This is a genomic window from Candidatus Nitronereus thalassa (assembly GCF_032191465.1).
Taxonomy (GTDB): Bacteria; Nitrospirota; Nitrospiria; order Nitrospirales; family UBA8639; genus Nitronereus; species Nitronereus thalassa.
Map to the genome: position 1 here is coordinate 2,182,852 of NZ_JAQOUE010000001.1, position 115,343 is coordinate 2,298,194.

General features: G+C 48.7%; 102 protein-coding genes, 1 tRNA gene and 1 other RNA gene (1 of these 104 running past the window's edge). 60 read left to right on the forward strand and 44 right to left on the reverse strand.

The annotated features are described in order from the left end of the window. Positions 1 to 88 precede the first annotated feature (88 nt). Together PPG34_RS09825 and PPG34_RS09830 are read right to left on the reverse strand one after the other, a co-directional pair. Positions 89 to 289: a hypothetical protein gene (locus PPG34_RS09825; protein ID WP_313833086.1), complete on the reverse strand. Its 201-nt coding sequence runs from the start codon at positions 287 to 289 to the stop codon at positions 89 to 91. Positions 290 to 415: 126 nt separating this feature from the next. After that, the gene (locus PPG34_RS09830; protein ID WP_313833087.1) at positions 416 to 1,573 is read right to left on the reverse strand and encodes an FG-GAP repeat domain-containing protein; all 1,158 of its coding nucleotides are present in this window, start codon (positions 1,571 to 1,573) and stop codon (positions 416 to 418) included. Positions 1,574 to 1,853: 280 nt separating this feature from the next. On the opposite strand from PPG34_RS09830, the gene PPG34_RS09835 reads away from it, so the two are divergent. After that, positions 1,854 to 2,180, forward strand: coding sequence for a hypothetical protein (locus PPG34_RS09835; protein ID WP_313833088.1), 327 nt, complete (start codon positions 1,854 to 1,856; stop codon positions 2,178 to 2,180). Between the two features lie 127 nt (positions 2,181 to 2,307). Here the strand turns inward: PPG34_RS09835 and PPG34_RS09840 are convergent, their stop codons facing one another. Then, positions 2,308 to 3,042 (reverse strand): CAAX prenyl protease-related protein, encoded by a 735-nt coding sequence (locus PPG34_RS09840; protein ID WP_313833089.1) that lies wholly within the window; start codon positions 3,040 to 3,042, stop codon positions 2,308 to 2,310. A 226-nt stretch (positions 3,043 to 3,268) separates the two neighbouring features. Further along, the gene (locus PPG34_RS09845) at positions 3,269 to 4,813 is read right to left on the reverse strand and encodes a fused MFS/spermidine synthase (RefSeq protein WP_313833090.1); all 1,545 of its coding nucleotides are present in this window, start codon (positions 4,811 to 4,813) and stop codon (positions 3,269 to 3,271) included. A 204-nt stretch (positions 4,814 to 5,017) separates the two neighbouring features. Here PPG34_RS09845 and PPG34_RS09850 point away from each other — a divergent pair, with 204 nt between their 5' ends. Continuing rightward, entirely contained in the window at positions 5,018 to 5,938 is a 921-nt protein-coding gene (locus PPG34_RS09850) for a tellurite resistance TerB family protein (protein WP_313833091.1), read from the forward strand. A gap of 48 nt (positions 5,939 to 5,986) precedes the next feature. Here the strand turns inward: PPG34_RS09850 and PPG34_RS09855 are convergent, their stop codons facing one another. After that, a complete protein-coding gene (locus PPG34_RS09855) occupies positions 5,987 to 7,036 on the reverse strand; it encodes an MlaA family lipoprotein (RefSeq protein ID WP_313833092.1) in 1,050 nt (349 codons plus the stop codon). Between the two features lie 237 nt (positions 7,037 to 7,273). Here PPG34_RS09855 and murJ point away from each other — a divergent pair, with 237 nt between their 5' ends. From murJ to PPG34_RS09870, 3 genes are all read left to right on the forward strand, one after another. Continuing rightward, on the forward strand, positions 7,274 to 8,887 hold the full coding sequence (gene murJ, locus PPG34_RS09860; protein ID WP_313833093.1) for a murein biosynthesis integral membrane protein MurJ: 1,614 nt from the start codon (positions 7,274 to 7,276) through the stop codon (positions 8,885 to 8,887). A 109-nt stretch (positions 8,888 to 8,996) separates the two neighbouring features. Next, positions 8,997 to 9,461 carry a D-aminoacyl-tRNA deacylase gene (dtd, locus tag PPG34_RS09865; RefSeq protein WP_313833094.1) on the forward strand — a complete coding sequence of 155 codons (465 nt, stop codon included), beginning with the start codon at positions 8,997 to 8,999 and terminating at the stop codon, positions 9,459 to 9,461. Between the two features lie 96 nt (positions 9,462 to 9,557). After that, the gene (locus PPG34_RS09870; protein WP_313833095.1) at positions 9,558 to 10,124 is read left to right on the forward strand and encodes a hypothetical protein; all 567 of its coding nucleotides are present in this window, start codon (positions 9,558 to 9,560) and stop codon (positions 10,122 to 10,124) included. 67 nt (positions 10,125 to 10,191) lie between these two features. On the opposite strand, the gene bcp is transcribed toward PPG34_RS09870, so the two are convergent. Continuing rightward, entirely contained in the window at positions 10,192 to 10,800 is a 609-nt protein-coding gene (bcp, locus tag PPG34_RS09875) for a thioredoxin-dependent thiol peroxidase (protein WP_313833096.1), read from the reverse strand. Between the two features lie 162 nt (positions 10,801 to 10,962). On the opposite strand from bcp, the gene PPG34_RS09880 reads away from it, so the two are divergent. The 8 genes from PPG34_RS09880 (at position 10,963) to PPG34_RS09915 (ending at position 20,470) form a co-directional block, all read left to right on the forward strand. Next, positions 10,963 to 12,120, forward strand: a complete 1,158-nt coding sequence (locus PPG34_RS09880) for a 4-phosphoerythronate dehydrogenase (protein ID WP_313833097.1) — start codon at positions 10,963 to 10,965, stop codon at positions 12,118 to 12,120. Positions 12,121 to 12,202: 82 nt separating this feature from the next. Further along, positions 12,203 to 12,658 (forward strand): RrF2 family transcriptional regulator, encoded by a 456-nt coding sequence (locus PPG34_RS09885; RefSeq protein ID WP_313833098.1) that lies wholly within the window; start codon positions 12,203 to 12,205, stop codon positions 12,656 to 12,658. 78 nt (positions 12,659 to 12,736) lie between these two features. Then, positions 12,737 to 15,211, forward strand: a complete 2,475-nt coding sequence (locus PPG34_RS09890) for a sulfurtransferase TusA family protein (protein ID WP_313833099.1) — start codon at positions 12,737 to 12,739, stop codon at positions 15,209 to 15,211. Positions 15,212 to 15,243: 32 nt separating this feature from the next. Continuing rightward, the gene (locus tag PPG34_RS09895; protein ID WP_313833100.1) at positions 15,244 to 15,960 is read left to right on the forward strand and encodes a phosphoadenylyl-sulfate reductase; all 717 of its coding nucleotides are present in this window, start codon (positions 15,244 to 15,246) and stop codon (positions 15,958 to 15,960) included. Between the two features lie 50 nt (positions 15,961 to 16,010). Next, positions 16,011 to 17,093 carry an anthranilate phosphoribosyltransferase gene (locus tag PPG34_RS09900; protein ID WP_313833101.1) on the forward strand — a complete coding sequence of 361 codons (1,083 nt, stop codon included), beginning with the start codon at positions 16,011 to 16,013 and terminating at the stop codon, positions 17,091 to 17,093. Continuing rightward, positions 17,090 to 17,887 carry a sulfate adenylyltransferase subunit CysD gene (gene cysD / locus PPG34_RS09905; RefSeq protein ID WP_313833102.1) on the forward strand — a complete coding sequence of 266 codons (798 nt, stop codon included), beginning with the start codon at positions 17,090 to 17,092 and terminating at the stop codon, positions 17,885 to 17,887. Before PPG34_RS09900 ends, cysD begins: the two co-directional genes overlap by 4 nt. Next, positions 17,874 to 19,733: a GTP-binding protein gene (locus PPG34_RS09910; RefSeq protein WP_313833103.1), complete on the forward strand. Its 1,860-nt coding sequence runs from the start codon at positions 17,874 to 17,876 to the stop codon at positions 19,731 to 19,733. Before cysD ends, PPG34_RS09910 begins: the two co-directional genes overlap by 14 nt. A gap of 167 nt (positions 19,734 to 19,900) precedes the next feature. Next, entirely contained in the window at positions 19,901 to 20,470 is a 570-nt protein-coding gene (locus PPG34_RS09915; protein ID WP_313833105.1) for a 2OG-Fe(II) oxygenase, read from the forward strand. A gap of 49 nt (positions 20,471 to 20,519) precedes the next feature. On the opposite strand, the gene sugE is transcribed toward PPG34_RS09915, so the two are convergent. Next, on the reverse strand, positions 20,520 to 20,840 hold the full coding sequence (gene sugE, locus PPG34_RS09920) for a quaternary ammonium compound efflux SMR transporter SugE (protein WP_313833106.1): 321 nt from the start codon (positions 20,838 to 20,840) through the stop codon (positions 20,520 to 20,522). A gap of 139 nt (positions 20,841 to 20,979) precedes the next feature. On the opposite strand from sugE, the gene ssrA reads away from it, so the two are divergent. Continuing rightward, positions 20,980 to 21,332: a transfer-messenger RNA gene (gene ssrA, locus PPG34_RS09925) on the forward strand. 174 nt (positions 21,333 to 21,506) lie between these two features. After that, entirely contained in the window at positions 21,507 to 22,718 is a 1,212-nt protein-coding gene (locus tag PPG34_RS09930; RefSeq protein WP_313833107.1) for a tyrosine-type recombinase/integrase, read from the forward strand. 57 nt (positions 22,719 to 22,775) lie between these two features. Here PPG34_RS09930 and PPG34_RS09935 read toward each other — a convergent pair whose 3' ends face one another. From PPG34_RS09935 to PPG34_RS09975, 9 genes are all read right to left on the reverse strand, one after another. Then, positions 22,776 to 24,071 (reverse strand): hypothetical protein, encoded by a 1,296-nt coding sequence (locus PPG34_RS09935; RefSeq protein ID WP_313833108.1) that lies wholly within the window; start codon positions 24,069 to 24,071, stop codon positions 22,776 to 22,778. 131 nt (positions 24,072 to 24,202) lie between these two features. Next, positions 24,203 to 24,919: a M48 family metallopeptidase gene (locus tag PPG34_RS09940; RefSeq protein ID WP_313833109.1), complete on the reverse strand. Its 717-nt coding sequence runs from the start codon at positions 24,917 to 24,919 to the stop codon at positions 24,203 to 24,205. Further along, positions 24,919 to 28,050 carry a type I restriction endonuclease subunit R gene (locus PPG34_RS09945; RefSeq protein WP_313833110.1) on the reverse strand — a complete coding sequence of 1,044 codons (3,132 nt, stop codon included), beginning with the start codon at positions 28,048 to 28,050 and terminating at the stop codon, positions 24,919 to 24,921. Before PPG34_RS09945 ends, PPG34_RS09940 begins: the two co-directional genes overlap by 1 nt. Before the next feature lie 570 nt (positions 28,051 to 28,620). Further along, a complete protein-coding gene (locus PPG34_RS09950; RefSeq protein WP_313833111.1) occupies positions 28,621 to 30,555 on the reverse strand; it encodes a DUF262 domain-containing protein in 1,935 nt (644 codons plus the stop codon). 2 nt (positions 30,556 to 30,557) lie between these two features. Then, positions 30,558 to 30,689: a hypothetical protein gene (locus PPG34_RS09955; RefSeq protein WP_313833112.1), complete on the reverse strand. Its 132-nt coding sequence runs from the start codon at positions 30,687 to 30,689 to the stop codon at positions 30,558 to 30,560. Continuing rightward, positions 30,689 to 31,570, reverse strand: a complete 882-nt coding sequence (locus PPG34_RS09960) for a hypothetical protein (RefSeq protein ID WP_313833113.1) — start codon at positions 31,568 to 31,570, stop codon at positions 30,689 to 30,691. The genes PPG34_RS09955 and PPG34_RS09960 overlap by 1 nt, the downstream gene beginning before the upstream one ends. Then, positions 31,563 to 32,099, reverse strand: a complete 537-nt coding sequence (locus PPG34_RS09965) for a hypothetical protein (protein WP_313833114.1) — start codon at positions 32,097 to 32,099, stop codon at positions 31,563 to 31,565. Before PPG34_RS09965 ends, PPG34_RS09960 begins: the two co-directional genes overlap by 8 nt. Further along, entirely contained in the window at positions 32,089 to 33,453 is a 1,365-nt protein-coding gene (locus PPG34_RS09970; protein WP_313833115.1) for a restriction endonuclease subunit S, read from the reverse strand. The genes PPG34_RS09965 and PPG34_RS09970 overlap by 11 nt, the downstream gene beginning before the upstream one ends. Further along, positions 33,444 to 35,885 (reverse strand): type I restriction-modification system subunit M, encoded by a 2,442-nt coding sequence (locus PPG34_RS09975; protein ID WP_313833116.1) that lies wholly within the window; start codon positions 35,883 to 35,885, stop codon positions 33,444 to 33,446. The genes PPG34_RS09970 and PPG34_RS09975 overlap by 10 nt, the downstream gene beginning before the upstream one ends. A gap of 390 nt (positions 35,886 to 36,275) precedes the next feature. Here PPG34_RS09975 and PPG34_RS09980 point away from each other — a divergent pair, with 390 nt between their 5' ends. The 7 genes from PPG34_RS09980 (at position 36,276) to PPG34_RS10010 (ending at position 42,136) form a co-directional block, all read left to right on the forward strand. Beyond that, a complete protein-coding gene (locus tag PPG34_RS09980) occupies positions 36,276 to 36,860 on the forward strand; it encodes a hypothetical protein (RefSeq protein ID WP_313833117.1) in 585 nt (194 codons plus the stop codon). A 101-nt stretch (positions 36,861 to 36,961) separates the two neighbouring features. Next, positions 36,962 to 37,207, forward strand: a complete 246-nt coding sequence (locus PPG34_RS09985; RefSeq protein WP_313833118.1) for a helix-turn-helix transcriptional regulator — start codon at positions 36,962 to 36,964, stop codon at positions 37,205 to 37,207. A 107-nt stretch (positions 37,208 to 37,314) separates the two neighbouring features. Then, entirely contained in the window at positions 37,315 to 38,205 is an 891-nt protein-coding gene (locus tag PPG34_RS09990; protein WP_313833120.1) for a hypothetical protein, read from the forward strand. A 178-nt stretch (positions 38,206 to 38,383) separates the two neighbouring features. After that, a complete protein-coding gene (locus PPG34_RS09995) occupies positions 38,384 to 38,935 on the forward strand; it encodes a hypothetical protein (RefSeq protein ID WP_313833121.1) in 552 nt (183 codons plus the stop codon). Between the two features lie 402 nt (positions 38,936 to 39,337). Then, a complete protein-coding gene (locus PPG34_RS10000) occupies positions 39,338 to 39,976 on the forward strand; it encodes a 3'-5' exonuclease (protein ID WP_313833123.1) in 639 nt (212 codons plus the stop codon). Further along, positions 39,948 to 40,940, forward strand: coding sequence for a nucleotidyltransferase domain-containing protein (locus PPG34_RS10005; RefSeq protein ID WP_313833124.1), 993 nt, complete (start codon positions 39,948 to 39,950; stop codon positions 40,938 to 40,940). Before PPG34_RS10000 ends, PPG34_RS10005 begins: the two co-directional genes overlap by 29 nt. 695 nt (positions 40,941 to 41,635) lie before the next feature. Further along, complete coding sequence (locus PPG34_RS10010) at positions 41,636 to 42,136, forward strand: hypothetical protein (RefSeq protein WP_313833125.1); 501 nt, start codon at positions 41,636 to 41,638, stop codon at positions 42,134 to 42,136. A gap of 156 nt (positions 42,137 to 42,292) precedes the next feature. Here the strand turns inward: PPG34_RS10010 and PPG34_RS10015 are convergent, their stop codons facing one another. Then, a complete protein-coding gene (locus tag PPG34_RS10015; RefSeq protein WP_313833126.1) occupies positions 42,293 to 42,652 on the reverse strand; it encodes a hypothetical protein in 360 nt (119 codons plus the stop codon). 207 nt (positions 42,653 to 42,859) lie between these two features. Here PPG34_RS10015 and PPG34_RS10020 point away from each other — a divergent pair, with 207 nt between their 5' ends. The 7 genes from PPG34_RS10020 (at position 42,860) to PPG34_RS10050 (ending at position 50,541) form a co-directional block, all read left to right on the forward strand. Next, on the forward strand, positions 42,860 to 43,198 hold the full coding sequence (locus tag PPG34_RS10020; RefSeq protein WP_313833127.1) for a 4a-hydroxytetrahydrobiopterin dehydratase: 339 nt from the start codon (positions 42,860 to 42,862) through the stop codon (positions 43,196 to 43,198). Further along, the gene (locus PPG34_RS10025) at positions 43,191 to 45,122 is read left to right on the forward strand and encodes a RiPP maturation radical SAM C-methyltransferase (RefSeq protein WP_313833128.1); all 1,932 of its coding nucleotides are present in this window, start codon (positions 43,191 to 43,193) and stop codon (positions 45,120 to 45,122) included. Before PPG34_RS10020 ends, PPG34_RS10025 begins: the two co-directional genes overlap by 8 nt. Before the next feature lie 125 nt (positions 45,123 to 45,247). Next, entirely contained in the window at positions 45,248 to 46,000 is a 753-nt protein-coding gene (locus PPG34_RS10030) for a hypothetical protein (protein ID WP_313833129.1), read from the forward strand. Between the two features lie 2 nt (positions 46,001 to 46,002). Beyond that, positions 46,003 to 47,100: a hypothetical protein gene (locus PPG34_RS10035; protein WP_313833130.1), complete on the forward strand. Its 1,098-nt coding sequence runs from the start codon at positions 46,003 to 46,005 to the stop codon at positions 47,098 to 47,100. Next, entirely contained in the window at positions 47,097 to 48,293 is a 1,197-nt protein-coding gene (locus tag PPG34_RS10040; protein ID WP_313833131.1) for an Lcl domain-containing protein, read from the forward strand. The genes PPG34_RS10035 and PPG34_RS10040 overlap by 4 nt, the downstream gene beginning before the upstream one ends. 97 nt (positions 48,294 to 48,390) lie before the next feature. Then, complete coding sequence (locus tag PPG34_RS10045) at positions 48,391 to 49,509, forward strand: S1 family peptidase (RefSeq protein ID WP_313833132.1); 1,119 nt, start codon at positions 48,391 to 48,393, stop codon at positions 49,507 to 49,509. A 45-nt stretch (positions 49,510 to 49,554) separates the two neighbouring features. Then, complete coding sequence (locus tag PPG34_RS10050) at positions 49,555 to 50,541, forward strand: NAD-dependent epimerase/dehydratase family protein (RefSeq protein ID WP_313833134.1); 987 nt, start codon at positions 49,555 to 49,557, stop codon at positions 50,539 to 50,541. Between the two features lie 111 nt (positions 50,542 to 50,652). Here the strand turns inward: PPG34_RS10050 and PPG34_RS10055 are convergent, their stop codons facing one another. Beyond that, positions 50,653 to 50,922, reverse strand: coding sequence for a hypothetical protein (locus PPG34_RS10055; RefSeq protein ID WP_313833135.1), 270 nt, complete (start codon positions 50,920 to 50,922; stop codon positions 50,653 to 50,655). 224 nt (positions 50,923 to 51,146) lie between these two features. On the opposite strand from PPG34_RS10055, the gene PPG34_RS10060 reads away from it, so the two are divergent. The 9 genes from PPG34_RS10060 (at position 51,147) to PPG34_RS10100 (ending at position 63,966) form a co-directional block, all read left to right on the forward strand. Then, positions 51,147 to 51,842 (forward strand): DUF502 domain-containing protein, encoded by a 696-nt coding sequence (locus PPG34_RS10060; protein WP_313833136.1) that lies wholly within the window; start codon positions 51,147 to 51,149, stop codon positions 51,840 to 51,842. 139 nt (positions 51,843 to 51,981) lie between these two features. Beyond that, a complete protein-coding gene (locus tag PPG34_RS10065) occupies positions 51,982 to 52,632 on the forward strand; it encodes a TetR/AcrR family transcriptional regulator (protein ID WP_313833137.1) in 651 nt (216 codons plus the stop codon). A 24-nt stretch (positions 52,633 to 52,656) separates the two neighbouring features. Continuing rightward, a complete protein-coding gene (locus tag PPG34_RS10070; protein WP_313833138.1) occupies positions 52,657 to 53,766 on the forward strand; it encodes an efflux RND transporter periplasmic adaptor subunit in 1,110 nt (369 codons plus the stop codon). Then, the gene (locus PPG34_RS10075) at positions 53,763 to 57,023 is read left to right on the forward strand and encodes an efflux RND transporter permease subunit (RefSeq protein WP_313833139.1); all 3,261 of its coding nucleotides are present in this window, start codon (positions 53,763 to 53,765) and stop codon (positions 57,021 to 57,023) included. Before PPG34_RS10070 ends, PPG34_RS10075 begins: the two co-directional genes overlap by 4 nt. Positions 57,024 to 57,045: 22 nt before the next feature. Beyond that, positions 57,046 to 58,398, forward strand: a complete 1,353-nt coding sequence (locus tag PPG34_RS10080; RefSeq protein WP_313833141.1) for a TolC family protein — start codon at positions 57,046 to 57,048, stop codon at positions 58,396 to 58,398. 254 nt (positions 58,399 to 58,652) lie between these two features. Next, positions 58,653 to 60,260, forward strand: coding sequence for a peptide chain release factor 3 (locus PPG34_RS10085; RefSeq protein ID WP_313833142.1), 1,608 nt, complete (start codon positions 58,653 to 58,655; stop codon positions 60,258 to 60,260). A gap of 147 nt (positions 60,261 to 60,407) precedes the next feature. Further along, positions 60,408 to 62,123, forward strand: coding sequence for an FAD-binding protein (locus tag PPG34_RS10090; protein ID WP_313833144.1), 1,716 nt, complete (start codon positions 60,408 to 60,410; stop codon positions 62,121 to 62,123). Then, positions 62,123 to 63,082 (forward strand): succinate dehydrogenase/fumarate reductase iron-sulfur subunit, encoded by a 960-nt coding sequence (locus PPG34_RS10095; protein WP_313833145.1) that lies wholly within the window; start codon positions 62,123 to 62,125, stop codon positions 63,080 to 63,082. The genes PPG34_RS10090 and PPG34_RS10095 overlap by 1 nt, the downstream gene beginning before the upstream one ends. Further along, the gene (locus tag PPG34_RS10100) at positions 63,079 to 63,966 is read left to right on the forward strand and encodes a CoB--CoM heterodisulfide reductase iron-sulfur subunit B family protein (RefSeq protein ID WP_313833146.1); all 888 of its coding nucleotides are present in this window, start codon (positions 63,079 to 63,081) and stop codon (positions 63,964 to 63,966) included. The genes PPG34_RS10095 and PPG34_RS10100 overlap by 4 nt, the downstream gene beginning before the upstream one ends. A gap of 12 nt (positions 63,967 to 63,978) precedes the next feature. On the opposite strand, the gene PPG34_RS10105 is transcribed toward PPG34_RS10100, so the two are convergent. After that, positions 63,979 to 64,371, reverse strand: a complete 393-nt coding sequence (locus PPG34_RS10105) for a CBS domain-containing protein (protein ID WP_313833147.1) — start codon at positions 64,369 to 64,371, stop codon at positions 63,979 to 63,981. A gap of 328 nt (positions 64,372 to 64,699) precedes the next feature. Here PPG34_RS10105 and PPG34_RS10110 point away from each other — a divergent pair, with 328 nt between their 5' ends. From PPG34_RS10110 to PPG34_RS10130, 5 genes are all read left to right on the forward strand, one after another. Continuing rightward, positions 64,700 to 65,506 carry a TraB/GumN family protein gene (locus PPG34_RS10110; protein WP_313833148.1) on the forward strand — a complete coding sequence of 269 codons (807 nt, stop codon included), beginning with the start codon at positions 64,700 to 64,702 and terminating at the stop codon, positions 65,504 to 65,506. 236 nt (positions 65,507 to 65,742) lie between these two features. After that, positions 65,743 to 66,468, forward strand: coding sequence for a hypothetical protein (locus tag PPG34_RS10115; protein WP_313833149.1), 726 nt, complete (start codon positions 65,743 to 65,745; stop codon positions 66,466 to 66,468). After that, a complete protein-coding gene (locus PPG34_RS10120; RefSeq protein WP_313833150.1) occupies positions 66,462 to 67,277 on the forward strand; it encodes a TPM domain-containing protein in 816 nt (271 codons plus the stop codon). The genes PPG34_RS10115 and PPG34_RS10120 overlap by 7 nt, the downstream gene beginning before the upstream one ends. Before the next feature lie 94 nt (positions 67,278 to 67,371). Then, the gene (locus PPG34_RS10125) at positions 67,372 to 67,944 is read left to right on the forward strand and encodes a LemA family protein (protein ID WP_313833151.1); all 573 of its coding nucleotides are present in this window, start codon (positions 67,372 to 67,374) and stop codon (positions 67,942 to 67,944) included. A gap of 179 nt (positions 67,945 to 68,123) precedes the next feature. Then, entirely contained in the window at positions 68,124 to 68,549 is a 426-nt protein-coding gene (locus PPG34_RS10130) for a bactofilin family protein (RefSeq protein WP_313833153.1), read from the forward strand. Between the two features lie 82 nt (positions 68,550 to 68,631). On the opposite strand, the gene PPG34_RS10135 is transcribed toward PPG34_RS10130, so the two are convergent. After that, a complete protein-coding gene (locus PPG34_RS10135) occupies positions 68,632 to 69,921 on the reverse strand; it encodes a citrate synthase (RefSeq protein ID WP_313833154.1) in 1,290 nt (429 codons plus the stop codon). Positions 69,922 to 70,132: 211 nt separating this feature from the next. Between PPG34_RS10135 and PPG34_RS10140 the strand changes: the two genes are divergently transcribed. Then, entirely contained in the window at positions 70,133 to 70,600 is a 468-nt protein-coding gene (locus PPG34_RS10140) for a DUF2269 family protein (RefSeq protein WP_313833155.1), read from the forward strand. A 35-nt stretch (positions 70,601 to 70,635) separates the two neighbouring features. Here the strand turns inward: PPG34_RS10140 and PPG34_RS10145 are convergent, their stop codons facing one another. From PPG34_RS10145 to PPG34_RS10155, 3 genes are all read right to left on the reverse strand, one after another. Beyond that, complete coding sequence (locus PPG34_RS10145; RefSeq protein WP_313833157.1) at positions 70,636 to 71,808, reverse strand: Fic family protein; 1,173 nt, start codon at positions 71,806 to 71,808, stop codon at positions 70,636 to 70,638. Between the two features lie 241 nt (positions 71,809 to 72,049). Beyond that, complete coding sequence (locus PPG34_RS10150) at positions 72,050 to 74,722, reverse strand: ABC transporter permease (protein WP_313833158.1); 2,673 nt, start codon at positions 74,720 to 74,722, stop codon at positions 72,050 to 72,052. Positions 74,723 to 74,728: 6 nt separating this feature from the next. Beyond that, positions 74,729 to 75,406: an ABC transporter ATP-binding protein gene (locus PPG34_RS10155; protein ID WP_313833159.1), complete on the reverse strand. Its 678-nt coding sequence runs from the start codon at positions 75,404 to 75,406 to the stop codon at positions 74,729 to 74,731. A 240-nt stretch (positions 75,407 to 75,646) separates the two neighbouring features. Between PPG34_RS10155 and PPG34_RS10160 the strand changes: the two genes are divergently transcribed. Continuing rightward, on the forward strand, positions 75,647 to 76,228 hold the full coding sequence (locus tag PPG34_RS10160) for an arylesterase (protein WP_313833160.1): 582 nt from the start codon (positions 75,647 to 75,649) through the stop codon (positions 76,226 to 76,228). Positions 76,229 to 76,330: 102 nt separating this feature from the next. Here PPG34_RS10160 and PPG34_RS10165 read toward each other — a convergent pair whose 3' ends face one another. From PPG34_RS10165 to PPG34_RS10175, 3 genes are all read right to left on the reverse strand, one after another. Next, the gene (locus PPG34_RS10165; RefSeq protein WP_313833161.1) at positions 76,331 to 76,504 is read right to left on the reverse strand and encodes a hypothetical protein; all 174 of its coding nucleotides are present in this window, start codon (positions 76,502 to 76,504) and stop codon (positions 76,331 to 76,333) included. Positions 76,505 to 76,626: 122 nt separating this feature from the next. After that, entirely contained in the window at positions 76,627 to 76,872 is a 246-nt protein-coding gene (locus tag PPG34_RS10170; protein ID WP_313833162.1) for a CDGSH iron-sulfur domain-containing protein, read from the reverse strand. A gap of 126 nt (positions 76,873 to 76,998) precedes the next feature. Then, positions 76,999 to 78,045, reverse strand: coding sequence for a ChaN family lipoprotein (locus PPG34_RS10175; protein ID WP_313833163.1), 1,047 nt, complete (start codon positions 78,043 to 78,045; stop codon positions 76,999 to 77,001). Positions 78,046 to 78,066: 21 nt separating this feature from the next. Here PPG34_RS10175 and PPG34_RS10180 point away from each other — a divergent pair, with 21 nt between their 5' ends. Together PPG34_RS10180 and PPG34_RS10185 are read left to right on the forward strand one after the other, a co-directional pair. Further along, complete coding sequence (locus PPG34_RS10180) at positions 78,067 to 79,398, forward strand: hypothetical protein (RefSeq protein WP_313833165.1); 1,332 nt, start codon at positions 78,067 to 78,069, stop codon at positions 79,396 to 79,398. Between the two features lie 359 nt (positions 79,399 to 79,757). Further along, complete coding sequence (locus tag PPG34_RS10185) at positions 79,758 to 80,132, forward strand: tetratricopeptide repeat protein (protein WP_313833166.1); 375 nt, start codon at positions 79,758 to 79,760, stop codon at positions 80,130 to 80,132. A gap of 50 nt (positions 80,133 to 80,182) precedes the next feature. On the opposite strand, the gene PPG34_RS10190 is transcribed toward PPG34_RS10185, so the two are convergent. Continuing rightward, positions 80,183 to 80,257: transfer RNA gene (locus tag PPG34_RS10190), tRNA-Gly, on the reverse strand. Between the two features lie 276 nt (positions 80,258 to 80,533). On the opposite strand from PPG34_RS10190, the gene PPG34_RS10195 reads away from it, so the two are divergent. Then, positions 80,534 to 81,865 carry a UDP-glucose dehydrogenase family protein gene (locus PPG34_RS10195; RefSeq protein WP_313833168.1) on the forward strand — a complete coding sequence of 444 codons (1,332 nt, stop codon included), beginning with the start codon at positions 80,534 to 80,536 and terminating at the stop codon, positions 81,863 to 81,865. Positions 81,866 to 81,948: 83 nt separating this feature from the next. Here PPG34_RS10195 and PPG34_RS10200 read toward each other — a convergent pair whose 3' ends face one another. From PPG34_RS10200 to PPG34_RS10220, 5 genes are all read right to left on the reverse strand, one after another. Then, positions 81,949 to 82,614: a HEAT repeat domain-containing protein gene (locus PPG34_RS10200; protein ID WP_313833170.1), complete on the reverse strand. Its 666-nt coding sequence runs from the start codon at positions 82,612 to 82,614 to the stop codon at positions 81,949 to 81,951. A 92-nt stretch (positions 82,615 to 82,706) separates the two neighbouring features. Next, positions 82,707 to 83,462: a HEAT repeat domain-containing protein gene (locus PPG34_RS10205; protein ID WP_313833171.1), complete on the reverse strand. Its 756-nt coding sequence runs from the start codon at positions 83,460 to 83,462 to the stop codon at positions 82,707 to 82,709. Beyond that, positions 83,455 to 84,552 (reverse strand): HEAT repeat domain-containing protein, encoded by a 1,098-nt coding sequence (locus PPG34_RS10210; RefSeq protein WP_313833172.1) that lies wholly within the window; start codon positions 84,550 to 84,552, stop codon positions 83,455 to 83,457. Before PPG34_RS10210 ends, PPG34_RS10205 begins: the two co-directional genes overlap by 8 nt. A gap of 32 nt (positions 84,553 to 84,584) precedes the next feature. Then, on the reverse strand, positions 84,585 to 85,679 hold the full coding sequence (locus PPG34_RS10215; protein WP_313833173.1) for a HEAT repeat domain-containing protein: 1,095 nt from the start codon (positions 85,677 to 85,679) through the stop codon (positions 84,585 to 84,587). Positions 85,680 to 85,947: 268 nt separating this feature from the next. Beyond that, entirely contained in the window at positions 85,948 to 87,435 is a 1,488-nt protein-coding gene (locus PPG34_RS10220; RefSeq protein ID WP_313833174.1) for a glycine betaine uptake BCCT transporter, read from the reverse strand. Between the two features lie 357 nt (positions 87,436 to 87,792). Here PPG34_RS10220 and PPG34_RS10225 point away from each other — a divergent pair, with 357 nt between their 5' ends. After that, complete coding sequence (locus tag PPG34_RS10225; RefSeq protein ID WP_313833175.1) at positions 87,793 to 89,445, forward strand: glycine/sarcosine N-methyltransferase; 1,653 nt, start codon at positions 87,793 to 87,795, stop codon at positions 89,443 to 89,445. Between the two features lie 169 nt (positions 89,446 to 89,614). Here PPG34_RS10225 and PPG34_RS10230 read toward each other — a convergent pair whose 3' ends face one another. Genes PPG34_RS10230 through PPG34_RS10240 form a run of 3 tightly spaced genes read right to left on the reverse strand, consistent with a single transcriptional unit; the run spans position 89,615 to position 92,476 of the window. Beyond that, the gene (locus PPG34_RS10230; protein WP_313833177.1) at positions 89,615 to 91,000 is read right to left on the reverse strand and encodes a HEAT repeat domain-containing protein; all 1,386 of its coding nucleotides are present in this window, start codon (positions 90,998 to 91,000) and stop codon (positions 89,615 to 89,617) included. Positions 91,001 to 91,011: 11 nt separating this feature from the next. Then, complete coding sequence (locus PPG34_RS10235) at positions 91,012 to 91,485, reverse strand: hypothetical protein (protein WP_313833178.1); 474 nt, start codon at positions 91,483 to 91,485, stop codon at positions 91,012 to 91,014. Continuing rightward, complete coding sequence (locus PPG34_RS10240; RefSeq protein ID WP_313833179.1) at positions 91,466 to 92,476, reverse strand: alkaline phosphatase family protein; 1,011 nt, start codon at positions 92,474 to 92,476, stop codon at positions 91,466 to 91,468. Before PPG34_RS10240 ends, PPG34_RS10235 begins: the two co-directional genes overlap by 20 nt. Positions 92,477 to 92,749: 273 nt before the next feature. Here PPG34_RS10240 and PPG34_RS10245 point away from each other — a divergent pair, with 273 nt between their 5' ends. The 6 genes from PPG34_RS10245 (at position 92,750) to PPG34_RS10270 (ending at position 98,253) form a co-directional block, all read left to right on the forward strand. Then, complete coding sequence (locus PPG34_RS10245; protein ID WP_313833180.1) at positions 92,750 to 94,015, forward strand: hypothetical protein; 1,266 nt, start codon at positions 92,750 to 92,752, stop codon at positions 94,013 to 94,015. 208 nt (positions 94,016 to 94,223) lie between these two features. Then, positions 94,224 to 95,402 carry a Re/Si-specific NAD(P)(+) transhydrogenase subunit alpha gene (locus PPG34_RS10250; protein ID WP_313833181.1) on the forward strand — a complete coding sequence of 393 codons (1,179 nt, stop codon included), beginning with the start codon at positions 94,224 to 94,226 and terminating at the stop codon, positions 95,400 to 95,402. 7 nt (positions 95,403 to 95,409) lie between these two features. Next, positions 95,410 to 95,688: an NAD(P) transhydrogenase subunit alpha part 2 gene (locus PPG34_RS10255; RefSeq protein WP_313833182.1), complete on the forward strand. Its 279-nt coding sequence runs from the start codon at positions 95,410 to 95,412 to the stop codon at positions 95,686 to 95,688. Positions 95,689 to 95,691: 3 nt separating this feature from the next. After that, positions 95,692 to 97,080 carry an NAD(P)(+) transhydrogenase (Re/Si-specific) subunit beta gene (locus tag PPG34_RS10260; protein ID WP_313833183.1) on the forward strand — a complete coding sequence of 463 codons (1,389 nt, stop codon included), beginning with the start codon at positions 95,692 to 95,694 and terminating at the stop codon, positions 97,078 to 97,080. 252 nt (positions 97,081 to 97,332) lie between these two features. Next, entirely contained in the window at positions 97,333 to 97,527 is a 195-nt protein-coding gene (rpsU, locus tag PPG34_RS10265; RefSeq protein WP_313833184.1) for a 30S ribosomal protein S21, read from the forward strand. Positions 97,528 to 97,596: 69 nt separating this feature from the next. After that, a complete protein-coding gene (locus PPG34_RS10270) occupies positions 97,597 to 98,253 on the forward strand; it encodes an endonuclease III domain-containing protein (protein WP_313833185.1) in 657 nt (218 codons plus the stop codon). A gap of 363 nt (positions 98,254 to 98,616) precedes the next feature. On the opposite strand, the gene PPG34_RS10275 is transcribed toward PPG34_RS10270, so the two are convergent. Beyond that, positions 98,617 to 99,339: a hypothetical protein gene (locus PPG34_RS10275; protein ID WP_313833186.1), complete on the reverse strand. Its 723-nt coding sequence runs from the start codon at positions 99,337 to 99,339 to the stop codon at positions 98,617 to 98,619. 353 nt (positions 99,340 to 99,692) lie between these two features. Between PPG34_RS10275 and PPG34_RS10280 the strand changes: the two genes are divergently transcribed. Then, complete coding sequence (locus PPG34_RS10280) at positions 99,693 to 99,896, forward strand: hypothetical protein (RefSeq protein WP_313833187.1); 204 nt, start codon at positions 99,693 to 99,695, stop codon at positions 99,894 to 99,896. A gap of 42 nt (positions 99,897 to 99,938) precedes the next feature. On the opposite strand, the gene PPG34_RS10285 is transcribed toward PPG34_RS10280, so the two are convergent. The 4 genes from PPG34_RS10285 to PPG34_RS10300 form a co-directional block, all read right to left on the reverse strand. Next, the gene (locus tag PPG34_RS10285) at positions 99,939 to 100,358 is read right to left on the reverse strand and encodes a DsrE/DsrF/DrsH-like family protein (RefSeq protein WP_313833188.1); all 420 of its coding nucleotides are present in this window, start codon (positions 100,356 to 100,358) and stop codon (positions 99,939 to 99,941) included. Between the two features lie 133 nt (positions 100,359 to 100,491). Continuing rightward, the gene (locus tag PPG34_RS10290; protein WP_313833189.1) at positions 100,492 to 101,235 is read right to left on the reverse strand and encodes a PSP1 domain-containing protein; all 744 of its coding nucleotides are present in this window, start codon (positions 101,233 to 101,235) and stop codon (positions 100,492 to 100,494) included. Positions 101,236 to 101,340: 105 nt separating this feature from the next. After that, positions 101,341 to 102,963 (reverse strand): MBL fold metallo-hydrolase, encoded by a 1,623-nt coding sequence (locus tag PPG34_RS10295; RefSeq protein WP_313833190.1) that lies wholly within the window; start codon positions 102,961 to 102,963, stop codon positions 101,341 to 101,343. 87 nt (positions 102,964 to 103,050) lie between these two features. Continuing rightward, positions 103,051 to 103,488 carry a VOC family protein gene (locus tag PPG34_RS10300; protein ID WP_313833191.1) on the reverse strand — a complete coding sequence of 146 codons (438 nt, stop codon included), beginning with the start codon at positions 103,486 to 103,488 and terminating at the stop codon, positions 103,051 to 103,053. An 85-nt stretch (positions 103,489 to 103,573) separates the two neighbouring features. Between PPG34_RS10300 and PPG34_RS10305 the strand changes: the two genes are divergently transcribed. Further along, positions 103,574 to 104,449, forward strand: a complete 876-nt coding sequence (locus tag PPG34_RS10305; RefSeq protein ID WP_313833192.1) for a uroporphyrinogen-III synthase — start codon at positions 103,574 to 103,576, stop codon at positions 104,447 to 104,449. Positions 104,450 to 104,789: 340 nt separating this feature from the next. Continuing rightward, positions 104,790 to 105,734 (forward strand): peptidase associated/transthyretin-like domain-containing protein, encoded by a 945-nt coding sequence (locus PPG34_RS10310; protein ID WP_313833193.1) that lies wholly within the window; start codon positions 104,790 to 104,792, stop codon positions 105,732 to 105,734. 147 nt (positions 105,735 to 105,881) lie between these two features. Here PPG34_RS10310 and PPG34_RS10315 read toward each other — a convergent pair whose 3' ends face one another. The 4 genes from PPG34_RS10315 to PPG34_RS10330 all read right to left on the reverse strand — a co-directional run bounded on the left by PPG34_RS10315 (position 105,882) and on the right by PPG34_RS10330 (position 113,276). Further along, positions 105,882 to 106,301 carry a hypothetical protein gene (locus tag PPG34_RS10315; protein ID WP_313833195.1) on the reverse strand — a complete coding sequence of 140 codons (420 nt, stop codon included), beginning with the start codon at positions 106,299 to 106,301 and terminating at the stop codon, positions 105,882 to 105,884. 111 nt (positions 106,302 to 106,412) lie between these two features. After that, positions 106,413 to 107,231, reverse strand: a complete 819-nt coding sequence (locus PPG34_RS10320; RefSeq protein WP_313833196.1) for a hypothetical protein — start codon at positions 107,229 to 107,231, stop codon at positions 106,413 to 106,415. Between the two features lie 134 nt (positions 107,232 to 107,365). Next, positions 107,366 to 108,283: a peptidase associated/transthyretin-like domain-containing protein gene (locus PPG34_RS10325; RefSeq protein ID WP_313833197.1), complete on the reverse strand. Its 918-nt coding sequence runs from the start codon at positions 108,281 to 108,283 to the stop codon at positions 107,366 to 107,368. 118 nt (positions 108,284 to 108,401) lie between these two features. Further along, positions 108,402 to 113,276 (reverse strand): multicopper oxidase domain-containing protein, encoded by a 4,875-nt coding sequence (locus tag PPG34_RS10330; RefSeq protein WP_313833198.1) that lies wholly within the window; start codon positions 113,274 to 113,276, stop codon positions 108,402 to 108,404. A gap of 646 nt (positions 113,277 to 113,922) precedes the next feature. Here PPG34_RS10330 and PPG34_RS10335 point away from each other — a divergent pair. After that, entirely contained in the window at positions 113,923 to 114,567 is a 645-nt protein-coding gene (locus tag PPG34_RS10335; RefSeq protein ID WP_313833200.1) for a hypothetical protein, read from the forward strand. A gap of 175 nt (positions 114,568 to 114,742) precedes the next feature. Then, a protein-coding gene (locus tag PPG34_RS10340) for a hypothetical protein (RefSeq protein ID WP_313833201.1) crosses the window boundary here: on the forward strand, positions 114,743 to 115,343 show its 5' portion. It continues 518 nt past the right edge of the window; the window shows 601 of its 1,119 coding nt (coding positions 1-601); it begins with the start codon at positions 114,743 to 114,745; its stop codon lies off the right edge, out of view.

The following is a 115,343-nucleotide window of genomic DNA, read 5'->3' on the forward strand; positions in this document are numbered from 1 at the left end:
CTTTCCGATATTCTTTTACTCGATTATTCTTTTACTCGATGTGACACTTCGGTTCATCGTTCATCAGCCCAGAGAGGAACACTCGTCCTTACCGCAGTCGATTTAAAATCACTGCGATACAGCCCGCCAACAGCCCGCCACCAAAAATGGTGGACCCGATAGAAAAAAAGGCTTCCAGAGAACTTGAATCAGGGGTGCCATATAACAAGTCTCGCACACCGCCCTGCACCATAATCACCGAGAGGGTCATCAGTGACCCCATCCCAAACCACCATGCAAATGTTCGCATCCTACCTCACTGGGAATCCAGCCTAGAAATCGCAACCCTGGCAAGGTTTCATCGGCGATTGATCACTCTATCCACGGATCTTTCATCGAGTCAAGAAAGAGGCTGCTACCTCACACCTCGCAACGATTAACCTTCTTCTGTTTTTGCCAAATTTTCTCGCGACTTGAGTCCATGGTGAAGAAAAATCGATACGCTATTTTTCGCATTATTGGCAATGGCCAAGCCTGGCTGTTCCCCGCGCCCTTTGGCCAGTGTCAAGGAAGTGATGGCAAAGGGACCATACGGTGTTTCATATTGGCGCGGGGGATACTGAAAACTCCCATCCCCTTTCCCATACAGCACAGACATACTTCCCGATTGGATATTCACGACCGCAACATCCATGATTTGGTCTCCATTAAAGTCTTGGGCCAGTCCATGGTTGGGGCCGGCATCCCCTCCTGAATCAATGCCCTCCTGAAACGTCCCATCGCCATTGCCCAAAAACACGGTAATGGTATTCATTTGACCATTGATCACAAAAAGATCCAGCACCCCATCGTTGTTAAAATCGGATAAGGAAACAGACAGCGGGCGTTTGCCTGTCCGGTAATCCGTCGGCATGAGAAAATTCCCATCGCCTTGGCCCAACCAAATCGAGACTGCGCTGCTCATCGGACCGCCATTCGACACGGCCATATCCAAATGTCCATCCTGGTTCAAATCCGCAGTCACCACGGACGTTGGTGTATCTCCATATTCATAGAGGGGACCAAGACGAAATTTCCCAATCCCATTACCGAAAAACAGCTGAAGCTTATCGTTGCGAAGTGCCACCACAAAATCCATCAATTGATCACTGTTGAAGTCTCCCGTCGAGATGGATACGGGGGTCCGGTTGACATGGTATTGCGCGACCACGTCAAAGGTTCCATCGCCATGACCCGCCAAGATGGACACTTGGTCGCTGCCAGAACAGGCAATGGCTAAGTCGAGATGCGCGTCTCGATTAAAATCTTCGATGGCCAGATTTCGCGGTTCACGACAGACTCGAACCGTGACCTGGGCCTGGAAACTCCCATCACCATTACCAAACAACAAGGAAAGGGAATTTGCGGCAATGTTACTCGTGATTAAATCAGTAAACCCATCTTGATTAAAGTCCGCAGCTTGAATGGCTGTAGGATTCTTTTCTACATCGTAACTTTTATAAAGATAAAGCAAGTCAGGCGGTACATAGGTATTTTCCGAAGGACACCCGGAAACGGAAAGCAGCAAGAGAAGAATTGCGAGGGTTCGGACCATCAATCTCACGAATCGGCAGACAGGCTAATAACAAACCCTCATTAGTGAAGGGAAGGATTTCTCCTTTCATTCCCCCAGGGAGACCCTAGAAGGCATAACCACTAAAGTATACGACTTTTCTTCTGGGATTGATATAACGGCATGAAGGTGGGGCCAAAGACCTACCAACCCAACCACCACTAGTGCTAAAGGAAAAAAATGTTCGTATGTTTTCTGGAATGACTGGCAGAGAGAAATAGAAATATGTTATAGATTTTCCCTTACTTAACAGGAGGAAGCAATGGCAGCAGCTCAAGGGGAAAAAGTCAAAATCGAATTATCCATGTACGGTGTCGCTGAAATTCTTAAATGGTGCATCAACGAAAATAAGGGTCGAATTCCTGGTGCAGACACCGCCGTGTTTAAAGAAATGCAAGCCGCCGTCGCGGAAAAACCTACCGCAGGGGATTATTTCGTCTATGACCAATTTTGGAAAAAGCGGAAGATCTTTGAGTTCACAAAAGAGGAAGTGGAAACGGTCGACCGATGTCTTTATGACATTCCCAATATGGAAGGCAAGCAAAACCCTGCAGTCCGTTACAAGTTTTGGGCTGCGCAAGCGGAATAAAAACTGTATCTCCTCGCACGCATCTCGTATTTCGTGGAGGAATCTTTGAACAGTAATTTTCTCATTTCTGTTTGGCTTCACCATTACGAAATACCGTTCACATTTGAAGGCTACCTATAGCCTTCTATCACCACCAGTACCACTCACCAGTGGCCAAGACATGAATCCCGAGCACCAAATTCGTAATGGCATGCGCGATGATGCATGGCCATAACCGGCCCGTCCAATACAATAGCCCATTGTAGCAGATTCCGGCCATCATCCCGGCCAGCCAAAGATTGTGCTCTAATCCAAATAACACCACCGTCGCTGCAAATGATCCCAGTGTGAACGTGCCTAATCTGACGGTTTCAAAATTGGCATTGACCACATAACGAATTAAAAACGACCGCCAAAAAAGTTCTTCCATCACAGGAACGATCACGGACGCACCAAATATTCGAATGCCGGCCAACACCAGGCCAAGCGTCGACCCTGCAACAAAGGGATTGTAATCAGACAATTCCCCTTGAATCGCCCAAGGCCAGTCCATCCGCACCCACAGCGCATACACCCCAAGTCCAACGATGATCGTAACCAGGGCCTCCTGCCAATTCACAAAAATCGAGCCCTTCAATTCATGAAACCGTGACCAGAAAAACATCAAGAGGCTGGCGACCACAAGAGTTTTGATGGGATATGACCATAAATCGAAAGTGCCCTGGTTTCCGTTGGCCTCACTGCCTCCTAGGAACGAGTTGATCGCAATGAATCCCATAAACGCGGCAAAGGGGAGAATTCGAGGCCACATGTCTGACTGAGTGTTTTCCAGACCATCAGCAACGGCACTTCCTCGAGAACGAATCATTTCTTCAACACTCATAGTGCACAACCCTTTCACAAGCACATCATTGATAAAAGGTAGGGGGTCAAGCAGTCATTCCTCCAAGGGCCCAAGATTTCAGGAATACCCACGGCAGAGGAGAGAAGCCCTCCCTCCGCTAAATCGGCGAAAAATGGGTACTCCTTAATGATAAGAGAAGGTCAAAAAGGGTAGGTGAAAAACAGGATACTACCAGCCTGTCAGAAACAGGGATGAATTTAGGTCATCACCCACTGCCCAAGAGAATATTGAAGGGAGAAAAATCATCGGTGAGGATCAACCCCGGGTCCCATTGAGGAGATGGCGAGTTATCTAAAAAGGTAAACACTTCATGGGGCATTTTCCCTTGGTTTAACAGCTCAATCGTCGTATTGGCAAAATCTTGGGAACGCATATCAAACGGTTCCGTAGAAGCAAAAAAGATCAAATTCGCCGAGCCTTTGTCCGTTCGTAACCATGAAGGACCCGGAATGCTAAAGGTCTCTACATGCGGAAATGACGTCTTCATCGTCGAGACCACGGCCTCCGCTCGCATTCGATCTAGTGCTGAATCCGAGGAAGCCAAATTCACCGCAATGACGCCCTTGGGCGAAAGTCGATAACGAAGCTCCTTAAAAAATTCCTCGGTGGTCAGGTGAAAGGGAATTTGGTGACGCGCAAAGACATCCACCCACACAATATCGTACTGCGCTTCGGTACGTCGCAAAAATACCCGCGCATCTTTGACAAAGACCCGATGCTTGTCCCCGGGCGTATATTCAAAAAACTCCTCAGCCGCCTTCACGACCGAGGGATCCATCTCGACCACATCCATGGACAAATCCGGCCAATATTTTTGCAGCCATTTGGCCAATGACCCTCCACCATGACCCAGAATCAGCCCCCGTTGTGGGTTAGGATGCAGTCCAAGAACTGCCATCATCATTTGACTGTAGGGTAAGGCTAATCGGACGGGATCTGGCTCCCACATAATGGCATGAAATGTGTTGTCCAAGACTAGAAAACGTAGCCCCTTTTCATCGCGAACCCGCACCTGCTGATAGGGGCTGTCTTCTTGATAAATTGCTGGTGGCTGCACCAACACGGGGTGAAACCCTACCCAAAGCGCGACCCCAAGGCACGCCAACACGGGAATGACAACCAATGGTCGCGTCCGCCCTGTCCACACCCACCAAAACAAGCCGAACACCATCAACACGACCCCCAACGCAGCAACCAATTTGACGCTTCCCATCCAGGTCAGCAGAAAGAAGGACGTCCCCCAAGTCCCCACGAGGCTTCCAATTGTCGAGACGGCAATCATTCCACCGGTATGGCGGCCTAAATGTCCCATGTCCGCAATAGCTAAGCGAAGCAAAGCAGGTAGAACACCACTTAGACAAAATGCCGGTATACCCAACAAGACACTGGCCGCTAAACAAGGACCCAACCGGGGATCGCCCGTCCAATGAGATACCGTAAACACTACGGGCTGCCCCACCCCTGCCAACATGAGCGTCCAAATCCCAGCTCCAAGGAGAAGGATGGTTAACACCACACCGGGGGAGCGTCGATCAGCCAACCAGCCGCCTGCGGCATAGCCCGTACTCATTGCCGCCAACACCACGCCAATTAAGGCACCCCACACAAATAGAGAAGTACCAAACACCGGCGCCAGGAGCCGGCTCCCTAAGATTTCCAACGCCATGACCACGCCACCGGTTGTAAATGCTGTCAGAAAAAACCACCAGCGTGACCAAGAAGAATATGATTTTTTTGTAGGAGGAGTCATCGTGGGGACATTAGACTGGGAAATAAGCAGATCGAGAATGATTCAAGGCGTTGAAATAATGATATAGCCACTCAAGAATTTATAACCCACGATGAAGATTGAGCCGCTGAGGCACAACCCAAGACAAGCACAAGCAAAAGATGCTATAGAAAGACTCTTTTGAGTGTCAACGCAAGCCCAATTTCCAAGGCCAGAGAGGAAAAAATGGCAAACAAAGACTTCATTCTCGACTTAGGTAAACTCATGATCGGCATTGCCTGGACGGACGGCCAGCTACACCCAGAGGAAATCAATGCCCTCAAAGAACTACTCTTCTTGCTTCCTGATATATCTGGTGAGGATTGGCGACAGCTCGAACTCTATATGACCCATGCGGTAACGGAGGTAGAGCGGGAAGAGTTATTGAAACGCGTGTTGAATAATATTCGGTCAGCCAGCGAACGGGATTTGGCGCTTTCCACCTTGGCGAAACTCATGACCGTGGAAGGAGGGACAGCCAATGCCGAGGTAATCGAATCAATTCGTCAAGATTTAGAAACCAAAAGTACCGGGCTCTTGGCCCACATTATGAGCCCATTGAAGAAAAGCCTTAAATCCCGAGCGAGTCATTACTCTGGAGCATCATCACGGGAAGATCGGATTGAAGACTTCATCAAGAACACCATTTTTTATCAGCTTTCCTCCGAACTAGAAGCTCGTGACCACAAACTGGATATCCCCGAAAACGAAGTCCGAAAAATTTGCTTGGCGGCCGGCCTGATGGCGCATGTCGCATGGGTCGATAACGAGGTCTGTCATCGGGAACGAGAAGCCATGAGCCTGGGGCTTCAGCAACTCTGGGATCTGCCAAAGGATGAAGCCGACCTAATCACAGACATGAGCCACACTCGCATCATGCATGGCTTAGATCTAGTGCGATTAACGACGGGGTTCTGCGAATACACCACTATCGACGAACGCAAAGCCTTCCTCCAATGCCTCTTCGCCATCGCCAATGCCGCCACGGAAACTTCCCATGAAGAAATCGAGGAAATCCGCCGCATCGCCAAAGCCCTCGAACTTCCCCATCAAGAATTCATCAATGCAAAATTGACCATTCCACGAGAAGAGCGCGGAGGGTTATAGACAATTTTGTCATGCAGGGTGCAACGAAGAATCTCTCCTGCTTAGATATTATTCTCGAATAGCCTGAGATCGTTTTTGAGTATAAGCTTCGCGCACAGCCCCATACATGTCTAGCGTGGCAACTTCCACCCCTTCGTACAGATCGAGGTTTTGGGAACGTTCGTTTACGATTTCGGTAGCACGTACCGAGGCTTGCGGAACAAAAGGTAAGATATAGCTTAAAGGATCAAGAAATACATCTCCTACCGTGCCGATTCCATCGCGAACGGTGGTGGGTGGAAGAAATGGGAGTACGAGATAGGGACCAGCCTGCACCCCATGTCTGGCCAGTGTTTGTCCAAGGTCCTCGGCTGGGACAGGAGCCAGATCAAGGTAATCTCCGGCCACATCAAAGAACCCAGCAACTCCGACCGTACTATTGACCAAAAATCTTCCCACTTCTATCCCTGCGTTTTCCCATTTCCATTGCAACAGGTCATTCACGGTACGTGGCACAAATCGAATGTTGTAGATCGCTCGCCCAATTGCCTGCTCCACAGGATCGGGAACCACCCAGGCATATCCAATGGCTACGGGCTTGAGCACATACCGATCGACATTCAGGTTAAAGGAAAACACGTGGGCGTTCACGGATTCCCAAGGGTCTTTGATGACCTCGGTATTGGCATCGTCGCTAAAGGGATCCAGATAGGTACCTTCCACCAACGTTTCTTCTAGCCGCTGCACCTCTGGTTGGTCCATTTCTTTGGTTTCGAAATTTGCGGGATCGGCAGATTCCATTTGTGTAGCTACTTGTTGGGAGTCTCGCTGGATATCCTGAGAATCAGATTCCAGAACAGTAAGCCTTTGTTGGTCTTTGAGCATCTGAATCCGTGATTCAACTGCCGCCAATTGTTGATCTAACTGTTGGGTGGGGTCGATAGAAGTCTGACCGGGTGATAAAGGTCCAGCAGAGATTGAGACGTTTTCTTCAGCTTCGACCAGTACGGTACTTCCAAACATTAGCGAAAAAACTAGAACACCGAAAAACAGAAACTGGCCTAGGATTTCCCTCCACGACCGTTTTTCGCCACACCTGAAACACAATATTCTAATCATAAAGACAACTCCTTACGGATGAACAATATTACCGATCGAGGACGCTACAACATGGGGTCGTGAATTCTTAGAAATTTTTTGGCAATTTCTCCCCGTTCCTCTTTCGGTTCACCCTGAAAGACCTTTATGAGTATATTCTTGAACCTTTGATCACCATTTTTTTGGTTTTGTGAGTTTAGGGCACGATGTGATGATGGACATTCAACTTATTTACACATCCTGCTAGAATCGGGGTGAATGTCTGACATACCCCAACCACCCCCTTCTTCAAATCCGCCACCCGATGCCCATCGCTCCATTGCGGGAGCCGCGGGTCTTATCGGGTTGGCCACCTTCAGTAGCCGAATCCTCGGTTTTATCCGTGACATGCTTTTGGCTCGTCTTCTGGGAGCATCCGCGTCGGCGGATGCCTTTTTTGTCGCCTACCGCGTGCCCAACCTTCTGAGAGAGTTGCTGGCGGAAGGCTCTATGTCCTCGGCCTTCATTCCCGTGTTTACTGAATACCACACCCTTCGAAGCAAAAAAGAGACTTGGGAATTGGCTAGCGCTGCCTTCACGACACTACTTTCGATCGTCACGCTGATTACACTTATTGGCGTGGTTGTCGCCCCTACGATTGTGTGGTTATTGGCGCCAGGCTTTCATGACGACCCCACGCAGTTGGAAATAACCACGGTTCTCACCCAAGTCATGTTTCCCTATCTGATTTTTATCAGCGTAGCCGCGTTGACCATGGGCATCCTAAATTCGCTTCGGGCCTTTGCCGCTCCAGCGCTCGCCCCGGTGTTTTTTAATATTTGTGTAATCATGGCTGCGTTGTTTCTTGCTCCATTACTGGAAGAACCGGTTATTGGGGTGGCCATCGGTGTAGTGATCGGCGGGCTCGCCCAGTTGGTCATTCAGCTTCCTGGGGTGCACAAACGTGGGCTGTTGTTTCAATGGCGCTTTGAACCTGGGCACCCAGGTGTCCGGCGAATGGGTCGACTCATCATCCCTTCGTTGCTGGGCATGTCCGTCACGCAAATCAATATTACGGTGAATACAATTTTGGCTTCCTATTTTGACGGGGGGCCGACCTACTTATTTTACGGCATGCGGCTCATTCAATTTCCATTGGGCATCTTTGGAGTAGCTTTGGCTACCGCGATTCTCCCTACTCTTTCAGCACAAGCCGCCAAGGGAGCCATGGACGAACTGCGAGAAACGGTCGACTTCGGATTACGGATGATTGGATTCATCATTCTTCCCGCCATGGCCGGTCTTATCTTGCTAAGGATTCCCCTCGTGCATCTATTCTTTGAACATGGGGCCTTTTCTTCTGCCGACACCGAAGGCACTGCCACGGCACTTCTTGGATATGCCGTCGGCCTGTGGGCCTTCGCAGGTATTCGAATCATCGTCGCCGCCTTCTATTCGATGCAGGATACGAAAACTCCAGCCATAGCCGCTGTGGCCGCCATGTTCATGAATATCCTTTTAGCCCTCAACCTCATGGGGCCTCTCCAACACGCAGGATTAGCCTTAGCCACGGCTCTTTCGGCAATGTTAAATATCACAATCTTGATCGCGGTCCTCACGCATCGGTTGCATGGCATTGATTGGTGGCATGTTGGAAAATCTTTGGGACGAGTCCTCATTGCGACTATCCCCGTAGCGTTGGTCTGCATGTGGATCTCCTCTTTAGGAATCTGGCAACGCGAAGACGAATGGATCACCAAAGGAATACTAGTGGCGTTAGGCATTGGAATCAGCATGGGAGGCTACATGGGCACACATGCCTTATATCGCTCGCCAGAGCTGGACGTGTTGTGGCAACTGGTGCAATTAAAAGTGCTTCGTCGAACTTCGTAATTCGTGAGGAGTAATCCGCAAGCCGTGGAAAAAATCCGATCTTTCTTTTTTTCCGTCGCCTCACGGTTTATTCTTCACACATAACGTCCCAAAGGATAAAAGCACGCTCATGAAGGCGGTGATCCAACGAGTCTTGTCGGCTTCGGTCGAAGTAGAACAGAAATCGATTGGACAAATCGGAGCAGGATTGCTCGTGCTCCTCGGTGCAGAAAAAGGCGATACTCCGGCAGATGTGGATTACATGGTAGAAAAAATCCCGCATCTTCGAATCTTCTCCGATGACCAAGGAAAAATGAATCGGTCGCTCATGGATTGTGGAGGGGAGCTTCTGGTAGTCTCTCAATTTACATTACTTGGAGATACCCATCGTGGCCGACGTCCTGGCTTTGATCAGGCTGCCTCTCCCGATCTGGCTAGGCACCTTTACGACTCTGCGATTGCCAATTTTCGCGAAAAAGGCATTCCCGTCCAGACTGGAATGTTTGGGGCAAACATGTTGGTTTCATTGAAAAATGACGGCCCAGTGACTTTTACTCTGGACAGCCGGAAAGGAATTTCGGGTAACATACATTAAGGACGACTTTTTCGTTTCCGATAATGGAACGTAGACACCGGCAGCCCGGACTGAACTTGGGGCTACCCAGTGAATGATTAGGTGGGAGGGTAAACCATGGAAGAGACGATTCCTCAACATCATCCACTCAGACAATTATTTGGCACGCTGACCGAACGCAACTTCACCGAAGCCTTAGGGTGGCCCGATTTCAACGTCACCGAATACCTTTCCAATCTACTCGTAGAATTCGTCCACGTCGACCGGTTGCACTGCATTCAAAATCAACAAGGGGAAACCGTTGAGACTGTGGTGGAACTTCTTTTTGAGTCGGAAGTTCAGGAGGACATGAATTCCTCTGAACGCGAGCGGGAAGTCCACCGACACATTGGGGACTTTACCCTCTTTATCGCTGGGTTATTTCCAGAATACCTTAGCTATTTGAAATCAGGGGGAATGATCTATCACAAAGACCATCTCGTTGATTATATGAAAACCGGAAAACGCTCTTATAGCATTGTAGCGGCTTCGCAGCAGGGCGAGTCCAATGAGCAACCAGCCCTGTTTCAAAAATTATCCTCAAACTTTGAACTCTGCGTCACTGGGCTTGGGTTCGTCCGAGAAGACCTGAATCGCATGGGTCATCCTCCCTATCAGGAATCCTCCAACCTGTTGCTGCACTGAACAGTCTTCCAAAGACTGCGTAAAGAAAAAGATATTGTTAATGCCTTACCCATCACGCGTTACGGTCCTACGGCATAATATCCAGCTCGCCTAATACTTCCTCCAAGTGGCCATCGACTTTGACTTTGTGGAAGATATCATCAATCTTTCCGTTCTCATCGATGATAAATGTGGTCCGCTCGATGCCCATATACTTTCTGCCATAGAGAGACTTTTCCTTCCATACCCCGTAATCACGAAGCATTTTTTTACTTTCATCGCTGATCAATGAAAAGTTTAAGTTAAATTTTTTCGCAAACTTTTTGTGCGACTCCACGGAATCTCCACTCACGCCAAGCACCTCAGCCCCACTCCCATGAATTTCCTCAATACCATCTCGAAATGCGCAAGACTCTTTGGTGCAACCGGGAGTATCATCTTTGGGATAAAAGTACAGCACGACTTTTTTCCCTTTGAAGTCCGACAGACTCACGATTTTTCCATCCTGATTGGGCAAGGAAAACGCCGGGGCTTTTTGTCCAACCTTTAACTGCACCGTGGATGCCGGGGGAACGGGCTTACTCGCTTTGGATGGCTTTGTTGTCTTTTTCGCTGGCATGCCCTTCTTTGTGGTTGTGGTCTTTTTGGAGGATGTCTTCTTTTTGGTCGTGGTTTTTTTCTTCCCCATATTTGCCATGACTGCCCTCTCCTTGTTTTTTCGATTTTGGAAGTGTTTGAGCCCTCGAAACGTTCCGTTTGCTCGATTGAGCAAACGGTATTTTCACCAGGAATCCTCTGAAATAGTATGATATACCGATGGTGGAATCCAAGCACCCTTTAGAGAAAAGATGAGACGGAAATGAATATTGTCGTTGATGAAAATATCCCATTGGGGAAGGACGCTTTTTCTACCTTGGGAAACGTTTCAGTATTACCTGGTCGCCAAATCTCCTCAAGTTACCTTCAGGAAGCGTCGGCGCTCATAGTGCGTTCCGTAACCTCCGTGAATAAAAAGCTACTTGCTGGGACGCCGGTAAAATTTGTTGGAACCGCCACCGCGGGAATTGACCACATCGATCAGGAGTACTTGAATAACCAACAAATTGGCTTCGCGGACGCAGCCGGAAGCAATGCCAATTCGGTGGCAGAATATGTACTGACGGCTCTTGCCATCATTGCGCAACGATTTCAGATCTCGCTAAAGGGCAAAACTCTTGGGATCGTTGGTGTTGGCCGAATTGGCCGGCTTGTGGCCAACCATGCCAAAGTACTGGGCATGGAGGTGATTCTTAACGATCCTCCGTTAGCTCGAAAATCACAAGACCAATGCTATCGACCGTTAGAAGAGGCATTGCAAGCGGATTTTGTGACTCTTCATGTTCCTCTTATTAATGAAGGGGTGGATAAAACGGTTCATTTAATAGGGGAGAAAAAACTTGCCGCTATGTCTTCCTCTTCAATTTTGTTTAACACTTGCCGAGGAGAAGTCATTGACAATCACGCATTGCTCCTTGCCCTGAAAAATCAGCAAATCCAAGGGGCGGTTCTTGATGTGTGGGAAGGCGAGCCCTCTATTCATTGGGACCTGGCCCATACTGCCACTATCGCCACTCCCCACATCGCAGGATATTCCTTTGATGGGAAAATTAAGGGCACCTCAATGATTTATTCAGCGGCCTGCGACTATTTTGGAATCGCACCTACCTGGAAATTTACAGAAGATGCCCCCCCCCTCTCTCATCCAGGGAATGCTATTAACGCCCATGGTCATAATTTGGAGCACCTTCTTGTTCAATTAGCCCCACGGCTCTACGATTTGCAGGGTGACGATACCCGCATGCGGTCCTTGTTAGTTTTACCCATGCCCCAACGCCCCACTAGGTTTGACCAACTTCGGAGACAGTACCCAAAACGCCGAGAGTTCTATGCCTTCCCGCTTCTTTTACAAGATGCAGATCCTGGCGTTCTTTCAGACCTGGACCAACTTGGGTTTTCAATTCATCAATTTGAAAAATAATGAATTTTTGATTGACGTATTGACAAAATGACAAATCATGATTTAAATTACCGTAATTCCTACCGGAATTGTGTTGATTTAAATGATTAAGGTGCCCTTAAAACTCACATATGGAATTTTTGTCGCTTTGGAGCTGGCTTTGCGTTATGGCACAGCCCCGGTCCAAGCTAGGGTCATTGCCAGTCGACAATCAATTCCCATTCGATTTATTGAGCAAATCTTACAAGCGCTAAAGCAGGGAGGAGTCGTCGAGAGTTTACGGGGCGCCCAAGGCGGGTATTCTCTGAAAAAGGCCCCATCCGAATTTTCACTGGCAGATATCGTAGAAGCCATGAATGGCTCCATGGATTCGGATGTACGGCAAATGACGACCAATGGACACACAAAACGACCTATACACCATGAGGCCTTATTATCTACAATATGGGACCGCGTTCGCCAAGCAGAACTCGAAGTATTGAATTCGGTCACTTTGGAAACCCTGACACAACAATACGCCAAGCTGGAACAAGAACAGGTTCCCATGTACCACATTTAAGTTATTTGTATTTTCGTCTTGAGAAATGGCAAAAATGACCATCGACATTTCCCTACTGATTCTTCCTGGAGGCGCACCATGAACACGGGCCGGCTATCAACCATTCCCGAGATCCAGACCATCCCTATTCCTCAAGATATTCAGGAGGAAATTGAGACGTTTGAAGATGAAGTCTCTCGTTTGCAATTAGGCGAAACCCCGATGGATCTCTTTAAACCGTTCCGTCTGCAATATGGCATCTATGGGCAACGCCAACCTGATGTACAAATGGTCCGTATTAAAATCCCGTTCGGGGGACTCAATGCCAACCAGCTTCGGCGAATTGCCGAATTGACGGACACGTATGGAACTGGGGTGGGCCATGTCACCACTCGACAAGATATTCAAATCCATTTTGTGCCATTAAAGGATGTTGGAACCGTCATGCGCAAACTCGCCGAAGTCGGCGTCACCACAAGAGAGGCCTGCGCGAATACAGTACGCAATGTTACCGCCTGCCATTTGGCTGGCGTATGCCAGGGAGAGGTGTTCGACGTCACACCCTATGCCAATACGATTGCGCAGCATTTGCTCCGCAACCCATTAACGCAATCTTTGCCGAGAAAATTTAAGATTGCTTTATCAGGGTGCAAGCAGGATTGTGCCATGACGCCAATCCACGACGTTGGACTCTTAGCCGTTAAAGCCGAGGATGGCACCATTGGGTTCAGGATGGTCGTAGGTGGTGGATTGGGCGCTGCTCCCCGCATTGCCCATTTACTGCGGGAATTCGTTCCTATGGAAGATCTCATTCCTTCTATCGAGGCCGTGATTAAAGTCTTTGATAACCTTGGCAACCGGAAAAACCGGAGCAAAGCTCGCATGAAATTCGTCATTGAGAAACTTGGCTTTGAAGAATTTCGGCACCGGTGGGAAGAGGCCTATGAAACGTTGTTTGGCAAATCGCCAACGCACCCACCCATTAAATTGCTCCAACACCCTGATCCCGCACCACTCATCATGCCGACGAAAAACGGATCGAATGGCCATGGCAGCAACGGGCAACACGCGGCAACCGAAACGCCCTATGCCATGTGGCGCCGCACAAATGTGGTAAAGCAACGGCAAGAAGGATTTGCTGCTGCGGTATTAAGACTACCTACCGGAGACATCACCGCCGAGCAAATGCTCGCCGTTGCGGAATTGGCGGAAAAATATTCCAATGGCAACGTCCGCACGACAATTGGACAAAACCTCATTGTTCGATGGATTGCCGAGGGACAATTGGAAGCGCTCCACCAAGAACTGGAAGGCCATGGGTTGGGCCAACCCGGCGCGAATAAAACAGAAGACATTGTCGCCTGCCCAGGAACCGACACTTGTGGGTTGGGCATCACCTCCTCCAAAGGTATGGCCCGCGCCCTGGCCGATGTGTTTCCTCCAGGCCAAGTACCGGAGGATTTAAAAGGTACCACCATTCATATCAGTGGTTGCCATAATTCGTGTGCCCAGCATCATACGGCCACGATCGGTTTACATGGCGTCGGAAAACGCATCGGCGAACATATTGCCCCGGTGTACGAACTCCATCTTGGCGGGCAAATCAATGGCACCGCTCAGATTGGACAAATGACCGTCAAACTCCCGGCAAAGAATGTCCCGGCTGCAGTATCCCACGTGGTTGAGCTGTATCGACGAGAACGGCAAGAAGGGGAAAATCTGTTCGCCTTTATCAATCGAACCGGCAAAGCCAAATTGAAAGAAGAATTAATTCCTCATTCAATTTTACCCTCCTACGAAGAAGACACTTCGTACTATATGGACTGGGAAGCCGATCAGGAATTCTCCGTCGAAGACCTTGGACCTGGGGAATGTGCCGGCGGAGCGGTTGAGATGATCGACAACCGCATCTTGGAAGCCGAACAGGAACTCTACCAAGCTCGAATTTTAGCCGAAAAACATCAGTTTGCCATGGCAATCAATAAAGCCTATCGGGCGGTAGTCGCAGGCGCGAAAGCCCTATTAGTGACCGAAGGTATTGATCCGAATACGGACGCCGATACCTTGGCAGAATTTGATCGATTTGCTGCAGGAAAAAATGGACTCATTCCGGAAGCGTATCGCAATCTTTCCAGCAAAACCGAAAATCTTGGAACCAAGGAGAGCACCTCCGCGTTTACTCAAGATAAAATGACTTTTGCGAAAGGATTCGTGGATGTCTGCCGAAAATTGACCGACCAGATAGGCCAAGACCTGAAACTCGGACTGGGAGAAGCTTCGGAAGAAGAGCCAAAGGCTCCAGAATCAGAACCCACTGTCGCCAACGAGCCAGCCGTCGAGGCGACCATCCTTGACCTTCGTGGCGTCATGTGTCCACTCAATTATGTGAAGACCAAATTGAAACTCGAAATGATGGATGATGGCGAACGCCTCGAAGTGTGGCTTGATGCCGGAGATCCCATCAAGAATGTGCCCATGAGTTTGCGAAATGATGGGCACAAAGTACTCGCGGAAGATCCGCTAGAAGCCGATCAGCAACATTTCAAAGTGTTGGTGGAAAAGGTAGAAGCCTAAATCGAAGAGTACGGGTAGTGAGAAAACCAAAAATGAGTCAAATGATACCTACGCAACCCTCACGCGAAGAATTGCGTGAAATCGGCCAGCGGCTGGAAGGCCAAACACCACAGGATGCGCTCGCCTTTGCATTGGATCAATTTTTTCCCAGCATTGTGTTGGCCTGTAGTTTTGGTCCGGAAGATGTGGTCTTGTGGGACATGATGTATCGTATCAATCCCAAAGCCTCATTTTTTTACCTCAACACGGATTTTCTCTTTAAAGAAACTCTCGATGTTCGAGACCGCATGGTTGCCAAATACCACCTGGCTCCGGAACAGGTCATCGAGATGAAACCCGACCTGACACCCGAACAACAAGCAGAGAAATTTGGGGATCTTTTATGGATTCGGCAACCGGATCAGTGCTGCCAACTGAGGAAAGTTGATCCCCTTACTAGGGTATTGAAAAATTATTCTGCGTGGGTAACTGGCATTCGCCGCGACCAAGCTCCAACCCGTGCCAACGCCAAACTCGTTGAATGGGATGCCAAATTTGACCTCGTCAAATTCAATCCACTCGCGGCATGGACCCATCATGAGGTCTGGGCCTATATCAGAGCCAATGAGGTGCCCTACAACACGCTCCACGACCAACAATACCCCAGCATTGGATGCACGCATTGCACCGGACCAGTCAAACCAGGCGAGGATCCACGGTCCGGGCGCTGGCAAAGCTCCGAGAAAACCGAATGCGGGCTCCACAAATAACAAGTAACGAGACACAGACCACGAAACTATTTAGGAACTGACACCATACGATGCAACACCTCATTACAAAAATAGGGAAGGGCCAACGAGGCGTCAGAGACCTGACCTGGGATGAAGGGAAAGAAGCCATTCAACTCATGATGGAAGGGCAAGCCACGGGACATCAGGTGGGAGCGTTTCTCATGGCCATGCGAATCAAGTTGGAAGCTGTCACCGAGTTAGCCGCCTTTACGGCCGCGACTCGCTCTTACATCGCGCCTCTGAGTATGCCAGGCGAAATGAATGTGGTGGATGTTCCTGCCTATGGAGAAAAGCATAACACGATTCACATTTGCCTTGCGGCTGCTGTAATCGCAGCAGCCTCGGGAGCAAAAGTCTGCTTGCATAGCATCGAACATCCAAGCGCAGCCTCAGATCTGTCACGCATCCTCGAGGAATTGAACATACCCAACAATTTACAAGGGCACGATTTGATTTCCACGCTCAAGGATCTGGGATTCGCCTATCTCGACTTGGCACTCTACCATCCGCCACTCGTACACTTTCTGGAGTTGCGCGAAGAACTCGGGGCCCAGAATCTTTTCCATCAAGTCGCACGGCTGTTAAACCCCACGCGCGCGCAGTCACAAGTCATTGGGGTGGCCCACCCGCCGTATTTAGAAAAAATTCCCGAAGTCGTCACCATGCTTGGCGGGCACCGCCTGTTGGTATTCCAAGGGGTGGAAGGGTTTCCTGAACTTTCCATTTCAACCCCCGCATTGATGCGAGAGCTTCGAGACGATCGAATCGTGCCCGTGCATTTGAAACCGCAAGATGTGCGACTGCCCTTAGGATCGTTTCAGCACATGGCGACTCCACAACCATCATCCACAGCTTTGCTCCCTCGCCAGGAAGCTCAGATCATTACCAAAATTATCAATCAAGAAATTACGAGCCCTCTCAGGGATTGGGCCCTTTATAATGCTGCCTTGGTCATCTATGCCGCAGGACTGGCGCCATCTATTGCTGCTGGAGTTTCTCTGGCCCAACACACGTTAGAATCGGGCGCCGCAGTCAAAAAGTTAAAAGCACTGTCCAGCGTTGCCACGTCCCCCGGCGCCACTGCTCGTATCAAAAAGGTCGTTCACGCATGAAACATATTCGCCAACTTGAAGACCAAAGTGTCTATATTCTTCGGGAAGCCTATAAGCATTTTGATAACTTGGGCATGTTGTGGTCCATGGGCAAAGACTCCACAGTCTTGCTATGGCTCGCGCGCAAAGCGTTTTTTGGCCACGTACCATTTCCGCTCCTCCACGTCGATACCAGCTACAAAATCCCAGCCATGATCGAATACCGCGACCGAATCGCACGGGAGTGGAGACTCAACCTGGTGGTAGGACAAAACAAACAGGCCTTGGCTGAGGGAATGAACCACGAGCGTGGCCGAGTAGAATGCTGTACCGCCCTTAAAACCAATGGGCTCAAATTGCTATTGGAAGACAAAGGCTATACCGGGATTATTCTGGGCGTTCGTGCCGATGAGGAAAGCACCAGAGCCAAGGAACGATATTTTTCCCCACGCGACAAAAACAACGAATGGGATTTTCGCGATCAACCGCCTGAGTTATGGGATCAGTTCAAAACCTCGTTTCCCCCAGGCACGCACATTCGCATTCACCCATTGTTGGACTGGACCGAAATTAATATTTGGGAATACATTAAACTCGAAAACATTCCCTTTATGGATTTATATCTCAATAAAGGCGACGGCCTGCGCTATCGGAGCTTAGGCTGCGCTCCCTGTACCAAACCAATTCAATCAAACGCATCGACGGTGGATGAAATCATTGAAGAACTTCGCGGCACCCATGTCGCCGAACGGGCTGGTCGCGCCCAAGACGAAGGTCGAGGAATGGAGTTACTGCGCAAAGATGGCTACATGTAATCCCGAAACACAAAGCGCCCCCGACATTCGGGACCGCATGAATATCGTCATCGTTGGCCACGTGGATCACGGCAAATCCACCTTGCTGGGTCGGTTATATGCGGACACCGGCACCCTGCCTGAAGGCAAGGTGGAAAAAATTCAAGCCATTTGCAAACAACAAGGCAAGGAATTCGAATACGCATTTTTGTTTGACGCCTTTCTTGAGGAACAACAACAAGGCATTACCATTGATACGGCACGAACGTTTTTTCAATGGGCTGGACGCCAGTACATCATCATTGACGCACCAGGCCATAAGGAATTTTTGAAAAATATGGTGTCCGGGGCCGCCCGCGCCGAAGCCGCCCTACTCCTGATTGACGCCCTCGAAGGCGTAAGGGATCAATCCAAACGGCATGGGCTCTTGCTGTCGATGCTGGGAGTAAAACAAGTCACGGTCGTCGTGAATAAAATGGATTTGGTAGGGTATCGGCAGGATACTTTCGATTCCATTGAAAAGGAGTATCGAGATTTTCTTGGTCAGCTCAATGTAACTCCTCAGTTTGTCATTCCAGCCAGCGCAAAACTCGGCGATAACATCGCGACACCTAGTGCCCACATGTCCTGGTTCACCGGGCCCACGGTATTAGATTCCCTTGCAGAGTTCTCCTCGGAAACCGCAAAAACCGAAAAACCGTTACGCTTTCCACTCCAAGACGTCTACAAATTCGACGCCCGCCGAATCTTGGCAGGACGCATCACTTCAGGGCGGCTAAAAGTAGGAGATCGATTAATTTGTTCCCCTTCCAATAAGACCGCCGTAGTGCAATCCATCGAAGCCTTTAATATTGAACCACCGCCGGCCCAAGCCGTCGCTGGCCAATCCATCGGCATTACCCTGGACGAACAAATTTTCGTAGAACGCGGAGAAGTTGTCAGCCACGAAACTTCTCTACCTCTCGTGTCTACCACTTTCAGAGCCAACCTCTTTTGGCTGGGCCGCCGTCCATTGGAAATGAATAAGCAATATCTGGTTCGCCTGGGCACGCAAGAGGTGGAATGCCAAGTATCCTCCATTCATCGAATCGTCGATGCGAACGACCTCTCACTCGCTGACCAGGAACAGAAAACTTCCGTCCAACGAAACGAAGTCGCTGATATATCAATCCGAGCCAAATCTCCCTTGGCATTTGATCTTTACACCCAATTTGAAACGACAGGTCGTTTTGTACTCATTGATAACTACGATGTCGCTGGAGGCGGCATTATCACCGAAATGGTACAAGATCGAGAAGGCACCCTTCGCGTTGAGGCCCAAAAACGGGATTTTGCCTGGGTACAAGGGGATGTGACATTAGCCGACCGCGCCAAGCATTACGGCCATCGTGCGGCCTTGGTGCTTCTTGTTGGTCCAAACGCCACAGGGAAAACCTTTTTGTCTAAAAAATTGGAGTCCCTACTCGTGGCCGAGGGACGGCATGCCTATATGCTTGACCCAGAAAATCTACGCCGAGGACTCGACGCCGACCTCCATAAAGAAGAAGCCTTGGAATTTGTTCGCCGGTATGGCGAAGTCGCTCGTTTATTGGTTGATACGGGGTTGGTGGTCATTTCCACAACGAACTCGTTTCATCTTCCGGCAGATCAGGCCATTGAAGCCATTCGTACTCTCGTGCACCCCACACCAATCCTCACGGCTTACATGAGTAAAGACGCCCAAGAACCTTTAATCGAGGCCGATCTATCCTTTACCGGCCCTGAAGACTTTACGACTTCTGCCCATGAAATTCTTGAGGCGCTCAAACGAAAAGGGATTCTTGCCGAAGCCCTGGGAAACCAACCAGCCTTTCAATTCTCCATTTAGTAAGGAATGGGGCGTTCCAATCTCCTTGTTTTAAAACTTCATATTATTGGGCCTGACAGAAGTTCGTCATTTTTTGCCTTTTTGCGTGATAGGCATCATTGAAAGCCGAAAGTCTCCCATTGTACACTTGGTGATATGTACGCTCCAGATTTGTGAGGTCCCAGACTGTGGATAAGGTTTTGGATTATGTCTTTGTCACGAATGTGATTCCTCAGAACATTTGCAAGCAAGTGCTTAAAGAGATAACGGCAAAAGAATGGGTTCCCCATTCATGGCATAGCTATACATCCAATAATTATGCATCTGAAATTGAAAAAGAATTAGAGGTGCAAAACCCCACACAAATACTGCATGATACTTTGGCTCCTTTTATTTTCCAGTCCCTTCAACAGTACATGCTCAAATTCGTTCCACAGGAAAGTGAAAAAATTAAAGGTTTCATTCGAACCTTTACACCCATCCGATTCAATCGATATCGGGTCGGGACAATGATGAGAGAGCATTATGACCACATTCACTCGATTTTTGATGGAAACCGTAAAGGGATCCCGATCTTATCGATCGTCGGATTTCTGAATGACGATTTTGAAGGCGGAGAGTTCTTATTCTCTCGAAAGGATGAAATTCCTGTGAAGGCCGGTGATATTTTGCTCTTCCCCTCTAATTTTATGTATCCGCATGAGGTAAAGGAGGTGACGCAAGGGGAGCGATACTCCTTCGTATCCTGGGCTTTTTAAATAAATTGAGGGGCCCAACCTATAGATTTAGGGATGGTCACAACCTCCGCTAAGTAGCCGCGGTGAGTTTCAATCCCGCAATCCCAGCCACAATCAGGGCGATACACGACAGTCGAATCAACCCTCCGGGTTCTCCAAAATAAAAGATGCCGAAGAGTGCCGTTCCTGCGGCTCCAATTCCCGTCCAAACCGCATACGCCGTTCCCATTGGAATCGTTCGCAAGGCGAATGAAATACACACCATGCTGATGCCCATAGCCACCACTGTGCCGATGCTTGGCCACAAGCGGGTAAATCCATCCGTATATTTGAGACTCACGGCCCAAATAATTTCAAACACACCTGCCACGAGCAAATACATCCATGCCATCCGTCCACTCCTCATCAAAATTCTAAGTAATGATTCTTTTATGCAATACCTGCTTGGGGTTAAGCCTGCTAACTGGCCAAACTGAAACCAGTGAGCTATAGTAATTAAGTAGTGAATGATTTGCCAATGAATTCATCAAGGGGGTGACTGGCTTCGACGGGGAACAGGAGGTCAACGGTGCGTGTCGAGCTCTCGGAGTCTCGTTAAACCTTCGGGAAAACAATAATTGCCAACGAACCATTGGCTCTCGCAGCTTAATTGACTGCGACGTCTCTCCATTCTTTGTCTGTGGGCATGGAAGAGGCGACACCTTAGCAGGCTGGTCCAATGCTGGTGCTCCAGCGGCTGCGGACGAGAAAACTCTGGGCTAGCGAACGTTCTAAGCCGGTCGGTGGGCGTGGACGGTCGCGAAATTTAAATCATCGACTACGCACGTAGGACCATTGCGCTGAATGTCTTCGGACGCGGGTTCAAATCCCGCCACCTCCACCAATTCATTGTCCTAAGACGTCCAATAACGGACAATGAACAGTAAAAAAGCCGCTCCTGTAGCGGCTTTTTTATTTTCTGGCATCCAATGAAGTTTGAACAAGTTTATTGACATCTGGGGGCAACTGGGGGCAACATTGGGGGCAACAGCGCCTACCATGAAAGGAGTTGCCCCCAATGCCACTAACAGACACCGCAATTCGCAACACCAAGCCAGCCCCAAAACCCAAGAAATTATTTGATAGTGGTGGGTTGTATCTGGAAGTTGCCCCCAGCGGGGGCAAGTGGTGGCGGCTGAAATACCGATTTGGCGGCAAGGAAAAACGCCTTTCCCTTGGTGTGTATCCTGATGTGTCACTGAAGGAGGCACGCGAGCGTCGCGACGAGGCGCGAAAACTGCTGGCCAATGAAATCGACCCCAGTGAAAATCGCAAGGCGAAAAAGGCCACAACAGCGGAACGGGGAATAAATAGCTTCGAGGTCGTGGCGCGGGAATGGTTCGCCAAATACTCAGCCCACTGGTCTACCAATCATGCCAACCGGATCATCAGCCGTTTAGAGCGGGACATTTTCCCATGGATTGGGGGGAAACCCATTGCCGACCTCACACCGCCACAACTACTTGAAACCATCCGCCGGATCGAAGAACGCGGAGCCTTGGAATCCGCACATCGTGCCATGAGCAACTGCGGGCAAGTTTACCGTTATGCTGTCGCCACCGGAAGAGCGGGGCGGGATATATCGAGCGATCTACGCGGTGCCCTTCCACCAGTGAATGGTAAACATTTTGCGTCCGTAACAGAACCCGAAAAAGTTCCGGAGCTACTCAGAACTTTAGATGGATACGAAGGTACGCTTACCGTGCGCTGTGCTTTACGCCTTGCCCCATTGGTCTTCGTGCGCCCAGGTGAGTTGCGACATGCTCAATGGGCAGACATCGACTTGGATAAAGCGGAATGGTCCTACACGGTTACAAAGACCAAGACGCGACACATTGTCCCCCTATCGAAACAGGCAGTAGCTATATTATGGGAACTACACCCGCTAACTGGACATGGGCGTTATGTTTTCCCCGGTGCGCGAAGCTTCGCACGACCAATGAGCGATAACGCTGTTCTTTCCGCTATGCGAAGTTTGGGGATCAGCAAGGAAGAAATGAGCGGCCACGGATTTCGGGCAATGGCACGGACAATTCTGGATGAAGTGTTGGGGATACGACCCGATTATATTGAACATCAGTTGGCTCATGCGGTCCGTGACCCAAACGGACGGGCCTACAACCGTACAGCCCATCTCCCTGAGAGAAGGAAAATGATGCAAGGTTGGGCAGACTACCTCGATAAAATTAAAGCTGGGGCAGAAGTCATACAAATCAACCGAAGTGCCTGATCTGAGCCCAAGCATTCATGACACACCCAAATGAGAAAGTGGATTATTTGTCTTTTCTTATCCTTGGCTGAGCCGCTTCAGCCAATTTAATAACCAACCACTTTCCCAAACATCCCGCGCCAATTTTTTCATGTCAGTATCCGTGTATGGGCGTCTGGTACCGTGTTCGGCACTATTACGATGCTTCCGTAAAAATTTAAGATGTTCAAGGTCATCAAAGGAAAGGATTTTATCCTGACCTCCAATGCTATTCAGGGCATTCCGAATAAGAGAATCGACATCAGGTGCCCTGCTCCCTATTTCTAACATTCTAAATTTGATGAGTAAGGATGCTGGAGAGGTCCCATTTTCATAGTTCAAAATATCATTTTTTAGAAGACCAATGGGCTCAAACAGCCTCATTAACAATTCGCTGTTTATGGCTTTAAAAATGGTCCAAGGGATTACAAAAGGGTGTTTATTTGCAAGGGTGGATTTTATGAAGGCTGATGCAAGTATAATTTGTTTCTTTGTTTCATCATGTAATTCGTTCCAGGTTGCTCCATAGGTTTCCCGCAATTCAAATTCTGCCCCTTTTAAATCGATTTGTTCTCTTCTTTCTTTAAGTAGTTGCTTAAACTTTTTGTCTAATTCCCTAATCTCTCTTTCTCTGGCGGCAATCGTGTCCCATTGGAGAAGGAAAAGTGTATCAATTGTCGTATGTTTTTCCTTTTCTTTTTTTACCAATTTTTCATACACATCTCGGACTTGAAGGTAGTCCTCCAACACCATACGGCAGGCCCGGTATTCCATTTCCAACAGCTGTGCGTAGAATTTAGCCCGTTCAAAATCTTTTAGACCATAAAAATATAAATGGAGAATTGTAAGGCCGTTGCCCGAAAGCACATCTTCATAGTCTGCTTCCCCTTCATATCCACGCACTGCCAGGACCAAAGCTTCAAAAACGGCGAGGGCACGGCGGATCATATTTTCTTCGCCGTCAAGAGCAGGGTCATTCCGATGGAGAAAATACCACCAAGCAATACTCTCCAATATAGGATAATCGTCAAGAATAATGTGGGACTCTTCGGCTTCCTCTATAAAAAAATCTTCCCAGGCAGATCGTATTTGCTCATTGGAAATTGGTCTGGAAGTAAAATGAAGTGCCTTGATAAGCCAGGGGCTGTCTTCCAAAAAATCTGAAGTTCCGACTAATCCAAATCGGTTAATTATTCCCTCGATAACGTCTTCTTGACTAACGCCGGCAGGGTCTACTTCCAGCCGTCGCCTAAGATGGTCCAATGATTTCCGAATTTTGGATATCTCCTCCTCGTTTTCTCCTTCAATGATTTTTAATATATCATCCAAACTCACGGAACTTCCTCAGCTAGATTGGGATAGGTAAACACGAACAATACATTGGATATTCTGTGAATTGATCTTTTCTTGCCATTTAGAGGCACTCCCGAAAAGTTACACTAATCTTCGGTCAGGCCCCTAGTTTGTCAGTACACCCAATGCTCATGCCGAACTGGCAGGCGATTGAGCTCATCCCGATAGAATTGCCATTTCGGCATGAATTGGTCCATCAGTGCGACAAAGCGGGCATTGTGAGTGGGCTCTAGCAGGTGAACCAGTTCATGAACAACAATATATTCGAGGCATTCCGCTGGCTTTTTGGCTAATTCCGTATTACACCGAATGGTCCTTGCTTTATGGTTGCAGCTTCCCCACTTCGTCTTCATTCTTTGTGCAAAGACCCGCTCCACCTTCACACCGATAAGCGGTTCCCATTTTTCGATCAATGGCTGCACTGCTTGCTTAAGCTGGGCACGATACCAATCCTCTACCAAAGCCTGCCTCTTGTGCTCATCAGTACCCGGACGAACGTGCAAAAGCATCTGTTGGTGTTTCAATTCAACGGAGGATAATTGGGCATCCTCAAAGACTGTGAGGAGATAGCGCTTTCCCCAAACATAATGGCTTTCGCGGTTGAGATACTCACGTGGAGTTTCACGGGCCTGTTCGCACAGCTTTTGTTGCTGGTTTTTGATCCAGTCGAGTTTGGTGATGGCAAACACACGGATGTTATCGATATCCATTCGGAGCGGCGCAGAAATCCGCACTTTTCCCGTTGGAGGGTGGACACTCAAATGAATGTTCTTGATGTCCTTCTTCACCACATCCACGTCAATGTCACCAAGCTTGATCTGCGTGACCATCAATATTCCTTTTGCTGCTTGATGATGAGGAAAATACGTTCGACCTCAGCCTCGTTCTGCAAGATTCCATACAAGGCAGCCTTGATGACGCGTTCTCGGGCCTGTACCCCGCGCCAGCCGTCGGGACGAGTGCGCTTGACGGTTTCATCAATCTTGACCGCGAGTTTCAGCACATCATCATTTGTCGCGTTCCCATAGGAAGCCATAGACTCAGCGCCCACACTTGCGCCCCCGTCAATGGTCTCCGGCTTGAGATTGTTATAGAGAGCCCGGCGTCCCGGCGTATTTAACTCGTCGGGCATATCCTCTGCCTGCCCGGCCTCTACTCTGTTCGCCAGTTCGGCAATACGTCTCAAGTATTCTTCATAGGCGATGGCTTTCGATCTGCGCGCTGCAATAATCTCGTTCAGCAATGCGGACATCTTGTCATAATACGCCGGATCGTTCAGATGCTCCTTGATGATTTTTCGGCGGACGTTGTTCTCAATGGTCTCGGCAACGGCATTCTTGTTGCCTTTCAACCCACCCAACTGCGTGGCGATGGCATTGGCAATGCCAGTCTTCACGATTAGCTCCAGCAAACCCATGTTGTCGAAGGGAGAAATCTTTCTTGGCTCGTCCGCCTCGATGTAGGTGTCGATGAGGTGTCGCATGTCGGCCTCGTAGGCTTTGAGGTCGAGGGTCTCCCCACTGGCTTTGCGGATGATGTCACGAAGGTCCAGGTAGCGCTTGAGCTGCTCTTTAATCCGCGTAATGTCGGCTCCGCTATATCCGGCGGCATCCAATTCATCGGCAATGTTCGCGTAGGCGCGCACAAGCGCCACAGTCGCCTTGTAAAGCGCGGCGCGTTGCGGCTCCCGTTGCTTTAAATCGGTAGCGATTTCCGTGTTGCCGCAAAAATAACGGATGTGCTCGAACTCGCCCTTGGGTGGCTCCACTGGTTCGCACAGGAGGGGAAGAGCCTCCAGCGCATTGTCGAGCCGTTCCTTCCCCTTCTTGAGGCGGTCCTGCAACAGCACCTCAGGATCAACACCTCCCGCGCTGTGATCCAGCTCAGAAGTATAGACGGCGATGGCATTCTCGACCTTCTTAAACAGGTCCTTATAATCCACGATGTAACCGAAATCCTTGTCCTCACCGTCGAGCCGGTTTACACGACAGATGGCCTGAAACAAGCCGTGGTCTTGCATGGACTTGTCGATATAGAGATAGGTGCAAGGAGGAGCGTCGAAACCAGTGAGCAGCTTATCCACCACGACGAGCAATTTCATATTCGACGGTTCCTTGGTGAACAGATTCTTCGCCCATTCCTCGTAAGTCTCCGTCTTAGTCATTCCTGGTTTGGCTTCAACATCTTTCAGCAGCGCGGTGTAGGTGTTGAAAATGAACTGCTTGTCGGTCTCGGTGTTCGCGCCGGTCTCCTCAAGCGTCACGTCCCTCGTCTGGGGGTTGTAGGAGGTCACCACTGCGCACTTGCCCTTGAAGGGCGTCTTCTGGAACAGGCTGAAATACTTGCACGCCTCGTAAATGCTCGACGCTACCAGAATGGCATTACCGCGTTCGCTGGAAAGGCGAGGCTTCACGCTAAAGTCAAACACGATGTCGCTTATCACCCGATCCATCCGTGACTTGGAGCTGAGCAAATTCTGCATCGTCCCCCATTGTGTTTTTAGCTCAGCCTTCTGCCAGTCGTTGAGTCCCTTGGTCTTGGCCTCAAACCAGGCGTCGATCTTATCCACTGAGCCAACGCGTTGGTCGATGTCCCGCGCCTCATAGACGAGATCCAGCACAACCCCGTCTTCGACACCTTCGCTAAACTTATAGGTATGGATGTAGCCGCCAAAGACTTCAAGACTCGTCTGTTTGTCCTCCTTCAGCAAAGGGGTGCCGGTGAAACCAATGAAGATGGCATTGGGCATGAGGGCTTTCATGGTTTTATGCAATCTGCCGCTCTGCGTACGATGGCACTCGTCTACAAAAACAAACACCTCACCAACGGTATGTGATGGCTGAGATTTTAGGTCTTCGATGAAATGCTTGAACTCCTCATCCGTTTTCTTGCCCTTCTTGCCAAACTTATGCACCAGGGAGCAGAGCAATCGCGGCGTAGCCTGACCGAGCTGATGCATCAGGTCACGACCGCTGCAAGTACGCTTGATCGCCTCGCCCGATTGTTCAAATACCCGTTCGATCTGTTTATCCAACTCGTCGCGGTCGGTGAGGATAGCCACGCGAGCATTGGGATTATTTTCAAGGATCCATTTGGCCAGCAACACCATCACAATACTTTTGCCGCTGCCCTGCGTATGCCAGATGATGCCGCCCTTTCTTTGGTGCGCATGCTGCTGCGCGGCCTTGACCCCGAAATACTGGTGCGCGCGCGGGAGCTTCTTGACACCGCCGTCAAAGAGCACAAAGTCGTGCATCAGCTCGATCAGTCGTTCTTTGGCGCACATCTTGAGCAGATACTTGTCTAGCTTGAAACGGTTGTTGTCCTCTTCGTCTTCCTTCCACGCGAGGAAATACTTTTCCGGGGTTCCGATGGTGCCGTATTGCAGGCCCTCGGAATCGTTGCCCGCGAAGATGAACTGTATGGTGCTGAAAAACCATTCATTGAACTCAGGGCGTTGGTTGGACAAGCTCTGGCGAATGCCGTCACCAATCGACACGCGACTGTTTTTCAACTCCAATAGGCCGACAGCTATTCCGTTGATATACAGTACAATGTCAGGCCGCCGCTCATGGTTGCCTTTGAGCGTCACTTCCTCGGCGATGGCAAAGTCGTTTTTCTTCGGCTCTTTCCAGTTGATGAGCTGAACGGTCTCCGTAACCTTGCCCGCCTCAATCTTCACTGGCACGCCGTAGCGCATCAGATTGTAAACGGCTTGATTGTTCCCGTAGAGTCTCCGGTTGTGGTTATCCGCTTCGGTGCGTAAATCATAGATGGCCTTGCTGATCTGTGCAGGGGTATAGCCGCTTTTGGTCAGGTAGTCGGTGAGCAAACCTTCTTCGATGTTGCTATTCCCATCGCGGTCGGTCCAATCGTCGAGGTAGCGATAGTGAAGTTCATCACGAAACAAGGCAATGACCCTGTTCTGCGTGGTGCGCTCGGGTTGGCCGATGTCGCTCATGTCCTCACCTGTTGATTTCGTCCTCAAGCCTTTTCAGGATTGTCATGATGTGACCAATCTCGGGCACCTCGCCAAAAATCATGTTCGCCACGGACCGATAATCAGCTTGCACCGCATGCGCCAGTTGAACTTGCGCGCCAGCGCCTTTGCCACCTGGTCTATATCCGGGCTTAGTTTTTGCTTCAGTACCTCACTATATAGTGGGGATAGCCATACACCCCCCGAGTGACCCGGCGAATTTTTCCAGCCCGTGCTAGGCTGGAAAGCGCTTGATGGATGTTGACAGTGCCAAAATCAGCCACAAAATCAACTTTGGTGAACGCCCACCCCCTCCCGCGCCCATATATTCTTGAAAGTATTTTATTTTCAATAGGTTGCATGATTTTTACAAAACAATTTTTTCAGGAAAATAGGTGCGTTTTACTGAAAATAACATGGCGTACGATTTGAGGCCATGCAGAATCATATGGACAAAGCTGTCGCTTATACAATAAACATCAATGGAGAATGGAAAATTCCTAGCCTGCCTTAAGTCCATGATTGTGGCGCGTTCCGGTTGGCCAAGGGTGGTCATTGGGTAACTCTCGGCGAAATTACCACGCTCTCCTCTGCTTCAACTTCGTCATCACCTCTTTCCCACTCCGCCAATTCTCCTGAGGGCTGATCCTTGGTCATGGCCAATATTTGTTTAAGCTCCTTTCGCAATACTTCTTTTCGTTTCTTGAAAAAATCCATGAAATTCTTGAACTCTAAATCGACGTTGTCAGGAAAATAATTTTCTCTAGCAGATGATATCCGCTTAGATTCACTCATTTGGTCAACCCACATCTTCAATGGAATCGCTTTCTTCCTTTCGTTTTGTCTACCTTCCAACAATTGGAGGTTTGGAACGCAATCTCGCCTTTCATACCAGTCGTTCCATTGATTATCTGGTATCCTCATCTCTTGGAAATTCTTCTCATTGAAACCAGCAGCGGGATGAATATGGTCTTGATGGAAGGCTACTTCGTTGAAGCGCAAATGAGGATAGAGGAGCGAAAGCAAAAAAAACGAGGTTGGGCCTTTCTTATTTTGTAGAAATCTTTCGAGATCTGACTCCGTCACCGCTAGCGTTTTTTGTTGCGGGAGTTCAATTTTCAGAACATCCTCGAACGAAAAACCATCATAACGGCCTCGGTACTCCTTCTCCCTTGCTTCCAGCTTAATTTCCTGACGGAATGCATTCCGCAAAACAGAGATTAGCTGATCCTGAGCGCTGCCATAGATTCCATTGAGCAGTGCATGAATCAAATACTTCCGAATGGCCTCCTTCGACTCTTTACTCTGATTTCCACCCTTGTAAAGATAGTAGGCGATAACAATAGTGGCATTTTGTGAGGTAAGCGTACTATTGCTGAAACCAAATTCGACGAGCATATCCGCGGTTTTCGTAATCGCCTCGGCGATTTTTGGCCATTCATCCCGGATTTTCTGTACGTTTTCGTATCTGAACGAGTTGACTTTATAGACCACCGGCCCGTCGCTCAGTACCAAGCAACAGCGCATCAGATACTCATTGCCGAAGCTAAATCCGTCCCCTTTTTGGTTAATAGTTTTAAGCAGGTTTTCGATTTGCTCGCGTCCATCGTCCCATGTCGCAACGATGGTGGAAAATAGCAAGTCTGTTTTGCTCAGGACGGTGCCCCCACTATTTACTCGGACAAAGATTTTTAGGATGTCCTCTAAATCATCCTTGGCTACCTCAAAATAATTGACAAGTCGATCTATATGGATTCGGTTGTACAGGGTTTGCAGCCCTTTTTTGATTAGGCGTTTCTGCCGGGCAAATGCTTCTTTTTGGATGGCAGTCGGGCAATCCTCCATAAAGCCTTCAATAATCTTGTCGAACTCGGGATCTTCCTCCCATGAGAGGACCTGTCCCACTTTCATCCAATACATCGCCTCATCGCGGCCTTCGGTTCCATCCTCCCTTGTCACCCTACGAGCCACATTGGTCACGGCTCCATCCTGAGTTAAAAAACAAAATTCAAAGTTACGATCCTCTCGCAACACGATTCTGTTTTCTGCATCAATGTTATAGGGTAGAGAAAGAAGATTGAGAAAGAGGCACATTTTTTCATAGGCGTTAGGATTGGAGCTCCGCTTGTATGGAGCTTTTTCTGTGTGCGTCCCCATAAGTCCGATATATATGGAACTCAAGCGTTGCTGACCATCCAAGACACCGATAATCTCCGGGTGTGAGAAGGCGCCAGTCTTTCGGCGATTATAGGGTGACCTTTCGTCGTATTCCGCAAGAAACTCATAAAAGACATAACTCTCCGCTTTTTTGCGGTGGAGTCGCCAAAATAGAAATGTTCCAAAGGGATAATTCCGCATCAAAGAATCAAACAGTTGTTCAATTTGTTGCTTGCCCCATACAAATTTCCTCTGGAGTGCCGGAAGATAGATCTTTCGCTGATCGATTTCATCGATTATTTCTTTGATGATTTTGCTCTTGTAGCTCATACCTACCGAATCTTTCTGGAAAGAGGTGCTTGCATCATCCCCTGTTTAAGCTGGCGAGCTTCGGAGAGCTTAGTTTCCAGCGCGGCGATGGTCCAGTGTTGCGTGGTGCGCTCGGGTTGGCCAACGTCGCTCATTAGTCAGCTTCCCGTTTTGAGTTGGTTTCGTAGAGTGTTTCCGTAATGGGGCCACGGTAGAGCTCTTCATTCAGGAACTGAAGCAGGCGCTTGGCGGCTGTTTTATCTGCGGGAAATATGATCTTGTTGCCCTTGAGCTGGACATCGACTTCGTAACCTTGTGAAAGAGACTTAATCTTTTTCGCAGAATACTTATCCAGAATCTTGGAATCTTTGAGCATGGCAAAACGTTTGCGAAACCACTGATTGGCATCCGCGACCACCGCATCTGGATTGTCTGGTGCTAAACGATGGTGCTCCAGGACCTCTCGAATCTCATGTTCAGACGCCTCTTGGTAAAAGTCAGCAAGTGGGAGAAAGGTGTTGGCAATACGAAAGTTATGAAACAATAATTTATGTTGACTGGAAAGATACAAGGCACTTAATTTCCCACCAAGGGTAAGTCCCGGCCGTTCCGCACTTTCGTAGGTGTTGTTTTGCAGAAACAGAAAGCGACCGGGCTTGATCACATGCGAGCGGCTGAAGTTCTGGAATAGCATCAGTTCTTCACCATTGTCATTTCGCGCGAATGCTACTATGCCCTTGATGGACTCGATAAGGTCTTCATGTTTACTAATTGAATCAAGGTTAGGCGCAGCCTGGCTGTTCTCGCCGCTGAGCCAGTCTGGAAGTTCGTAGGCCTCTAAACGGAATCGCTCATGTTGCTCTGGATTATATCCAGCATCGAAATCAATTTCGTGAATATTGTTCGTGAAGGATTCGTATTGCGCCTGCCAGTTTTTCGCGAGTGTTTTCTGTAAAGCCTGGTGAAGGGGTATTTGGTAAAGCCCCATCTGCCCGCCTGTTTTTACGATCGCCGCAAGTTGAAAATTTTCAAGCATCCGCGCCTCCCGTGTGCAGATAGATGTTGTGGGCAAGCCGGACGGTCTCCACCTCTTTTCCGGTTCGACGAAGTTCTGCCTTGCTGATGAGTAGCTGGGAGACGCCATCACTGTTCTTTATCCCATAGAAGTGATAGCCCAAAAGCCCCATAACCGGGTTGAAATGAAACGCGCCGGCGTGCGCGATCACCAGGAAGATGATTAAAAGGATATAGGCGCCGGTCATCCATTGACCTTCAAACGCCATATCCTTGGAGGATATAAAAGGGAGCAGGTATGCCAGTAGGAAGGCGAGCACTTCCTTGTTGTTGCTTTCAAATTGCTCTATCTGGAATTGGTGCTTTTGCGCATTGTTTGCCGCGTATCGAAGCAACAACCAACAAATGAGTACCAGTAGTAGTGCCACTGCTAGCCAGGGGAACCAGTTTGTCCACGGTCTCCCAAGACCAAACTGATTAACGGCAACCGCACCCAGAACCGGCGAAAGCGATGTGGCCACGAGCAAAAACTTCGCAAATTTATTCAGCATTTTTTTTACTCACTTCCTGATCCCTTTGGACCAGGCGAATCCTTCCGGTGAGGAGTTTCTGCATCATGCCCTGCTTGAGCTGGCGAGCTTTGGCGAGTTTCGCTTCCAGCGCAGCGATTTCCGCGTCCATGTCGGTAAGTATGGTGGCGATGGCGGTTTGTTCAGATTTGGTGGGGGGAAGGGGTAGCTTGATGGAACGAATTTGGCCAAAATTGAGCCCTTCACGATTTCCGCCTGCTTGGAAACTGTCAATTTGCTGCTGTCCTAAACTTGAAAGTAAAAAATAGTTGATGAAGCTTGATGCAATTTCACCGGAGTCCGTTCTAATAATGCAGACGTGCTGATTCACATTGCCGCCAGCCAAACGAGCATCAGCGATTGCACTACGACCAATTGAGGCTCCCGTGATATTTAAGAGGACGTCATCTTGTCTTAACTCTGTCGCAGAAAAATTATTGTGCGTATCGTCGTCTATATAAGCTAGTCCACTGAGATGAAGCGTTCCCCAACCGATATTTTGGCTCCGGACAAATGGCCTCCCGTATTCCTTATATCTGCTACTTCCTCCTTTGGGTGTGATGCCGCTACCAACCTTAATGGCGAGATCCCCAATTGTCGTAGGATGCCAATCCTCTGGAATCACTCCCACCTCGGTTTGTTTGTAGCCGGGTTTTACTTCAAATCCCGGCAGGCGCTTTTTGCCGGGGAGGAGTTCCTGCATGGCGCCTTGTTTGAGATGGCGTTTTTTGGCGAGGAGTTGCTCCAGGAATTCGATGAGGGCATCCGCATCGCTCAACGCCTCGGCGATGGCTTCTTGTTCGGGAAGGGGGGGGACGACGACCTTTAGCTTTTTCAGGTCCGTCTTATTGATTTTAGGGTGCCCGCTGCCGGCGATCAGTTCACCAAATCTGGCCTGTCCGAAATCTGACGTAAGGTAGAAGAAAAGGTAGTCAGGTTGAATCTTTCGTTCATTTGGCCTTAAGACAATCATATTGGGGGCGACTGTTGCCGGCCCAAGTCCCGCCGGCATTTGGAACGCTTCGCCAACGTTCGCGCCAATGTTGGCAACCAATATCTCGTTTCCAAAAAGGTTGGATTTTGAAAGAAACCTGTAGCTGAACTCATCAACGTATTTTTGCGCGCTGTGGCCCAGGCCCAATCTGAGGTCGAAGAGACGAACATAGAGGGCGTAATTTGGAGTGTCATAGACTCGAATGTTGTTTCGCAATGCCTCAAAGCTTCCGGCTGCTACAAAGTCGGTCATCTCGTCTAACTCGCTAGCAAGGAAGCGAAATGACCAATCGTCGGGGATCACCCCAACCTCGGTCCGCTTGTAGCCTGGCTTCACTTCCATGCAAACCCCATCTTCTCCAGGTGGCCGTTCACTTTCTCCTCAAGCTCAACGACGGTGCAGACTTGCTGTGGTATTGGGTTTTCATAACGCTCGGCCAACTCCTTCACGCGTTGAGTGAGTGCCTGGCTGATGCGATCCATCTCGCCGTGGATGTCTTTTTCCAGCGTAGCCAGCCATTTATCATCCACGGCCAGTGTCTTGATTTCATCCTCGGTGAGCTTGGGATACTGCGCGTAGGCCTTGGCGTCTAGCGAAGCTTCGGCGTCTTTGAGTTGTTTCTTCAGATCGGCCTGCTGGTTATTGTATTCCAGCCATTTGCTGAGAACAGAGGCTTCGTCTTCTGCTTCTTTATCCTCTTCGATTTCCTTGAGGCGTTTGGTCACCGTAGCTTTGGTGACCTTTCCTTCTTTGCCTTCTTCTGCGTCGGTTCTGGCTTCCGAAAACGCCCCATCCTCGCCACCGTGTTCCTCTTCCAGTTCGGTGATTTGAGCGATCGTATTTTCCAATTCGACCGTGAGTTGGTCGATGGCTTTCTGTTCTTTGGGGAAGTACCGTGCGACGATGAGTGGCTTTGGGATGAGATCGCAGGCCCAACCCTTGTCCACCTGCTTGCCGGGTTTGCCATCCTTCCCTTTCTTGGTCTCGATGATGCGGGAGGTCTCGGCCTTCCAGCCCTCGGCGGCGATGAGGTAGCAGTCGTCCTGCATGGTATCAGACCAATAGTCCATGAGATGTTGATACACATCGTAATGGTTCATGAGCGGCTTGCCCCTGTAATGCGCGAGTAAGTCCTCGGAGAGTCCAAAGATGATTTCCTTGGGATGGCATCCGGCCTGCAAAGCTTTTAGCCTTTTGGCGCTCTTCTTCCGCCAGGCAGCGAAGTGGCGGTTCATGTCGGTGATGAAGGTGGCGAACTCCGGGTGCTCATAGATGGTGGGCTTGATAGTTGACTTGTCCACGGTGAGATCGAGATAGCCGGGACGGTTGGCCTTGAAAAGCACTTGTTGAAGATTGGGGCAGACTTCCCAGTAACGCTGAAGGGCTTCGACATCGGCGACGGGAATACCGCCTTTCAAGTGGCCCTCAATGTCTTGAAGATCCTCGGGCATCTGACTGTCGATGTAGCGCGGAAGATTGAGGTTGAACTCATTTTTTTCGATCTCTTCCACACTGACCATGCGGGCGTATTTTTGTACCTCTTGCCGCTTGTTGAAGACGTCCACGATCTTGTGGATGTCCTGCGAGCGAAGGCGGTTTTTGGGGCCGTCCTTCATGAAGCCCTCGCTGGCGTCGATCATAAAAATGCCCTTGCGCGTGTGGGCCTCTTGTTTGTCCACGACGACGATGCAGGCGGGGATGCCTGTGCCGAAGAACAGGTTGGCTGGCAAACCGATAATACCTTGGATGTACCCCTTGCGAACCAGATTGCGTCGGATGTCCGCCTCGGCATGGCCACGAAACAGGACGCCATGCGGCAGGATGCACGCGCCCTTGCCTTGGCTCTTGAGTGAGCGGACGATGTGCAGCAGATACGCGTAGTCGCCCTGCTTGCCAGGGGGTGTGCCGAATGGCTGGAAGCGATTGTACGGATCATTGAGCGGGTCGATGCCGTTGCTCCAGCGTTTGTCGGAAAAGGGCGGATTGGCGATGACGTAGTCAAAGGTCTTAAGAGTGTCGCCCTCCTTAAACTGGGGAGCGGACAGCGTGTTGCCCTGCACAATGAGCGCCGTGGGGTTATTGTGCAGGATCATGTTCATCCGCGCCAGGCCACTGGTGGCAGCATCCTTTTCCTGTCCGTACAGCGTGACAGCCGTGCCTGCTTCGTCACCCACCTTCAGGAGCAGTGAGCCGGAGCCACAGGCAGGGTCATAGACGGTGGTGGCGCTAGTCGTCTTGGCCTCATGGATGCCGATGATCTGCGCGATGACTCGGCTGACTTCCGCCGGGGTGTAAAACTGCCCTTTGCTCTTGCCACTCTGCGTAGCGAAGTGGCGCATGAGGTATTCATAGGCATCGCCCAGAATGTCGTCGCCCTCGGCGCGGTTCTTCGAGAAATCGAGCGCCTTGTTCTCAAAGATGGCGATGAGATTGGTGAGTTTCTTGACCATCTCATCGCCGCTGCCCAGCTTGTTGGGGTCATTGAAGTCCGGCATGTCCGACAGTTTGTTGGCGTTGGCCAGCGGAGCGATGATTTTCTTGTTGATCTGATCACCGATGTCGGGCTTGCCTTTGAGCGCAACCATGTCCTTGAAAGATGCGCCATTGGGGATGGTAATCGGGGCATAGGGGATGCCAGCGTATTTGTCGCTGACGTATTTAATGAAGAGCAGGACGAGGACATAATCCTTATACTGGCTGGCATCCATCCCACCACGCAGCTCATCACAGCTTTGCCAGAGGGAGGAATAAAGTTCAGATTTCTTGAGTGCCATCGTTTAAATACTGATTCAAAATTTTATCGATTTATTATTTATGTCTGCCACTTTCATTTCTTGGGTTCCCAAGCCTGTCACAATGATTTGTCCTTCAGTCCTCTTAGCCAACATGGGATCAGCTTTTTTGATTTAAGTACCAATATTGCATTCCCTCATAATTTCAACATTGATCGTCCAATAATGTAGTGTAAAGTCCGCTATAATCCAAGCTATTATTGGATCAGAGCCATGACCGACCAATACTACTCCAGCTAGAGAGCAATGATGATACCTTGGAAAATTCCGGACTACTTTCTGCCAAACGCACCTCTCCCATTAGCTAAACTTTATTTTATGTCTAGGGGAAGGAAAAGAGTCATCCTTGGACGACTTTTGAGTGATCCAAGAATGAAACGTTCCTGGACCCTAATCGGGAAACGCTGTCCCGATGACCATGAAGTTAGGCAGGTCTGGTATGAGATCTTTGCAGCATTGAAACAATCTGAAATCCCATTCTTGTCCAAAACCGAAATGCGCGATCAATTTCTTCGCATCGGAAGAAACTCTAAAAAACTCGCCGACATGATTGGAGATGGCCCGCTTGATTTGATGGCATTTGAATTCTTTCCCAACGACGATGCAGAGATCGCCTTTGATAAAAGCAACTGGTCTGATCTAAATCTAATACTCAAAATGAGTGCAGCACATAAAAGTTTATGTTGGTGGCCATCAATGAGGGGGTTGCTTCATGAGGTTGCTCGGCAAGCTGAAATCCTTGCAAAAAAAGCATTCACAGAGAAACGAATTGTTGATCGAGATACCGCTGATCGGCAAGCCAACTACTTTTTCAGGAAGCTTGCTAAATACTTCCATAAACATCTTGGTGGATCAATGGAAGCTACTCTCGCCAACATTGGCTCTGTTGTTTTCGATAAACAGATTGACAAAAAGATGGTAAGGCAAGCCCTCCGCCATGAAAAAAGGGATGCGTAAGGTTAATATTTGTTCTCCCTCCTATGCGTCCTCCCATTTTTTAGGACGTATCTCGTAATGTTTGGTTTATTACAACCAATAACATCTCACGAGGTACGACTATGGCGAAGGCTATCCAGCAACTCCCCGAAACCGGGTATCTCCGGCTTCCACAAATTGTCGGCGACAAGCATGCAGATCCGCCAATTCCTCCAATCATTCCTGTAAGCAAGTCAACGTGGTGGGAAGGCGTCCGAGTCGGGCGCTACCCGGCACCCGTCCGATCTCTCGGACGCCGCATTACTGCCTGGCGAGTCGAGGACATCCGAGAATTGATTCACTCGGTGGCAAATGAAGCATCACCGTGAAATCTGACGGACCCCTGGATGTGGCGCTCGACGTTTTAAACGATTTCTAAAGTGGGATGTGAGCGAGCTCGCGCAAGGAACTGGCGGGATCACATGAGGAAAATGCTATGAGAAATAAAAAACCTCAGCGTCAAAGCTTCCGAAATATGAAGAGCAGAACGCAAGTCCTAAGCGAGCAAGACGTACCATGGGCTCATCTCGCGGAATTTTTCGAGCGACCAATTAGTTTTCACAGGATCTTGGTCCATGTTACGGGGTCAATCACTGCTGCTCTTTTTCTGAGTCAGGCCATGTATTGGACGAAAAATCGTGTATCACAAGAACGCGGTGGATGGTTTTATAAAAAAGGTGTGGAGTGGGAAGAAGAAACAGGACTGAGCCGAAGGGAGCAAGAAAGCGCGCGCCGTCGTTTGACACAACTCGGAATCCTTGAGGCTCGACGGCTCGACATTCCGGCAAAGCTTTGGTTCCAAGTAGATCTGCAGAGGCTAGGTAAACTACTCCACGAAAAGTGTCAATCAAGATTGGCGAAGTCAGCCAATCTTGATTCTACAGAAAAGCCAAAGCAGATGGGCGAAAAACGCGAATCTAATACAAAGACTACTTCACAGACTACGACAGAAATTACAGACAACATAAAGAAACCACTCCCTAACGGGAGTGGAAAAGAAAAAAACGGCGGCAAGCCGCCTGCCCCTCCTATGCTCTCACAAAACGATGTCATTTCAATGTGGAATGCGATTCCAGATGTCCGACACGTTCGCTTAAAACATGTCACGGGACGAGACAAACTTTCAAAAAAAATAACGGCTAGCCTAAAGGAATTTCCTGATGAGGAGTGGTGGCAAGAATTATTCAAACTCGTCCGTGAATCCAATTTTCTCTGTGGCCGAGTAGATGGAGTGGATGGGCGATTACCGTTTATGGCTTCCTTGATGTGGATATTGGATAAGGAAAATCTCGCAAAGGTTCTTCACGGAACGTACGAAGACGAATGACATGAGGCGTTGTAAAAACTACGCATTCGATAGAAACCCTAACAAAAGGAGCAGTACCATGCCCCCAAGTCAACTCAAAACTAGCCAGGATGTCGGCGATGTTCCCAATTCAAAAATTCACACAGGTGTACCTCATGGACACGACGAAATTTCTGATACCTCATGGAGGTTCTAAGGAATGAAACCCAAATGTGGAGCTAAATCCAAATCAACTCAACAACCTTGTAAAAATCTGGCTGGGTTCCGAACTGATCATTTTGGGGTTGGACGTTGCTTTATGCATGGAGGAAAAACACCCATCAAATCAGGCATATATTCAACCGTCGTCCAGAATCAATGGCATAACATCTATCAAGATATGTTAGATCAAAAAGAGACCCTGGCCTCCATCAATGATGAAATTGCCTTCTTGAGGGTTTGCGCAATGCAAACCGCATCAGGGGCCGAGGCTTTACTCGATTCGGACCAACGGAAAAAAGCCTGTGAGTTAGGACTTGAACTAGGAATATTGGATAGCTATACGGACCGAATCCGTGTTTTAACGGAAATTCTTGAAAGAATTACCCGGGCGGTCAAACGCAAGGTCGAAATTGAACAAGGCATCGCCATTCGACTCACGCCTGCACAACTCACCCAATTTATCGAGGCATTTAAAACCGTTGTGACTCGGCACGTGACCAACATGAAAGTTGTCACCGCAATCGGTCGCGACTTATCCACGCTTTTTTGATGTAGGCAGTGTTGGATAAAGAGTTACAGAAAGTTCCTTAAGCTGTTCCCTTGAGCTCGTTAACCCCCTTTTTTCACAACCGATCACCACCAAATTATGTAAAATATTTTTCCATGCCAATAGGTAACTAACGGAAAAGGTTAATGATTGGGTTAAGCCAATTGGCGGGATTAAAAAGATTTGAATTCCCAATTTAAGAAATGAGAGAATGCATAAACTCTTTTTTTTATTGAAATTAAAATCCTAATCATTTTTTTTGTAGTCTCAGATTTTGTTTTTTCCTAAACCAGATTTTAATTGTTGCTAAGAAAATTTTTGCAACAGACAATTCTTTTGCTGATCAAATCCTAAAACATAAATAGAATTTGTTTGTTCGCCCTAAATTTTTTCAGGAATTGAAAAATGAAAAACGAACTTTCCAATGACAAAAAAAGTTTAATTGATGTTTATTTTTCCGCTGATGTTGAGACTGATGGTCCTATTCCTGGTCCCTATTCAATGCTTTCTTTTGCGCTAGTATTTGCAGGCCAATTTGATGGACAGGAATTTCATCGCCCCAAGAATCTGACTGAAACATTTTATTGCGAATTGAAACCTATATCTGATCATTACGAAAGTGAAGCTTTGCGTGTAAACAAGCTAGACCGTGAAATGTTAATGCGAAAAGGAGAAGATCCCATCAAAGCCATGACCTCAGCTAGTCGATGGGTTAAAAAAATTGCTAATGGCAATAGACCAATTCTTGTGGCCTACCCCCTAAGTTTCGACTGGACATGGTTATATTGGTACTTTGTACAGTTTTCATCTGAGGGCTCCCCTTTTAATCATTCAGGTTGTTTTGATCTGAAGACTGCGTATGCTGTTAAGGCAGGAGTTCCAATTGCTGCTGCTGGAAGGTCCAATCTCGAAAATTGGCTCCGGTCACAACTTACCCACTCTCACAATGCGCTTAATGATGCGAAAGAACAGGCTGAGATTTTTGCAAATTTGATCGAGTGGGAGGGTAGAGCAGTTGAATTTTCTAAGAACCCGGCGCGATAAAGCCCTAGCACGTCTCAAAAAACTCCAGATACATTTAAAAGAGGCTCATAAACTTTCCAAGGGAAAAGTATGTGTCTACGTGACAGGTTCCTTTGGCCGAGGCGAGGCGAGTAATTACAGTGACCTTGACCTTTTTATTGTGGGCAAAGAAGAAAAAAATTTTCGTGTTCTTTCCAACCTGGACGAGATTTTAGTCAAGGCAGAGCTAATTAAAGCTACACGAAAACTAAATTTCCCGGAGTTTTCGGGAGATGGCGAATACCTTAAACATTATACTGTGGGAGATCTCGTTGCATCCCTAGGAAAACCTGATGACGATGCTACCAATACCTTCACAGCTCGCCTCCTATTGTTACTTGAAAGTCGTCCCCTTTTAGAAGAACAAATTCATAAACAAGCAATCAACTCAGTTATCAATGCCTACTGGCGAGATTTTAGAGGCCATGAAAGTGAATTTGTGCCTGCTTTCCTGGTTAATGATATTATTCGACTTTGGCGTACATTTTGTGTGAATTACGAAGCCCGTACCCAAACAAGTTCTGACGAAAAAAGAGCAAAGAGAAAACTAAAAAATTATAAGCTAAAACATTCGAGGTTAATTACATGTTATTCAGCTATCTTTTACCTAATGGCTACGATGGGGAAAAAGGATACGGTTACACAATACGATGCAAAAAAAATGGTATACCTATCCCCTATTGAGCGGTTGGAATGGCTCTTAGGAGAAAAAGGATTTACGGACTTTTCAAGTAAGATCAATGAAATATTATCTTTGTATCAGAATTTTTTAACTAAAACAGACCAGGACGAAAAAACCCTTGTTAAATTATTTTTAAACGATAAAAAAAGTAGAGAATATCTAAGAGAAGCCAACAAGCTTGGTGATCATGTATTTGAATTACTTCGTGCAATAGGGGAACGTCAAAAGCCCTTTAATAAAATATTCAGGATACTTAATGTATAACTAACGAAGCTTTTTCTAAATCTAAGGATTCTATGCGGACATTCGCTTTTAATTTGTTCGCATGCATGCCCTTTTCATATGATGGTATATATAGGGTTCAGCTTCCGGTTTTACTCCCGGGTCCATTTCCCGCTCTAAATCTACCTCGATCGCACTCAATCACACAATAAAACCGAAAAATAGAATATTTTCTGTATTCATGAGGAAATCAAAACTCTCGATCCTACTGAGTCACACTTAACCACTGTGACGTCGCTTAAGATTTTTGATTAGTGAGCCCAGGTTTACTCCGTAAGTGCAAGGAAGACTCAATAAGTGAGTTACCGAAGTCATAACCCTAGATTTGGAACGGCCCGATGTCTGGTGTTTATAGAATAGAGGTCTTCTAAAGAATTTGAGCTATCCAGGAATACTGGATAAAGGAGTATCCTTAGCAAACCCTAGATTGCCAGTATGGGGGCAACTTTGGGGGCAACAGGTAATCTGCAAAATATAAATATCCTTTAATACGATATAGTTACTCGAACTTTTCGGTAGTCGCCACCTCCACCAATGAGAAAGCCCTTGGGTCGAGTTGATCCAAGGGCTTTTAATTTGAACAAATCTGCATCAACGCATTCAGAAATTCAAACCATGTGCCGATAAGAAAAGAAGAGGGAACAGAAAGCCGGCTTCACAAACAGAAGGGAGTCTCCATGAAGACCAAATCCTTCTTCTCCAAAACGGCCAACGTGTTAGCAGGCGGAACCGTCGTCCTCTTGATTTGCCTTCCCTCAAGCTCTTGGGCCTGCCACGAGCATCCCAACCCCATCGCCTTTCAACGCCCACTCCCCAACGAATCAGACCTCTTGCCTAATGGCATGATGGCTGTAGTTTATAGAAGTGAACAAGGGGAAGAAATCATTCATGTCACTGTGCATCGCATTCATATGATTCTGGCCGGCTACCATCCCATGCTCCCTGAACGGCGAGACCCCCAGTATACTGTCCTGCAAACTGACGGCACCCTTAACCCCATGACCTATGTGATTCGCACCAATGCCTTGTATTATGGCGTAGGGCAAGATGTGATTGGCTTTCCTACCAAAACCTGGATTGATCCGGATGAGGATGGCCTCAATGGCAATGAACAAGCCACCTTTCATCCAGCGCAACCCATGGAAAACATGACGGCACAGGCGCCTTTCGCTCGTTGAATTGTCAACTTTACTCGGCAAGTAATTCATTTCTAAATGAAAAAAGCCCTTGGGCAAACAAAACCTGAGGGTTTTTTTCTCGTAAGATTAGGTCTATACCAATTGTTAATGTAAAAGTGCGGGTCGGATCAATGCCAAAGTATAAAGGATGAGGACCTAGCTTTCCATCATCTCCAAACGAGCATCAAACTCGTGGCCGCAAGAGACGCAACGAATACAATCTGATTCGACCATGGGCTCATCGTCTCGAATCCCCATCCCCCCACAATCGGGGCATTTTGCCAGATGCAACACCTCGTCATTGAGATTTTCGTACCGGGTCCCCCGCAAGCAATAAATTGGTTCTCCGTCCAGAAGCCAGGGCTGGCACGCCTTGTTCACGACAGGAAGGACCAAATAGTGATGATTGGCATAATCTTGAATCTCTTCAGGAGTATTTAGGCCGTCCTTTATTAATTTTCCAGTCTTCGCCTCATAAATAGCAGAACCTTTCACAATTGCCTTTGTCGGACCCATGAAGCACCTCCCGGTTAAGGAATCGCCCATTTTACCTAGATGTATGATTTTCCAAGTATGCCACAAAATCCCTCTTCAGAAGCAAGGAATTTGTGCATGGGGTTTTTGGAAGTCTATAATTCTAGCTGATAAAATAGGGACCTTTGGTTTTCCATTTTTCCAAAGACGGGAAATTTTCGAAATTCGAAATTTCAGAGGAGGGACATAATGAGTTTGGCTGATAACGAATGTGTGCCATGTCGAGGTGGTGTTCCGCCGGTGGAACCGGCCAAGGCGCAGGAATTGCTCAGACAATTAGAGCAGGGATGGACCTTTAATGCTCAAGGCCATCTCGAACGAGAGTATGCCTTCAAGAACTTTGCGGAGGCTTTGGAATTTGTGAACAAAGTCGGGGCGATTGCCGAGGAGCAGGGGCACCATCCCGATCTCCATTTGGCCTGGGGCAAATGCAAGGTGGAAATTTGGACCCACAAAATTCAGGGCCTCACTGAAAGCGATTTCTTTTTCGCAGCGAAAGCAGACCGCGTGTATTCCAGTAATGGCTGATTCACTCATCACTATCGCTCCGTCTTCTCAGGTGAACTCTTCGCTCGAAGAAGAACCTTGGACTGATCCCAACGGGCAGCCACAGATCGCCCTGCTCGCCATGCCGTTCGGATATTCGAAGTTCCCCTCCATTCAGCTGGGCACTCTGTCCCGTGTGTTAAAAAATCAAAGTATTGGTTCCAAGAGTTATCATTTTAATTTGCTGTTCGCCCAACGCATTGGCCTTCAACTCTACGAAGTGCTGTGTGAAAAACGTGGAATGATCGGCGAATGGCTCTTTTCTTCGATCCTCTTTCGTGACAATCCCAAACATGCCCAGTACCCCGATGTCTTCAAGCCTGTCTTTGAAAGCACGGCTCAGGAGGCGGGGTGTTCGACGGGATTCTTGGAAGAGGTGGCACACAAAATCGCGCCCCAGTTTCTCACCGAAATTATGACCTCCTACGATTGGGATCAATACAAAATCGTCGGGTTCACTTCAACCTTTGATCAAAACATGGCTAGCCTGACGATGGCCAAACTCATCAAGGATCTCTATCCCGATGTTCGTATTGTCTTTGGGGGTGCCAACTTCGATGGGGAAATGGGGTTGGAACATTTCCGCGCATTTCCGTGGATTGATTACGTAGTGGTTGGTGAAGGGGAAGAGGTCTTTCCTGTTTTGGCAAAAAAAATATTGTGCCAAGACGAGAAAAATTTTCCGCCAGGCGTGGCGTATCGCCAAGATGGCCAGATTCAATTTCAACCCAATACCAAATTATTCACGAGGTTCACTGATGTCGGCCCGCCGGATTATGACGATTACTTCGAGATGGTCCGTGAACTGGAAGGGCAGGGGTCAACCGGGCTCAACCGTATTTTGCTGTATGAGGGCTCACGCGGGTGTTGGTGGGGAGAGAAACATCATTGCACCTTCTGCGGCTTGAATGCGCAGTCCATGCAGTTCCGCGCCAAGTCATCAGAACAAGTGGCTCGAGAAATGGACCTGCTCTCCAGCCGTTATGACACCACGCGCTTCCGTCTGGTCGATAACATAATCGACTTAAAGTACATCGATAATTTGTTTGGAAATTTTGCCTCTGGGCATTATGACCTCGATGTGTTTATCGAGACCAAAGCCAACCTCACAAAACACCAAATTCAAACCCTCGCTCAGGGCGGGGTCAAATGCATGCAGCCAGGGCTCGAAAGTTTAAGCGCTGCACAACTTAAGGAAATGGATAAGGGCGTGAGCCCGCTGCAAAATATCCAATGTTTGAAATGGAGCCGTTACTATAACGTGGATGTGAATTGGAATATTTTGTTGGGCTTTCCTCAGGAAACCAATGAGGATTACCAACGCCAGATCGATCTCATCCCCGCCATTTTCCATTTTCAGCCGCCGGAGGGGACCGGCAAACTTTGGTTGGAACGTTTTAGCCCCTATTTCATGCGACCGGAAGACTATGGAGTGCGAATTACCGGTCCTGGTTCTGCCTACGAATATGTGTATGACCCAAGCAAGGTCGATCTAAATAAAATCGCCTACGATTTTGAATATGAGATTAATTGGAAAGTCGAGCCTCATCTCTATGAAGAATTGGTTCGCCTGGTCATGGAATGGCGGGCTCGGTATTTCTCGGACAATCGGCCCTTTCTGTATTTTGCCAAAGCCATGAGTTACGTAACGGTCTACGATGGCCGCACCGATCAACCCACCAGCGAACGGTTTGATTGGCCGTCTTCCACCATCATTGCATCCTGCAATGAAACGCCCAAAACCTTGGACCAAATTCGTCGAGAAGCAACCACGGCCTCAAACTCCAAAGTAGAAGCCACCGCCTCCATAGAAACCGCCATAGCAACCCTTGTCGCCAAACGCGTCGTCATAGAAGACAAAGGTCGCTATTTCACGCTTGCCCTTCCCGTGAACCAAAATTTTTGAGACAAATCCCCCTCGGCTCATTCCCTCCGCTAGATTTTCGTTTCTTACCGAGCTAGACTTTCCGTGACAACTCGCGTACATGATGCACCGCGAGAGGTTTCTTTTTTCACATGGAAGAACTCAGGATGAGATCATTCCTTCAACGATTCTTTTTAATTCTGATCACTTGCCTTCAGGCTTTCCCTCTCCTCACGTGGGCCGACACCCAACTGAAGTATCAAGACCGTGGGACTTATCACGAAGGGATCAAGCCGAAGCCTGTCTCCGGCTATGATATCGAACTGATTTCCGTTCTTGCGGACTATCGCGAACCCACGACATCACTCCCAGAGAGCCTCACCATTCAGTTTTATCTACCGGAAACCACGGAAGTTCATCTGACTGTTCGCGAGATCGATTACCGAAAATTTTATTGGCTAGATCAGGTCAGATCTTCGGCGTCATGGGCGAAAGGGTTCGGGAATACGTTTTCATGGTCAACAGAAACTGTCCTCCAAAGCCTTGATCGCAACATGGATATCTACGACCTAGGTGTCCTCACGCGCCTAGGACAACCCACCCCGGCCAGTATCGAGTATATTGCCCCGGCAATTTTGTACCATACGGTCCCTCCCACCACGGTGAAAGGATATTGGTTTACGCTCAAACCCAATGGCCGGGCCTTGGTCAATTGCGCGGTCTACCCTAAAGAGTCTGATACTGCGATTTGGTCACGTACTTTTCGGCGAAAACCAGCTGGGCAGCCGTTCTCCGTGGAATGGGATGCATCTCACGCGCAGGAAGGTTCGTACATGTTTCTCGTCACTGGCTATTTTCTGGATAGCAATCAACCTATTCAGCAAACCGTCCATTTTTATCACAGGCCTACGGTGAAATGAGCATGACCACCCCCAAAGAGAAACGGTCCTCTCAGAACGCTTGGCCCTCATGGATAACCTCAGGAAGTACCCTCATCGGCGGGTTGCTCCTCCTGGCGCTTTTCCTGATGTACTGGCCTACGCCATCGCATATTTCCTTAGAAACCACTGTCAGTCGTGCAGAAATGACGCTAGGCACGTTTCCGAGTCAACAAATTCTAAATCCGCTTGAAGTGGAATCCATCTCCTTTGGGCAGTTTTCCAAGATCGAATTCCACCCCTCTGTTTTACAGGTCGCCGATCCCAACCAGTATGATATGCAAACTGATTCCTTTGCCCCTGAAGCCTGGCAACCACTCACCATGTTTGGATATATCCGGTTTTCCAACCAAACCCCGAGCACGTTGGTGACAATACACCCGGAAGACCGAGGCCAAAAAATTTTGGGGACTTTAGAGCCCATTCATGTGCGCGAAGAATCCAATGTCATTTTTGAGATGGACGAGCATGATCCCAGCACCATCACGATGAAAATTTCTGGGCCCGAGACTCGTGTGATATTAACCCCCACCCAACCATTCGAAATCATTGCCGATGAGACCAAGATCGATGGCATCAAGGACATGCCCTTTCGTGAGGAGCCCTCCCTGACCTTTCGACCCGACCTCCCGGAACGCCGACCCCAAATCGAAATTCGAGGATCGGAACAACTCCTGACGTTGACAGTGAAAATCACCCGGTCTCCCAAAAATCACATGCTTTCGGATCAGCCCATGACTGTCAGCTCTTTGGACTTCTCTCGACAAGGGCCAACCGGCAATCGAGTGACGGCTTTGGTCCAACCAGGCACCTTGCATTATCCAGACTTCAAAGATCTGCCGGTCCACACCATCCCAGCCACCGACTTTGTTAGCATTGAGCCCAAAAAGGTCATGACGATCAAACACATGATGCTGCAAGAAAACCAACCCGGCCTAAAGCTCCTCCTAGACGGCACTGCCAAACACATTCAATCCGGATCCTCCGAATTTCCCATAGACCACCGGCTCTCAAAATTTGACGAACTGTGGAACAACACCAAAGTTCAGTTGCTCTATGGGCTCTGGAAAGACATTAAATGAGGCTGGTCTCGACAATGCTGTGGTGTTGTCTCGTCGTGGCCATTGGAAGTAATTTTGGACTTCCTCAGGCGATCGCTCAGCCGATTGAAAATGTCAATCCCTCTGTTGTGAAAATCGTTTCCCAGGTGAATGGCAAAACCAAAGTCGGCACGGGGCTGGTGATTAGACTGACACAAAACGCCGCCTATATCGTGACCGCTTCCCACGTTGTAGAAGGCGACCCGTCACCCAAAGTGGAATTTTATCCACAGCGAAATCATTCGGTCTCCGCGCGAATCGTCGGGCTTGAGGGTGGGGACGATCGAGGATTAGCCGGGCTTCTGGTTGAAGGCACCCTGCCTCGGGGTATTCATCCAATGCCTCTGAATGCACAAGTGGATGTCCGACCTGGCGATGCGGTAACTTTGGTGGGCTTTCCCCGTATGGCTGGAGTACCTTGGGCCGTTACTACCGGGGAGACGGTTGGACGAAAAGGACGTGACTTGGTCTTTTCCGGCCCAGTGGATGAAGGCAACTCCGGCGGTCCTTTACTCAAAGGTCAGGAGGTTATCGGGATCGTCTCCGAAGTTGGTTCTCCCTTTGCCTATGCCGTTCCCTCACTTATCGCACAATATACTCTGGAAAGTTGGGGCGTGCGATTTGGCGTTCACCTCCGAAGCCTACCCGCCACTGTCTTGCCTCAATATGTCGTGCATATGATTCGAAACAACCGCTTTCACCATCCCGCCGATCTTAGGGACACGGGATTTTCCGGTTTTGTGTTGGGCGCCTTTAAACACGAGTTTGCGACACTTACGAAGGACGGGAATTCCGTTGTCCTTGATAAAGCCACGGGCCTCATGTGGCAGCAAGGTGGATCAGACAGGGATATGTTTCTTTCTGATGCCGAAACCTATGTGCAAACCCTCAATGCCACCCGATTGGCAGGTTTTTCAGACTGGCGGCTTCCCACGGTCGAAGAACTCGCTTCACTCATTGAACCCATTGGTGCCCACGAAAACCTCTTTATCGATCCTCGATTCTCTGCGATCCAAACGGCTTGTTGGACAAGCGATTCGACTCGTGACTTCGTAAAACTCACGGATTCCTGGATTGTAAATTTTCTCCAAGGGAGCGTGTATTCGGATACCTCAAAAACAAAGTATTTCACGAGAGCGGTGCGATCTCTCGGTTCCACCCTGACCACTCCTTGAACAAGTTGATGTTCTTCAGCCCCCTGGTTCTCTTAATTCCCCAAAACATGGTATTCTTTTTACGCCAAGATTGAGCCTACTCGCCACAGGACCACCTATGCGATTCAAGAATTTCTTTCTTCCGCGATTCGTCATTTCTTTTTTCATCCTTTTTCTCTTGATGGACGGATGGACGTGGCCTCCCCAGGCATCGGCCACGCCGATTCAAGAACTCAAGCAGGGTGTGGTAAAGATTACCTCGACATTTGGGGGCAAACAGCGTGTCGGAACTGGGATCATTATCAAACTTGATTCCGATGCCGCCTATATCGTCACGGCTTCCCATGTGATCGAAGGAGATCCACATCCCAAGGTGTCCTTCTTTTCCAAACCGAATCGTCCGGTATCGGCAAAAGTCATTGGCTTGGAAGGTGGTGATCAACGTGGTTTGGGGGCATTATTAGTGGAAGGGACGCTTCCTTCCGATCTCCAGGCATTGCCTTTGAATCCTTTCCTTCGTGTGTCTGGCGGAGAAAATGTCACCTTGATCGGATTTCCTCAAATTGCCGGAACCTCATGGGCCGTGACTCCTGGAACGATCGCTGGCTCCAGTGGCCGAGATTTATCGTTCACGGCTCCTGCGGATGAAGGCAATTCCGGAGGCCCATTGCTCATGAAAGGGCAAGTCATTGGCATCATCACAGAAGTGGCCGGATCCTTTGCACATGCCACGCCGGCTATTATCGCGAAGTTTGCCCTGGAATCCTGGGGAGTGAAATTTCCGCAGTCGACACCTCCCAATGAATCGAAGGCAGGGCCTATACCCTCTGGGCCTGATCACCCTGAAGAACCCGTCATCGCCTCGACTTCTCCCCAAGGCTTGGACCTGACCGGGACATGGCGAAATGTCGCCAATCCAGCCATTTCGTATTCGCTGGATCAAGATGGCTCCGAGATCACCATGGAGGAATTCACGCTCAACATGTTCGGGCCTGTCATGACGGCGAGTGGGGAAGGACGCCTTCAGGGAAAGACCCTGACTTTAACCTATGTCACGGCATTTCAGACGGGCGGGAAAACCGTCATGACGATTTCCGAGGATGGACAAACCATGAGCGGCACCTTCACGGATTTGGTCTCTGGAGTGACTCTACCCCTATCACTAGCACGGCAACCCAATGATGAAGTACCAACCAACGACCTTTCCCAATTTGATCTCTTCAAGCAATTTCAATGATTCCTTTTCAAGCGCAGGGATGGAGACAGCAGGGAGACCTAGCAGATGATATCATTGGTGCTTGGCGCGACCGGCCAATTAGGAGCCAACCTCGTTCGGGCCTTATTGGCCAAAGGGGATGAGGTCCGTGCTGTCGTTCGACCCTCAAGCCAAGCCATCACCCTTCAAGGAATCGAGATCGAGCGAAGGCCGGGAAATCTTAATGATCTTGATTCCCTAGTCCAAGCCTTCCAAGGTGTGGATGTTGTCTATCACGCTGCCGCCTTTTACCCAACGTCCCAATTCTCTGGCGACGCCGCCACCGCTCAAGCCCTTCAGGAAACGAACAATGTGCTGGAAGCCATTCGGCGATGTTCAGTTTCTCGTCTGATATTTACGAGCACCTTGACCACCATTGGCTTTCCCACCACGACCGGCCGTCTAGCTGATGAAACTTGTCCATTCAACACTGCCTTTCGCAACAATCCGTACTTGGTGGCTAAGGCGGCCATGGAAGAAGTGGTGCTGCACGCGACTCAGCAAGGGGCCCCAGCCGTGGTATTAAATCCCACCGTCTTCTTTGGTCCATACGATCATACACCTACCAGTGGCACACAAATTCTCATGATTGCGAAACAACAGATGCCAGCTTATATCGACGGGCCCACCAACGTAATCGATGTGCGGGATGTAGCCGCCGCCCACATCAGAGCAGCAGAACACGGACGGATCGGAGAACGCTATATCATCGGCAATTGGAACACGTCGCAACGAGCACTCAATCAACTCATTGCGAAGGTCGCGAAAGTGCCAGCTCCCACCTTTGCCATTCCCTTCCCCATTGCGCGCTTTGGGTCCAAATTAGGTAACTGGGCTTCACGCACCCTTCTTCATCGCCCACCAGCCATTCCAGTCTTCTTTGTCGAAATGCTTAAGCATTTACAACATTACGATTGCACAAAAGGGCTGACTGAATTGGAATACCCTCAAAGCCCGATTGAACCGGCTATTCGAGATTCGTTGAATTGGTTTCGAGAACAGGGATATGTGTGAGGGAAAAAAGAGAAGCAGGCCTGAGAAATCATTGGGAGAGGGTCATCCCCAATGATCCCAATTCGTTATTAGGTCGTTATTCTAAACGTTTAACGCTGTCACCTTTAAAGGTTAGGCCGTGCCTCCGGCCTCCTTTTGCCCTCGGGCTAAGATTTCTGCAAAACGTTTGCCGACAATACCGGTGACTTTGCTCATTACGTTCGTTAGATCTTTCCATTCTTCCGCAGTTAATTCGGCTTTTAAACTCGGATGCAATCCCCAATTGGCCGTCACTTCCTGTCCTTTTCGTTCCACATGCACGTTGAGAATTTCGGTTTCAATAGGGTTTTTGGGGGATGCCGGTGGATTGCCTTGATTTTCTTGAGGTCTTTCTTCTGCCATAACCGTTCTCCTTACTTAAAACTCTCCAGAGGGCGTGGCCTTACTGTGACGGCTTCGAGTCTTGGGTGTCAAATCACAGGATATGAGATTTTCCCACTTTTCCAGGTCTCAATTCCCACTTGTCTCAACCCGTGTCCGGCGGTAGAGTCAAGAATGAAGGTTGTGAACACGAAGTATACATTGACTCCCCCTGCAACCGGGATCTGGTAAGAAGGACCATAGAGATGGCAGTTGACTGGAAAGAAATCCTCAAATCCCTCAAAGACGAAGCCGTCCCCAAGCGATGGGACATGAATGAGTTGACCAGGAATTTTTTTGAAGGCCTGTTTCTTCTCGTCCCGGTGGTTGTCACCGTGGTCGTTGTACTCAAATTATTTGAGATCATCGATGGCTGGTTGAATATCCCGATTCCCGGCCTAGGGTTTGTGATCACACTCCTCCTTATCACACTGGCTGGGCGCTTGGCCTCCAATGTATTTTTCCGAGGTGCCCTCGGCTCTTTCGAAAAATTGCTCACTCGAACGCCCTTCATCAAACTAGTCTATACCTCGTTGAAAGACCTCATTGAAGCGTTTATGGGTGAAAAAAAGCGGTTTGATCAACCGGTTATGGTATCCCTGGTCCCGGGAGGGCATGCTGAGGCCATCGGGTTTGTGACCAGGAAAAGTATGGATATGTTTGGCCAACCGGACCACGTGGCTGTGTATTTTCCTCAATCATACAATTTCGCCGGAAATTTATTGGTGTTCCCCAAGGATCAAGTTCGGCCCATCGACGCGGAAAGTTCTGAAGTCATGGCCTTTATTGTCTCCGGTGGAGTTTCCGGAAGAGCCAACAACGGATCCGAGTCCGATTCTTCCTCTCCTGACCCGATTCCTGCCCTTCCTCCACCTGGCGATTCTCCAGACCCCTCGCGGTAAGTTTCCATAGTCCCCTGTCCATTTAATGGACCATCTGAACCTGCCGAATTTTAAAAAATGAATGATCATTCTAGCTTGTAGAATTTTTTCTCATGGCATAGAATACTAATTCAATTTTTGCTCATTGGATTCATGGCCCATGGACCCTCGAACCAAGCGGAAACAGCGTGAATACGAAGCTCGGCGACAGGAAATTCTGTCAGCGGCAGAATGTCTGTTTTCAAAAAATGGGTTTTTTAAGACCAGCATGGCCGAGATTGCCCAGGGGGCCCAGTTTGCTATGGGAACCGTTTATCGATTTTTTAAAAGCAAGGAAGAGATTTATATTTCCATTGTGGAAGCCAAAGTTGAGGAATTAGCCGAATTACTCGATGAAGAAATTGCTCTCGTAAAAACCCCGAGTGACAAAATTCAAGCCTTCATCCGCGTGAAACTCGATTATGCAGATCGCCACCGCGATTTTTTCCGCATCTATGTTTCCGAGTGGAGTGGTTATGAATGGACGATCAAGAGCGCCTTTGGCGAGCGTGTCTGGAAACTCTACATGGCCCAAGTCGACTTGGTGGCTGATCTGATTAAAGAGGGCATCCGACGGAAGGAATTCAGGAAAATTGATCCCAAGGACGCTGCCCTGGCGCTGCATGGAATGTTAAATTCCACGATGTACGTATGGATTTTACAAGCGAAACCCAGCGAATCGTTAATCGACAAACGCAACCTCATCAGCACCTTATTTTTGAATGGCATCCAAAAGGAAAGTAAACCAAGCTACATCCGTCGGGTCGTGTAAAATGTTTTTATTGTGATTGTAGATATGAAATCCGCTTCCCTACATCGACTACCCTTCACTCTTTTGGCTGCCGGCCTCCTTGTTGGCACCATGGGGTGTAATGAGCAGCAAGCTGCTCCTCCACCGCCAGGACGACCACCTGCCCCGGTTCGCGTGGCCTCTATCCTCAAGCAACCCATTCAACAATCGGTGACCTTGGTCGGCACGGTAGAGCCCTGGAAGCGTAGCATTGTCGCCAGCGAAATTGAGGGATTAGTCCAGGTCTTTCCAGTAGAAGAGGGTAACCAGGCAAAAAAAGGGCAGGTGCTAGCCCGCTTGCGTACCGCCACCTTGAATATTCAATTGGATTCGGCATTAGCGTCTCATCGTGAGGCTCGGACCCGATATCACCAAGCTCAACAAGATTTAGGACGAATCCGCGTCTTGTTTGATAAAGAACTCGTCACCCAAAAAGAATTCGATGATGCACTAGCCGAAGAAGGCGCCCTACGTGAACGACTTTCGCAGCTCGATGCGGAAATTCGACGAGTCAAAGACCAATTAAAAAAATCTCAGATCTTGGCACCCTTTGATGGATGGATTACGCAGGAATTCACAGAAGTGGGTCAATGGGTCGAAGCCGGTGGGCAAATTGTCGAAATGGTCGATCTATCTCATGTGAAAGTAGAAGTGCCCCTCCCCGAACGATATATAGGAGATATTCATACTGGGAATTCAGCCGAAGTCTCATTTGATAGCCTGCCGGACTTAACGGCCAAAGGCACCGTCTTTTCAGTCGTGGCGCAAGCCGATCGAGTGGCTCGAACCTTTCCAGTAAAAATTGATATTCCTAATCCCAATCTTACGATTAAAAGCGGCATGGTGTCGCGTGTCACGCTTAAGGTAGGGCATCCTCACGAGGGAATCGTTATTCCAAAAGACGCACTGGTGCTTCGAGGGGGACAGGAATTTGTCTTCCTCGTCAACGAGGGAACCGTCGGACAAGTCCGCGTAAAATCGCTGGTACATTTGGATGAATGGGTTGAAGTTTCGGGTGATGTACAGGAAGGTATGTCTGTAGTTGTCGAAGGCAATGAACGTTTGTTCCCTGGGCAACCCGTTCGAATACTTGATATGCCACAACCAACTTCATGAGTATTATTCAATCTGCCATACGCTACCCGGTAACAACCGCGGTCGGGGTCATTCTGGTCGTATTGTTCGGAATGGTCTCCCTCACCAAACTTCCGATCCAACTCACTCCTGATGTGTCGAAACCCGAGATCACCGTGGAAACACGATGGCAGGGCGCCAGTCCCCATGAAGTCGAGCGTGAAATCGTGGACGAACAGGAAGAACAGCTCAAGGGCGTCGAGGGACTCGAAAAAATGACGGGAGAGAGTTCCTATGATTCCGCCAATATTGTACTGCGATTTCCAACCGGGACGAACACTGACACCGCCCTGCTTCGGGTATCCAACCGCCTAAACCAGGTCAAAGAATACCCTGAGGAGGTTGATGAACCCGTGATCAGTAGTGCGGATACCCGGGGAAACGCCATGGCCTGGTTTATTTTTCGACCATTGGAAGGCAATCCGACAAATATCGAAACCATGCGGGACTTCGCGGAAGACGTGATTAAAGCACGGTTTGAACGAATCCCCGGGGTCGCTGCGTCGAATGTCTATGGCGGACGGGAGCGAGAACTCCAAGTGTTAGTTGATCCCGGAAAATTAGCCACACGCTCATTGACCGTTCGGGAATTGGCGCAAGCATTGGATCAGGAAAATCGTGATTTTAGTGCCGGTGATTTTGAGGAAGGGAAGCGCTCCTATGTGGTTCGAACTGTGGGGGAATACCGAAGCCCTGAGGATGTGGGAAATGTGATCATTGCTCGACGCAGTGGCGCTCCTGTGTATGTTCGGGATGTCGCCACGGTACGCATTGGGTATAAAGATCCTTCTCACGTGGTCCGCCAAATGGGGAAAAGCTCCATTGCGGTCAATGCCATCCGTGAAACTGGGGCCAATATCCTAGACACCATGACGCAATTGAAACATGCGGTGAATGGTCTTAATCAAGACCTCTTAAACGAACGAGGATTTGAACTCTTTCAAGTCTATGACGAGACGGATTACGTCTATAGCTCTCTGACCTTGGTTCAACAAAACCTCGTGATCGGCAGCATACTCGCCATCACTATTTTGTTTCTCTTTCTAAGAACGGGGAGCACCACTCTGGTCATCGGCTTGGCCATTCCCATTAGCATCATGGGCACGTTCATCGCCCTGTGGGCCTTGGATCGAAATGTGAATGTCATCAGCCTCGCGGGAATGACCTTCGCAGCGGGAATGTTGGTCGATAACTCCATCGTGGTGCTAGAGAATATCTATCGCCATCGGGAAGCCGGGAAGCCGCTCTTTCAAGCCGCCTATGATGGTACCACCGAAGTATGGGGTGCTGTCCTGGCCAGTACGCTGACCACCATCGCCGTATTCGTGCCTATTGTGTTCATTGAGGAACAAGCCGGGCAATTATTTCGGGACATTGCCATTGCGATTAGCGCCGGCGTGGGCCTGAGTTTGATTGTATCCATTACCGTGATTCCTTGCCTGTCCGCTCGGATTCTGAAGATCCGAAAGGCTGAAAAGAGTTCTGAAATTCCAAAGTCCCGTGTGGCAATCTTGGCCCACGAATTGGTTGATGGCGCCCATCGAATGGCCGAACGAATGGGATTGAGTGCAGACCGAATTGGGGATTTCGTTTATTGGATGTCCGGCAGCGTGCGTATTCGCATTGGGATCGTACTCGGATTAACTCTTCTGGCGATTGGCATGACGTGGCTCCTCCTCCCCAAAGCCGAGTATCTCCCGGAAGGAAATCGCAATCTGATTATCGGGATTGTGCTTCCTCCTCCTGGATACAACATTGATGAATTCATCAGAATGGGTGAATCCATTGAAGCGGTCCTTGCTCCTTATTGGGATGCTCAACCGGGAAGCCCGGAGGAAACGGCCTTAGACGGCCCAAGTATTAAAAACTTTTTTTATGTTGCTCGGGGTCGGTCCGTCTTTATGGGAGGACGCACCAATGATGATTCCCAAATTCGAAACTTGATCCCCGTGTTTCGACGTGCCGTGGCCGATGTCCCTGGCGTGATTGCCATTGTGACCCAAAGTAGTCTCTTTCAACGAGGTCTTGGAGAAGGGCGTAATATCGATATCGAAATTACTGGACCAGAATTGGATACCCTTGTCGCCTTAGGCGGTCAAATATTTGGCCAAGTCCGACAAGTCTTGCCCGAGGCGCAGGTTCGCCCAAAACCCAGCCTGGATCTGGGTAGCCCGGAAGTACGTGTCCGGCTCAAACGCGACCGTGCGGCAGATGTCCAAATAACGAATCAGGAATTGGGTTTTACCATTGATGCATTGGTGGATGGTGCCAAAGCCAGTGATTATCAATATGAAGGAGATGAAATAGATTTAACCATTCGTGGCGTGGATCGGTTTGCCAATCGAACGCAGGATTTGGCGAACTTACCCATTTACACGCGAGGGAGCAGGCTCACAACCGTTGGAGACATTGCAGATGTCCAATTGCTCGCTGGTCCTGAACAAATCAATCATTTGGAACGAGAACGCGCGATTACCGTACAAGTCATTCCCTCTGAACAAATGCCTTTAGAAACCGCCATGGACCTCATCCAGGATCAAGTGCTTCTCCCCATCAAAGAAAGCGGGCGCTTGGGACGGTTATATAATGTTCGACTATCCGGCACTGCCGACGACCTCACCAACACCTATGACGCAATGAAATACAATTTCCTGCTGGCATTATTCATTACCTATTTATTGATGGCGGCGTTATTCGAAAGCTTCCTGTATCCCTTTGTGATTATTTTCAGCGTGCCATTGGCCGCTGCGGGAGGCATTCTGGGATTGGGGCTGGTCAACCTCTTCGTGGCCTATCAACCCCTAGACGTCCTGACCATGCTGGGCTTTATCATTTTAATTGGCGTCGTGGTAAACAATGCAATATTAGTCGTCCATCAAGCCTTGAATTTCATGGATCCTCACCGGCGAATTCTTTCCGCATCGGGAGAAGTTGAAGCCAACGAAGGGATGCCTATTCGGGAAGCCATTACCGAATCCGTCCGATCTCGGGTTCGTCCAATCATGATGAGTATGTTGACCACAACCTTTGGACTACTCCCACTGGTGCTCTCCTCCGGTGCGGGATCAGAACTTTACCGGGGAATCGGCAGTGTCGTGTTAGGCGGACTGATTATGTCTACGGTCTTTACCCTTCTAGTCGTACCTGCCTTGTTTAGTTTGATCATGGAGTGGAAACTTAAACGGAAAAATATGGTCGCACGGAATGAGATAGTCCCCGAAGGGGTGCAAGAAACCTAATCATGCGTGAGAACCCTTTATCATGATTAACATGAAATGGCCCATTTGCTCCTTCACGATGACGCTTGGTTTCTTGGCATGTCTTATTGTTCTGCCTGGCATGTTCAGCCCTGCTTTCTCACAGGACGAGTCACCACCCAACCAAAAACTTCCTGAGCTGCGTCTAAGTTTGCGTGATGCCATGAAAGCTGCCGTCGATGAAAACCCAACGGTGCAATTATTTAAGGAACGTATCACCCAAGCAGAAGATCAAGCCTTTACCCAACTCGGAACACTTCTTCCGAATGTCTCGGCAAGAGCCAGCGGCGCCCGACGACGGTTTTTCTTTGGATCCTTTGCCGGCGGATCTGGCGTGTCGACCCCGCGAGATTTTTATGAAGCGCGTGTGGCACTTACTCAAAGTATTTTTAGCCTTAGTCTTATTCAAAAATGGCGTGCGGCCCGAACCAACGTGGAGGTCTCTAGCTTAGACTCAGAAGCCAACAAGATGGATACGATGGCTACTGTAGGACTGTCCTATTTAGAAACCTTACGGGCCAAGGCTGCGGTCAAGGCCCGCATGGCGGATGTCACCCTCAATAACGAACTCCTTCGCCTGGCAGTAGAACGAAAATATGCGGGAATGGCCACCAGCCTGGATGTCACGCGTGCCAAGGTTCAATTGGAAAATGAAAAGCAACGGCTTTTGGTCGCCCGCAATGAATACGATCGTGCCAAACTCAACCTCATTCGCGGCATAGGTCTATCATTCGACATCGCCCTCGTGCTTACCGACGAACTTGAAATTCGCCAAATTCCCGAGCAAACGGTTGAAGAAGCCTTGCAAATTGCCACGGAAAACCGTGTTGAGCTTAAAGCGCAAAAGAAACGTGAACGATTGGCAGAACTCTCCTTGAGTTCAGCAACGTTAGAGCGCGTACCGTCATTGACCGGAAGTGGAGATGTCGGGATGATCGGCAACCAAATTCCGGATGCACTGACAACAGACAATGTGCAATTGCTGTTGTCCATCCCCATTTTTGACGGAGGTCAACGGGAAGGCCGCATTTCAGAAAGTCGAAGCCTGGTTCGGCAAGAAAATATTCGGACTAAAGACATCCGCTACCAAGTTGCGCTGGAAGTTCGAGATGCACTATTGACGCTGGAATCTACCCAACAACAGGTGACGGTGGCGGAGAATGGCCTTCGGCTTGCGCTGGAAGAACTCGATTTGGCCCGTCAACGGTTTGCGGTTGGCGTGGCAACCAACATCGAAGTCACAGATGCTCAAAATTCGGTTGCTCAAGCCCGTGATAATGTCATTGAGGCCTTGTTTAATTTCAATGCCTCTCGTGTGAATCTCGCTCGGGCTCAAGGGCAACTGGAAAGCCTCTAAATAGCGTGAATGTATCTCGTCGCTCGTATCTCGTTCAGGACTCACTATCGGTTTGACCAGCCTGAACCTCATTTGCTAGACATAGCCTTTTCCTCGAACCTACTCTAGCCAGAATGCCGAACATCATTTAATTTAGAAGTGTCTACTCGCTTAGACACCATCCCGTTATAAATCCCAACCGTCATGCCAATACCTTTAAGCGGAAGTTCAGGTTTGGAATTTTTCACCACAGACAGGATCAAGACCTAATCAACATGGCTTCATACGATTCACAAATACAAAACGATGTCCGAGCGCAGGCCAAGAAACGCCGCACATTTGCCATCATCAGCCACCCAGACGCCGGAAAAACCACAGTCACGGAAAAACTATTGCTGTATTCTGGCATGGTGCGAACCGCCGGCATGGTCGGCAGTCGAAAAAGCTCCACCACGGCCACATCAGATTGGATGGGCATGGAACAGGAACGCGGGATTTCCATTACCGCCTCAGCCATGCAGTTCAAATACAAAGGGGCGGTAATTAATGTCTTGGATACTCCGGGCCACCAAGATTTCTGTGAAGACACATACCGAACGCTCACAGCAGCAGATAGCGCGATCATGGTCATCGATGCAGCCAAGGGCGTAGAAACGCAAACCAGAAAATTGTTTGAAGTCTGCCGCCTGAGAAAAATCCCGGTTCTGACACTGATTAATAAAATGGACTTGCCTGGCCGTCCCCCTCTCGACCTCATGGCTGAAGTTGAGGAAGTTTTGGGCATTCATGCTAGTGCGATGAACTGGCCCGTTGGCTCAGGACAACAGTTTGTCGGTGTGGTCGACCGAACAAGCAAGCAGGTCTCCCTGTTCAAAAAAATGGCTGCCGGAGGTGCCGCCAAAGCGAGCAGGACTGAAATTTCGTTGGACAGCCCGGAAGCCAATTCCCTCATCGAAGAAGAAATCCTCGCGCAAGTCCATCAGGATCTGGAGCTACTCGAAATCGCCGGTAACCCATTTTCCGAAGAACAATTCTTGCGCGGCGAAGTGACCCCGGTCTTCTTTGCTTCCGCACTGACCAATTTCGGCGTGGAAAACTTTTTTGATGCCTTTGTGGATATGGCACCCGCAGCCACACCACGCATTGCGGATCGACCTGATGGAGAAGAAATTGTTGTCGATCCGATCAACACTCCCTTTAGCGCCTATGTCTTTAAACTTCAGGCCAATATGAATCCCCGGCATCGTGATAGTACAGCCTTCCTTCGTGTCTGCTCGGGACGGTTTGAACGTGACATGGTGGTGAAACATCATCGATTGAAAAGCGAGGTGCGATTATCTCGCCCGCATAGCCTGGTCGCCAGCGAGCGCAACACCGTGGATATGGCCTATCCCGGCGATATTATTGGCATCATCAATCCTGGACAATTTGCAATTGGTGATACGATTTCCATGCAAGATGGGTTTAATTACAAACCCCTCCCGCAATTTCCAGCCGAGGTGTTTGCACGGATTCATCCCACCGATGTGGGGAAGCGCAAGGCTTTTGATCAAGGCATGGCACAGATGGCGGCAGAAGGAACCATTCAATTGATGAGGAGTTTGGATGAGCTGGAATTTTTTGTCACCGCTGTCGGTCGTCTGCAATTTGACGTGCTTCAATTCCGTCTGAAGAATGAGTATCGAGTCGAAACACGATTGGAGCCTTTATCCTTTGAATGCAGTTCTTGGCTGGTCGGGGATGTGAATACCTTTCGTCCACCCTCGGATGCCATGGTTGTCAAAGACCAACAGGATCGCCCTGTGGTGCTTTTCAGATCGCCTTGGTCCAAGAACTTTGCCAGGGAACGCAACCCCGATCACGATTTGTTGGAAATGGGTTAACTGTTATCCCCCCAAACAGAGTTTTTTCGCCATCTCCCTAAAGAAGAATCTTTGCAAAAGTTTGTCATTTTTCTCGCGTGATATAATACAAAAGGACATGAAAACTTACAGGCAGATCTTTTCTGACATTTGAAAATTTTTTAAGTAATGACCACTACATATACCTATGACGTCCTGGTTCTTGGCGCTGGCCTAGCGGGAATGCGGGCGGCCCTAGCTGCGCATGAGGCCGGAGCCAAGGTTGCCATTTTAACCAAAGTTCATCCAGTGCGGAGCCATTCCAATGCGGCGCAGGGGGGCATTAATGCGGCGCTCACCGATCGTGGAGATCAATGGGAAGATCATGCGTTTGAAACCGTGAAGGGAAGTGACTATTTAGGTGATCAGGATGCCATCGAAATTCTCGCGGAGGAAGCCGGACAGGACATCCTCACCCTCGAACACATGGGGGTGATTTTTAATCGAAACGATGAAGGCCGATTAGGCACCAGACGGTTTGGCGGTCAAAAACGAGCGCGAACGTTTTTTGTTTCGGATTTCACCGGGCAGGCCATGCTTCATGTGTTGTACGAACAAATCATGAAGGCCAACCTCCCGGTCTTTGAGGAATGGTTCGCGACATCTGTTGTCCGAGATGACGACGGTCGATGTGCTGGAGTCGTGGCGTTTGAAATTCGATCCGGCACCTTTGCTTTTATCAAGGCCAAGGCCGTGATCATCGCCGCTGGTGGATTGGGTCGTGTGTTTGAACCTAGCACGAATGCCATGATTTGTACCGGCGACGGCATGGCCATTGCTTATCGCGCGGGCGCCCCCTTGATGGATATGGAGATGGTGCAGTATCACCCAACGACTTTGAAGGGGAAAGGTCTTTTGATTACTGAAGCCGCTCGAGGAGAAGGGGCCTATCTTGTCAATAAGGACGGGGAGCGATTCATGGAGCGCTATGCCCCGAACATGATGGAATTGGCTTCCCGGGATGTCGTATCGCGGGCAGAGCAAATTGAAATCAATGAGGGCCGCGGAATCAATGGATGCGTGTTATTAGACTGCCGCCATTTGGGCAAACGATTGATTCAAGAACGGCTTGGTCAAATTTACGCAGAAGCGAAAACCTTTGCGAATATTGATTTAACTGAAGAACCTATTCCAATCCGGCCAGGTATGCATTACAGCATGGGAGGAATTAAAACGGACGTGGATGGTCGTTGTTGGGATCGAAAGGGAGTTTGGGTAGGGGTCCCAGGATTATTTGCCGCAGGCGAAACAGCCTGCTTGAGTTTACATGGTGGCAATCGTTTGGGAGCAAATTCTCTGTTGGATACCGTAGTTTTTGGCAGGCGAACCGGAACCTGTGCGGCAACCTATTCTCAATCCGTCAATGAATCACACGTCTCCGCTTCTATTGCGGACAGCGATCAACAGATGGTCAAAGAATTTTTACAACGCAGGGCAGGGGCCGATACCATCGCCGCTATTCGTGAAGACCTTGGAACTACGATGAACTCCTATTTAGGAGTGTTTCGTAATCAGGATGGTATGGAAAACGCACAATGCAAGTTGCCTCTTTTTCGAAACCGATGGAATCAGGTGGGTATTCAGGATAAGGGACGCGTGTTTAACACCAGTCTTGTTCGAGCATTAGAATTAGGTATGATGTTAGATTGTGCGGAGACAATCGTCCGTGGAGCCATTACACGGACCGAAAGCCGAGGGGCGCATTTTCGAGCCGACTATATTCAACGAGATGACGAACATTGGCTCAAGCATATATTGATTTATCATTCTCCTGAGGGACAGCCTCATATTGACTATCTTCCGGTTCACCTTACGCGATGGGAACCCCAGGTCCGAGTTTACTAATGCCCACCACCTTTCGCATAAAACGTTTCAATCCTGAATCCGAATCACCTCACCCTTTTTTCCAAGACTTTGAATTCGAAACGGAACGCGCAGATACGATTCTCGATGTCCTCATAAAAATTCGAGAGTCGATTGATGAATCGTTGACGCTTCGGTGTTCTTGCCGAGGAGCGATTTGCGGCTCGTGCGGCATGCGTATCAACGGACATGCCACATTAGCCTGCAAAACAAAAGTGTCGTCTCTTGAATCTCTTGATGGGGCTATCCACATCGAACCCATGAACAACATGCCTGTCATCAAAGATCTCGTGACGGACATGGGTGGATTTTGGGAAAAAATTCGACACGTGCGACCGTGGCTTCAACCGAGTGGACCTGAACCCAAGACTGAGTACTTGGCATCCCCGGAATCGATGAGCCATTTAACAGGTGTGATGGGGTGTATCATGTGCGGGGCTTGCGTATCGGATTGTGCTGCCCTGGAAGTCGATCGCGATTTTTTAGGCCCCGCAGCCTTAGCCAAAGCCTATCGATTCGTGGCCGACCCCCGAGATGGTGCCAACGCTTCCAGATTATTGGACCTGAATCAACCTAGTGGCATGTGGGACTGCACCCGATGTATGGAATGTATTGAGGTCTGCCCCAAAAATGTTGGGGCTATGGAGCGGATCATGACCCTTCGGGCCAAGGGCATTGAGCAAAATGTCCCCTCGACCTGCGGGTCCCGCCATGCCGAGGTGTTTGCCGATCTTATTGAACAAAAGGGGCGTTTAGATGAACCCATGTTAGCCATGCGAACCTTCGGGATTGGCAACATTAGGCACATGCTGTCATATCTTCCTATGACTCTTCGTGCATTGATGCGGGGAAAACTTCCAAGGTCTGGTCCATTACACTTGGCCATTCCAGGGATTGATCGAATACGTCGTCTTTTTCGCCACTGGAGGACCCGCTCATGAAATATGCCTTTTTCCCTGGCTGTGTATCGAAAGGTGGTTGCCCTGAATTGTACCAATCCGTGATGCAGGTTTACCCACGTCTGGGCATTGAGCTTGAAGAAATGACCACGGCCTCTTGCACAGGCGCCGGCGTGTTGCAAGAAAAAGATCCCCGATTGGGTGATCTTCTTAATGCTCATACCCTGGCTCTGGCCGAACAGCAGGGGCTCCCCATCATGACGATTTGCAGCACCTGTCAGGGCGTGATGAGTCAGGCCAATCATCGGCTCAAGTCCAATCCCTCGTATTTAGCTGAAATTAATCAGGTTCTGGAAAAAGAGGGAATCACATATCGTGGAACTACAACAGTCAAACATTTTGTGTGGATACTGCTGGAAGATATTGGAGAAGACACGATCCTCCAGCATGTGAAACAATCTCTAACAGGCCTACGAGCTGCTCCGTTTTACGGCTGTTATTTACAGCGGCCAAGTGACGCCCTTGGGTTTGACGAAATTCCATCTCGTGCTAAATCTCTGGAAACCGTGATCGATTTGTTGGGTGCGGAGGTTGTCGACTTCCCTGGTAAAACTCGGTGCTGCGGGCTGCCTCTTCTGACGATCAACGAACCCAATTCGTTAAAGATGGTGGCTCACCACACCTCGGATGCCAAAGAACATGGAGCCGACCTTATGGTCACGCCCTGTCCTCTGTGTCACTTGAATCTGGATGGACTACAATCGAAGGCTGGCACACAGAATGGAATGAAGATCGGTCTTCCCATCTTACACTTGCCCCAGTTATTAGGATTGGCTATGGGCATGAAACCCAAAACTCTAGGAATGAATCGGAATTTGGTCTCTACACAATCGGTGATGGAGAAAATCGGGGTAGGCACCACCTAGTACACAACCGTGTCAGGCAATTTCTTTCGAGACAGTTTTAAAATATGCCAGCAGATCGCGCGCCGAAATAATCCCAACAATTTTTCCCTCCTCGGTCACCGCCAAATGCCGAATACGCTTGTCGGCCATCAAATCACGAGCGTAATGAGGGGACAGCTTTTTCTCAACGGATAGAATCGGCTTTGACATCACATGAGCCACAGAAATTCCTGAAATATTTCCCTCTTCCTCCGCCACGGCACGAACGACATCAGTCTCGGTAATTATCCCGGAAAATTCCTCCTCCTTCTTCACCAATAAAGACCCAATGCGTTCGTTGTGCATATAGACTGCAGCCTGTTTGATCGTGGCCTCCTCAGATATAGTGCTGAGGTGGCTCGTCATCAATTGTCCCACAGTGGCCATTAGCATCCCCTTTTAAAAAAGAACTGGGCTTCTCTGGACTTCGATTATTGTAGGTACTTCACCGCTCCCATGCAACACAGAGTCAATAAAGACATAATCAATCTCCCACTCGTCCAATCCCAACGCGTACCATTCAAAAAAAAAGAAGGCCAATTACCAACAACTTCCTCCGACCTCACGAAAAAACAAACACAGACACGCTCAACAGTATAGGGAATCAACCGAGTATAGATACTAGAAGGCAATGCATGTGTCCCTTCCCAGAAGGTCATTTGGTGTTCAGCCGAGCATCAATCACGAAGGAAATTTTCCGTTATGGAGCACCATTATGATGACTCGACAATTTCGATGGCATGTTAGTTTTTTACTTCTCGGCCTTTTAATTTTGTTTTGGACCACGCCTGTAGTTGGGCACAAAATAGGAAAAGGCTATAACAACGGACCGATTTGGGAAATCAAAACTGAAACCAATACTGTGTACCTATTAGGTTCCATCCATGCGCTGAACACGGCGTATTACCCACTGACACGTGGGTTTTATTATGCCTATTATGATTCTCCCAATATTGTGTTTGAGGTTGACCTGGATCAGGTGTTATCCGGAAAAAAATCAAAGCAACTGAAGCGGAAAAGGAATTTTGCGACTATTCGCACTTCGCAAAATGCGCTCCTCATGAAATTAGATTTCGAGGGAAAATTCGGCGTGGATCGTCATTTTTACTGGAAAGCCAAAGCTGTTGGAAAACAGATCCTCGGACTTGAGAGCGTAGATTATCAAATGAACGTATTAGATGACATTATCTTGAAAAGTCAAAAGGGCATGGCGGGAAAGAATCGTGAACATGCGAAACAGGCCACTCGGCGGCTTAACCAACTTCTCGAAGCCTGGCACCGTGGGGATGAGGAAACGTTAGAGCGAATGATTGAAGAAGAGAAGGCCACACCAGAAGTGTATCAAGCAGTTTACCACGATCGAAACCTCAAATGGCTCCCAAGAATTGAATCGTTTTTAGGCCAAGAAGAAAACTATTTAGTCATTGTCGGTGTTGGGCATCTGGTCGGTGAAGATGGGCTCGTCAAACTTCTCACTGATAAAGGCCACACCGTTCGACGCATGGTATATGCTATCCCCTAGGGCATATAAATCGTGAGGGGCAAAGCGAAATAATCAATTGGACTTCTACACTTCTTGCCTCTATATTTATTTTGATTCTCCAAAAATTTCCAGACTCGTTCAAAATCCAGAATGTGACTTCGCCTTGGGACTCCCTTGCCAGGCCTTCCACCGTACGTTACCCTGATAAAAAGAGTTCCCTCCAAAATTAAACGGCCATTAGCCCTCGAACAATCCTTTCCGCAGGGAGTATGTGAATGACTCAAGCTGCCGTGAATATTGACCAAATCGTTCAAAACATGCAGGAGCCCGTAAAAACATTTGTCGCCAGGGTTCAGGAGCTCGGAGGACCAAATTGTCTGGCCATTACTGCATTTGGAACGATCGCGACTCCAGCATTTGATCCAACTAAACACACGGCCAAAAGCGTTGTGGTCCTCGATCAGATAGACTTATCAATGCTCAGGGAATTGGCGAAAGAAGGCGTCAAGCTGGGTAAGGCCAAAATTTCCGCGCCCCTGATTATGACCCCAGGGTACATAAAAGGATCGCTTGATGCATTTCCCCTGGAATTTCTGGAAATCCAGCAATGCCACGTCTGCCTGATGGGAGCGGACTTTTTCAAGGATTTGTCGTTTGATACCAACCATATTCGCCTGCAAAGTGAACGGGAACTAAAAACCATTCTCATAGCGATGAGGCAAGGCCTCCTGGCTGCCGCAGGACGCGAAAAAATGTTTGGTGCCATGGAGTCCGATATTGCCGAACGTCTCATCCGAACTTTGCGAGGATTACTCTGGTTACACGGAACAAAAGATTTTCTGACAGCCATCCAAGTCGTCGGGCATATCGAGCAGGAAACGGATCGCACTTTACCGGGAATCCGTAAGGCCTTTGCATACAACAGGCAACACGACTGGGACGATTTCACGACCCTTTACCATGAAATTGATGGGCTTAAGACGCTGGCCGATAGATGGTAAAACTCTCCCTGCCAACACGATTCACGACAATCCTGTTTTTTATATTACTCGCCAGCCCTGGATGGGCTGAAGTGTCCATCCATGATCCCGGCACATTTGTCGTCGATGAAGCGGGATTAATCGATCCAACCACCGAAGGTCAACTAGAGGGTTGGCTGAAGGAATTGGAGCAAAAAACCACAGCGCAAGTAAAAGTGCTCACCGTCAAAACCACTGAGGGGGAAGATATTTTTGGATTTGCTCAGCGCCATGCCGAATCTTGGCAACTTGGGCAAAAGGATAAGGACAACGGTGCGCTCATTGTCCTGGCCCTTGAGGAACGGAAAGTCCGTATCCAGACCGGGTATGGACTAGAAGGCACTTTACCCGATTCCTGGGCAGGCTCTCTGTCTCGTGCGGTAGCCTCGCAGTTTTTTAAGCAGGGGAAGTATTCCGAAGGGATTTTCCAATTGGCCGTCATTACCGCAAATCAAGTAGCCGATGCGCAACAAGTCACACTCACGGGTATCCCCAATTACCGGTATCAACCCAATAGTGGAGGGAATGGCTCTCTTCTCGGCTCATTGATTGTCCCGCTGTTTTTCCTGGTGATGCTATTTTCCAATTTGCGACGCCGTCGTCGATATTATTCAAATTGGGGTGGCGGTGGCCTTGTGGAAGGGATGCTGCTGGGATCGGCCTTGGGTGGCTTATCCGGCCGACGTTCTCACATAGGTGGGTTCGGCGGAGGATTCGGAGGCGGCTTTGGCGGTGGATCCTTTGGCGGTGGGGGTGGTTTTGGCGGCGGTGGCGGTGGTGCCAGTTGGTAAGATTTTTTTTAAGGCAAGAAAATCATCACCAAAATATTTGGCTGTACTTTGGATAGGTAATCGGTAAGATATCCTTGATAAGGGAGGTGCTTTAGTGAGTGCAGGACGTATTGTCTTAATCATTTTGGCCGTCATCCTTGTTTTGGGATTGATGGGCGGATGTGCTGTCTATAATGGCTATAATCAAGCCATCTCTCTCGACGAAAGCGTTAAAAGCCAATGGGCGCAAGTGGAAAATCAGTTGCAGCGACGATTTGAGTTAATCCCAAACCTGGTGGAAACGGTGAAGGGCGTGGCTGGTCAAGAGGAAAAAATCTTTCTCGGCGTAGCTGAAGCCCGCAAGTCGTATTTTCAAGCCGATTCCGTTAATGAAAAGGCACGGGCCGCAAGCGGATTTGAATCAGCCCTGTCGCGTCTCTTGGTATTGCGGGAAACCTATCCAGCCCTAAAATCAGACCAATCTTTCTTAAAACTGCAGGATCAACTGGAAGGCACGGAGAATCGACTAGCCGTGGAACGGAAACGCTATAACGATGCGGTTCGGGCACTCAATACTTTTTCCCGCAAACTGCTAGGACGATTGTATGCCGGTTTGGCTGGGGTCGAACAAGCCGAATATTTTGAAATTGGAGAAGAGGCCAAAACCACGCCTAAAGTAGAGTTTTGACCTCAGCTTGGCATCTCCTTGAACCAAATCAACCATAAGAAGGCAAAAATACCCCTCTAACGGAAAAAAATGGTTAAGAATGTTCAAAAACAACCGATAAACATAATTGACACTCGGAATTCTTCCAAAACGAGCATTTCGAGAAATTAGGGCTTTCCATTCATAGAGGAGGATCTCACATGTCTACCGCTGAATTAGACGAACCCCAAACCATGTACGCCCCTCCAACCGATCCCTATTCTGACTTTCCCCGTGATCGCATGTCCGGGGATGCCGCGTTTGGCAAAGAAAAAATCGTGGCCTTCATCGGTCAGGGTGTGGAATTCAAAGGGACCATCAATTACAAAGGCAGCGTCCGTATTGATGGAAAACTCGATGGGGAATTACATACCGAAGGTACGCTTCTCGTCGGTAAGGAAGCCGTCATCACCGCCAAAATCAGCGCTGGGTCTGTGATTAGCAAAGGCAAGATTACCGGGGATATTGTGGCGAACGAAAAAGTCCTTTTGCTGTCATCCGCCAATATGGACGGGTCGCTAAACACTCCGCAATTATCCATTGAAGAAGGCGTCATTTTTAACGGCACTATTGAAATGAAACGATAAGCTCTGGGAAGGGAACACGTTTCCCTTCCTAGGCCTTTCTGGTCGCCAAAAAACCTGCCGACCCTGACCTCAACTTCTCGCGTTAATTCCGTTGTTTCATCGGAACATATTCGGTTTGTGTCCGCCCAGTGTACAATTGTCGGGGCCGCCCAATTTTCATATTTGATTCCTCCATCATTTCCCGCCAATGGGCAATCCAACCGGGTAACCGCCCTATCGCAAAAAGGACCGTGAACATATTCACGGGAAAGCCAATCGCCTTGTAAATGATCCCACTATAAAAATCGACATTCGGATAGAGTTTGTGCGAAATAAAAAACTCATCCTTCAGGGCAATGTCCTCAAGACGTTTGGCGATATCCACTAACGGATCTTGCACGCCTAGTGACGACAAAACCTGATCACACATTTGCTTTAAAATTTTCGCGCGCGGATCATAATTTTTATACACCCGATGGCCAAACCCGAACAGGCGGAATGGGTGTGCACGATCCTTGGCCATCTCCACATATTTCTCCACATTGCCATTGTCGGCATGAATGGTGTTGAGCATATCCATAACTTGCTGATTCGCCCCGCCATGCCGTGGTCCCCATAGCGCATAGACCCCCGCGGACACGGAAGCAAAAAGGTTGGCATGCGAAGACCCTACCAAGCGGACCGTAGAGGTGGAACAATTTTGTTCGTGGTCCGCGTGAAGAATAAATAAGAGGTTCAGCGCCTTGGCGACTATAGGATTTGCCTTGTACGGTTCAGCAGGAACCGAAAACATCATACGAAGGAAATTCGAACAATAGTCGAGTGAATTGTCCGGATACACAAAGGGTTGTCCAATGGACTTTTTGTATGAATAGGCCGCAATGGTTGGAATTTTCGCCAACAGTCGATGCGTGGAAATTTCCACCTGTTGAGGATCAGTCGGATCGTGGCTATCTTGATAAAAGGTAGAAAGCCCGCCTATCACGGCGGATAGTATCGCCATCGGGTGCGCGTCTTTGGGAAACCCATCAAAAAACCGTTTCACATCTTCATGCAGCATGGTGTGGCGAGTGATGGTTTGGACAAATATCTCATATTCCGATGAAGAAGGAAGCTCGCCATATATCAACAAATACGCGGTTTCCAAAAAATTTGAATGTTCTGCCAATTGTTCAATAGGAATTCCCCGATACCGAAGAATGCCTTGATTCCCCTCAAGAAAGGTGATGGCGCTCGAGCAAGAAGCGGTATTGACATATCCCGGATCGAACGCGGTCAATCCTGTTCGCTCTCGCAATTTGGTTATATCTATCACTCGTTCGGCTTCGGTTCCCGTGGCAAGGGGGAAATCAATGGATTGATCATCAATCCTCATGGTTACGGATTCAGACATAGGAGAACCTCCTTCAGATATGAAACTATGGAACGAAGATCTACCTATAGTGTACAAAACACGGAGGGAGAAGTGATATACAGGGTCCTAGTGTTGCTGAAAAGGAAAAAACTCCGGCAGGAAGACTTTGGGTAGGCGATTTTGACTAGCCCCTGGCCCATGGGTTACCGTCCGGCTAAGAGAATAAAGTAACGAAATTCTTTTCATCATCATGCCGGACTACCTCATTACGTGGATACATTTGATTGCCGCAACGACTCTGATAGGAGGGCTAGTCTTCGTTCAGTTTGTACTGAACCCTTCTGCACACCAAAATCCGCCAGACCCCAAGACCAAAGAAATGGTCCGATTGGCTGGCCGTCGCTTTCGAACCCTTGCCTGGGTCTGTTTGATCACGTTGATCCTAACGGGCTCGTATCAAATGCTAAACGAAAGCGGATCGGCCCGCATTGAAACGGAGTGGGGTGTAGTCCTCATGCTCAAATTGTTTCTCTTTGTGATTGCCTTCGGCCTCATCCTCATCCACGACTTCATCCTCGATCCCCATACACCTCCACAAAAGAAAACCATCAATCCTCCGGCATTCATCCCATATTCACGTGCAGATAATTTACAAAAGGCAATTATCCTCATGACACTCGCCGTCTTGCTCGTCGCCTCTTACCTCACGACGATCTAAGAAGTCTGGTTTATTGGTGAAACAATTGCCCTCATTTATAACGGCTCGGTCCCTTGGTTGATGATTTCTAGATATTTGTCATAAACAAATACTTGCCCCCGTTGCTTGCCTGTTATTTCCCGGACCAGTCCTAACTTCTCCAAATGTGAAATAGATTTTCGTACGGTTGGTGAAGACAAATTTGTCTCTTCCGAAGCTCGGGGAACGGACAGAATTGGCTTTGATTGAAGATACTGATGCACACGCAGAGCCGATGCCGCCGGTCGCCCCAAATTTTCTATAAGCAACCGATCCTTTTCGAATAGAGAAAGAATCAATTTTGCTGTCTCCGCTGCTTGATCGGAGGTTTCCTTAACACCAGTGAGAAAAAACTCAAGCCATGATTCCCAATCCCCCTCCTGCCTGACACGCTGCAACAGATCATAATATTGCTGCCTTTTGTTTTTAAAAAACAAACTTAAATACAAGAGAGGTTCTTTGAGCGCACCTTCAGCACATAACAAAAATGTAATTAGCAAACGGCCCAGTCGTCCGTTCCCGTCTAAAAAAGGGTGAATCGTTTCAAACTGCACATGTATTAACCCTGCTTTGACCAGCAATGGAAGTTGGGGAGTAGCTGTATAGATGAATTTCTCCAAATCTCCCATACAGGCCATTACCTGATCATGTGGTGGTGGCACAAACATCGCATTCCCTGGTCTTGTGCCACCGATCCAATTTTGGCTTTGCCTAAATTCTCCTGGCTGCTTCGTGCTTCCTCGTCCTTTTGAAAGAAGAACTTCATGAATCTCGCGCATTAACCTTAGTGACAATGGGAATCCCTCCCTCAGGCGTTTAAGGCCATGGTACATTGCGGCGACATAATTAGAGACCTCTTGTACGTCATTCAATGGCACTCCTGGGGATTCGTTGCTTTCGAATAACAGCAAATCCGACAATGATGATTGCGTTCCTTCGATCTGGGAGGACAAGATCGCTTCCTTGCGGACATACATGTATAAGAACAAAGGAGTATCTGGGAGGATCGACGTTAACCCATCAAGACGACCAAGTGCCTGGTTTGATTCGTCCAAAAGACCATAAAGGTCGTATAATCTGATCGGTGGGTTTGGAGGCAGTTGGGGTGGGACAAATGCACGAACGGTCTCATTGGCAATCGTTGTTATGACAAGGTCCCCCAAACGATTTCTTTCCACTTGATCTGACATTTAGGAAAGGATCCTTTCTTAAGAATTTCAGCAAGGAAACGATAGTGCATTTTCCTTTCCTTATGAAGTATACTAGAGAAAAATATTACTATCCAGTTTTTCTATATGTAGAGTTATTTTATGTATTTAGTGATTAATAAGTACTAAATATGGTTATTCGTGAAATTTTTAGTAAAAAAATTGCAGTTCTATGAATTTAAGGTGTAGATTTTTGGGACCAGGCGCCAAAAATTTTGAAATTTTATTCTTGTCTCAACACCACTAGGGGCGGCTCACCCAAAACGCGGAAGGTGCTGAGGAAGCCAACGATCACAGCTAGTCCAATCGTGGCGAAGAGGGCCCATCCCAGGATTGAGGGTTGAAACGCCCAAGTCAGATCCAAGAAAAAATAAAGGATGGCCCAGGAGAGGGCACTGGCAAGACCTAGGCCGATGAGGCCGGCCAAACCACCCACCACGGCAAATTCAATGGCGAAGGCTTGCACAATAATCTGCCGTGTACCGCCGATGGCTTTGAGAATTGCGGATTCATAAAGCCGACGGTAACGCGTCGAAGATAACGCAGCCACCATCACCACCGCCCCGCTGATAATACTTAGGAACGCCATTCCTTGAATAGCCCACGCCAGTTGCTCTAACAGCCGCGCGACATTGGCCAGCACATCACCAATCTTAATGGCGGTGACATTAGGCAAGGCACGAACTAATGCTTGCTGCAGCGGCACTTCTTCTGCAGGGCTCACTTTAGCCGTGGAGATATAGGTCATCGGCGCGCCCTCGAGAGCCCCCGGGCCAAGAATCATAAAAAAGTTCGTGGAAAAACTTCCCCAATCTACCTTTCGGGTACTTTCCACGATGGTTGGCAAAGGCGTTCCCTGAATATTAAACTCCACCGTCGTGCCTAAATCCAAACCAAGATTTTTGGCAGCTTCGTCTTCCACAGACATGCGAATGGGAAAAGACCCTATGCTGGCAGAAGGTTTGTCGCTTGGGTCGGTGGACCACCATTGCCCCTTGACCACCGTGTTGTCTTCAGGAAGTTCGGCCAACGCAGTCAAGACATATTCCCGAGTAAAATACCACCCATTACGTTTACCCTTATGTTCTTCTGGATCGACCGGTTTTCCATCGATCGCGCCGATGCGTGAACGAACGACGGGAGTCAGTTTGTAGGTTGCGGTTGGGGTTTGGGCGCGAATGATCTGCTCAAACGTTTCTTTCTGGTCGGGCTGAATATCAATAAAGAAGAATGTGGGCGCATCTTCAGGAATGCGATCCCCAATCGACGTCAGTAAGGATGCTTTTACCAATGCCACCGTGACGATGACCATCACGCCGACACCGATGGCCACCGCCATTCCCAGGGTATAATTCCCTGGTCGTTGCACACTCCCTAATGCTTGCCGAACGGTAAAGGATTGGGGTCGAGGTAACATTCGTAATCCCTTCAGCATCAGACGCGCCCCAAACTGGAGAACAACTAATGCCGCGGCAAAGGCTAGAATAAATACGAAGCCAAGGGTTACAGATCGCGCTTGCCACATGGCAAGGAGCATGAGTCCAAGGCCAATCACAACACTGGTCACCAGCCGCTGACGATCTTTCCAGAACGCGACCAGAACGATCCAAGCGTTTCTCCAAAAAGATCCTTGTTGAACCACCGCATTTCCTTTTTCAACTTCACGCCTTAACACCAGCGCCGGAGGGACAGTTCGAATGGTCAGTAATGGCCATAGGGTAAACAGAAGTGTCGTCGCCACTCCTAAAACCAACCCCTTGGCCAAAGGCGACCATGTCACCGTGCTAGTCACGGCCACGGGAATGAGTCCACCAAGTAACAAGGGAATGGCCATTTGCAACCCGATACCCAACATGGCGCCAATCAGACTCCCAAGGCCCCCCATCAACACACTTTGGCCAAGGTAGGCACGCATGATTATCCCGGCATCCGCGCCCAAAGTTTTGAGGATGGCCACGGTCGTCATCTTTTGTTTCATGAACCCGTGAATCGTACAAGCAATGCCAATCCCACCGACGAATAATGCTGTTAGTCCGATCAGCCCTAAATAGGTCGTGAGTTGTTCCAAAAATTTTCTAATGCGCGGCTGTGCTTCACGGAAGGACGATACGCGGGCTCCTTCTTTGGCTAACCGTCCCTGCAACTCACCTTGAAGTGAGCCAAGGATTATCGACTCTGGTACTCGCAGGAGATATCGTTGGCGAATACGGCTGCCAACTTGCACTAACTCCGTGGCCTCCAAGGCTTCCACGGAAATAATCACGCGAGGCCCCAGGCTAAAGGCGCTGGCCACACGGTCCGGTTCTTTAAGCAACACTCCACGAATTTCGAACCAGGCCTGACCGATTTTGATAGACGAACCAACTTCCTTTCCCAACGTGATCAATAACGAGTCCTGTACCACAATGCCGAAGCAAGGTTTCGTGGGGCAGGAGGAAGAAGAGGAAAGTAAAGCATGTAATGGTTGCTTGGGAGCCACCTCTACCTGGCCATACAGCGGATAGTTCGGCTCAACCGCCTTGATTTCAACCAATTGTGTCGAAGGAAAGGTTGGATTTTCGGTCAGACCATCAGCCCTCACTTTTTCCTGCACTGCTGACATGCCAACCAATTCTCGGACGTGCGTGACCTCAATTTTCCTATCTCTTATCGATGCCAGGACGGTCTCTCCGGATTCGTCCAATGGACGGGCCAGCCGAATTTCTAAATCTCCCCCTAACAGACTTCGCGCATCTCCCAAAATCATGCGTTCTACATTCGTGGCAAAGAGATCCACTCCCACCACCGACCCAACACCAATCGCCACGCACACCAAAAAAAACACAAATTGATGCCAACTGCCGCGTGTTTCTCGCCAAGCCATTTTGAGGGAAATAGGGAGGAAGCGATAACTCATAGTTAACTACGAACTCACGGATTGATCCGACGAAATCGCACCATCATGCAAGGCGATGATTCGTTCGGTCCGGGCTGCAAGGGTGGAATCATGTGTGACCAACACCAGGGTGCTTCCCTGGTCGCGGTTCAGATTCAGCAGGAGGTCTATCACTTTCTGCCCAGTGGCACTATCTAAATTCCCGGTGGGTTCATCAGCTAAAAGGATCGGAGGACGGCAAGAAAACGCACGGGCGACAGCCACTCTCTGCTGCTCACCGCCTGAAAGTTGCGTAGGGTAATGCCCCTGGCGGTCTTGCAATCCAACGGCTTCTAACAATTCCTGCGCACGCGTATTCGCAGACGAATCCCCACTTAATTCTAGGGGAAGCGCGACATTTTCTAGAGCCGTCAGGGTAGGAATAAGATGGAAGGATTGGAAAATATACCCAATATGTTTACGCCGAAAATGGGCTAGCTCGTACTCGGTACAAGTTGTGATCTCTTGCCCATTTAATTGAATTGATCCCGAGGTAGGTTTATCCAACCCAGCCAAAAGACCCAGCAAGGTCGACTTTCCACTCCCCGACGGCCCGACAATGGCCATTATCTGCTTCGCAGGCACATCAAAGGTAATCCCTTTAAGAATGGATACCACTTGCCCACCAGCCCGAAGTTGCATGTTAAGACTATCAACATGGATCATGTAAAAGGCTTTCTTTCATAATTGAAAAACCTTACTGAAAGGTTATTATTATACCGTATGGCAACTTTCACGTCGGTTTTCAGCAAACCGTGTTTCCTGTTCAGGATAAAATTTCCTGTTCTGGTGCTGACATTGGCATTGGGTCTTCTGCCCCATTTGAGTGGGTGTGACACCCAAGAACCCTCTCTCCCCCAGGAAGCTCCACCCCCCAATCATACGTTTGAACCTACAAACTCTAACATGCCACCCAGCGCTTCTCCAGGATTCCCCAGAATCGTGGCCTTGGGGGACAGTTTGACAGCGGGGCTTGGCGTCTCGCCGGACCAATCCTATCCATCCAAACTTCAGGAACGCCTTGAGCAAGCGGGGTTTCATTATCGGGTGATAAACGCTGGGGTGAGCGGAGACACCACCGCTGGCGGATTGCGCCGATTGGATTGGGTCCTCAAAAGCCAGCCCAGAATTGTGATTGTTGAATTGGGTGCAAACGATGCCTTACGTGGACATCCTCTGGGTACCACATACTCAAATTTACAGGAAATCATCACCCGTCTTCGAGAAGCGAATACCCAGGTGGTTTTGGCGGGCATGAAAATCCCGCCCAATTATGGGCTGGACTATACCCGAGGCTTTGAAGCAATTTTTGAACGATTAGCTCGGGAATATGACGTCACACTGATTCCCTTTTTGCTGGAAGGTGTCGCAGCCAAACCAGGTCTCAATCAAGCCGATGGCATTCATCCCACCGCAGCGGGATATGAAATTGTCGCCGATACGGTCATGGAAGCATTGGTACCGTTACTGGATTCCCACGATTTCTGACTTAGGATATTGGACCTATTATTCGTGGCACAAAAAACCCCTGGCTACTTTACTTCCATGTAACCAGGGGTTTTCTCTCTGTGAAAGGTCTTTTGGAGAAGATTACTCGCTTTTAAAGAAAATGTCGTAGGCTCCATAACCAAGAATGACGGCAATAATGCCATAATACATGGCGGTAATACCTTCATACCCTCCGCCTGGCGCATTGGCCAACGCGGGCGTGGTTCCGGCCAAGAGTAACGCTCCAGTCAACAATCCCTGAATTGTCTTTTTCATTCCCAGACCCTCCTATGCATTATTTTCTAAAAATCAAAAATTTCATTCCAAGGCCCAACTGAAAGAAGATTTTATAAAAATTCCTTGGTATTACGCAAGAGAAATTTCTCTTCCATTATTGTCTAATCATCCAAATGAGAATGGGACCCATCACAAAAAGGAGGCTTTTTCGTATGTTTACAGCCGCACCAGGCCACTCGCTTGGTTTCTGTGAGCTCAACTTCCACAGGGGAATGCTCGGTTCCGGTATGAGATCCATCACAAAATGGTTGCGTTTGTGACCGCCCACACCGGCACCAATAATACTTGCCCGGCTCCATTTCCATCACATACGGCGTACGTTGCGCAATAATCACTGGATCACCCATTCAGCCCTCCTACAGTTCATCATTTCGTTATTCGTATATCATCGCTCGTATCTCGCATTCGGCATTTCGTTTTTTACGAGATACGACATACCAGCGACGTAATACGGAGACCTTTCACCAATCAATCTATTCACCACAACGAGGTTGACGCCCCTGCGGTCCCAAAGTCGTCAGCCATACGAAATCTGCAATATTTTCGTTGATCAAATATTCAACATCCTCGGGGTACTCAGGGTCTAGAGCATGCAAATACAAGGTGACCTGCTTCAGCGTACCCCCCATTTGTCGTTGAACCCGTTTGGGAATCGGGAGCCCATATTGAATATGTCCTGCCCCAGTGTAACTGACAAAAGTCTGAGGGCGACCTACGCCCTCTTTTGACATCGTGGTGGCAATCACGGATGCCATCCCTTCATCCCGAAAGACCGAGGCTTCATAAATTTTCTGATACACTTCTGGTTTCATTCCACCATGACATTTTTCAATTTGGTCGTAAATAACACGGCGATATTCGGGGTCGTCCGCTGGAAATGGATCGGGAAAATTCCATTGTTGCAACACCGGATCAGCCCCGATTCCCATTAATCCATTCTGCGCCACTTTCCTCACAAAAGGACGAGGCGGATTGAGGCCCAATAACCTGAATTGATGGGTTTTGGCGAAATCCACAAGGGGAGAATAGTCTTCATATTTTCCACCCCAGTTATCCTTCCAATGAGATTCGGTCAAAAATTGGTCGACGGTGGCGATGTCTCCCTTCAGGTAACGATCAATACCGGATTGTCCATCCCAGCTAAACATTTCCATTCCCAAAATAGGTGTGCGTCCTTCATCAAGAACGATTTGCAGCACCTGAATCGCCGCATCGAGGTGAGAGGGCGTATAGTGGGTTTCTCCGATATATATCACGTCTGCTTTTCGTAGGACGGGGCGCAGATCGGCAATGGTTAGGACGGTGTCTTGGGCAACGGCAATGATTTGCCCTTCTTGGTATTTAGGAGAGGATTGGGGGGTGGCACAGGCGGTGGTCACCAACAAAACGCCGGCCAGGAGGACAAGGGAGACGAACGGGGGTTTGGCATACCGAAGAGAGGCGAACACCATGGAAATGGTGTAACATAGCCCCAATTCTGCCGCAACTGATGAGGGATTTCGCGCTTGACGCAGGATCAAATCGATCGCTAGTCTCCAATCGTGACACGTGAATCTTCCCTGAATATTTTTACGACTAGCCTCCATGAGGAATTCAGCCAGTTCCGTCACCAGGTAAAACAAGCAAAGTCTGAAGACCCTGTGGGGTGGGAACTCACAAGAAAACTGGTTGAACCGAGGGTACTACCAACAACCCTTGACCGATTGACAGAACACCTTTCTCAGAATGCCTACCCTTCATCGATCCAAGAGAGGTTAATCGCTGCGCTTCAGTCCTTAAAAACACCCACTCCAAAAACGAAGGCATCTACCGACACTTTCAGGGAATTAACGGGCCTTCCCCCAACCAAAGCTATTCGAGCACTGTGTGTATTGTTTGGTTTTGTTGTTCAAAAGCTTTCAATAGTTGATTCAGCAAAACTGGAGGCATTTGTTCGAGCCCATCCCAATCCCTACGACTGGCTTCTTGAGACCGATCAACCCTCTCTGCTGGACCTGGGCGCTGGAGATTTATCGTTTGAAGAAGAACTCACGGAACAGTACCTTCCCCAACTTCACAATTCCAAGAAATCGCTAACACTCCACGCCCTGGATCGTCTCCAGCCAGGTTCTCAGCTGGGAGGAGTCTACCATGCCAACCCGGAGCGCCTCACTCGATTGGCCAAAATTTCTCCCGAGCACCTCAATTTTCGATTTTGGGGAGCGAAGGATATGCTTGATCTCAGCACCTCCCGCGAACGCCTCACGACCTATTCGGTCGTCACCTGCCATGCACCTGCCACACCGACTTTCGCCTATGAACCTACCCGCGTATCGCAGCACACCATCGAACAGCACCTCCAGCAGACGAAAGGCGAATTCAAAACAGTCCGGATAGATGGAGAGGAAGCTTTAGAGGTCAAGCACCGAGGACGAACCCTGACCTTTCCTTCCTGGAAATTTGCCATTCGCGGCCCCCTCGCCCTGCTGGATGTTCTTTTTCGCCAGGGTCAACTCTGTATCCTCTCAGCTATTGACGCAGAAGTGTTTTGGGAGATTTTGGCTCAACTCGTCGACAATGAGGCCATGCGACCTTCAAACATCATCTTTACTGAGGAGAACCTGCCGACAATTTTCAAGCAGGTCTACGAATCGCTATCCTCCTTAAACGAGGGCGAGCGCTGCGACCTATCCAACCTGATACCGTTAAGAGTTCGATTACCGCAGGTGTTGACTCCGCGGATGCCTGGCGCATCGGGATTCCGATTTCGTTATGTTGAAGTTCGACGCGGTGCGGTATTTTCAGATATGCCTGCCAGCTTTACCGCCAAGCAATTCTCGCAGATGAGTGAAGAGGCACCACCCTGGTGCCTTATTCTCATCCCTGATCGGTAAAATCACCAGCAAATCAGTTAGTTATGAATGAGGGCTGGCTATAGCCTTGGCCAGTTGCTTGGATGCATCTGAGATATCCACGGTATCGCTAACTTTGTACGGGGCAAGACTTGGTCGGCTGACCGCCTGTAATGGTGTTTTGCAAGAGGATGAGGGCGGGATTGTTCTCCACTGCGGAGGAAATATTCATGAAAACTCCTATGGCGACACAGGTTTCATTTTCGGAAATTCCATTTGGAGGCTAAACTGACAGACTCCTAAAAAAACACCATTACCCGTCCCCCAAGTTCCTCTCCCGAGACCCATTCTTAATTATTTCCAGAAAAAACCGAAATTAAAGAGAAGAAGAGGAGGAACACATGAAAAATTCTACAAAACTGATCACCATCTGCATTCTATATTTGGCCATAGGCAGTGCCCTCAACTCATCTGTTATGGCCCAGGCCATCAAACCCCTCTCAGGGACAAAAGGCGCTGAAGCGGTGAACAATGGCGTCCAACATTTCAATCAAGGGAACATGGATAACGCCCTGTCAAAATTTCAACAAGCCTTGACGCAAAATCCTCGCTCTGGGGTGGCCCATTATAATTTGGCATTAACTTATAGTCGGCTAGGCCGGTCGGATTTGGCAGCCAAACACTTTCAACAGGCCTCGGAATTTGGACGAGGGAATCCCTTCATCCAGAATTCCTCTATTCTGAAACAGCATACCCAAAAACAAACGAAGAAATAGCGAAAGTTTCCTGACAGCAATGTGAAGTGGGAAATTGTTGGGAAAGGATTTGGAGCGGGAAAAGGGATTTGAACCCTCGACCCTCGCCTTGGCAAGGCGATGCTCTACCACTGAGCTATTCCCGCTCTCCAGAAAATAGGTAGAATTCGATTCTAGTTTCCGTATAATACCCTGTCAAGCCTACACAAACCCATTAGGCCGTTACTACTTGTAGATACCGTTTGCCTAAAGATCCGACCTGCTGATGCCGATTTACCAGTTGGATGCGAGTTCCTGCTCAGCTTTCCCAAGGCATTGACTTAGTCCTGCCCTGATGGGACTCTAAGAGCGTCACTCTCAGCTGATTGAATATTGAAAATTGTACATTTTTATCACTCTCTCCACTTTTTTAAGAGGTTGCCATGCATATTAGTGTTCTTGGAACTGGGTATGTCGGATTAGTCACCGGGGCTTGCTTTGCAGAGTTTGGGTTGCACGTGACATGCATGGACGTAGACCCCACTAGAATTGAGAAATTAGAGAATGGGGAGGTTCCCTTTTATGAACCAGGTCTGGCCGAATTAGTCGCCAAAGGTCGAAAAGCAGGAACTCTAAAATTTACCACGGATTTAAATGCCGCCCTGGATACCGCCTTAGTCATCTTTATTGCCGTTGGCACGCCATCCAGACCCGATGGTTCTGCGGATCTTTCTTATGTGGATGAAGTCGCTCGGAGCATTGGAAGCCGCATGACAGGGTATAAGGTGGTGGTGACAAAATCGACCGTCCCCGTCGGCACGGCGAATCGTGTGCGAGAACTCATCAAAACCAATCAGCCCAGCCCGATCAACTTTGATGTGGCCTCGAATCCGGAATTTCTCCGAGAAGGGTCAGCCATTGGAGACTTTATGCGGCCCGATCGCGTGGTCATTGGCGTCGATAGCGACCAAGCCGCTGCCATTATGAAGGACTTGTATCGTCCACTCTATTTGCTCGAAACGCCAGTGGTCGTCACCAATGTTCCTACGGCTGAAATGATTAAATATGCCTCCAACGTGTTTTTGGCGACCAAGATTTCCTTCATCAACGAAGTGGCTAATCTTTGCGAAATGGTCGGTGGCAATGTACAAACCGTGGCAAAAGCCATGGGGTTGGATAAACGGATTGGGTCAAAATTCTTGCATGCCGGCCCGGGGTATGGTGGATCATGCTTTGGCAAGGACACTGCCGCCCTCGTTCATATTGGAGAGCAGGCTGGCTATGAAATGAAATTGGCGGCCACCACCAAGCGAGTCAATGAACAACAACATGGTCGGATGGTCGATAAAATTCGCGAGGCCCTTGGAGGGGTTCAAGGAAAAACCATCGCGTTATTGGGATTGTCGTTTAAACCCAATACGGACGATTTACGAGATTCCCCCGCCCTGGTAATTGCGGAGCATTTGATGAAGGAAGGCTGTAAGGTTCGTGCCCATGATCCCGAGGGCCAAAAGGAAGCGGTAAAGAACTTCCAAGGTTTGATCGGATGCCAAGATGCCTACGATGCGGCAACTGGCGCAGACGCCATCGTCTTGGCGACGGAATGGAACCAATTCCGAAACTTGGATCTTGAACAAATGAAATCCTTGCTCAAGACACCAGTGCTGATTGATCTTCGAAATGTTTATGAACCGGAGAGAGTCGCGGAACAGGGATTTTACTATGTTTCGGTAGGACGGCCTTCGGCAGGAGCCAATCCATTTAAAAAGTCTTAAGAAAACCTAACGGGATCCGTGATGCGTAAAGCATGAAAAACTTATTTTTTCCTCTTTACGCATCACGCCTAACTCATCACGATCTACGCTTCTTTCGGCTTATACCCCATTCGATCCAACACTTTCATAATCCGTTTTTTCAAGGTCGCATCGGCATCTCCAAGAGCTGCCGCCAAAGGCTCTACAGCGGGCTTGCCAATCTTTCGTAGAATTTCAGTGGCAGATTGCCGAAGCTCATCTTCTTCAGCAACCAACAACGGAATTACTTTGGTCACCGAAGGCGCGCCGATTTTAATAAGGGATTCATACGCTCGATTCCGAACATCGCCCACCTCATCGTCCAAACAGGCCACCAACTCATCAACGGCAGCCGCCGCCTTCAGCTCCCCCAAGACTTCAATTGCATACTTCCGGTTCAGCCAATGGGAATCCTTGAGATCCATCAAGGCCGCATCGACTTTCACCATATTGGGGTCTTTGGAACGAATACGGAATTGCTTGACAACCCGTTTACCGTCTTCTTCCACTACCCGGAGGGTCGCGCCGTCACCGAGCTTGATCCGCTGAAGATCGGGCAATGCCTCTTCGGACACCTCAAGCAACACCGTCTTGCCATCATAGGCTAGTAATTCAATCTCTATTTGTTTGTCCTCCAAGTGGATCGCCGTGACATTTTCCGTCACAAGGTTAAACCCTTCGACTTTGGCGCTCTTGGGCATGATTTGAACGAGTTTGACTGGATCTGCCATGGGTACTTCTCCTTCTTTCTATACAGGTGCGAAACACCTGGCACGAAAATTCTGTATTTCGAAAAATTTGCTCAAGCCAGTAGACCTTTGTATCACGTCTTGGGTTGCCAGCCCAAGCTGGCTAATACGCCTTCAGCAGTGTCACGAACCATTTCGTTTTCATCTTCAAGTAATGGGACGACCGACTCAATGGCACGAGTGTCTCCTAACCGGGCCAGGGATTCGACGGCATTTCGCCGAACCAGCCAGTCTTCGTCAGAAAGCGCTTCCACTAATGGTCCATAGCCCTTGGCATCTCCAATCTTTCCCAAGGCTTCTGCGGCATGCCGACGCACAATCCAACTCGACCCTTGCAATCCTTCGATCAACGCATCCGTGGCGCGCTCATCGCCGATCTTTTTCAGAACACGAGCCACATCTTCGCGCAACATCGTATCCACCAGACATTCCACCAAAGCAGGAACCGCACGCGAGTCCCCGATCCGTTCCAAGGCCCATACCGCAGCAGTCCGAACCCCACCATCTTTGTCCTTGAGGGCTTTGATGAGGGGATCTACCGCGCGCGGAGTTTTCAACTTTCCTAACGCCGAAGCCGCTTGTTCCCGTACCGCCCATTCATCCTCTTCGAGCGCCTCTATGAGTGGATCAATGGCCGGCTCTCCAATTTGAACCATGGCGCTGGTCGCGGCTTCCCGAATGACTAAATCGTCATCTTCAAACATTTCAATTAATTTTGGAATGGCGGAGGCGCCAATTTGCCCAAGGCCCGATGCCGCATGATTTCTCAAGCCCTCATTTTCATCCCGGAGCGATAATAGCAGTTGCTCTATCCGATCACTGTCAGCCATTGACATTCTCCTTTGCTAACCAAAATTCTTCGTCCAATTGAGCAGCGGCCGCTTCGAGCTTATCGATAATCACTCCTGAATTATAAGACACCAGGCCATCACGATCGTTTTTCAATCGTTTAAACACTTCGGCATGGGGCCGCAATGCTTCAATATCTTTTATTTTTTCCAAGGCTTCCACAGCAAGTACTCGCAGGGGTTTAATGGGAATCATATCAATGAGCAAGTCCACAGGCCGAGAATCACCGATCAATCCCAGACCCTTCGCCGCCAATTCCTTCACCCCCGTATCCGGGTCCTTACGCAACCGGGCAATGAGTGGCTCCACGGCACGAACATCCCCGATTTTCCCCAAGACATCCGCCGCGGCTTCCCGCACGACCCAGTCGTCGTCTTCAAGATATTCAATGAGAATTTCCACGGCAGGGCGGCCAATCGGATGCAGGCTGATTACCGCTTCTTGGCGGGCACCCTCACGGAGCTCAGACTCCTCCACGCTACTTAATTGGTTCATCACCTGATCAATACGATCGCGAATAGCCCCAAGTTTTTTTAAGGTTTGAACCGCCATATCCCGAATAGACGGATCACCCATGGCATCCACAAGCGCATCCGCAGATCGAGGATCCAATAAATGGTCGAGAATTTCCGAAGCCTTAATCCGAGCCTCTTCATCGGGATCTTTTAACATTCTGGTTAAAGGCTCGATTGAGGTGGGAATGACTCCCAACAACGCTGTCACCTGAGGGCGAAGGGCTTCTTCTTTCAATAATTCAACCAGAGCCGCGGCCGTCGGTTCATCAAGAATACCAGCCATCTGTTCTAGGGAGGCAGCTACCGCTTCACGAACGCCTTCTTCTTCACCAGCCAATAATTTTACTAAGGGCACCCCGGCACGTGGATCACGAATCCGAGCCAACATTCTGGCCGCTTCAATTTTATAGGAAGGAGAGCCCGTTTGAATTTCTTTAATGATGAGATCCACGACTTTGGGACCACCTTTAAGACAGGTAGCGGTGGCACGCATTCGACGCCAATCCTCTTCGTGGCCCAATTCCGTAACGATGACTTCTACTGTTTCTCTAGGCATAGAGTTTTTCTAACAATTTCTGCTGTTCTACGTCACGAGAGTCGAATCCGATTGGGATTCCACCCTAAACGAGTGAGGGTTTCCTTCAAATGATACTGAATGTTTTCGTCCGGTTCTTTTTTGAATTGCTCGACCAATGGTGGAATCGCCGCTTTACCAAAAACACTTAACGCCTCCGCGGCTTCTTTTCGGACGAGTGTACTCTGAAGAGCTAAAATTAGCACCGGAATGGCTTGGTCATCTTTTAATCGAGCCAAAGCGCGAACCGCTGCCTCCACCAGGGCTAAATCCCGCTCATACTTTTCGTCATCACAGGTCGGCACCCGTCCTTCAAACTCACGAGGATCTAATCGTATCACCAACTTCAATAGGGTTGGCACGCTTCGTCGATCGCCAATTTTCCCTAACGCCTCAATCGCTTGTATTTGAAGACGAGGGTCTTCTATAAGGCCTAATAAATATTCCGTAGCCGTCTGATCGCCAATCTTTCCCAGAGCACGGATGGCATCCTGACGAACAGCCGTATCCGGATCATCTTTTACAATTCCCATCAGCGGCTGAACAGCGGTTTTTGACCCCAGAACACCCAAAGTTTCAGTGGTCTTGAGACGAACCCGCCAATCCTTATCCTTTAACGTGTTCAGAAGGGGAGTCATCACATGTTCACCAATAGCTTTAAGTGCCAACATCGCTTCATCCCGAACTGCAGGGACTTTGTCCTGTAAAAGAAGCACCAAAGTCTCGATCGCTTGTGGACAGGCCAGGCGAGCCATCGCCCGCGAAGCATGCATACGGACCACCCAATCTTCGCTTAGGAGTGCCGACATGAGGGGTTCAACCACCCGTTCATCAGCAATCGAGGATAGAATCGAGGCTGCGGCTTCTTGAACCGATAAATCTGGATCTCGTAAGCAACTTCCCAGATCCATGATAGCTGGTTCTCCAATGGCCATGAGAGCTGACGTGGCCGCGGTTTGCACTGCCCGGTCGGAATCTCGCAACGCGTCGATCAAGGGGCGAACTCCTCGAGGATCTCCAGATTGCCCCAAAGCGAGTGCCGCATCCTCCCGAACTCCCCAATCTTCATCCCGTAACGCGGCGATCTGTTCACCAACATAATCAGCCATGCACGACACTCGTGAAAACGTTCCCTACCTAATTCAAAGCAAATATTCTGGCAATTCCGATGCAAAAATTGTTGATCGGCCCAGAATTCTGAAACCGTTCCAAATCACAGAAAATGTTGAAAAAATCCGATGCTGCCAACTTACCACAGGGTTTTTTTTGCGGTCAAAGCAACGCAGGAGGTGAGAAATCGATTCAAAAGACGCTTCTCCTGGGATTCACTAGAGGACAATAGAGGACAATGTTTCGGTGTTGAGGTATTCCAACCCCTTAACCATTAGTTTTGGATTCGATTTTGAAAGCCTTAAGAAGTGACCCCAACAGAAGAAGCATGATAAAGGCAAAGGGAAATGCCGCAAGAATGGACCCCGTTTGAAGACCTTTGAGGCCTCCGGACCACAACAACACAGCCGCGACCACGGATTGCACCACCCCCCATGTCAGTTTCACAGAATTTGGCGGGTTTAAATTACCTTTGGTGGTCAAGGTTCCCAACACAAATGTGGCGGAATCGGCGGAGGTAATAAAAAACGTGGAAATGAGAAAAATGGCGATCAATGACATGAGGCCACCCAAGGGAAAATGCTCTAGCAATGTAAAAAGGACCACCTCTTTCCCTTGGGCCTCAATCACTTGGTTAAGCCCGGTTTGCTGAAACAATTCCAAAGAGATGGCCGTTCCCCCAAAAATCGAAAACCAAAAGGCGCAAAAGAGTGACGGGACAAATAGCACACCGAGAATAAACTCTCGAACGGTCCGGCCTCGTGAAATCCTGGCAATGAAGGTACCAACAAACGGAGCCCAAGCAATCCACCAGGCCCAATAAAATAATGTCCAATTTTGCACCCACCCTGAGTTATCGAATGGAGCTAAATTTAAACTCATTTTTGGCAACTTATGGAGATATTCCCCTAAAGCCGAGGTAAAGATTTCCATGATGAATTTGGTTGGCCCTAAAAAAAGGAGGAATACCATGAGGGACAGGGCCAAGATCATATTCAAATTACTTAAATACTTAATTCCCCGTTGCAGGCCCGTCTGTGCTGACAACATGTACAACACCGTCACCAAACCAATGATGCCCAATTGTGTATTGATCGTATTGGGGACTCCGAACAGATAAGACAGTCCTCCGCTAATTTGGATAGCCCCAAACCCCAACGAAGTGGCTACCCCAAAGACCGTGGCAAATACCGCAATAATATCAATGGCATAGCCAGCGGGCCCATCTGTACTCCCCCCTAATATTGGCTTGCAACTTGCGCTAATGAGGCCAGGCTCCTGTTTTCGAAATTGGAAATACGCAAGACACATACCCACGAGGGTATAGATCGCCCATGGGTGCAATCCCCAATGAAAAAAAGAATATTGCATAGCAACCCGCGCAGATTCGGGGGTACCCGGCGACCCAAACGGTGGATCATAAAAATGAGAGATGGGCTCGGCGGCCCCCCAAAACACTAACCCGATCCCCATTCCGGCACAAAACAGCATGGCAAACCAGGTGAGCAGGGGGAATTCAGGTTTTTCCCCGTCACGTCCTAAGGGAATATCTCCATATTTGGAAAAAATAAGTAGAATCACGGTAGTTAAAAAGCCTGCGGCACACAGAAGATAGAACCATCCAAACGCATCCAATAACCAGATTTGGATCGAGCCAGAAACCTTGGCTAATTGCTTGGGGGCGAAGGCCCCCCAAATGAGAAAAACCGAAGTTAGAGCAAGCGATACGAATAAAACGGGACGACTGTTCTTCACCCTTTGGTTACACCTTTCTCATATGTTATCCATAAAACGACTTCCCACCTAAAAATCATGGTCACCATTGAAAAATATGCAATATTTTCAAATATTTCAATAAATTCATTGCTTGAATCCTGATCGGAGTAATGAATTTTTCCAGTGTGAAGGGAAGTACCTAAGAACACAAGACTTAATCCCGGTCCTGGAACCGGGGTTGCTCCTTGGCAAAGAATGACGGTACACTCAAACTCTTCATTGACATCCAGAAGGATCTCTTTCCCCCCACCGACTTGGGAAATGCTCGAAAGCTCCTGGAACCTTGGTTAAAGGGTCCAAGGTTATTGCAAATTGTTTGAAGGAGGAATTTGTACGATGGCAAAAGAACAGGCTTATGGAGCCAACCCTATCGCCCAGCGAAAAACCGACCTATACAAAAAGGAATATGTCCATAGTTTTGTTCGCAAATGGGATGAACTTATCGATTGGGACGCCAGAGCCACCAGTGAGGGGGACTTTTTCATTAACCTGATGAAGGAACGGGGAGTTAAAAGGGTCCTCGATGTCGCCACAGGGACAGGCTTCCATTCAATTCGGCTTCTGAAAGCCGGATTCGAAGTCACCTCAGCCGACGGGAGCCCTGAGATGTTGGCCCAGGCATTTGAGAATGCTCGGCGAGCAGGGTTTATTTTGCAGACCATCCATGCAGATTGGAGATGGCTGAGCCGGGACATTCACAATAAATATGATGCCGTCATCTGCTTGGGGAATTCCCTGACACATTTGTTTTCCGAACAAGACCGACGAAAGGCCCTGGCAGAGTTCTATACCGCCTTAAAACACGATGGCGTACTTATTCTCGACCAACGGAACTACGATGGGATTTTAGACAACGGGTTCACCTCAAAACATGTGTACTATTATTGCGGTGATAATGTTTCCGCAGAACCGGAATATGTGGATGAAGGGCTAGCCCGCTTTCGTTACCGCTTTCCAGATAACTCCGAATACCATCTGAACATGTTTCCGCTTCGGAAAGAATATGTTCGAAACCTTATGGGCCAAGTTGGCTTTCAGCAAATCAAAACGTATGGGGATTTTCAAGAAACCCACCGCATCGAAGATCCAGACTTTTTCATTCATGTCGCCGAAAAACTGTATAAAAACGAAGAGCGCTCCCAAAAAGTCGATATTGCTTCAACCTATTCTCAAACCGTGGAAACCGCGAGAACCTATTACAATAGCACCGATGCCGACCGCTTCTATGCGACCATCTGGGGGGGAGAGGACATTCATATTGGTTTGTATGAACAGGAAAGCGATACCATTGCTGATGCGAGTCGCCGCACCGTAGAAACGATGGCTTCGATGCTTCAAGATCTTGGACCAAGAACCCGTGTGCTCGATATCGGATCAGGATATGGAGGTTCTGCCCGATATTTAGTGAAGGCATTTGGTTGTCATGTTGGTTGTTTGAATCTGAGCGAAATTCAAAACAAACGAAATCGAGAATTAAATATCCGCGACGGATTGTCGTTAGCCATTAATGTCGTCGATGGGAATTTTGAGGATATCCCCCTCCCAGATGATAGCGTGGATATTGTCTGGTCCCAGGATGCCATTCTACATAGCGGGAATAAGAAGAAAGTCTTCGAAGAAGTTCATCGGGTCCTAGCCCAAGGCGGACAGTTTATTTTTACGGACCCCATGCAAAGTGAAACTTGCCCCAAGGACGCCTTAACACCGATTCTCGAACGGATTCATCTCGACTCTTTAGGGTCAGTTCAATACTACAAGGAGTTACTGCTTGGCTTGGGATTTAAGGAAGTTGCGATCAGTGACCATTCGAAGCAATTAGCAAATCACTATGGCCGAGTTCTTAAGGAAGTTGAGGCCAACACCTTTAACCTCAGCCGTGTCTGCAGTGACGAATATGTTGAGCGCATGAAAATTGGCCTTCAACATTGGGTCGATGGCGGCAAGGCAGGAAATTTGAAGTGGGGAATCCTTCACTTTCAGAAAACGTGATAAGATCGTATCCCGACCTTCGTATTTCGAAAGGAAAACCCGGTTATTTTAAAATGACTTTTCTCCTGGGTTTGCCCCACAAGAGGAGCCACAACAAACTCGCCCAAAGCCTTCCAAGGCTAAAAAATTGTGACAAATTGATAGATTTTTTAACGAGATACGCCGAACCCTACCGTTCTATTTTCAAGGACTTGGCGGGCTTAGCAAAATCCCCTGAGGCGCCGAATCGACCTTCCGTCCCGAGCACTTTATCAGTATCGGTATACTGCAGATCTTGACGGGAATCCTGGCCTTCTTCTTTCAATGGTTCCCATCCTAATTTTTCCAATGTCTCTAACACGGTCTTTTTTAACGCACTAGTCGCAGTCAACCGAGTCGAGGCAAAGGCCAATACCCGCTCGCTTTCTTTTTCGACCTTGGAGGCATCAGGGTCATGAAGAAAAGCCACTAATGGCTCAATGGCCACGTCTCCAATTAAAATGAGTGAATTCGCGGCGTACTCTCGTAACACAATGTCTTTTAACAGGAAAATAAGGTCCGGAATGACCTTGGGGTCACGGAAATGCCCTAAGGCCGTGGCTGCCGACTCCTTAATGAGCTGATCTTCACTAATAATGCACCCAGGCGTTGGAGTGCCATTTTGAGGAATCCCTTTCCCTTTCAGGGCATCTAACACTGGGTGCAAGGCTCGAGCATCTCCAATCATTCCCAAGGAAGCAATGGCATGCCGTTTGACGGATCCATCTTTCATGGCCTCGATCAAACCAGGAACAGCCCGTGGATCTCCAATGATACCCAAGGCAATGGTGGCATCTTCTCGGACGGCGCGGTCCTCGTCTTTGAGCATGCCGACTAAAGCATCCACGACTTCTGGATCTTTAGTCCAGGCCCGTCCCATTTGATAGTCCGTGGTCATTCCGCCTAACGCCCGAACACCGTGACAACGAACGACAAAATGCGGATCTTTCAAGGTTTCGATTAACGCGGGAATGGAGGCCTTTCCAATATACACCAGAGCAGTGCCAGCAGTTTCTCGAACGATCTTTGAGGTATCTTTGAATAGTTTAATGAGGGCCGGAATGGCTTTGGGATCCCCAATTCGACCTAAGGACTCCGCCGCAGCGCTTTTGACTGCGCCATCTCGATCTCGGCAAGTAATTGTCAGGCCCTGTACCGCCTGAGGATCTTTGAGCAAACCCAGTGCCTTGGCCGATTGCTCGCGCACCCGCCAGCGTTCGTCCTTTAAACAGGTGATCAATTTTGGAACCGTGCCCGTCCCCATGGAGGCCATGGCGGAAACCGCCTCGGCCTGAACTTCCATCATGCTATCATTAAACAAGGTAATGAGCCCATCGATGGCTTGTTCTCCACCAATTTTTGCCAAGGCCCATCCCACCTGAGCTCGGACGGCCCAGTAATCATCTTCTAAAGCGGTCAGGAGTGCTTCTAGCGTACTCGGGTCGCCCAATTCCGCCAGCGCCTTGGCGGCTTCTTCGCGTGTGGCGTCATCGACATCTTCTAAAGCTTCAAGCCAATCTTGTACACGTTGGGACATGGAGTGCCCTTCTAATTCTGATTCGGATAGTCGTAATCAGGATCTTGTTTATAGGGTTGCGTATGGCTGCATACAATCACCAGCTTATGGGTGCCACGCCCTTGGACACATTGAGATAAGGATTCCGAAAATTCTAATTGCCCATCAAGGGTCACGCGAAATAAAAAATCGAAGGTAAAGGTGCCAAATCGATACTCTCCAGGTTTCAATTTAATTTCATGCACCTCAGTCGTCTTGAAGGATTCATATGTGGTCGGATCTTTGGTCCAAATCAAGGGGGTAACTCCAGGCACATGCCACCAGGTCGGTGGGTCGAGGGCAGTGGGATCGATCGTGATGGTATGTTCTCTCGTCAGAGGATTCACAGGATCAGCAGCATGTCCAGATCCAAACTGAAATAGTGCAAGGAGTATTCCAAGCGCAGCTCCGGACAAAAATCCGGATCGTGTACTGTGATTGAGAAATTTATCGTGCAAAGCTCTCATTGCCAGTGGTCTTTCTTTCAGGGGTTTTGATGAAAATTTCATTGAGTGCCTTACTTTCCCATTCCGTATGCGTTTCGAGCCCTAAGGCTTCCATCACCGTCGCGCCGGTATCCATGATAGAAACTGGGGCGACAATACGGTGCCCGGATTTAATGTTTGCCCCCCAGGCAATCCAGGGAACGGACATCCCGAGGTTGGTCGTACCCAACGACCCATTTTTTTGTCCATTGGCGCCAGAGCCCTGCCCATTTAAACCCGTGACAATCACCATGGTCTTATCAAGTACTTCATGGCGAGAATACAGTGCCAGAACATCTCCAATGGCTTTATCTGTCGCCGAAAGGGCTTTGGAATAGGCTGGGGAATCCCATCCACGTTTTAAGGCGGCATCCATTGGCGCGGGCACATGCATGACTAGTAGCCCCGGGACCTCAAAGAGCCGAAATCCATAACCACCCTGGCTCACAACCTTGGTCAGGTAATCATCAATATACCCCACCACGGTCCCAGGGTTGCATTGGGGTTTGGATTTTCCGCAGGTCTGCAGATCCACATAAATTTCCGGTCTGGACAATTGATAAAACCGCTCATCCATAATAAAGAGGGCGGTATCCACCCCACCAGCTAAATCCAGATAATCAAACAAGGTGGGCGACCGAAGAAAGGATCGTGAGAAATCATACGTCTCCCAATCGGCATTCACGCGATGTCTGGCAACAGGTTCCCCAGTCAGGAGAGTCGCCATCGCGGGCACTGTGAGGGGAGGGGAAACCGATTGGGCATCAAGTTTGGCAGCCCCTTCTTTGGCCATCTTCTTGAGAATCGGCATATCATGGGCTTCTATCGCCTCATTGTTGACACCTTCTAATACAAACAAAAGAACATGATTGGTCGTAGCCCAAGCCGGGGAAGGAAGAACAAGCCAAAAGCTCAAGAGGACCATGCCCAATCCCAAAACAGATGCAAGCCGGAAAGATAATGAATTATTCATGATAGTTTTGTGTGATGTTAGGTGAAAAGATTTATGGGTTTGCGAATTTCAAAATTAAACAAAACGCCTGCCACAACAGTTGAAATCAACTTAACACGCAAATTTTCTGACGGTCAACTGCGGTAATCTATTCAGGCGTTCCGGCAAAAAAGATGCTTGGTGAGACTATGTACACTTTGTTCGCCGTTGCACGGCTACTATCGTTCAGGGTATGAGATTAGCCAGAGATAGTCTAAAAATTACTAATATTTTCTTGACCAGGGCCATGAACTGATGCCGGAAGATAATAATTTTCATCATGCAAAATATTCCAGGTCCGATCCTGCCAATCGAGTTACGTACTTGACCCTTGAACCCGGGGCTGCGCCCTTTTCCCCCGCATGGAAGGAATCGTTAGGAGTTGCCGGAAAAACCCTCCATGATTCTGGGGTGCGACTAGTTCTCCTATTATATGGCTCATACTTGGGAGCTGATTTATTTGGAGCCGGGCGTCTTGATGCAGTTGGCGGGCTTAAGAGAGGGTATTCCCGCGGTATACCAGGTCTGGAATCACTCCTGGCCATGTTGAGACCTGGGGATTACCAAAAGTGTCGGGAGGATGAAACCCTTACCCCACCCTTTGCCAATGACGAGGCGACTAAAACCCGAATCGACAAATGCGTAAAGGATCACGGAAATTTTTCCTCGGAATATCAACAGGGCCTTCAGGAAGCTCTTTCCTCATCAACATTAACTCCAATTACCTGCGTTCGCCACCTCTGGTCATCCCGACATCATCACCTTGGAAGAATGGAAGGGGCACTTTATCTTTTCCATGAATTGATGAGACTTCAACGAGAACTGCATTTGACCCAAGACCACCGGATTCTCATATTGGCCCATGGACATGCTGGACAACTCACAGCCTTGCTTTCGAATTTATTAGGGCCAGAGGAATCTTTTGTTCGAGGAGACCTCATTGAGGCTCTAGGTCAATTTTACGGACAGTCCGATTCGCCACCACCTGCCCTGACCCATCTTCAGGAGTTGGATCAATTTCTTGCCACCAATCAAAACCAATCCTTTCCTGCCCTGGATGTCGTCACCTTAGGAACGGCCATACGGTATGGATGGAATACCAGTGGAATCGGGAAATTGCTTCACCTGGTCAACCACCGCCCCCTACGAAGCGATGGCAAACGTTGGCTGGCAAAAATGGACTTGCCAAACATCGTTATGGAAATGCCAGCCGTCATGGGCGGGGACTACGTTCAGCAATTAGCCGTGGCCAGCACCGATGCGGTCCCGGCCACACCACTCCAAGAGGAATTCAATCAAACCCTCCAGGAAAACTTAGAACCCTACGATGGATTTGAACGATGGCTGGAATGCGCAAGGCGGGTGACACGATGCCCCAATGATGGCCGGTGCTTCCTTATTGATTACCAAGATGCCGGGGAAGGCTCACCTGCAGAACACCTGTATGGACATGCCTGTTATACTCAGCTTTCGACATTGCTTTTTCAGACCAGACAGATCGCGAAAGCCTTTTACTCCTAGCCCTTTCTTCCTATTTTTTGGTGCAGTTAGGTCTTTTGGGGGCATTGACCCTGCTTTCCTACTTGTGGTATCCCTCCACAGTTTGTCCGAACCAGATCCAGGCGACCCAATTCGTTGCAACTGGTTGGCATAAATTGTTAAGCAGGTCATACACATAAACACACAAGTAAATTTTTCGGTTCATTCATTCTAGTTTGAGTACACAAATATGATTATCGGTGTCCCTAAAGAAACATATCCCGGTGAAACACGGGTGGCATTAATTCCAGCCGTCATTCCCTCCCTCATTAAGGCAGGCATGGAAGTCCACATTGAAAGTGGGGCGGGTGCAGAATCAGGTTACCCTGATTCCGCTTATACTGAAAAAGGTGCCGCCATTGCCTCTTCCCGCCTCCAATTATTTGAAACCGCCAAGATCATTGTGCAAGTTCGCTTGCTGGGAGCCAATCCGGAACAGGGCAAAACCGATTTACCCTTGATGCAAGACGGGCAATTGATTATTGGGCTGGCAGAAGCGCTTTCCAATCCTCATGCCCTTCGAGAACTGAATACCCGAAAAGTTCTGGCCTTCGCTATGGAACTCATGCCGCGCATTACCCGCGCACAAAGTATGGATGTTCTTTCCTCCATGGGCACTGTGGCCGGGTACAAAGCTGTACTGATGGCGGCCAATGCCTTGCCAAAAATGTTTCCCATGCTCATGACGGCCGCAGGAACCGTGGCGCCATCCAAAGTGTTGATTATTGGAGCTGGCGTGGCCGGGCTTCAGGCCATTTCCATGGCCCGACGGTTAGGGGCCTCGGTCGAAGCTTATGACCTTCGACCTGCCGTGAAGGAACAGGTATTAAGCCTCGGAGCAAAATTCGTCGATCTTCCTCTAGAGACGGCTGATTCCGAAGATAAGGGCGGCTATGCCAAAGCTCAAGATGAGGAATTCTATCGAAAACAGCGAGAATTATTAGGGAAGGTCATTGCCTCCAGTGATGTGGTAGTTACGACCGCTGCCGTCCCAGGAAAAAAGGCGCCGATTTTGATCACCGCCGACATGGTCGCGGCTATGGCTCCCGGTTCAGTCATTGTGGATTTGGCGGCTGAACGAGGCGGAAACTGCGAACTCACCAAAGCCAATCAAACGGTTGTCGCCCACGGAGTTACCATTATCGGTCAGGAAAACATTCCTTCTCAGGTACCGTATCATGCGAGCCAAATGTACAGTAAAAACATTGCCACCTTCCTCCTCCATTTAGTGAAAAAGGGAGAATTAACGCTCAACATGGAGGATGAAATTACGCGAGAAACTTTGTTAACCCGCGATGGGGAGATTGTCCATTCGCGGGTCCGCGAAATTTTAGGGCCCTTAGCTGGAAGACGAGCAGAGGAGACATAAAAAGACCATGGATATTATTTCCGGAATTACCATTTTTGTACTTGCCATTTTTATTGGGTTTGAAATTATCAACAAGATTCCGCCGACCCTCCATACGCCACTGATGTCCGGGTCTAACGCCATTTCGGGAATTACAATTGTTGGGGCCCTGCTCTCTTCAGGATCTCAGCATACGATGGTGACCACGGTCCTGGGATTCCTGGCGCTCCTTTTCGCAACGATTAACGCCGTTGGCGGGTTCATGGTCACAAACAGAATGTTGGAAATGTTTAAAAGAAAAGTCTAAGACATGACAGAAATACTGATTAATATTGGGTACTTACTCTCCGCCGCGCTCTTTATATTTGGCTTAAAAGGTCTCACCCATCCCCGAACAGCAGTCAGGGGGAACCTCTTTGGGGCCTGCGGCATGCTGCTCGCCGTCGTTATTACGCTGCTTGATAAAAGCATCGTAAGTTTTGAGGTCATTATTGCCGGCTTGATCATTGGTGCCATTGTTGGAGCCGTATTAGCCATCAAAATTGAAATGACCTCGATGCCAGAGCTGGTTGCCGTCTTTAATGGATTTGGAGGTATTGCTTCCGTCTTTGTCGCAGGCGCGGCCCTCATTGAAAGCACCATAAATGGCGCAACTCCATTGACCCAGGCAACCATTGCCGTTGCCGCATCTGGTCTCATTGGGGCGGTCACATTTTGGGGAAGCCTCGTCGCATTTGGAAAGCTGAAAGGTCTTATTGGCGATGGCGCCGTCCTGTTTTCCGGCCAACAAATTATTAATGCCGCACTTGCCATCACTGCCCTAGCTTTAAGCGCGGGGGTGGTAATGGATCCAACCAATGTGATTCTCTACTGGCTTTTGGTAGTGGCAGCCTCCGCCCTTGGAGTTCTGTTAGTTATCCCTGTTGGTGGGGCCGATATGCCGGTGGTGGTAGCGCTGTTAAATTCCTATTCCGGACTTGCCGCCGCGGCAACCGGGTTTGTGTTATCGAATAACGTACTTATCATCACAGGGTCCCTGGTTGGGGCTTCGGGAATCATCCTGACACAAATTATGTGTAAGGCTATGAACCGATCCCTTTTCAATGTCCTTTTTGGGGTCCTCGCCCCCACGGGTGGTGGGGCCTCGGCGGATGAAGTGTATACTGGTCGCGTAAAGTCGACATCCCCCGAAGAGGTCGCCTTATTATTTGATGCGGCTCGAAGAGTCGCTATCATACCTGGCTATGGCATGGCCGTGTCCCAAGCCCAACACCCCGTGGCAAATTTGGCAGCCATACTTCAAGAGCGTGGAATTATTGTTGAATATGGGGTTCACCCAGTGGCAGGACGAATGCCAGGACACATGAATGTACTTTTGGCCGAGGCCGATGTTCCCTACGAATCCCTCAAAGATATGGACGAAATTAACCAGGATATCGACCAAGTCGACGTGGCCTTGATCATCGGAGCTAATGATGTGGTCAACCCCTTGGCCAGAACCGACCCCACGAGCGCCATTGCAGGCATGCCCATCATTGATGTCGATAAAGCCAAAACCGTGGTAAATATCAAACGGAGCCTAAGTCCAGGGTTTGCCGGCATTCCCAACCCACTGTTTGCCTTAGATAACTCGTTGATGCTGTTTGGTGATGGGAAAAAGGCGGTTTTGGATATTATTGCAGCACTGAAGGATTCCTAACTGCTGATATTTTCTATACTTTATAATTATAAAACAAGAGTATTTTCACCTACTATATTTCATGTAACAAAATAAATAAAATTTGGCTTGACTCGCCTCAATGCAATATTCATAACATATTGATTATATTAGTGAAAAATAATTTATAACTTTGGCAACCTTTTGTCTTGTCTGATCCTTTGCTTGTGTGCTACATTCAAGAAATGTCAATTGGAATTGAACTATTTTTAAAATCTGGAAATTGATAATGCCATGGAAATAAGAGTCGTCAATAACAATGTAGAAAAAGCCTTACGAGTTGCAAAAAAGAAACTTGCAGCTGATGGTTTATTCCGTGAGTTGAAACGTCGTCGCTTTTACGAGAAACCGAGTGTCAAAAAGAAAGCTAAGGAACGAGAAGCGGCGCGTCGTAGACAAAAATGGCTAGCCAAGCGTACGTTCCGGTAATTCTTTCCCCTAAAACACATTCAGACTCTCTAGTCCAAAATTTCGTATCTATACATTACATTTCTTCCCATGCGTGACCGTCAGATTCACGCGGCTGTCAAAATCGTTAAGAACACTATTCGGCAATGGGAAGAGCCTATTGTCGGAGTCGTGGCCCGAGAATCCCGCGATCCTTTCCAGATCCTCATCGCCTGCCTTCTTAGCCTTCGCACCAAAGATCACACTACGGCTGAAGCGAGCCAACGATTATTCTCTCTAGCGGATAACCCAGCACGAATGCTCAAGCTACCACTCAAGCAAGTGGAACACGCTATCTTCCCTGTAGGATTTTACAAAACCAAGGCCAAACAAATTCATGCGATCTGTCAGAGTCTCTTAGAAAACTTTGAGGGCCGAGTTCCCCGCACAATTGATGAATTGCTCACACTCAAAGGAGTAGGGAGAAAAACGGCAAACTTAGTGGTCACTGTGGGATATAACAAACCGGGAATTTGCGTGGATATTCATGTCCACCGCATCAGCAATCGTTGGGGATACATTCAAACCAAAACCCCTGAGGAATCCGAGCAAGCGTTACGGAACAAACTCCCCAAAAAATATTGGATCCAATTTAACGATTGGCTCGTCCCCTACGGCCAAAACCTCTGCCGCCCAGTTTCACCCTTTTGTAGCCAATGTCCTGTGAGTGATTATTGTGATCGGGTGGGTGTGACTACCTCGCGGTAGACTTCTCTTACCCGAGTTGTCATTCTGAGCGGAGTGAAGAATCTCTCTTTTTTATATGCAGGGTTTCGCCCCTGCAGACGAGGTCCTTTTGTTTCGGCAAAAGGACCCAAAACCATTCTCGCCCGTGCGCGGCCCCTCCAACCTTACTAAGAAGCAAGGTCCCGGGGTCCCCTCCGCTTCCGTACCGAATAAGATGGCTCAGAAACTCGCTCCGAGGTGAAAAACCACCTCTCCACTCAAACAGCCTTCGCCGAGAGGTTGGATTCGGCACTCCACCTCCGCCGCGCCCAAGGCGTGGGGAAATGACCATTTGATGTTTTCAACCGGACAATACTATCAACAATATATTTGGCTCCATTAACCTTACGACGCAGCACCCACTTTCCATTTCACAAGTTTTTGATATGAAATTGAAAGAATGGCTACTTCAATGAGGATTAAAAAACAGTGTGCGATTTCGTAGATTATCGTTGCGCCAAAGCCAAATTTCTCCATAGAAAGATCACCAATAATCGTCGGCAAAAACAAAAATGCTACCGGAATCCCTGCTACAAGAATTCCCAACCTCCACCCATTTCCAATGGAAAGAGCCCATACAGATGAGAAGTCCTGGTCAAGATTTAAAGCGATTGACGGGAGGATTAGACTTAGCCTCCCCACAATGGGAAAGAAAGCTATCACCATTAGGAGCAGCCAACTTCCAAAAAACGGTCCAGAGATTTGTGGCGGGACAAAAGCAGATCCACCCATTGCTAAAACTAGTATTGGACTAAACATCATTAATAGACCAATGATATAAATTCCGGTGAATCTCAGTAAAAACTGAGTCTCCCGCATGGCCCAACCACCAAAACCGAACTGCGGAACAACATGTTTTCCAATGAGAATGGAACGATGGCAAGGAATCGCAAATATCGTAAATATTATTGAGGCTGGGATAATTGCTATAAAACTTAGTCCAATCTGGACCCAAGTGTCTTCCACAACTCCAATCAAATACGTTTCTAGGAGATGGATCAATACCCACAGGCCAACCGGGACAATAAGCAGTCGTCCAAAATGAAACCGATCACCCCATACCACCATGATAGCTTCCTGAATGGTGGGCCATAGGGGTAAACGTGCTAGTTTTACATCTTCGTGTATCTCAGACATTATTGTTGGTTATTAAATTTCATAAAACTTCAGCCATAGATTTCTCGTAAAGTAAAGAAGTGCACGATTTGTGCCTTATTGCCTTTCCCGAATATAAAGAATAAAAAATCACACTAACTTGTTGTTATCAAAGGCCAAGGGAAATGTAAGATCTTTTTAATCACTTTCCAACAAATAGAAATTGTATCTGAAAAGATACACTCAAGTACCCTTTGGTGCTTTCAAAAAGCTGACACTATTCCTTAAAGAACAAACTGTGGGAATAATTTTTAGTTAACTTATGGATGCACCTTGCCTTCGGGCGCGGCGGAGCCGAGGTGCTGAATTCGACTCTTCGGCGAGGGTTGTTTGAGCGGAGCGAGTTCCCGAGCCATGTAATTCGGGACCGTGGCGGAGTTTACCCACAGGGACGCGCACGGGCGGATATGGTTTTGGGCACTTTTGCCGAAACAAAAGTGCCTCGTCTGCAGGGGCGAAACCCTGCATGAAAATAATTTCTCAATAAGTGAAAAGTTTTGTGAAAGGGAAGTCTAGATAAACAAGGTCGTCTCGGCCCCTGCCGCCATCGCCAAAATAGCCGGCAGCCCCATCACTTCGTCTACGCTTTTTGCCACCGCATCCGCATCCACACCCATATATTCTAATCCCGCACTACAGGCGATAAGTCGAAATTGGCCAACCTTCTTGGCGTCTTCAAACATCTCAGAAATTTGTGGAACTTTGCGCTCGGCCAGTAGTCGAGTAACTTCATCATGATACGCCTGATACTCCGGAGGGAAGTCCACCTTATTGATGTTCCCTTCAGCCAGTTTCTTAATGGTCCAAAAAAGCAGAACGACCGTTACCTCTTTTCCCATAGCCGACGCCGTCAGCCCTAAGGTTGCGACTTGATGCAATTTATCGTAAGTGGCGTTATGGGCATAAATGATAAAGCGTGGCAGAGAACTCATACAATTATTATTCTTGCATTGGGAGGATATGGATAAATGGAATCGTCACGGGAGCGATTATAGCGGTGGGCCGAATCACTCGCAATAGAGAGAACCCATTAAAAATTGTTCTGTATGATAACTTGAGGGGAAATTAGGACCGATTGACTTGAATGAGGGGTGATCGAGATGAGCGAGGGAGAGGCCAATCGTCTTGTTCAAACATCAAACAACATTTCAGTCGCCCACAAACCCCAATGCGATGCGTATCATTACCCCACGCGCTTTCTTTTCTCGACAGCTTCAAATTTACGGGTTTAAAGTCGGACAAAAAACTCGCGCAACACAACACCAAACCGCAGGTATCGACCCCACTGATTCGACGGGCCTCCTCTCGGCTGGAAATCTGCCGCATTTCAATACGACAACTAAAATGCTTGGCTAAATCTTTGACGAGCTGACGAAAGTCCACCCGCGATTCTGCCGTATAGCAGAACGTCAAAATGCGCCGCTGAAACGAACCATACACTTCCACCAATTTCATTTGGAGGCCCAAAGCTTCGGCCCGTTCTCGGCAAAATTCCTTTCCCGACTTGGCGATCTTTTGTTGGGAAGCAATATTCGCTTCATCTTCCGAAGTCGCCTTCCGCAGCACACTTTTCATCACTCGCATGGGAGGGATAAAAGGAAGAACCTGTGGCGCTGAATACACTTTCCCATAGGTCACATCGTTATCCAATTCCAGAACGACCCAATCTCCCACTTCTAAGGAGGCACCATCCACTCGAGCCTGCTTCACTTCACCTTCATCGCGAACTTTCACACCAACAATAGTGACAACTTCGGGGTAGGATTCTTCATCGTGGGGATTGGGGGTGGGAATGGTTGATTCAGTCATGACGAGAGCCCAGAATTATTCACCGATTGTTAGTCGTATCACATTAAATGACGGGACAGCAAGAAAGTATACCTATCTGGAGACCGAAGAAATACATGACAGCCCCTACCTTGAAGCACCAGTAAGCGCTAGAGGCAACTGATGTTCGAGTTGATAAAGAATGGGAGGAGCTAAGGTCTCGGCACTCGCATGAACCTGAACCTGACCGTTGTCATGCACTCGAACGATATCTAAGGCTTGACCATGGTGATAATGACACCCCAAAGGCGCTAACAACTCCTTCAGAGATTCTGGCGGATCCCAATGGGCGGTCAGCAAAGCCGTACGGGCGGGATTTCGATGACTGAACATAAACGAAAGATGATCTGGATACCAATCCGCTCCACCCGTGGCATAAGAGACAAAAAGTTGAGCGTTGGCTTGGGCAATAAGCTCCGATAAATATTGATTGGTCAAAAATCCATTTTCCCCAACCTCTAACCATTTTCCAGGATGAGACAAGCTCGCATGGGCGGCGTAGGAACGAATTTCTTTCAACTGTTGTTGCGAGGCATAGACGGTCGCAATGGAACCATATTTCTCCACAAGCTTGTTCATTACTCCGTTGTGAACCGCAGAGTCCCCGTCATTCGTGGGACCGCTATCCGCATGAACTAATGTATTATGGCCCCGATCCACAATGAGGTAACAATTTCTCGGCAACGCCAAGTCACAAGGATCTTCTCCATAGAAAGGCACCGACACCACCTCGCCGCCCTCAAACTTCCAAGACTCTCCATGAGCCAATTCAATGACATTCGTAAAGCCGAGCTCTTGCATGAGCGAAAGATAATCGAAATATAAGGCTTGCCGGTTTTTCCGGCTCGGCACAATGATCGGTGCATCTTTCGGTAGATGGAGCAGGGTCCGGGGATCCACATGATCGTCATGGTCATGTGTCAAAAACACCGCCGCAGGAGATGGCAACAGAGAATTCCAAAGCGAAGGAACGGGAGACTCCGCAAACCATGGCATGAGCCAAGGATCAAACCATAGAAACTGGTTCTGCTGTCTATACATCAACGCCGCATGTCCTAAGTGCACCATGTCTCGATCCCGCGTGGCATCCAACCAATAGGTGCGGACTGAAGAGGTATCGGAAACAGTCAAACATTCATGCGTGGAGAGTTGCTCGACAAGATGATTCAAATGTCGCTCAATCTCACGACCCGACGCTGTGGCAATCGTGCGAATCTCTGCCACTGTGCGTGTCCCATTTAAAAACCCCAAGAGCTTGCCCACATATGGGGAGAGAGGTCGATCAAATCCAAAGGGGATAGCCTGGCGTTTTACCGCATTGAAAATTCGCAATCCACCATAATTCATGACGGCGGACTTATCCCGATCGTGGGGAAATTCCCAGAGAAACGTGCCATCCGGATTTCGTCCGCACCGAATATGGTCTTGAAGACGCGGTCGGGTGCGCACGACTTCTGCATAGGCATCTTCAAGCCGCTTCTGAACGTTGGGATCGTCGACGGTCGTCCGTCGCGCAAACACATCACTAATGGCAGTTTCCACCGAACTCATAAGTACGCTGTGCACTTCGTGCAAGCTCGCGACCACCTCAGGATCTACTCCCCCCATAAAAGGAAACGGCCCCGGAGGTTCAGCACTTTCCAATTGCACCCACACCCAGGGCTGCAACCCTAAAAATTGATTCGAGCCAAATTGGTCCCAAATAGGCATGACTAAAGACAGGCTTTCTGTGAAATGAGGAATGGCAAAGTTATGATCATAATGAGATCAATGAGAGTTTTAAAAATTATTCGGCGATCAGGAAGAGAACCGAATAGGGCTTATCGTGGGTTCGTAGAGTACTTGGATCACGATGTGGTCCGGATCTGCAAGGTAAAATGAATAACTGCCGTCTCGATGTTGTTTGGGTTGATGTACAATCCTGATTCCTTCCTTCACCACCTGGGAATACAATTGATTCACACTCTCCGGAGATTCCATTAAAAACCCCAAGTGGTCGAGGAACTGTCCATGGTTCGGTTGGTGTAGTTCAAGATCTTCAACTGGAATTTGGTGCAGGGCTAGGTTATCGACCCCGGAACTCATATACACATTTTCGGCATCTGGTTCCCATACAATGTTCATTCCAAACCAGGTTTGATAAAAGGCTTTCGAGGTGGCAAGATTGCTCACCTTGAGCGCCACATGACGTAACCCTTTAGTGGAAGGAATATTTGATTGATCGTTTGCAGCCATGACTCTTGTTCAGGAACACCCAAAGAATCCATCTTAGCCATGCCCACGATATGGAGCAACCCCGACGAGTATGTCTTGGAGGACCATGACCGTTCCCTCTAGTTCAACCCCGCCGCATGGATTCTCAGGGTTAACTGTGGCGGCCTTCGAAAGTCGAATGGGGGAGCAAATGGCCACACTAATTTCACGGCATGGCGGTATTCCCTTGGTTGCACCCTCCATGCAAGAAATTCCTTTGGAGAATAATTCTGAGGCCTTGGCCTTTGGCCACCGTTTACTGGCGGGCAATATCGACATCCTCATTTTGCTAACCGGGGTCGGGACCAGAACGTTATTGGAAGTTTGGAAAACACAGTGGAACTTGGAAGATATCAAGCATGCCTTGACCCAGACAACAATCCTTGTGCGTGGGCCTAAACCCTTGGCCGCCCTTAAGGAGTTCGGTCTCCAGCCACACCTTACGGTTCCCGAACCTAATACCTGGGAAGACATTCTCCAGACCCTTGATATATTCAAGCCAGAAGGGCTTTCTCGGCTCACCATCGGCGTACAAGAATATGGCACCACAAACGTGGAATTAATGACCGCCTTGGGTTCCAGAGGCGCCGAGGCGATTGGGGTGCCAGTGTATCGATGGGCCCTCCCAGATGATGTGCAACCATTACAAAAGGTCCTCCAAGCTATTCTTTTCCAATCAGTCGATGTCCTCCTATTTACGAGTGGGGCCCAAGCCACACACATTGTGGACCTCCTCAATCGATCCCATCAGCTCCAGGACTTTCGTCAGGCTCTCGATCGGATAATGGTAGCCTCCATTGGTACTATCACCAGTCAACAACTTCGTGCCTACGATTTTCCAGTGGATTTAGAACCTAGCCATTCCAAAATGGGTATCCTTGTAAAGGAAGCCAGCCTCAAAGCTCAGGACATCCTCCAACACAAACGCGGAACAGGCTCCTAAAAGGTCTCCTCCTTCGTGCAACATTACTCCCAAACAACTCTCTTAATCTTCTGAAGGAAGAGTTCCAGATAGGAACCCCAATCCCTGTGTAGTTTTGCCTCAAAATTTCCTTTCGCCATTTTTATGGTCAAGCGCTTTAAAGTCTCCCTTTCCCCCTCCTTGGCACGTTACCAAAACCAAAAAACCTGAGAAAAAATGTAAAGAAAATGCGACTGGGCCTACCTTTGTGGAAATAGATTTTGGTATCCTATATAGATTGAAAGGCAGAGCATGGATTGCTACAAATTAGGATTCCCGACTCGCCATTTTTTCACCCAACCATCACGAAAGAGTTGTCACCATGTGTTATCACTCAAAGATTTTTGTGGTTCTTGTATGCAGCTTGTTATTAAGCATTTCTACTGGTTGGGCCTACACCGAAATTCCTGTAGACAATGGTGGCGCAGTCACCGGTCAGGTAACCATGAAGGGCGACGACCCTGAATCTCTTGCCTACAACTTAGCCCTCTTTCCAGACCCTGCGTTTTGTGGGCGCATCTCGACCGGCACCGGGTGGCGTTTGTATGACCAGTTTCAAGTATCCGCCGATGGCGCCCTACAAAATGCGATCGTGATATTGGAAGGCATTCATCAAGGAAAGCCATTTACTATGCCACCGGCTGTCGTGGAAGCGAAAGACTGCATTTTTTCACCAAACACCCTCGTAGTACGCAATCAGCAGGAAATTCGGTTTCTTAATATGGATCCCATTGTCCATGACATCCAATTGTACGAAACGGCTCCTAATGGGTCTTCGATTATTTTCCATCGCCCGCTTCGCATGAACCCCTACCACTCCATGCTAGAACCTCAAGACCATGACCATCGCCCAGGTGAACCCCTCATTGATACCTTCCAATTCACCAAAGGACGTCGCATCTTTTTGGCCGAATGCGGACAACATCCGTATATGCAAACCTGGGGACTGGCCGTCACGAATCCCTATTATGCGATTACCGATAAAGACGGACGTTTTACCATATCGGACATTCCTGAAGGCGTGTACTCCTTGATCGCTTGGCATCCCTGGATCGGGGGAATTCTCGAAATGAAAGTGGTGGTCTTAGCCAACGATACTCTCAAAACCCAATTTATCTTTGATGCACCACCTATCCGAAAAAATTCCCATACCACCATGGTGAAAAATCCCCATTTTAGCTTTGATGCCATTGGACGAGACGGCAAAATCGTTCCCGACGTCATTCCCGATCACGAGGTTCAAAATACTCCCCATCATCATCATTAACGCCAGAAAAGAATCCTTTAGGTTAATTCCGAATTGATGGAATTTCGTGGTTGGCGTGGGAAGAGAGGGTATTCTCATTCCCACGAGGATTGATCATACGAAATAGGCCGCTCAGATTCCCCGAAAGTTTATAGGGATTCAGTCCCTTCAGGCTCTGGAAATCGCCACTCCTGCGCAGACTACGGCGACTCCCAATAAAAGAATCCCTCTGGCGAACCACGGCGACCATTGCAAGAAAATTCGTTCAGTCTCGTTTAAAGATTCTGTACCTTTCATTCTGAGTCTACCCATTCGAGGACCAATTATGAAGTCGTGCAATCCCGCGTTAATTATCAGAATGGCCACAAGACTCAATTTTATCAGGATCACGAACGGCCAATCCTGAACAGGACCTTTCCCAAAAGTTTGTTGAGAGAGAAGGAAGCCGCCAGTCAAACCCAAAAGGGGAATAACAACCCAGACACCTTTGGCAAATCGTTTCGCCGCCTGTTGGAATAAGCCATAAGAGTTTGACTGAGCCATCTTAGATCGAAAAACCGGGGCCAAGACCAGGGTAAAAAACAGCATGCCCCCTACCCAGTAGATTGCGGAAAAAACATGAACCCACAAAACTAGGAGGTTAGCTGTCATTTAAAATTTGCAAAACAAAAGTGGGAAAGAGACTTTTGGTTTCGTCTTTCAGAAAGCCAGGCCCATATACCCACCCACAGTACCAAAACTATTATCTGTATCCGTTTCGCCAGCTGCTAAATGAAAACGCCCGTCCACTCCAATATGCAAAGCTTTCCAAACGCGATACTGGGCTCCGACGGCAAATTGTGCACCCACATCAAGCACAGTAATATCGCCTGATGGGGGACTGATCACATGAAAATCTAATCCGACTGGAATAATCCAGGGACGTAACCGGCTTCCTTCCATAAAGAGAATTTTGGGAGATACCGATACGGTCAATTGTGTGATTTCCACTTTCGTCGTCAAGTTCCCTACTCCGGTTAAAGTGCTTGTGGCACTCCTCACGGTACTCGAATTAAACCGTTTATATTCCACACCGATTTCACCGAGAACCCAGGTTTTCGATAGCATTCCCCAGACATCCTTTGACAATACCAAATCCAACCCGGCACCGATATAATACCCATTATCTCCTTTATTAAACCCACTAGCCCCGCCAACATCCGTTAACACTTCACCCGAACGATCACCTGTCGCAAATGCTCCACCACCTCGGAAAAATACCATATTCCCGGTTTCTCCCCCCTGTGAAGCCGGCTGTTGCCGCTCTAATTTCTCTAAGCGTTTTTCCACCTCTTCCCAGTCAATGTGACGAGGCTGCTGGACCTGCTTTTGCATTTGTTCAATACGCTGCTCAAGCTTTTGTATACGATCATCCACACTCGATCCTGCTGCCAAGCTGAATCCTGAGGGACATAAGAACACCCCGGCTACAAAAGCTGTCACCATGAAACGAGGAGTAAAGTTCCTAGCTTTTCTCATCTTATTTCTCCAGGTAAGAGTGAATAGGACCTGATTATTTCTAGTAATTTTTTTGAGGTGGAATCGAAGGGTATAAACAAAGAATTCCCTCGAATAGGTTTCCCGCCTCACAATACAAACCGACGACCTTGCATTTAATACTCTTGCACTCGAATAGACGGTATTATCTCGATATCTTCTCCTAACAACTCCAACCCAAATCGTGGATTTTCTTCAATTTCGTGGGCACTGCGCCGACCCTGAGGAGCCTGGTATTCAAAATTGGCTAAAAGAGATTCATTGGTTTTGATCGTTACCGTTTGCTCTAAAAAACTATTCATGCCGGGATGCCAGGTGGAGAGGATATACTCTCCAGGTGGAATATCCGTGATTTCAAATTTCCCATCTTCTTTGGTAATACTGAAATACGGATTGTTAACGACCAGCCCCCAGGAAAACATGTAGGGATGAAAACCGCATTGCATGACAAATACATTGCGTCCTTTGGTGAGATGAATTTTTTCCACCATCGGTTCGCCAGCCATGTACTTTTTTCCAATGATCCCAGCGTATTTCAAGAAGGGATTCATAGGTAACGGCCGATTAAACAACACACGAGCTCCGCGTTTTCTGGCTGTTTCATATCCCTGGATGTCATGTTCCACTGGATCCATATTGATGACCTCAATTTCATCTCGATCCTTCAACACATTTACGAACGGAATAAAGTCACAATCCTTTGATACAATTTTGACTCTTGGAATCTCGAACGGTTTTCCTTGCTCCACTTCTTTCAAAAACACCACGACATCTTTCAGGCTTTTATCCGGGGCAATGATAAAATCCTCGACAATGCGCCATCCCGTTCCCGTGGATATGGTTCCACAAAACACGGGGTCGGGGATGGTCACTAGGTTAAAGGCCATAGGTCTTGGCCGTTCGCCTTGAATGGCGACATGCCCTTGGATGGTTCCTCCATCCTTGACGGTAATTTCCTGATAGGTCCATGCCGTTTGAACGCCAAAGACCACGGCAAACATTCCTAGCGCTATATGGACTATTCCCTTTCTCATCTCTGTTCCTCTCCGGCCATTAGGATTGGTTCACTAGACTTTGGCGAGTTGGCTCTCAAAAAAAACGGGGGAGCTTTGTGAGCTCCCCCGTCTCCACTGATCCGATGTCCTCCCCCCGTTACTTAAAGGACGCCGGAGTGGCTTTGAAGTTTTCGGGTTGCTCGCCTTCAACGTGTCGTTGACTCATCGACGACCCACCCAACGGCAGGATTCGTTGATCATTAGCAGGCAACACCCGGAGGTATCCCCATTGCCCGGATTGCGAATAGGGAAGTCGTCCATTACTCCAGACATAATCCCCTGGCAGGGAATACTTTCCACCTGCTCCAGGCACAAACACATCCAACCCTTCTGATCCTGCAAACTCCACAGTGCTGATCATATCCGCGCCTGGCAGGAACGGCTCAATGGGCCATTCATGTTTTTCAATGGTAAACATCCCATTTTGCTCACTGCTCGCACCGAACACATGCACCCGTACCGGGTCGCCAGCATGGGCTTGGATGAGTGGCGTGACCGGATCTTGTGGATTATCCACTTCACATGGCTGGAACATTCGACCAAGTGAACACCCAGCTTCTTCGCGATGGAGATACGGTTCCGCTCGGTAGTTCACCCCGGTCAGCCCCGCCACGTTTTGGACATAAGGCATGAAGCTCGTTCCAATGATGTTATCTTCATCTTGGAAGTACAAAGCGACATCACGATAATTCGCGCGATTTTCATTGCCTTGAATGGTCTGATCTACAATCACGTCGGCGGTCCAACTATTTTTCAGAGAAATATCTTCACCGGTTTTTGGATCACGATAAGTGGATCCTTTCGGACCAATGATGATTCCTCCGAACAAACCATTCCGAGGATTCATGGCAACATTTCCCCAATCCCACACCAACGTTTGTCCTTCGCCATTAAACGGATCGGCATAGTAGGTGTATGTGCGGGATTGCCCGGACGCGACTGTTTGGTCACCTGAATTGTTACCAAGGTTGACTCCTTGAGAATCTTTGGGATCAAACGCCAGACCAAATGCTGAGAATGAGGCCCGACCTTCCTTGAGTTTATTGGTGAGCTTCACTTTGATGCAGTCACCCACATTCGCCCGAAGTGTTAAAGGCATGGGTTGCGCATCTCCCGAAACACGCTGTGCATCTTCCTCAAGCACATAAATCTTCGCATCAGGATTACGAAGTTCAATTTTTCGTTCAAAGTCCACTTCAATGGCTTCCGGTGCATTAGGGTTGAAGCTCATGGACGGATGATCCATGGCCACAACATTAAATTGCTTCACCGGGGCATCTGATGGACAGACCGGAAGCCGTTCGGGCATTCCTTCTTTGCCATAGGCCTTGTTTGGTAATGGCTGAAGATCCGAGACGGGTTTATCCAACACGCGGATAATTCCCCACGCCCCTTCTGAGAACTTGGAACTCCGACCATTGAAGAACAAATAATCGCCAGTCTGATGGCGTGGGCCACCGGCTTCCGCCACCACTAAGTCATACCGTTCGGCAATTCCAATATGCAGAGAATTTTTCCGATTGGCTTCTTCCGCATATCGCTCAGACCAGAAGGTATGCCCAGAAATGGTGAACACATTACTTTCGTTCATGGTCACATCTAATAAACGGAACACAATGGCATCACCAAGATATGCCCGCACCATGGCTGTGCTTGGATCGCCATGCACGGCACTGCTGAAAATCTTCGACGTATCAGGATTATTCGACAACCGATGAGCAAATGGTTCCGCCCGGAAATTCAAGGCGCCACCGGTCGTATGCGTTCCACCATTCAAAAATGGCATCGGGGTCATTTTAATTTTATCGTTCGGCGGCATTTGGAAAGACACTGTACGTCCGGCTTCCAATGCCACTTCCACGGGTTGACCAGGAGGATTCCCGGCTGTCACCACGTTAACCGTATGCGGCACGGTATCCATGATATGTACCATCAATTCACGGAAACTCCCGGCCACATCATGACCAACTCGCTCCACAGCATGAATATCCGCAACCGGCCCTGTTCGAATCCGCTTGCCGGTTTTGGGATCATGCCAGGTTGAACCAAAGGGTTCCGCAATCATCGTTCCCACCGCACCATGTGGCCAGGTGGTACCACCGAAAGCATGGTCATGCCAGAACACACTCCCGACATCAGCATCCACCCAGAACCGTTGGCGCACATATTCGACGGTGACAATGTCCCCGACGGGATGCGCATTCTTAAGTGGGGTAGTAAATGTCAACGTCCCATCATCAATTTTGGCAATGCGAAGTACTTCTTGGCCCTTCACATTATCCGCACCTACCAGGATCGGAATACCGACATGATATTGCTTGGCATTCGTCACGTGGATGGTCTTATCTCCCATTTTGGCCATCTTAGTGATCTTGGCATTCATCGGTATGGGCAACCCTTTTTTCGTCGGCTTATCAAACTGCGTAAACGGACGCATCGATTGCTCGTAAGAAAATCCTGAGATCACACCATCTGAGGCCTGATTATCAAACTGAAAGAAATGGAAATGCGTGTTAATCTTGGATGATTGGAAATTGGTGATATCGTCATCGATCCACTCGCTGGTTAACATCCAATCAATACAATCATACACATTCGCCCGAACAACTAATGGAAACTTCTTGTCATTGTCTGCGCGAACTTCAGCTTCCTCTTCATGGACCACATACAGCAGTCCGTTTGGATCAACAATGGCTGGCTCACTTCCCTGCGCTGCGGAGAGTTCAATCGGCAACTGAATGAAGTGAACCTTATAATCTTGAGAACCAGCCCGATCCGGACACAAACTCCAGTTCCCATTTTCTCCAGGCTTCGCAGGTTCGACAGACCGTGTTCCATCCTTATTGAGCCGGATCATTTCTAACCAAGGAGCTGGGTTATGATCGTTGGAGAACGGAACGCGCTTGCCAAAATGCGGGGTCAACCATGGCCAAGCTACTTTTCCCGTTGAGGGTTCAAACCAGATAGCCCGGCGTTTTCCGGGTTCATATCCCTGCCACTCTGGACGATACTTGGGATTTTCCCCGAGGGTGGCTTCCTTCTCACTCATTGCCCGATTACCTTCCCATACCCAATCGATGACGGTGGCATCATAGGCCTTCATCTGCCCAAGTTCGTCATCCTTATGACCTGGTTTACCTTGGTTGCTCAGCTGCATGGAAACCCAATCCTTCAGATTGACCACCGCAGGCTCAGATTTCCAATTGCTTTTTCCTGACCCTACAATTTTAAATTGCTTTCCAAACCAGTTAACAGTGGTTCCCACTAATTTATCCGATGTCACTGGTTTATGAATTCGTCCAAGCCGATCGGGCAACTCCCGCAATGGAGTCATCACATCGTTTTGGATTCCTGGCGTCTGTAGGGTGTTGTACACTCTCCAATACCCCCACATCCCGGCGACATAATGATGCGCGACATGGCAATGGAACAGGAAATCCCCAGCCAACCATTGGCACAGACCAGAACCGCATTCCGTTTCCAGATCCAAGGCTTCTGAAGGCCCAATCACTTCGACATCGACCCGATCAGACTTTGTCCGTACCACTGGATACTTTACCGGACCGGCTTGACCCGTACTCCAGACAGGCATTTGGGTGGCCCGAGGACTTCGTTGCCAACGAATGGATCCACCATGTGGATGATGAGAATGGAAGACTTCCGAACCGCCGTGCACAATGCGGAATTTCGCCGGATCGCCTAAATAACTTCGCGGAATGGTCGGTGCCGCATCGCCAAACGTATAGGAACTATACGCCATGGATTCGTCTTCGAACCCAAAGTATTCATGCTGCACATGCATATTATTGATGCCGAAGGGTTCGCTACGATAATTCAACGCGCGTGCGCCAGGTCGGTAGGCATCAGTCAACGGATCGCGTTGCGGAAGGAAGTCGCCGTGCTTATTCACCGGGCGAAACGCTTCATCACCGACCTCATGATATATCAACACAAATTCCCGAAAGTCCGGGCCCGTGCCATTCTTAATCATGGTTTGCCAGCCGCTTCGATCCTTCGTCGCTGGCCCCGTCCCTAGGGGATCGTAATATTCCGAGCCACGGGGCTCGACAACAAAGACACCAAACAGCCCCATCACCGTCAACTCTCGGTCATTACTAAACGTGTGAAATTGGCGTCCACCTTCTTGCGTATCAGGATGGATGTACCATTCCATTTCCACGGTCTCGCCTTCACCAGCCACAGAATCAGGATTCGTTGTTGTCGCGGGTTGACCGGTCTTGCTCATGACCATATCCGACCCATTGATATGAAGGCTGACCTCTTCACCGAATTCAAGTTGATTGCGAAGAGTCACTTTGACACAGTCACCTTGATTTCCCCGGATTACTAAAGGCTGAATCCATTGATCTTGTATGCCATTTTTTACTCCGCCCGGATCATGATGACCTTCTGTTTCACGGGCTTCCGCATTCTTCGCTTCTTCTTCACGAATCTTGTCGATATCTTCGGTCAGGGCATACATATAACCCGGATAGAAATCCAACCATTGGTTCAACGTAATTTCTACGTCAATTGCGGAGATATCATAATCCCGGACCGGGGCAGTTTTTGGACACATTCCCCCTTTCATAGAGACTGGCTCCACCCCGGAGGTGGAGGCCAATAGTCCATTGGCTGGACCGGCTCCATATTGATGCATCATGGACATGGTATTAAAGGCACCAGTGGTGTCACCACGGTGTTCCATTTCCTTTCCCATTTGCTGCATCAGACGTTGATGTTGAAGTTCAACCAAGGCCGAACGCTCCGCCCGCCCTTCTACTGAATTTTCAGTGATTGTTTGTCCTTTGAGCCGCTCGGCCCAACCTGGGGATTGAGAAGACATCCCGGTTTGATGAACATGAGTGGAGTCCTCGGCATTGACTTGGGTGTTCATGCCAAATCCCATGATTCCGCCCCAAAGAGCCAGTACCGCCGTAACGGTGAGTGTTAACCGCGTGCCGTAAAACATTATCCGGCCTCCTTAACTGAGGTTATTAAAGACGATCCCGCTAAGGGAGTATTATTTTTTTAAAAAATAATTAATGAACTTCTTGCCATACCTATATTTTCCAGCCTCAGGGGAAAAAGCCGGGGAAGAGTCATCCAAAAAGGAGGTTGGGTATTCCGGAGGCCGGTCCATCACACCCACGTCTTCCCCGGCACTTAATATTGAGAGCAAATTGAATGCCGAATGAGGTGGAAGTGAAAATTACATAAAAAAATCTTACGATTTAGCAGGTTATGAACTTTTTGGTGCAATGATTGGCAAATGGCAGAACTGGACATAATTCCATGGAATTGGACAGATGTATGAAAGAAACATCAAAAAACGCATAAAAACAATGCGTTACTGTGTCTAAACAATTAGACATCATTAATGAAACATTGACGCATTTTGGTCCAAAATAACTCATATTATTTTGTTTTGGAGCCCAATTTTTGAAAATAAAATGCCATTTTAAATAAAAATAAATACGTATAAAAATTAAGTCCATTTCTTCTGCATTGCCTTTCAGTCATTTCCTCGAGGAAATCAACCGACAAGAGAGAAAAGAGAAACCCCGAATCAATAATCGTATTGAGGGCTATTATTGCCACACCGCAGGGAATTAAAAATGAGCTGGAAACTTCAAGAAATTGGATTAGGGATGAATCACGAGGAATTCATTTCGGTAGGGAAATATTGGTTATGGATGACGGTGTTTTCCACCTGCCTGTTTGCGAGCTGTGGGGAAACCAATCACCCACACCAAGAACCGGGCATGCCAGCCCCTAAGGCCCAAGCCGTACCCGTAAAAAATGTTGTCCATGGTGAAATTCCGGAAGAAGGAATCTCTCTCGAGCCTCACGGCTATGAGGAAATCTCAGAATCAGATAATTTCGACTCCGATCTCGAACAATTCGAAGATGACAATGCCCTATCTGAGGAACTTGAAGAGATTCGAGATCCGGAATCCGAAGGTGAGAGTCGTGAGGTTCGCTCACTGCCCGAGCCGCAGGTAGAGACTCTCGATACCCAAACGGAAATCGCCCTCCGTGAGACCCAAGATTCCGTAGACTCAAATGAACCGAAAACCTCTCTTGGTGGATCGCCACTTGCATCCTCCAAGGCCCCAGACAACACCGACGCCCAAGCGAAGTGGATCGCCCAATTCCAGGTCACTGGCGACTCCGATGATTTTGCACCAGATTCTCCCGATGAATTCGAATCTGATTCTGCGGATGATTTCGGGTCCAATACCTCACTCTCCGTGGATTAACCTCATCCTCTCTGAAACCGCAAACTCTACTTTCTCATTTACTTGCTCATTCTAATGTGCCACCAGGATCATCGTTTTCCCTCAATTCCCAGAGGTCTCTTGACCCTCAGCCTCTGTGAAAGAGTTGGTTCCGCCCTCTCTTCTTTGATACATTCATTGAAATTTGAATTCTCTCATGAATATTCTTCCCTCTACATTTCGAGCCGCCTGCATGGCGGCTCTCCTCGGGCTCTTCATGGTCAACGGGTGTGCATCCCCCATTGCCCTTCATCGAGCTGTACTGGAGTATGATTGGACGGTCAATCGAATCGAATCGGAACTCTTACTTCTCAACATTGCTCGCATGCGGTATCACGAACCCATTCATTTCACGGTGGTTTCGAGTATCGCCGCCACCTTTGACTTTCGAGTCAATACGGGCATTACTGGCGCAATAACCGAAAATCCTGGGCTCGACTCGTTGTCTCTTACCTTAGGAACTTCCGCCGCAGAAAATCCGACGGTGAGCATCATCCCCGTCCAAGGAGAACAGTTCACCAAACGGCTGTTAACCCCCATTTCCGAAAACACCATCCAATTCTTAGCGCATCAGGGGATCGATCCTGCAATTCTCCTTCGGCTCATGGCTCGAGGAATTATTCTTGAAGAAGGGGAGAGCCATCGGCGATTTATATTGAATCAGCCACACCGAAAAGAGGAATACCAAGAATTCCGTCAGCGAGTGATGCATATATCGTGGCTACAGTATGCTCGGAATTTGTTCATTGGCCCACTTC

What these genes read in the sequence shown, in the direction of transcription:
- PPG34_RS09825 (WP_313833086.1), bottom strand. Translation starts at nt 289, where the DNA reads ATGCGAACATTTGCATGGTGGTTTGGGATGGGGTCACTGATGACCCTC.
- PPG34_RS09830 (WP_313833087.1), bottom strand. Translation starts at nt 1,573, where the DNA reads ATGGTCCGAACCCTCGCAATTCTTCTCTTGCTGCTTTCCGTTTCCGGG.
- PPG34_RS09835 (WP_313833088.1), top strand. Translation starts at nt 1,854, where the DNA reads ATGGCAGCAGCTCAAGGGGAAAAAGTCAAAATCGAATTATCCATGTAC.
- PPG34_RS09840 (WP_313833089.1), bottom strand. Translation starts at nt 3,042, where the DNA reads ATGAGTGTTGAAGAAATGATTCGTTCTCGAGGAAGTGCCGTTGCTGAT.
- PPG34_RS09845 (WP_313833090.1), bottom strand. Translation starts at nt 4,813, where the DNA reads ATGACTCCTCCTACAAAAAAATCATATTCTTCTTGGTCACGCTGGTGG.
- PPG34_RS09850 (WP_313833091.1), top strand. Translation starts at nt 5,018, where the DNA reads ATGGCAAACAAAGACTTCATTCTCGACTTAGGTAAACTCATGATCGGC.
- PPG34_RS09855 (WP_313833092.1), bottom strand. Translation starts at nt 7,036, where the DNA reads ATGATTAGAATATTGTGTTTCAGGTGTGGCGAAAAACGGTCGTGGAGG.
- murJ (WP_313833093.1), top strand. Translation starts at nt 7,274, where the DNA reads ATGTCTGACATACCCCAACCACCCCCTTCTTCAAATCCGCCACCCGAT.
- dtd (WP_313833094.1), top strand. Translation starts at nt 8,997, where the DNA reads ATGAAGGCGGTGATCCAACGAGTCTTGTCGGCTTCGGTCGAAGTAGAA.
- PPG34_RS09870 (WP_313833095.1), top strand. Translation starts at nt 9,558, where the DNA reads ATGGAAGAGACGATTCCTCAACATCATCCACTCAGACAATTATTTGGC.
- bcp (WP_313833096.1), bottom strand. Translation starts at nt 10,800, where the DNA reads ATGGCAAATATGGGGAAGAAAAAAACCACGACCAAAAAGAAGACATCC.
- PPG34_RS09880 (WP_313833097.1), top strand. Translation starts at nt 10,963, where the DNA reads ATGAATATTGTCGTTGATGAAAATATCCCATTGGGGAAGGACGCTTTT.
- PPG34_RS09885 (WP_313833098.1), top strand. Translation starts at nt 12,203, where the DNA reads ATGATTAAGGTGCCCTTAAAACTCACATATGGAATTTTTGTCGCTTTG.
- PPG34_RS09890 (WP_313833099.1), top strand. Translation starts at nt 12,737, where the DNA reads ATGAACACGGGCCGGCTATCAACCATTCCCGAGATCCAGACCATCCCT.
- PPG34_RS09895 (WP_313833100.1), top strand. Translation starts at nt 15,244, where the DNA reads ATGAGTCAAATGATACCTACGCAACCCTCACGCGAAGAATTGCGTGAA.
- PPG34_RS09900 (WP_313833101.1), top strand. Translation starts at nt 16,011, where the DNA reads ATGCAACACCTCATTACAAAAATAGGGAAGGGCCAACGAGGCGTCAGA.
- cysD (WP_313833102.1), top strand. Translation starts at nt 17,090, where the DNA reads ATGAAACATATTCGCCAACTTGAAGACCAAAGTGTCTATATTCTTCGG.
- PPG34_RS09910 (WP_313833103.1), top strand. Translation starts at nt 17,874, where the DNA reads ATGGCTACATGTAATCCCGAAACACAAAGCGCCCCCGACATTCGGGAC.
- sugE (WP_313833106.1), bottom strand. Translation starts at nt 20,840, where the DNA reads ATGGCATGGATGTATTTGCTCGTGGCAGGTGTGTTTGAAATTATTTGG.
- PPG34_RS09930 (WP_313833107.1), top strand. Translation starts at nt 21,507, where the DNA reads ATGCCACTAACAGACACCGCAATTCGCAACACCAAGCCAGCCCCAAAA.
- PPG34_RS09940 (WP_313833109.1), bottom strand. Translation starts at nt 24,919, where the DNA reads ATGGTCACGCAGATCAAGCTTGGTGACATTGACGTGGATGTGGTGAAG.
- PPG34_RS09945 (WP_313833110.1), bottom strand. Translation starts at nt 28,050, where the DNA reads ATGAGCGACATCGGCCAACCCGAGCGCACCACGCAGAACAGGGTCATT.
- PPG34_RS09950 (WP_313833111.1), bottom strand. Translation starts at nt 30,555, where the DNA reads ATGAGCTACAAGAGCAAAATCATCAAAGAAATAATCGATGAAATCGAT.
- PPG34_RS09955 (WP_313833112.1), bottom strand. Translation starts at nt 30,689, where the DNA reads ATGAGCGACGTTGGCCAACCCGAGCGCACCACGCAACACTGGACCATC.
- PPG34_RS09960 (WP_313833113.1), bottom strand. Translation starts at nt 31,570, where the DNA reads ATGCTTGAAAATTTTCAACTTGCGGCGATCGTAAAAACAGGCGGGCAG.
- PPG34_RS09965 (WP_313833114.1), bottom strand. Translation starts at nt 32,099, where the DNA reads ATGCTGAATAAATTTGCGAAGTTTTTGCTCGTGGCCACATCGCTTTCG.
- PPG34_RS09970 (WP_313833115.1), bottom strand. Translation starts at nt 33,453, where the DNA reads ATGGAAGTGAAGCCAGGCTACAAGCGGACCGAGGTTGGGGTGATCCCC.
- PPG34_RS09975 (WP_313833116.1), bottom strand. Translation starts at nt 35,885, where the DNA reads ATGGCACTCAAGAAATCTGAACTTTATTCCTCCCTCTGGCAAAGCTGT.
- PPG34_RS09980 (WP_313833117.1), top strand. Translation starts at nt 36,276, where the DNA reads ATGAAACGTTCCTGGACCCTAATCGGGAAACGCTGTCCCGATGACCAT.
- PPG34_RS09985 (WP_313833118.1), top strand. Translation starts at nt 36,962, where the DNA reads ATGGCGAAGGCTATCCAGCAACTCCCCGAAACCGGGTATCTCCGGCTT.
- PPG34_RS09990 (WP_313833120.1), top strand. Translation starts at nt 37,315, where the DNA reads ATGAGAAATAAAAAACCTCAGCGTCAAAGCTTCCGAAATATGAAGAGC.
- PPG34_RS09995 (WP_313833121.1), top strand. Translation starts at nt 38,384, where the DNA reads ATGAAACCCAAATGTGGAGCTAAATCCAAATCAACTCAACAACCTTGT.
- PPG34_RS10000 (WP_313833123.1), top strand. Translation starts at nt 39,338, where the DNA reads ATGAAAAACGAACTTTCCAATGACAAAAAAAGTTTAATTGATGTTTAT.
- PPG34_RS10010 (WP_313833125.1), top strand. Translation starts at nt 41,636, where the DNA reads ATGAAGACCAAATCCTTCTTCTCCAAAACGGCCAACGTGTTAGCAGGC.
- PPG34_RS10015 (WP_313833126.1), bottom strand. Translation starts at nt 42,652, where the DNA reads ATGGGTCCGACAAAGGCAATTGTGAAAGGTTCTGCTATTTATGAGGCG.
- PPG34_RS10020 (WP_313833127.1), top strand. Translation starts at nt 42,860, where the DNA reads ATGAGTTTGGCTGATAACGAATGTGTGCCATGTCGAGGTGGTGTTCCG.
- PPG34_RS10025 (WP_313833128.1), top strand. Translation starts at nt 43,191, where the DNA reads ATGGCTGATTCACTCATCACTATCGCTCCGTCTTCTCAGGTGAACTCT.
- PPG34_RS10030 (WP_313833129.1), top strand. Translation starts at nt 45,248, where the DNA reads ATGAGATCATTCCTTCAACGATTCTTTTTAATTCTGATCACTTGCCTT.
- PPG34_RS10035 (WP_313833130.1), top strand. Translation starts at nt 46,003, where the DNA reads ATGACCACCCCCAAAGAGAAACGGTCCTCTCAGAACGCTTGGCCCTCA.
- PPG34_RS10040 (WP_313833131.1), top strand. Translation starts at nt 47,097, where the DNA reads ATGAGGCTGGTCTCGACAATGCTGTGGTGTTGTCTCGTCGTGGCCATT.
- PPG34_RS10045 (WP_313833132.1), top strand. Translation starts at nt 48,391, where the DNA reads ATGCGATTCAAGAATTTCTTTCTTCCGCGATTCGTCATTTCTTTTTTC.
- PPG34_RS10050 (WP_313833134.1), top strand. Translation starts at nt 49,555, where the DNA reads ATGATATCATTGGTGCTTGGCGCGACCGGCCAATTAGGAGCCAACCTC.
- PPG34_RS10055 (WP_313833135.1), bottom strand. Translation starts at nt 50,922, where the DNA reads ATGGCAGAAGAAAGACCTCAAGAAAATCAAGGCAATCCACCGGCATCC.
- PPG34_RS10060 (WP_313833136.1), top strand. Translation starts at nt 51,147, where the DNA reads ATGGCAGTTGACTGGAAAGAAATCCTCAAATCCCTCAAAGACGAAGCC.
- PPG34_RS10065 (WP_313833137.1), top strand. Translation starts at nt 51,982, where the DNA reads ATGGACCCTCGAACCAAGCGGAAACAGCGTGAATACGAAGCTCGGCGA.
- PPG34_RS10070 (WP_313833138.1), top strand. Translation starts at nt 52,657, where the DNA reads ATGAAATCCGCTTCCCTACATCGACTACCCTTCACTCTTTTGGCTGCC.
- PPG34_RS10075 (WP_313833139.1), top strand. Translation starts at nt 53,763, where the DNA reads ATGAGTATTATTCAATCTGCCATACGCTACCCGGTAACAACCGCGGTC.
- PPG34_RS10080 (WP_313833141.1), top strand. Translation starts at nt 57,046, where the DNA reads ATGATTAACATGAAATGGCCCATTTGCTCCTTCACGATGACGCTTGGT.
- PPG34_RS10085 (WP_313833142.1), top strand. Translation starts at nt 58,653, where the DNA reads ATGGCTTCATACGATTCACAAATACAAAACGATGTCCGAGCGCAGGCC.
- PPG34_RS10090 (WP_313833144.1), top strand. Translation starts at nt 60,408, where the DNA reads ATGACCACTACATATACCTATGACGTCCTGGTTCTTGGCGCTGGCCTA.
- PPG34_RS10095 (WP_313833145.1), top strand. Translation starts at nt 62,123, where the DNA reads ATGCCCACCACCTTTCGCATAAAACGTTTCAATCCTGAATCCGAATCA.
- PPG34_RS10100 (WP_313833146.1), top strand. Translation starts at nt 63,079, where the DNA reads ATGAAATATGCCTTTTTCCCTGGCTGTGTATCGAAAGGTGGTTGCCCT.
- PPG34_RS10105 (WP_313833147.1), bottom strand. Translation starts at nt 64,371, where the DNA reads ATGGCCACTGTGGGACAATTGATGACGAGCCACCTCAGCACTATATCT.
- PPG34_RS10110 (WP_313833148.1), top strand. Translation starts at nt 64,700, where the DNA reads ATGATGACTCGACAATTTCGATGGCATGTTAGTTTTTTACTTCTCGGC.
- PPG34_RS10115 (WP_313833149.1), top strand. Translation starts at nt 65,743, where the DNA reads ATGACTCAAGCTGCCGTGAATATTGACCAAATCGTTCAAAACATGCAG.
- PPG34_RS10120 (WP_313833150.1), top strand. Translation starts at nt 66,462, where the DNA reads ATGGTAAAACTCTCCCTGCCAACACGATTCACGACAATCCTGTTTTTT.
- PPG34_RS10130 (WP_313833153.1), top strand. Translation starts at nt 68,124, where the DNA reads ATGTCTACCGCTGAATTAGACGAACCCCAAACCATGTACGCCCCTCCA.
- PPG34_RS10135 (WP_313833154.1), bottom strand. Translation starts at nt 69,921, where the DNA reads ATGTCTGAATCCGTAACCATGAGGATTGATGATCAATCCATTGATTTC.
- PPG34_RS10140 (WP_313833155.1), top strand. Translation starts at nt 70,133, where the DNA reads ATGCCGGACTACCTCATTACGTGGATACATTTGATTGCCGCAACGACT.
- PPG34_RS10145 (WP_313833157.1), bottom strand. Translation starts at nt 71,808, where the DNA reads ATGTCAGATCAAGTGGAAAGAAATCGTTTGGGGGACCTTGTCATAACA.
- PPG34_RS10150 (WP_313833158.1), bottom strand. Translation starts at nt 74,722, where the DNA reads ATGAGTTATCGCTTCCTCCCTATTTCCCTCAAAATGGCTTGGCGAGAA.
- PPG34_RS10155 (WP_313833159.1), bottom strand. Translation starts at nt 75,406, where the DNA reads ATGATCCATGTTGATAGTCTTAACATGCAACTTCGGGCTGGTGGGCAA.
- PPG34_RS10160 (WP_313833160.1), top strand. Translation starts at nt 75,647, where the DNA reads ATGCCACCCAGCGCTTCTCCAGGATTCCCCAGAATCGTGGCCTTGGGG.
- PPG34_RS10165 (WP_313833161.1), bottom strand. Translation starts at nt 76,504, where the DNA reads ATGAAAAAGACAATTCAGGGATTGTTGACTGGAGCGTTACTCTTGGCC.
- PPG34_RS10170 (WP_313833162.1), bottom strand. Translation starts at nt 76,872, where the DNA reads ATGGGTGATCCAGTGATTATTGCGCAACGTACGCCGTATGTGATGGAA.
- PPG34_RS10185 (WP_313833166.1), top strand. Translation starts at nt 79,758, where the DNA reads ATGAAAAATTCTACAAAACTGATCACCATCTGCATTCTATATTTGGCC.
- PPG34_RS10195 (WP_313833168.1), top strand. Translation starts at nt 80,534, where the DNA reads ATGCATATTAGTGTTCTTGGAACTGGGTATGTCGGATTAGTCACCGGG.
- PPG34_RS10200 (WP_313833170.1), bottom strand. Translation starts at nt 82,614, where the DNA reads ATGGCAGATCCAGTCAAACTCGTTCAAATCATGCCCAAGAGCGCCAAA.
- PPG34_RS10205 (WP_313833171.1), bottom strand. Translation starts at nt 83,462, where the DNA reads ATGGCTGACAGTGATCGGATAGAGCAACTGCTATTATCGCTCCGGGAT.
- PPG34_RS10210 (WP_313833172.1), bottom strand. Translation starts at nt 84,552, where the DNA reads ATGCCTAGAGAAACAGTAGAAGTCATCGTTACGGAATTGGGCCACGAA.
- PPG34_RS10215 (WP_313833173.1), bottom strand. Translation starts at nt 85,679, where the DNA reads ATGGCTGATTATGTTGGTGAACAGATCGCCGCGTTACGGGATGAAGAT.
- PPG34_RS10225 (WP_313833175.1), top strand. Translation starts at nt 87,793, where the DNA reads ATGGCAAAAGAACAGGCTTATGGAGCCAACCCTATCGCCCAGCGAAAA.
- PPG34_RS10230 (WP_313833177.1), bottom strand. Translation starts at nt 91,000, where the DNA reads ATGTCCCAACGTGTACAAGATTGGCTTGAAGCTTTAGAAGATGTCGAT.
- PPG34_RS10235 (WP_313833178.1), bottom strand. Translation starts at nt 91,485, where the DNA reads ATGAGAGCTTTGCACGATAAATTTCTCAATCACAGTACACGATCCGGA.
- PPG34_RS10240 (WP_313833179.1), bottom strand. Translation starts at nt 92,476, where the DNA reads ATGAATAATTCATTATCTTTCCGGCTTGCATCTGTTTTGGGATTGGGC.
- PPG34_RS10245 (WP_313833180.1), top strand. Translation starts at nt 92,750, where the DNA reads ATGCCGGAAGATAATAATTTTCATCATGCAAAATATTCCAGGTCCGAT.
- PPG34_RS10250 (WP_313833181.1), top strand. Translation starts at nt 94,224, where the DNA reads ATGATTATCGGTGTCCCTAAAGAAACATATCCCGGTGAAACACGGGTG.
- PPG34_RS10255 (WP_313833182.1), top strand. Translation starts at nt 95,410, where the DNA reads ATGGATATTATTTCCGGAATTACCATTTTTGTACTTGCCATTTTTATT.
- PPG34_RS10260 (WP_313833183.1), top strand. Translation starts at nt 95,692, where the DNA reads ATGACAGAAATACTGATTAATATTGGGTACTTACTCTCCGCCGCGCTC.
- rpsU (WP_313833184.1), top strand. Translation starts at nt 97,333, where the DNA reads ATGGAAATAAGAGTCGTCAATAACAATGTAGAAAAAGCCTTACGAGTT.
- PPG34_RS10270 (WP_313833185.1), top strand. Translation starts at nt 97,597, where the DNA reads ATGCGTGACCGTCAGATTCACGCGGCTGTCAAAATCGTTAAGAACACT.
- PPG34_RS10275 (WP_313833186.1), bottom strand. Translation starts at nt 99,339, where the DNA reads ATGGTGGTATGGGGTGATCGGTTTCATTTTGGACGACTGCTTATTGTC.
- PPG34_RS10280 (WP_313833187.1), top strand. Translation starts at nt 99,693, where the DNA reads ATGCACCTTGCCTTCGGGCGCGGCGGAGCCGAGGTGCTGAATTCGACT.
- PPG34_RS10285 (WP_313833188.1), bottom strand. Translation starts at nt 100,358, where the DNA reads ATGAGTTCTCTGCCACGCTTTATCATTTATGCCCATAACGCCACTTAC.
- PPG34_RS10290 (WP_313833189.1), bottom strand. Translation starts at nt 101,235, where the DNA reads ATGACTGAATCAACCATTCCCACCCCCAATCCCCACGATGAAGAATCC.
- PPG34_RS10295 (WP_313833190.1), bottom strand. Translation starts at nt 102,963, where the DNA reads ATGCCTATTTGGGACCAATTTGGCTCGAATCAATTTTTAGGGTTGCAG.
- PPG34_RS10300 (WP_313833191.1), bottom strand. Translation starts at nt 103,488, where the DNA reads ATGGCTGCAAACGATCAATCAAATATTCCTTCCACTAAAGGGTTACGT.
- PPG34_RS10305 (WP_313833192.1), top strand. Translation starts at nt 103,574, where the DNA reads ATGACCGTTCCCTCTAGTTCAACCCCGCCGCATGGATTCTCAGGGTTA.
- PPG34_RS10310 (WP_313833193.1), top strand. Translation starts at nt 104,790, where the DNA reads ATGTGTTATCACTCAAAGATTTTTGTGGTTCTTGTATGCAGCTTGTTA.
- PPG34_RS10315 (WP_313833195.1), bottom strand. Translation starts at nt 106,301, where the DNA reads ATGCTGTTTTTTACCCTGGTCTTGGCCCCGGTTTTTCGATCTAAGATG.
- PPG34_RS10320 (WP_313833196.1), bottom strand. Translation starts at nt 107,231, where the DNA reads ATGAGAAAAGCTAGGAACTTTACTCCTCGTTTCATGGTGACAGCTTTT.
- PPG34_RS10325 (WP_313833197.1), bottom strand. Translation starts at nt 108,283, where the DNA reads ATGAGAAAGGGAATAGTCCATATAGCGCTAGGAATGTTTGCCGTGGTC.
- PPG34_RS10330 (WP_313833198.1), bottom strand. Translation starts at nt 113,276, where the DNA reads ATGTTTTACGGCACGCGGTTAACACTCACCGTTACGGCGGTACTGGCT.
- PPG34_RS10335 (WP_313833200.1), top strand. Translation starts at nt 113,923, where the DNA reads ATGAGCTGGAAACTTCAAGAAATTGGATTAGGGATGAATCACGAGGAA.